The sequence below is a fragment of the Fimbriimonadaceae bacterium genome (genome assembly GCA_019638775.1).
Classification (GTDB): Bacteria; Armatimonadota; Fimbriimonadia; order Fimbriimonadales; family Fimbriimonadaceae; genus JAHBTD01.
This window is the reverse complement of sequence record JAHBTD010000001.1, coordinates 1205222-1320188: the sequence shown is the minus strand read 5'-3', so window position 1 is coordinate 1320188 and position 114967 is coordinate 1205222. Positions and strand designations below refer to the sequence as shown.

The 114967-nt window shown below is 55.4% G+C and carries 114 protein-coding genes and 1 tRNA gene (2 of these 115 cut by a window edge); 50 read left to right on the top strand and 65 right to left on the bottom strand.

The window, feature by feature from the left end:
* The 6 genes from KF784_06200 to KF784_06175 form a co-directional block, all read right to left on the bottom strand.
* A protein-coding gene (locus KF784_06200; protein ID MBX3118637.1) for a S1/P1 nuclease crosses the window boundary here: on the bottom strand, positions 1-393 show its 5' end (the start). Its footprint begins 519 nt before the window's first position; 393 of the gene's 912 nt are visible here — the first part of the coding sequence; its start codon is at positions 391-393; the stop codon falls past the left edge of the window.
* A gap of 77 nt (positions 394-470) precedes the next feature.
* Positions 471-2132 carry an AAA family ATPase gene (locus KF784_06195; protein MBX3118636.1) on the bottom strand — a complete coding sequence of 554 codons (1662 nt, stop codon included), beginning with the start codon at positions 2130-2132 and terminating at the stop codon, positions 471-473.
* Positions 2133-2395: 263 nt separating this feature from the next.
* A complete protein-coding gene (locus KF784_06190) occupies positions 2396-3334 on the bottom strand; it encodes a M28 family peptidase (GenBank protein MBX3118635.1) in 939 nt (312 codons plus the stop codon).
* Between the two features lie 14 nt (positions 3335-3348).
* Positions 3349-3933: a 5'-nucleotidase C-terminal domain-containing protein gene (locus tag KF784_06185; GenBank protein ID MBX3118634.1), complete on the bottom strand. Its 585-nt coding sequence runs from the start codon at positions 3931-3933 to the stop codon at positions 3349-3351.
* 225 nt (positions 3934-4158) lie between these two features.
* Positions 4159-4569 (bottom strand): VOC family protein, encoded by a 411-nt coding sequence (locus KF784_06180; protein MBX3118633.1) that lies wholly within the window; start codon positions 4567-4569, stop codon positions 4159-4161.
* Positions 4570-4681: 112 nt separating this feature from the next.
* On the bottom strand, positions 4682-4834 hold the full coding sequence (locus KF784_06175; GenBank protein ID MBX3118632.1) for a hypothetical protein: 153 nt from the start codon (positions 4832-4834) through the stop codon (positions 4682-4684).
* Between the two features lie 169 nt (positions 4835-5003).
* On the opposite strand from KF784_06175, the gene KF784_06170 reads away from it, so the two are divergent.
* Both KF784_06170 and KF784_06165 read left to right on the top strand, forming a co-directional pair.
* Positions 5004-5828 carry a hypothetical protein gene (locus KF784_06170; GenBank protein ID MBX3118631.1) on the top strand — a complete coding sequence of 275 codons (825 nt, stop codon included), beginning with the start codon at positions 5004-5006 and terminating at the stop codon, positions 5826-5828.
* Positions 5825-6457 carry a thioredoxin family protein gene (locus KF784_06165; protein ID MBX3118630.1) on the top strand — a complete coding sequence of 211 codons (633 nt, stop codon included), beginning with the start codon at positions 5825-5827 and terminating at the stop codon, positions 6455-6457. Before KF784_06170 ends, KF784_06165 begins: the two co-directional genes overlap by 4 nt.
* 340 nt (positions 6458-6797) lie before the next feature.
* Here KF784_06165 and KF784_06160 read toward each other — a convergent pair whose 3' ends face one another.
* Positions 6798-7910 carry a N(4)-(beta-N-acetylglucosaminyl)-L-asparaginase gene (locus tag KF784_06160; protein MBX3118629.1) on the bottom strand — a complete coding sequence of 371 codons (1113 nt, stop codon included), beginning with the start codon at positions 7908-7910 and terminating at the stop codon, positions 6798-6800.
* A gap of 59 nt (positions 7911-7969) precedes the next feature.
* On the opposite strand from KF784_06160, the gene KF784_06155 reads away from it, so the two are divergent.
* Positions 7970-8314: a TfoX/Sxy family protein gene (locus KF784_06155; GenBank protein MBX3118628.1), complete on the top strand. Its 345-nt coding sequence runs from the start codon at positions 7970-7972 to the stop codon at positions 8312-8314.
* Positions 8311-9561, top strand: coding sequence for a WD40 repeat domain-containing protein (locus KF784_06150; GenBank protein ID MBX3118627.1), 1251 nt, complete (start codon positions 8311-8313; stop codon positions 9559-9561). The genes KF784_06155 and KF784_06150 overlap by 4 nt, the downstream gene beginning before the upstream one ends.
* 338 nt (positions 9562-9899) lie before the next feature.
* Here the strand turns inward: KF784_06150 and KF784_06145 are convergent, their stop codons facing one another.
* Positions 9900-11135 (bottom strand): family 10 glycosylhydrolase, encoded by a 1236-nt coding sequence (locus KF784_06145; protein ID MBX3118626.1) that lies wholly within the window; start codon positions 11133-11135, stop codon positions 9900-9902.
* Positions 11136-11199: 64 nt separating this feature from the next.
* Positions 11200-11583 carry a hypothetical protein gene (locus tag KF784_06140; protein ID MBX3118625.1) on the bottom strand — a complete coding sequence of 128 codons (384 nt, stop codon included), beginning with the start codon at positions 11581-11583 and terminating at the stop codon, positions 11200-11202.
* 319 nt (positions 11584-11902) lie between these two features.
* Here KF784_06140 and KF784_06135 point away from each other — a divergent pair, with 319 nt between their 5' ends.
* Genes KF784_06135 through KF784_06125 form a run of 3 tightly spaced genes read left to right on the top strand, consistent with a single transcriptional unit; the run spans position 11903 to position 15234 of the window.
* The gene (locus KF784_06135; GenBank protein MBX3118624.1) at positions 11903-12958 is read left to right on the top strand and encodes an RsmB/NOP family class I SAM-dependent RNA methyltransferase; all 1056 of its coding nucleotides are present in this window, start codon (positions 11903-11905) and stop codon (positions 12956-12958) included.
* 33 nt (positions 12959-12991) lie between these two features.
* A complete protein-coding gene (locus KF784_06130) occupies positions 12992-14272 on the top strand; it encodes an aminopeptidase P family protein (protein MBX3118623.1) in 1281 nt (426 codons plus the stop codon).
* Between the two features lie 47 nt (positions 14273-14319).
* Positions 14320-15234: a hypothetical protein gene (locus KF784_06125; protein ID MBX3118622.1), complete on the top strand. Its 915-nt coding sequence runs from the start codon at positions 14320-14322 to the stop codon at positions 15232-15234.
* Between the two features lie 128 nt (positions 15235-15362).
* Here KF784_06125 and KF784_06120 read toward each other — a convergent pair whose 3' ends face one another.
* From KF784_06120 to KF784_06105, 4 genes are all read right to left on the bottom strand, one after another.
* Positions 15363-16430: a hypothetical protein gene (locus tag KF784_06120; protein MBX3118621.1), complete on the bottom strand. Its 1068-nt coding sequence runs from the start codon at positions 16428-16430 to the stop codon at positions 15363-15365.
* A 64-nt stretch (positions 16431-16494) separates the two neighbouring features.
* A complete protein-coding gene (locus KF784_06115) occupies positions 16495-17454 on the bottom strand; it encodes a hypothetical protein (protein MBX3118620.1) in 960 nt (319 codons plus the stop codon).
* Positions 17441-18778, bottom strand: coding sequence for an ATP-binding protein (locus KF784_06110; GenBank protein ID MBX3118619.1), 1338 nt, complete (start codon positions 18776-18778; stop codon positions 17441-17443). The genes KF784_06115 and KF784_06110 overlap by 14 nt, the downstream gene beginning before the upstream one ends.
* The gene (locus tag KF784_06105) at positions 18775-19848 is read right to left on the bottom strand and encodes a DNA cytosine methyltransferase (GenBank protein ID MBX3118618.1); all 1074 of its coding nucleotides are present in this window, start codon (positions 19846-19848) and stop codon (positions 18775-18777) included. The genes KF784_06110 and KF784_06105 overlap by 4 nt, the downstream gene beginning before the upstream one ends.
* Positions 19849-19921: 73 nt before the next feature.
* Here KF784_06105 and KF784_06100 point away from each other — a divergent pair, with 73 nt between their 5' ends.
* Positions 19922-20386: a very short patch repair endonuclease gene (locus KF784_06100; GenBank protein ID MBX3118617.1), complete on the top strand. Its 465-nt coding sequence runs from the start codon at positions 19922-19924 to the stop codon at positions 20384-20386.
* Here the strand turns inward: KF784_06100 and KF784_06095 are convergent.
* From KF784_06095 to sufB, 9 genes are all read right to left on the bottom strand, one after another.
* Positions 20381-20842 (bottom strand): DinB family protein, encoded by a 462-nt coding sequence (locus tag KF784_06095; protein ID MBX3118616.1) that lies wholly within the window; start codon positions 20840-20842, stop codon positions 20381-20383. The two genes, KF784_06100 and KF784_06095, sit on opposite strands and share 6 nt — an antisense overlap.
* A 275-nt stretch (positions 20843-21117) precedes the next feature.
* A complete protein-coding gene (locus tag KF784_06090) occupies positions 21118-21759 on the bottom strand; it encodes a DUF1326 domain-containing protein (GenBank protein ID MBX3118615.1) in 642 nt (213 codons plus the stop codon).
* A gap of 187 nt (positions 21760-21946) precedes the next feature.
* The gene (locus tag KF784_06085; GenBank protein MBX3118614.1) at positions 21947-23050 is read right to left on the bottom strand and encodes a hypothetical protein; all 1104 of its coding nucleotides are present in this window, start codon (positions 23048-23050) and stop codon (positions 21947-21949) included.
* 98 nt (positions 23051-23148) lie between these two features.
* Positions 23149-23694, bottom strand: coding sequence for a hypothetical protein (locus KF784_06080; GenBank protein ID MBX3118613.1), 546 nt, complete (start codon positions 23692-23694; stop codon positions 23149-23151).
* Positions 23695-23873: 179 nt separating this feature from the next.
* On the bottom strand, positions 23874-25574 hold the full coding sequence (locus tag KF784_06075; protein ID MBX3118612.1) for a DUF262 domain-containing protein: 1701 nt from the start codon (positions 25572-25574) through the stop codon (positions 23874-23876).
* 216 nt (positions 25575-25790) lie between these two features.
* Complete coding sequence (locus tag KF784_06070) at positions 25791-25991, bottom strand: type II toxin-antitoxin system HicB family antitoxin (protein MBX3118611.1); 201 nt, start codon at positions 25989-25991, stop codon at positions 25791-25793.
* Positions 25992-26326: 335 nt separating this feature from the next.
* Positions 26327-26740 (bottom strand): nucleotidyltransferase, encoded by a 414-nt coding sequence (locus KF784_06065; GenBank protein MBX3118610.1) that lies wholly within the window; start codon positions 26738-26740, stop codon positions 26327-26329.
* Entirely contained in the window at positions 26721-26936 is a 216-nt protein-coding gene (locus KF784_06060) for a hypothetical protein (protein ID MBX3118609.1), read from the bottom strand. The genes KF784_06065 and KF784_06060 overlap by 20 nt, the downstream gene beginning before the upstream one ends.
* A 55-nt stretch (positions 26937-26991) precedes the next feature.
* Positions 26992-28470 carry a Fe-S cluster assembly protein SufB gene (gene sufB, locus KF784_06055; GenBank protein ID MBX3118608.1) on the bottom strand — a complete coding sequence of 493 codons (1479 nt, stop codon included), beginning with the start codon at positions 28468-28470 and terminating at the stop codon, positions 26992-26994.
* A 149-nt stretch (positions 28471-28619) separates the two neighbouring features.
* On the opposite strand from sufB, the gene KF784_06050 reads away from it, so the two are divergent.
* Complete coding sequence (locus KF784_06050) at positions 28620-30434, top strand: hypothetical protein (GenBank protein ID MBX3118607.1); 1815 nt, start codon at positions 28620-28622, stop codon at positions 30432-30434.
* Positions 30435-30492: 58 nt separating this feature from the next.
* Here KF784_06050 and KF784_06045 read toward each other — a convergent pair whose 3' ends face one another.
* From KF784_06045 to KF784_06030, 4 genes are all read right to left on the bottom strand, one after another.
* Positions 30493-32877, bottom strand: a complete 2385-nt coding sequence (locus tag KF784_06045; protein ID MBX3118606.1) for a hypothetical protein — start codon at positions 32875-32877, stop codon at positions 30493-30495.
* 205 nt (positions 32878-33082) lie between these two features.
* Positions 33083-33517, bottom strand: a complete 435-nt coding sequence (locus tag KF784_06040) for a hypothetical protein (protein ID MBX3118605.1) — start codon at positions 33515-33517, stop codon at positions 33083-33085.
* Positions 33514-34638: a pyridoxal phosphate-dependent aminotransferase family protein gene (locus KF784_06035; GenBank protein MBX3118604.1), complete on the bottom strand. Its 1125-nt coding sequence runs from the start codon at positions 34636-34638 to the stop codon at positions 33514-33516. Before KF784_06035 ends, KF784_06040 begins: the two co-directional genes overlap by 4 nt.
* 126 nt (positions 34639-34764) lie before the next feature.
* On the bottom strand, positions 34765-36138 hold the full coding sequence (locus KF784_06030) for an HD domain-containing protein (GenBank protein ID MBX3118603.1): 1374 nt from the start codon (positions 36136-36138) through the stop codon (positions 34765-34767).
* Between the two features lie 239 nt (positions 36139-36377).
* Between KF784_06030 and KF784_06025 the strand changes: the two genes are divergently transcribed.
* On the top strand, positions 36378-37181 hold the full coding sequence (locus KF784_06025) for a phytanoyl-CoA dioxygenase family protein (GenBank protein MBX3118602.1): 804 nt from the start codon (positions 36378-36380) through the stop codon (positions 37179-37181).
* A gap of 129 nt (positions 37182-37310) precedes the next feature.
* On the opposite strand, the gene KF784_06020 is transcribed toward KF784_06025, so the two are convergent.
* The gene (locus KF784_06020; protein ID MBX3118601.1) at positions 37311-37871 is read right to left on the bottom strand and encodes a DNA-3-methyladenine glycosylase I; all 561 of its coding nucleotides are present in this window, start codon (positions 37869-37871) and stop codon (positions 37311-37313) included.
* A gap of 408 nt (positions 37872-38279) precedes the next feature.
* Between KF784_06020 and KF784_06015 the strand changes: the two genes are divergently transcribed.
* Positions 38280-38747: an Hsp20/alpha crystallin family protein gene (locus KF784_06015; GenBank protein MBX3118600.1), complete on the top strand. Its 468-nt coding sequence runs from the start codon at positions 38280-38282 to the stop codon at positions 38745-38747.
* 178 nt (positions 38748-38925) lie between these two features.
* Positions 38926-39588: an AhpC/TSA family protein gene (locus KF784_06010; protein ID MBX3118599.1), complete on the top strand. Its 663-nt coding sequence runs from the start codon at positions 38926-38928 to the stop codon at positions 39586-39588.
* 247 nt (positions 39589-39835) lie between these two features.
* On the opposite strand, the gene KF784_06005 is transcribed toward KF784_06010, so the two are convergent.
* The 3 genes from KF784_06005 to KF784_05995 form a co-directional block, all read right to left on the bottom strand.
* Positions 39836-40489, bottom strand: a complete 654-nt coding sequence (locus KF784_06005; protein MBX3118598.1) for a redoxin family protein — start codon at positions 40487-40489, stop codon at positions 39836-39838.
* A 3-nt stretch (positions 40490-40492) separates the two neighbouring features.
* Positions 40493-40948: a hypothetical protein gene (locus KF784_06000; protein ID MBX3118597.1), complete on the bottom strand. Its 456-nt coding sequence runs from the start codon at positions 40946-40948 to the stop codon at positions 40493-40495.
* A gap of 199 nt (positions 40949-41147) precedes the next feature.
* Positions 41148-41534: a winged helix-turn-helix transcriptional regulator gene (locus KF784_05995; GenBank protein MBX3118596.1), complete on the bottom strand. Its 387-nt coding sequence runs from the start codon at positions 41532-41534 to the stop codon at positions 41148-41150.
* 176 nt (positions 41535-41710) lie between these two features.
* Here KF784_05995 and ruvA point away from each other — a divergent pair, with 176 nt between their 5' ends.
* The 3 genes from ruvA to KF784_05980 all read left to right on the top strand — a co-directional run bounded on the left by ruvA (position 41711) and on the right by KF784_05980 (position 44475).
* Positions 41711-42313: a Holliday junction branch migration protein RuvA gene (gene ruvA / locus KF784_05990; GenBank protein MBX3118595.1), complete on the top strand. Its 603-nt coding sequence runs from the start codon at positions 41711-41713 to the stop codon at positions 42311-42313.
* Positions 42314-42363: 50 nt separating this feature from the next.
* Entirely contained in the window at positions 42364-43377 is a 1014-nt protein-coding gene (gene ruvB, locus KF784_05985; protein MBX3118594.1) for a Holliday junction branch migration DNA helicase RuvB, read from the top strand.
* A 216-nt stretch (positions 43378-43593) separates the two neighbouring features.
* Positions 43594-44475, top strand: coding sequence for a tyrosine recombinase XerC (locus KF784_05980; GenBank protein ID MBX3118593.1), 882 nt, complete (start codon positions 43594-43596; stop codon positions 44473-44475).
* A 51-nt stretch (positions 44476-44526) separates the two neighbouring features.
* Here KF784_05980 and KF784_05975 read toward each other — a convergent pair whose 3' ends face one another.
* Positions 44527-45132 carry a polyisoprenoid-binding protein gene (locus KF784_05975; GenBank protein ID MBX3118592.1) on the bottom strand — a complete coding sequence of 202 codons (606 nt, stop codon included), beginning with the start codon at positions 45130-45132 and terminating at the stop codon, positions 44527-44529.
* Between the two features lie 120 nt (positions 45133-45252).
* On the opposite strand from KF784_05975, the gene KF784_05970 reads away from it, so the two are divergent.
* From KF784_05970 to KF784_05950, 5 genes are all read left to right on the top strand, one after another.
* Positions 45253-45537, top strand: coding sequence for a DUF3303 family protein (locus KF784_05970; GenBank protein MBX3118591.1), 285 nt, complete (start codon positions 45253-45255; stop codon positions 45535-45537).
* A 65-nt stretch (positions 45538-45602) separates the two neighbouring features.
* The gene (rpsU, locus tag KF784_05965) at positions 45603-45800 is read left to right on the top strand and encodes a 30S ribosomal protein S21 (protein ID MBX3118590.1); all 198 of its coding nucleotides are present in this window, start codon (positions 45603-45605) and stop codon (positions 45798-45800) included.
* A gap of 169 nt (positions 45801-45969) precedes the next feature.
* On the top strand, positions 45970-46473 hold the full coding sequence (gene ybeY, locus KF784_05960; protein MBX3118589.1) for an rRNA maturation RNase YbeY: 504 nt from the start codon (positions 45970-45972) through the stop codon (positions 46471-46473).
* On the top strand, positions 46470-47189 hold the full coding sequence (locus KF784_05955; protein ID MBX3118588.1) for a diacylglycerol kinase: 720 nt from the start codon (positions 46470-46472) through the stop codon (positions 47187-47189). Before ybeY ends, KF784_05955 begins: the two co-directional genes overlap by 4 nt.
* Positions 47190-47267: 78 nt before the next feature.
* Positions 47268-48752 carry an HlyC/CorC family transporter gene (locus KF784_05950; protein ID MBX3118587.1) on the top strand — a complete coding sequence of 495 codons (1485 nt, stop codon included), beginning with the start codon at positions 47268-47270 and terminating at the stop codon, positions 48750-48752.
* A 179-nt stretch (positions 48753-48931) separates the two neighbouring features.
* On the opposite strand, the gene KF784_05945 is transcribed toward KF784_05950, so the two are convergent.
* The 6 genes from KF784_05945 to KF784_05920 form a co-directional block, all read right to left on the bottom strand.
* On the bottom strand, positions 48932-50263 hold the full coding sequence (locus KF784_05945; GenBank protein ID MBX3118586.1) for a glycosyltransferase family 39 protein: 1332 nt from the start codon (positions 50261-50263) through the stop codon (positions 48932-48934).
* Positions 50264-50465: 202 nt separating this feature from the next.
* Entirely contained in the window at positions 50466-51296 is an 831-nt protein-coding gene (locus KF784_05940; protein ID MBX3118585.1) for a hypothetical protein, read from the bottom strand.
* Positions 51293-52375, bottom strand: coding sequence for an aminopeptidase P family protein (locus tag KF784_05935; protein MBX3118584.1), 1083 nt, complete (start codon positions 52373-52375; stop codon positions 51293-51295). Before KF784_05935 ends, KF784_05940 begins: the two co-directional genes overlap by 4 nt.
* Positions 52375-52830 carry a type II 3-dehydroquinate dehydratase gene (gene aroQ, locus KF784_05930; GenBank protein ID MBX3118583.1) on the bottom strand — a complete coding sequence of 152 codons (456 nt, stop codon included), beginning with the start codon at positions 52828-52830 and terminating at the stop codon, positions 52375-52377. Before aroQ ends, KF784_05935 begins: the two co-directional genes overlap by 1 nt.
* Positions 52823-53044 carry a hypothetical protein gene (locus KF784_05925; GenBank protein ID MBX3118582.1) on the bottom strand — a complete coding sequence of 74 codons (222 nt, stop codon included), beginning with the start codon at positions 53042-53044 and terminating at the stop codon, positions 52823-52825. The genes aroQ and KF784_05925 overlap by 8 nt, the downstream gene beginning before the upstream one ends.
* A complete protein-coding gene (locus KF784_05920; GenBank protein MBX3118581.1) occupies positions 53034-54122 on the bottom strand; it encodes a glycosyltransferase family 4 protein in 1089 nt (362 codons plus the stop codon). Before KF784_05920 ends, KF784_05925 begins: the two co-directional genes overlap by 11 nt.
* 82 nt (positions 54123-54204) lie before the next feature.
* Here KF784_05920 and KF784_05915 point away from each other — a divergent pair, with 82 nt between their 5' ends.
* The 4 genes from KF784_05915 (at position 54205) to KF784_05900 (ending at position 57326) form a co-directional block, all read left to right on the top strand.
* Positions 54205-54570, top strand: coding sequence for a hypothetical protein (locus KF784_05915; GenBank protein ID MBX3118580.1), 366 nt, complete (start codon positions 54205-54207; stop codon positions 54568-54570).
* Positions 54571-54597: 27 nt separating this feature from the next.
* A complete protein-coding gene (locus KF784_05910) occupies positions 54598-55338 on the top strand; it encodes a glycosyltransferase family 2 protein (GenBank protein MBX3118579.1) in 741 nt (246 codons plus the stop codon).
* Entirely contained in the window at positions 55328-56062 is a 735-nt protein-coding gene (locus tag KF784_05905) for a class I SAM-dependent methyltransferase (protein MBX3118578.1), read from the top strand. Before KF784_05910 ends, KF784_05905 begins: the two co-directional genes overlap by 11 nt.
* Positions 56063-56519: 457 nt before the next feature.
* A complete protein-coding gene (locus KF784_05900) occupies positions 56520-57326 on the top strand; it encodes a menaquinone biosynthesis protein (protein MBX3118577.1) in 807 nt (268 codons plus the stop codon).
* Here the strand turns inward: KF784_05900 and KF784_05895 are convergent.
* From KF784_05895 to KF784_05880, 4 genes are all read right to left on the bottom strand, one after another.
* Positions 57298-58140: a sulfite exporter TauE/SafE family protein gene (locus tag KF784_05895; protein ID MBX3118576.1), complete on the bottom strand. Its 843-nt coding sequence runs from the start codon at positions 58138-58140 to the stop codon at positions 57298-57300. The two genes, KF784_05900 and KF784_05895, sit on opposite strands and share 29 nt — an antisense overlap.
* A 56-nt stretch (positions 58141-58196) precedes the next feature.
* Entirely contained in the window at positions 58197-58709 is a 513-nt protein-coding gene (locus KF784_05890) for a sigma-70 family RNA polymerase sigma factor (protein ID MBX3118575.1), read from the bottom strand.
* A 46-nt stretch (positions 58710-58755) separates the two neighbouring features.
* A complete protein-coding gene (locus KF784_05885; protein ID MBX3118574.1) occupies positions 58756-59427 on the bottom strand; it encodes a prepilin-type N-terminal cleavage/methylation domain-containing protein in 672 nt (223 codons plus the stop codon).
* A 103-nt stretch (positions 59428-59530) separates the two neighbouring features.
* Positions 59531-59878 carry a hypothetical protein gene (locus tag KF784_05880; GenBank protein ID MBX3118573.1) on the bottom strand — a complete coding sequence of 116 codons (348 nt, stop codon included), beginning with the start codon at positions 59876-59878 and terminating at the stop codon, positions 59531-59533.
* Between the two features lie 123 nt (positions 59879-60001).
* Here KF784_05880 and KF784_05875 point away from each other — a divergent pair, with 123 nt between their 5' ends.
* A complete protein-coding gene (locus tag KF784_05875; protein ID MBX3118572.1) occupies positions 60002-60598 on the top strand; it encodes a hypothetical protein in 597 nt (198 codons plus the stop codon).
* Between the two features lie 111 nt (positions 60599-60709).
* Positions 60710-61471, top strand: coding sequence for a hypothetical protein (locus KF784_05870; GenBank protein ID MBX3118571.1), 762 nt, complete (start codon positions 60710-60712; stop codon positions 61469-61471).
* A gap of 156 nt (positions 61472-61627) precedes the next feature.
* Here KF784_05870 and KF784_05865 read toward each other — a convergent pair whose 3' ends face one another.
* Genes KF784_05865 through KF784_05855 form a run of 3 tightly spaced genes read right to left on the bottom strand, consistent with a single transcriptional unit; the run spans position 61628 to position 63789 of the window.
* The gene (locus KF784_05865) at positions 61628-62992 is read right to left on the bottom strand and encodes a C1 family peptidase (protein ID MBX3118570.1); all 1365 of its coding nucleotides are present in this window, start codon (positions 62990-62992) and stop codon (positions 61628-61630) included.
* 25 nt (positions 62993-63017) lie between these two features.
* A complete protein-coding gene (locus KF784_05860) occupies positions 63018-63353 on the bottom strand; it encodes a hypothetical protein (protein ID MBX3118569.1) in 336 nt (111 codons plus the stop codon).
* Positions 63354-63405: 52 nt separating this feature from the next.
* Entirely contained in the window at positions 63406-63789 is a 384-nt protein-coding gene (locus tag KF784_05855) for a hypothetical protein (GenBank protein ID MBX3118568.1), read from the bottom strand.
* Positions 63790-64186: 397 nt separating this feature from the next.
* Here KF784_05855 and KF784_05850 point away from each other — a divergent pair, with 397 nt between their 5' ends.
* From KF784_05850 to KF784_05810, 9 genes are all read left to right on the top strand, one after another.
* Positions 64187-64753, top strand: coding sequence for a PEP-CTERM sorting domain-containing protein (locus tag KF784_05850; GenBank protein MBX3118567.1), 567 nt, complete (start codon positions 64187-64189; stop codon positions 64751-64753).
* A 10-nt stretch (positions 64754-64763) separates the two neighbouring features.
* Positions 64764-65402 (top strand): helix-turn-helix transcriptional regulator, encoded by a 639-nt coding sequence (locus KF784_05845; protein ID MBX3118566.1) that lies wholly within the window; start codon positions 64764-64766, stop codon positions 65400-65402.
* Between the two features lie 359 nt (positions 65403-65761).
* On the top strand, positions 65762-66991 hold the full coding sequence (locus tag KF784_05840; GenBank protein ID MBX3118565.1) for a hypothetical protein: 1230 nt from the start codon (positions 65762-65764) through the stop codon (positions 66989-66991).
* Positions 66992-67076: 85 nt separating this feature from the next.
* The gene (locus tag KF784_05835) at positions 67077-67781 is read left to right on the top strand and encodes a PEP-CTERM sorting domain-containing protein (GenBank protein ID MBX3118564.1); all 705 of its coding nucleotides are present in this window, start codon (positions 67077-67079) and stop codon (positions 67779-67781) included.
* Positions 67782-68247: 466 nt separating this feature from the next.
* Entirely contained in the window at positions 68248-69222 is a 975-nt protein-coding gene (locus KF784_05830; GenBank protein MBX3118563.1) for a hypothetical protein, read from the top strand.
* 29 nt (positions 69223-69251) lie between these two features.
* The gene (locus KF784_05825; protein ID MBX3118562.1) at positions 69252-70322 is read left to right on the top strand and encodes a hypothetical protein; all 1071 of its coding nucleotides are present in this window, start codon (positions 69252-69254) and stop codon (positions 70320-70322) included.
* Positions 70323-70513: 191 nt separating this feature from the next.
* The gene (locus KF784_05820) at positions 70514-71320 is read left to right on the top strand and encodes a PEP-CTERM sorting domain-containing protein (GenBank protein ID MBX3118561.1); all 807 of its coding nucleotides are present in this window, start codon (positions 70514-70516) and stop codon (positions 71318-71320) included.
* A gap of 210 nt (positions 71321-71530) precedes the next feature.
* Positions 71531-72736: a cyanophycinase gene (locus KF784_05815; GenBank protein MBX3118560.1), complete on the top strand. Its 1206-nt coding sequence runs from the start codon at positions 71531-71533 to the stop codon at positions 72734-72736.
* Between the two features lie 53 nt (positions 72737-72789).
* Positions 72790-73680, top strand: coding sequence for a glycoside hydrolase family 43 protein (locus KF784_05810; GenBank protein MBX3118559.1), 891 nt, complete (start codon positions 72790-72792; stop codon positions 73678-73680).
* Between the two features lie 304 nt (positions 73681-73984).
* Here KF784_05810 and KF784_05805 read toward each other — a convergent pair whose 3' ends face one another.
* From KF784_05805 to KF784_05795, 3 genes are all read right to left on the bottom strand, one after another.
* Positions 73985-74998: a tRNA-dihydrouridine synthase family protein gene (locus KF784_05805; protein ID MBX3118558.1), complete on the bottom strand. Its 1014-nt coding sequence runs from the start codon at positions 74996-74998 to the stop codon at positions 73985-73987.
* A 200-nt stretch (positions 74999-75198) separates the two neighbouring features.
* Entirely contained in the window at positions 75199-75540 is a 342-nt protein-coding gene (locus KF784_05800; GenBank protein ID MBX3118557.1) for an HAD family hydrolase, read from the bottom strand.
* A gap of 86 nt (positions 75541-75626) precedes the next feature.
* On the bottom strand, positions 75627-77267 hold the full coding sequence (locus KF784_05795) for a hypothetical protein (protein ID MBX3118556.1): 1641 nt from the start codon (positions 77265-77267) through the stop codon (positions 75627-75629).
* A gap of 208 nt (positions 77268-77475) precedes the next feature.
* Here KF784_05795 and KF784_05790 point away from each other — a divergent pair, with 208 nt between their 5' ends.
* Positions 77476-77928 (top strand): hypothetical protein, encoded by a 453-nt coding sequence (locus tag KF784_05790; GenBank protein ID MBX3118555.1) that lies wholly within the window; start codon positions 77476-77478, stop codon positions 77926-77928.
* A gap of 18 nt (positions 77929-77946) precedes the next feature.
* On the opposite strand, the gene KF784_05785 is transcribed toward KF784_05790, so the two are convergent.
* Positions 77947-78645, bottom strand: coding sequence for a hypothetical protein (locus tag KF784_05785; protein MBX3118554.1), 699 nt, complete (start codon positions 78643-78645; stop codon positions 77947-77949).
* Positions 78646-78687: 42 nt separating this feature from the next.
* Entirely contained in the window at positions 78688-78852 is a 165-nt protein-coding gene (locus KF784_05780; GenBank protein ID MBX3118553.1) for a redoxin domain-containing protein, read from the bottom strand.
* Positions 78853-78932: 80 nt separating this feature from the next.
* Between KF784_05780 and ppc the strand changes: the two genes are divergently transcribed.
* Complete coding sequence (ppc, locus tag KF784_05775; protein MBX3118552.1) at positions 78933-81686, top strand: phosphoenolpyruvate carboxylase; 2754 nt, start codon at positions 78933-78935, stop codon at positions 81684-81686.
* Positions 81687-81861: 175 nt separating this feature from the next.
* Here the strand turns inward: ppc and KF784_05770 are convergent, their stop codons facing one another.
* Positions 81862-82677 (bottom strand): hypothetical protein, encoded by an 816-nt coding sequence (locus tag KF784_05770; protein ID MBX3118551.1) that lies wholly within the window; start codon positions 82675-82677, stop codon positions 81862-81864.
* 163 nt (positions 82678-82840) lie between these two features.
* Here KF784_05770 and KF784_05765 point away from each other — a divergent pair, with 163 nt between their 5' ends.
* Entirely contained in the window at positions 82841-83794 is a 954-nt protein-coding gene (locus KF784_05765; protein MBX3118550.1) for a sodium-dependent bicarbonate transport family permease, read from the top strand.
* Positions 83795-83807: 13 nt separating this feature from the next.
* Here KF784_05765 and KF784_05760 read toward each other — a convergent pair whose 3' ends face one another.
* Positions 83808-84830, bottom strand: a complete 1023-nt coding sequence (locus KF784_05760; protein MBX3118549.1) for a potassium channel family protein — start codon at positions 84828-84830, stop codon at positions 83808-83810.
* Positions 84831-85127: 297 nt separating this feature from the next.
* Here KF784_05760 and KF784_05755 point away from each other — a divergent pair, with 297 nt between their 5' ends.
* The 3 genes from KF784_05755 (at position 85128) to KF784_05745 (ending at position 89075) form a co-directional block, all read left to right on the top strand.
* A complete protein-coding gene (locus KF784_05755) occupies positions 85128-87029 on the top strand; it encodes an ankyrin repeat domain-containing protein (GenBank protein ID MBX3118548.1) in 1902 nt (633 codons plus the stop codon).
* Positions 87030-87234: 205 nt separating this feature from the next.
* Positions 87235-87882 carry an amino acid racemase gene (locus KF784_05750; GenBank protein ID MBX3118547.1) on the top strand — a complete coding sequence of 216 codons (648 nt, stop codon included), beginning with the start codon at positions 87235-87237 and terminating at the stop codon, positions 87880-87882.
* 71 nt (positions 87883-87953) lie between these two features.
* On the top strand, positions 87954-89075 hold the full coding sequence (locus KF784_05745) for a hypothetical protein (protein ID MBX3118546.1): 1122 nt from the start codon (positions 87954-87956) through the stop codon (positions 89073-89075).
* Positions 89076-89220: 145 nt separating this feature from the next.
* Here KF784_05745 and KF784_05740 read toward each other — a convergent pair whose 3' ends face one another.
* The 4 genes from KF784_05740 to KF784_05725 form a co-directional block, all read right to left on the bottom strand.
* Positions 89221-89823 (bottom strand): SEC-C domain-containing protein, encoded by a 603-nt coding sequence (locus KF784_05740; protein ID MBX3118545.1) that lies wholly within the window; start codon positions 89821-89823, stop codon positions 89221-89223.
* Positions 89824-89985: 162 nt separating this feature from the next.
* The gene (locus KF784_05735) at positions 89986-90378 is read right to left on the bottom strand and encodes a hypothetical protein (GenBank protein ID MBX3118544.1); all 393 of its coding nucleotides are present in this window, start codon (positions 90376-90378) and stop codon (positions 89986-89988) included.
* Positions 90368-91552 (bottom strand): ThiF family adenylyltransferase, encoded by a 1185-nt coding sequence (locus KF784_05730; GenBank protein MBX3118543.1) that lies wholly within the window; start codon positions 91550-91552, stop codon positions 90368-90370. Before KF784_05730 ends, KF784_05735 begins: the two co-directional genes overlap by 11 nt.
* Complete coding sequence (locus KF784_05725) at positions 91527-92021, bottom strand: multiubiquitin domain-containing protein (protein ID MBX3118542.1); 495 nt, start codon at positions 92019-92021, stop codon at positions 91527-91529. The genes KF784_05730 and KF784_05725 overlap by 26 nt, the downstream gene beginning before the upstream one ends.
* 179 nt (positions 92022-92200) lie before the next feature.
* On the opposite strand from KF784_05725, the gene KF784_05720 reads away from it, so the two are divergent.
* The 6 genes from KF784_05720 to KF784_05695 all read left to right on the top strand — a co-directional run bounded on the left by KF784_05720 (position 92201) and on the right by KF784_05695 (position 96968).
* Positions 92201-92782, top strand: a complete 582-nt coding sequence (locus KF784_05720; protein MBX3118541.1) for a hypothetical protein — start codon at positions 92201-92203, stop codon at positions 92780-92782.
* 13 nt (positions 92783-92795) lie between these two features.
* Complete coding sequence (locus tag KF784_05715; GenBank protein MBX3118540.1) at positions 92796-93155, top strand: hypothetical protein; 360 nt, start codon at positions 92796-92798, stop codon at positions 93153-93155.
* Positions 93139-93909, top strand: coding sequence for an ImmA/IrrE family metallo-endopeptidase (locus tag KF784_05710; protein ID MBX3118539.1), 771 nt, complete (start codon positions 93139-93141; stop codon positions 93907-93909). Before KF784_05715 ends, KF784_05710 begins: the two co-directional genes overlap by 17 nt.
* Before the next feature lie 35 nt (positions 93910-93944).
* On the top strand, positions 93945-95096 hold the full coding sequence (locus tag KF784_05705; GenBank protein ID MBX3118538.1) for a hypothetical protein: 1152 nt from the start codon (positions 93945-93947) through the stop codon (positions 95094-95096).
* A gap of 53 nt (positions 95097-95149) precedes the next feature.
* Positions 95150-95365: a hypothetical protein gene (locus KF784_05700; GenBank protein ID MBX3118537.1), complete on the top strand. Its 216-nt coding sequence runs from the start codon at positions 95150-95152 to the stop codon at positions 95363-95365.
* A gap of 70 nt (positions 95366-95435) precedes the next feature.
* A complete protein-coding gene (locus KF784_05695; GenBank protein ID MBX3118536.1) occupies positions 95436-96968 on the top strand; it encodes a recombinase family protein in 1533 nt (510 codons plus the stop codon).
* Here KF784_05695 and KF784_05690 read toward each other — a convergent pair.
* Positions 96957-97032: transfer RNA gene (locus tag KF784_05690), tRNA-Ala, on the bottom strand. The two genes, KF784_05695 and KF784_05690, sit on opposite strands and share 12 nt — an antisense overlap.
* A gap of 154 nt (positions 97033-97186) precedes the next feature.
* On the opposite strand from KF784_05690, the gene KF784_05685 reads away from it, so the two are divergent.
* Positions 97187-97726, top strand: a complete 540-nt coding sequence (locus KF784_05685; protein MBX3118535.1) for a rhodanese-like domain-containing protein — start codon at positions 97187-97189, stop codon at positions 97724-97726.
* An 80-nt stretch (positions 97727-97806) separates the two neighbouring features.
* Here the strand turns inward: KF784_05685 and KF784_05680 are convergent, their stop codons facing one another.
* On the bottom strand, positions 97807-99801 hold the full coding sequence (locus KF784_05680; protein ID MBX3118534.1) for a DEAD/DEAH box helicase: 1995 nt from the start codon (positions 99799-99801) through the stop codon (positions 97807-97809).
* Between the two features lie 276 nt (positions 99802-100077).
* Here KF784_05680 and KF784_05675 point away from each other — a divergent pair, with 276 nt between their 5' ends.
* Positions 100078-101862, top strand: coding sequence for a VanW family protein (locus tag KF784_05675; protein MBX3118533.1), 1785 nt, complete (start codon positions 100078-100080; stop codon positions 101860-101862).
* Positions 101863-102207: 345 nt separating this feature from the next.
* Here KF784_05675 and bla read toward each other — a convergent pair whose 3' ends face one another.
* The 3 genes from bla to KF784_05660 all read right to left on the bottom strand — a co-directional run bounded on the left by bla (position 102208) and on the right by KF784_05660 (position 104770).
* Positions 102208-103191 (bottom strand): class A beta-lactamase, encoded by a 984-nt coding sequence (gene bla / locus KF784_05670; protein MBX3118532.1) that lies wholly within the window; start codon positions 103189-103191, stop codon positions 102208-102210.
* Between the two features lie 136 nt (positions 103192-103327).
* Positions 103328-104011, bottom strand: coding sequence for a DUF4157 domain-containing protein (locus KF784_05665; protein MBX3118531.1), 684 nt, complete (start codon positions 104009-104011; stop codon positions 103328-103330).
* 57 nt (positions 104012-104068) lie between these two features.
* Positions 104069-104770, bottom strand: a complete 702-nt coding sequence (locus KF784_05660) for a hypothetical protein (protein ID MBX3118530.1) — start codon at positions 104768-104770, stop codon at positions 104069-104071.
* A gap of 376 nt (positions 104771-105146) precedes the next feature.
* Between KF784_05660 and KF784_05655 the strand changes: the two genes are divergently transcribed.
* Complete coding sequence (locus KF784_05655; GenBank protein MBX3118529.1) at positions 105147-106382, top strand: hypothetical protein; 1236 nt, start codon at positions 105147-105149, stop codon at positions 106380-106382.
* 23 nt (positions 106383-106405) lie between these two features.
* Here the strand turns inward: KF784_05655 and lpxD are convergent, their stop codons facing one another.
* The 5 genes from lpxD to KF784_05630 all read right to left on the bottom strand — a co-directional run.
* Entirely contained in the window at positions 106406-107440 is a 1035-nt protein-coding gene (gene lpxD, locus KF784_05650) for a UDP-3-O-(3-hydroxymyristoyl)glucosamine N-acyltransferase (protein MBX3118528.1), read from the bottom strand.
* Positions 107410-108426, bottom strand: a complete 1017-nt coding sequence (locus KF784_05645) for a hypothetical protein (protein ID MBX3118527.1) — start codon at positions 108424-108426, stop codon at positions 107410-107412. The genes lpxD and KF784_05645 overlap by 31 nt, the downstream gene beginning before the upstream one ends.
* Positions 108413-109078 carry an OmpH family outer membrane protein gene (locus KF784_05640; protein MBX3118526.1) on the bottom strand — a complete coding sequence of 222 codons (666 nt, stop codon included), beginning with the start codon at positions 109076-109078 and terminating at the stop codon, positions 108413-108415. The genes KF784_05645 and KF784_05640 overlap by 14 nt, the downstream gene beginning before the upstream one ends.
* A gap of 9 nt (positions 109079-109087) precedes the next feature.
* Positions 109088-110962, bottom strand: a complete 1875-nt coding sequence (locus KF784_05635; GenBank protein ID MBX3118525.1) for a BamA/TamA family outer membrane protein — start codon at positions 110960-110962, stop codon at positions 109088-109090.
* Between the two features lie 220 nt (positions 110963-111182).
* Positions 111183-114967 carry the 3' portion of a translocation/assembly module TamB domain-containing protein gene (locus KF784_05630; protein ID MBX3118524.1) on the bottom strand. The gene runs 859 nt beyond the window's last position, so only the last 3785 of its 4644 coding nucleotides appear in the window; its start codon lies beyond the right edge, outside the window; its stop codon occupies positions 111183-111185.

Below are 114967 nucleotides of genomic sequence, written 5' to 3'. Positions count from 1 at the left end.
TTCGTTGCGGCCATTCGTTTCGTACGAAAGGTTGATGTAGTGGTGCGCAGAATGCTTCGAGGCTACGGCGTAGTCCCGAATCCAGTCGGCAAACGTGGCGATCTTGGGCAGATCGGTCATGAGATCGGCAATCCACTTGTCCGGATCGCCCTTCTCCTCCATGCGCGAATTCTGCGAAAACCCGCCCGCCTTTAACTCTCGCCACTGCCGACTGTTCGGAAGATGGACGATCAGCTTCTCCAAGCGGGGCTTGAGGTCAGGCCGGAACTCCAGCGCGATAAGGACAGAAAGTCGGTGTCCGTTGTGGTCCCAGGCAAGGGCGTGGGCGGTAGCTAAGCAGAGAACAAGGCTCACAAAAGCAAGCCGCACGCAAATACGAAAAACCCCAGTCATGGTGAGATTCTAATCCTCTCGTGTTAAGAAAGCTATAAGTTCTCAGCCTGACCGGCTAACTGGTGCCAGGAGCAACCCTAGTTCATGCTCTTCCGGTGAAACTCTTCACCCCGACTGCGCCCGACCGGTTTCACCGCCGCCACATTCTCCGACTCATAATCCAGCAGCTTCAGCCAGTCTTCCTGAGTGTCACCCTTCGGGAAGATTTCGTTCTCCTTATACTCCGCCGCGACCGATGTCTCCAAATCCTCCAGAGTAATCCCGTTCGGCTTATCCGGATCAGCAACGGCTCGGCGGATGGCATATTCCTTCGCCCGATCCACGACCGACTTTAGCAACGCCCCGCTCACCAAGTCGCGCCAATACAGCGTCTCCGTACTCGCGTTTCGCAGGCTCACCTTCAAGAACTCCGTTTCCTTAGTTTTGCGCCAGATGAATTCAGTGGTCTTCTCGATCAGCTCAGCGCGAGCACAATCCTCCTCGCCTTGATATCGCTTCATGAGCTCGGGATCAAGCGGAAGTCCGGGCTTGAGATAGATCGAAAGAATCTGTCGGGTGGCGTCTTTATCAGGACGACCGATCTTCACCTTCCGATCGATCCGCTCGGGCCTTAGAACCGCCGGGTCGATGTAGTCCGGGCGGTTCGAGGTCAGCATCAACACAACGTTGTCCAAAGACACCAGACCATCCAACTCCGCGCAGAACTGGGGCACGACGGTGTTGCTGATATTTAGCCAGCGTCCACTGGAGCGCGTTCGCAGGACCGATTCGGCCTCATCCATAAAGATGAACACCAAACGCCCCTCTTTGGCCTTCTCACGGGCTGTTGTGAAGATCTCCCGCACCATGCGCTCCGTCTCGCCCAGCCACATGTTCAAAATCTTAGGGCCGCTGATGTACATGAAGTATTCCTTCACTTCATGGCCCACACGCGCGGCGTATTCCTTCGTGAGGTTGTAAGCGGTGGCTTTGCCGATCAGCGTCTTGCCGCAGCCCGGAGGGCCAAACAGCAAGATGCCCTTGATCGGCTTCTTGTCGTACTTTTCGTAAATCTCGGGGTGGAGCAGCGGGTGTTCGATAGTCTCGCGGATCAAGCTGATGGCGTGCTGCTGCCCGCCCACCTTCTCCCAAGGCATCTCCGGCACTTCCTCAAAGAAGTAATCTCGAACTTCTTGCTTGGGCATGTGCTCGATCGCAACCCTTCCCGTAGCCTCCAGCCGAAGCTCATCTCCAACCTCAATCTTCGCGTCCTTCAGGTTCGCTCCACGCAGGACGATTCGTCCTCCGCTGGCTTGGGGCGTGTCTGAGCCCAATCGGATGCGGTTTTCGTCCAAGACCTCGCCAACCTTTACGATCGGGCCAGCTTCCGATTCTGGCAATATCCCAACAACTGCATAAGCCTCGTTCAGCTTCACGCGCGTGCCACGCACCAAGCGCTCACTGTCAACCTTGGGGTCCACGAGCACCACGTAGTCGGTATCGCCCAGCGCGATCATCGCTTGCTCGTGGTTGTCATCCAGCCAGTTCAGGAAAACGCCGGTCCGATTGGCGGGCGCGGTGAGCTTTTGGTACGCCTCTTCATATTCGGCGACCAGCTTTTCAAGCTCTTCTCGTCCGGCGTCGTCCTTCGCCAGTTGCTGCTCAAGCGCGGCGATGTAGTTTTGGAGTTTGGGGTCCGGAGGCGCAGCTTCGCGTATGCGCGCGAGGATCTCGTAGGCCCGGGACACAGTGTCGCTCATATATCTCAATCATACGCCGACTTCGGGCGTTCTCGTACACGGTCGGGACTTGATATGTGCAGGCGTTGGCATCTGAAATCCGCTTTGCGGCTTTCGTCCCTTGGTGCTGCTACATGAAACCCCGTCAGTCCACCAGACTGAGAGTCTGGAAGACCGCCTCTAATCTCTCCATATCTGCTGATATGGAGGGTCAATCTGAGGGTTGGTACCCTCCATAACGGCAGTTCTGGAGTGATCGTACAGTCAAAAATGGCAACTAAGGGTCACTGTTTCGGATAAGCCCAGACTGGCTTCTGACTCAGCCAAGACTCCATCATCTTCCCGACCTTGCCCAGAGACTCAGCCGAGCACTTATCCGGCGTGTCCGCCAGCGTGTGCCACGGATCGTAAGAGAAGTCGATCAGATCGATTGTCGGGACACCCTTTTCATTCAAGGCTAGGTGATCGTCATAAATCTCGGGCCCGATCTTCTTAGGGAACGTGCTCGACATGCCAATCTTCTGTGCATGGCTGTAGAAGGCGTTCACCAGCGGACCGGCGAGACGCATGCTATTTGGCTCCATCGGTACCTGTAAGTCTTTGTCGCCGATCATGTCCAGCAAAATGCCGTAATCCGGCTTCGGGCTGGGCAGATTCTTGGAAAAGTGAACCGCTCCCAAGAACATCTCTTCCAGGCTTGGGCCAAGGTCCTCGCCGTCGGTCATCAGATACATGATGCCAAGGTCGGCGGGCCGCTTGTCCTTCATCACTCGCATCAGCTCAAGCAGTACAGCGACGCCGCTCGCGCCGTCGTTCGCGCCGGCGATCGGCTGCTTCTGCTTGTCGGAATCCCATTCCATGTCGGCCGTCGGACGAGTGTCCCAGTGCGCCAATACCACGATACGCACCTTCGCATCCTTCCAGCCCTGCTCGCCGATGATGTTCCACATCTGTTTGCGGGCGCGGGTTGCGGACCAAACGTGAACAAACTCCTGAAGCCGCACGTTCTCGGTGTGCTTCTTCATCTCCTCGACAATGTAATCGCGGCATTTCACGTGCTCATCGGTTCCCGGGACGCGAGGACCGAACTCCACCTGCTTCATGAGATGCGCCCAAGCTTTCGCCTGATCGAAGGCGTAGCTCTCCGCTTTAGGAGCGGATTGGGTGGGTGAACCCGTTTGGGACTGGCTTGGGTCGGTAGCCGTAAAAGCACACGCCGACACGACAGCGGCAACACCTACGACTGTGACGAGATATTGACCCAGCGTGCGCGACTTTCGGCGGATTTCTTGCCTTTGAGCGCCTTTTCGACCGTCATTCCCGACAGCGTCGATGTGATTTTGTTCTTGTCCCATATCTTGAAGTACCCCAAGCCGCCACGGCCAAGCGTCGCCGGCATAGCGATATTGTAGGTCTTATTCTCGTCGAGACGCGACCCCCCTGCCGTGATGCTGCGAATTCTCGAATTCGGGTCGGCCTTGCCGTCAAATTCGATTTCGAAGCCGGAGACCTGCAGGAAGCTGGTGTTCGCTTCGGGATATAGGGCGATAGAACGCTCAAAAGCCTGCTTGATCTGACTGCCCTTTAGAGCAACGACCACAATCTCGTCGTCGCCAAACTGCATCAGCGTCGATAGATCGTCGCTGTCGAACTTATCCTTCACCAAACCGGCGGCAAGAAACGCCCCGTCAGCGCCAGCCGCATCACGAATGAGGTCCGCTGCAGCCTGCGAGGGTAGATGCGCACTGTTCGATGGGCTCTTCTGTGCGAAGGCCACCACCGTCAAAACTAGCGCTATGCCAAGGAATAAGTATCTTTTCATCGAATTCGACTTGTGTTTCAAACGTTCCAAAACTTCCTACGTTACGGACCAGTGTACAGGTTTCGGACCTTCGTCCGTGTGACGCACTTCCTATGGGACTTTGAGGTTCAAGCCTCATCATCGGACAAATGCGCCAGTCTTGAAGTCCGGGACTGGGACTTCTTATCAAAGTCTTAACAGGCAATCTTCGTGCCTTTTATAAATGGATTCTGACGTTCCCAGCGATCAGCCTTGTGTGCCCCCCGACTGAATTGCCTCTATCGACACCTGTTTGACCGTCTTGCAAAGGCTTACATAGTATCCGTCGGGGTCTTTCACCGAGAACGTTCGGTCTCCCCAAAATTCGTCGCCGATCTCCTTCTCGATAGCAGTCCCCCTGGATTTGACCTCTTCATAGTAGGCGTCGATATCCGTCTCTTCGGAAACATAAAGCATGAAGACCGCGCCAACACCCTTATTCGCCAGTCCGGGCTGCTTGCTCAGGCCGACGTTGACTCCTGGCCCAGAAGAGACCATTGCGAACATCGCGGAGCCGTCCTCTCCCGGCATATTGAAAAGTTCGGAAAAACCAAGATTGTGAGTGTAAAAGGCAGAGCTCGCTTCAACGCTCTCAACGGCAAGGATGGGAATGATCATGATGGACTGGCCTCCAGTTAGGGCTAAACAAGAGTCCAGTCTACGGGAATCGCACGACTCCCGAACTGAACAATGTCCATATTTTCAGTAGGACAATCTCATGGCACGCGGCTTAGAGAAAAAGCGGCGACAAGGCGATCAGGACGACCACCAGCGCCCGCATCCAAAGCGAAGGAGGGTTTTTCAGCCTGCCCTTGCGGTTGAGCATAACCAACGCCACAAGCCAAAGGATGCTTCCCAAGAGGACGGCGGCTTCGTATTCCACCACTGTCCATTATCCACTTCACTCCAAGCAACCTCATACAAACCGCCGCTACTCAATATTTGATTGAACACTATGCACCTTGAGACGTCAGAGCGCATATTGAGGGAACTCTTCCGGGCGTTGGGTGCTTCCTACTGCCACGAGGGTTTCACAAAAGATTTTCCAAACGATGATATACGCATTCTTAGCCACCTTACTCATCTCCGGATCAAGCCAAGACACCAGCCCCCACAGCGCGGCGATGCTGGTTTCGTCGTCTAGTTTCGTCCAGCCCGGTGTGCCGTTCTGGCTCGGTCTGCGTATGACGATGGACAAAGGCTGGCACAGCTATTGGCAGTTCCCCGGCGACTCCGGGCAGGCCACGAGCATCGACTATAAACTCCCCCCAGACTGGAAGATCGGAGAGTTGAAATGGCCCATCCCCAAGATTCACCCACAAGACGGCTTTACAACCTTTATTTATGAGGATGAGGTCATTCTGATGGCTTTGGTGACGCCGCCAAAGACCGCCAAGGTCGGCACCACCATCACGATTTCAGCAAACGCTACCTGGCTCATTTGTGAGGAATCCTGCGTCCCGGCACGGGAGAAGGTGAGCATCAACCTTCCGATAGCGGCCCAGGCCAAACCTAGCGTAACGTGGGCTCCGCGTATGGCAGCTGTTCAAAAGCAATGGCCGCAGGCGCCTGCCGCATGGCAGTTTTCCGCCTTCCAAGACGGCAAGGACATCGTCCTCAAAGGACTCTCCAAAGGTGCCTTCAACCCGCCAAAGCAGCTTTCGTTCATGCCCAAAGACGGCGACACAATCAAGCTCATGCCGTCCTATAGCGTCAAAGCCGAGCCGAACGGATTCATTATCCGAATGCCCATCTCCGAGTACGCATCAACCAAGCCGACCCGCCTCAGCGGAGTGCTGATGGGCACGGGCAATGCCCCCGGCTTCGAACTCGACCTCAAGATTTCAAACCTATCGAATGAAGGAGAACTCCAATGAAAGTAAAACATCTCATCTCAATTGGCGTGTTCGGCATCTTTGCCGCCACCGCACTTGTAGTCGCACAGGGCCAGAAGGGGACCGAAGCGTCGGCGGCTCCCGGGGCAGACGCTCCCGAATTCACTCTGCCAGCATCCAACGGCAAGTCCATTAGCCTCGACAGCTATGAGGGCAAATATGTCGTGCTTGAGTGGACCAACCACGACTGCCCCTACGTCGTCAAGCACTACGGCGGCGGCAGCATGCAGAAGACTCAAAAGTGGGCGACCGACAAGGGCGTGGTCTGGCTTCAGATCATCTCCTCCGCTCCCGGCAAGCAGGGCTACCTGACCGCCGATCAAGCCAACGCTATGATCAAAGAGAAGGGCTTTAACTCGACAGCGCTCCTCCTCGATCCCGATGGCAAGGTGGGCAAAATGTACAGCGCCCGAACGACCCCGCACATGTTTGTGATCGATCCCAAGGGCAAGATCATCTACGCGGGTGGTATCGACGACAAGGCAACCGCAAACGCTGCCGACATCGCCACCTCCACCAACTATATCAAGCAGGCGCTCGAAGAGGCACTGGCCGGAAAGTCCGTTTCCGTGGCTACTAGCCGCCCGTACGGCTGCTCCGTTAAGTACTAAGAGGCGACATGCCTTAAATAAGCGATCCCTCCACATCTGAAGGATGTGGAGGGATTTTTGGCGAATAGCCATGCCTCAACCCTCTCCTAAGGGTTGAGGCTATATCGCAACTCTCAAAGCCAGCGTTTCCTGCCTTCAGATGCGTCATCTGGAGACTATGGAGCCTCGGAATCAGCCTCCAGACTGCGAATCTGGAGGCAAAGAGGCTCTCGCAGAGGCGCAGAGTTCGCAGAGACCTCAACTCAACCTCTGCGTTCTTTGCGAACTCTGCGTGAAACGATTTCCCGCCCCCTAAATCAGCCTCTATAAACGGCACCGACGGAACGGTGCCCTCCCGCAATCACGCAAACAAAGGCTCGCTGGCCTCCAGACGCGGCCCGTTCGCATCGCAGACCGCGAACCTTGCCCGGCCACTCATACAAACTCCCGCATACCGACCCTTGGCATCCAAAACGTAGAAATTCAGCCCGAACGCCGGGTTGCCCTGAGTATTCTGCAGACGCTTCTCCGTGTTCGCTGCTACCCGTCTCAGCGCCTCAAGACCCGCATCTTTGGGATGCTTGCCCCGCCGCAACTCTTCCACCACCAGGAAGGAACAAAGGTTGTAAAGGTTCGCCTCGCCGCGCCCCGTTGAGCCTGCCGCTCCGACTGCTCCATCCACGTATAGGCCAGCGCCAAGGATCGGCGAATCGCCAACCCGACCAGGGATTTTGAACGCCAATCCGCTTGTTGTGGTCACCCCACAAATCTCCCCTTTGGCGTTGATGCCGTTACAGTTGATGGTGCCGTAGTAGTGCTCAGGGTCGATCATCCCATCGGCAATCATGGATAGCGCCGCACGACGACCGGCCTCTTCGTCAAGGCCCCCACCGCCGCGCTTGGCAGGATCCAGATAATGCTCGGGATCGGTTCGACGCTTCCACTCCAACCAAACTCGGCGCGAATTCTCGGTATTCAGATCGTCCTCGATCGTCATCCCCATCGCTTTGGCAAACGCTTGAGCGCCCTTCCCGACCAGCAGATGGTGATCCGTGCTGCTTGCAACCAGTTGCGCGACCTTGCTGGGGGTGCGCACCCCCTCCAGCGAAGCCACCCCGCCCGCCCACTTTCTTGGGCCGTGCATGCAGCAACTATCGAGTTGCACGATGCCGTCGGCATTCGGCAGACCGCCATAGCCCACCGACGAATCCGCCGGGTCGAGCTCCACGATGTTCACACCGGCAATCAGAGCATCCAAAACGTCACTGCCCTCGGTCATCATCCGGTACGCCGTTTGCACGCAGGTCTCTGTGCCCCCGTTCTTCACAGTGTTGCCGTTGCCACTGGAGATCACGCGCGGCTGAACATGCCCTTGCAACCATATCGTAGGACCATCAAAAGCCTTAACCAAGGGCGATGCCGCCATCGCGGCACCCGCACCTAACAATCGACGACGAGAAATCGACTTACTCATAAGCCCCTGATTCGACAACCAAGACAGGACATCCTTTCTTGGTCAGCGAAGAGTAACGCATGGCGATAAGCAAAGAGTATCAAGCGATGCTGGAGGAGAGGCTTGCGGCAGTAGCGACGGCACCCATCCGAACGAAGTCGATGTTTGGCGGTCTGGGCGTCTACTCGGGCGAACTGTTCTTTGCCGTGGCGGATGATGGCAAGCTGTATTTTAAGGTCGACGACACCAACCGCTCCGACTACGAAGCCGCCGGGATGGAGCCCTTCAACCCGATGAACGCACCCACCCCAATGAGCTATTGGGAGGTGCCCAAAGCTGTCTTCGAAGATGCCAAGGAGCTTGGCGTTTGGATGGAGAAGGCGGTTAGCGTTGCTGAGAGAGCCAAAAGGCCGCGCAAAAAATGACAAGGTACGTCGCTCTTTGTCTGGCAACTTTGGCGTTGACCGGTTGCTCACCCTCCAAGCCGCAGCAAGTCGCTAAGCCAGAAGCTAAACCGGTTGGAATGTCACCGCTGGAAGGCATGTCTGCGGATAACATCGGTGGGCTTTGTCCAGGTTGGCTGCTCGCGGTCTCGCCCGACGGCCAGCGGTTCGCTGTCTACAATCAAGTGAGAGGCACGGTGCGAATCCTCTCCTGGACTGAGGACGATTCTATTACTCAATTTACCGTCGATGAACTCCCGATCCGACTCTACGAGAACTCCCCACATCAGGCGCAATTCTCGCCCGACGGAGAATACATAGCCTTCGACGAGGAGGGGTGGACTGGGGCAAGCACAATCTACTTAGGGAGACCTTACGGCAGCTTACGATTACTCCACGGAGCCGAGGACTATGCAGATATGGTCTTCTCGCCCGACGGCAAGTCCCTTGCTGCGCTCTCCCCTGCCCTCCAAAGGTGGGACCTCAGCACCGGCAAACTCATGGAAAGACCCCCGGAAGGGGAGTTATTCTCTGGTCCAGACGTCAGCTTTGTAGACGGCTCGAACGGGCAGCTCGTCTATTGGATCGACGGGGCTGACGATGGCCCTCAAACGCTTGTTGTCCGTGAGACATTTAGCAAGAAAGTCTTGATGAAAAAGCGGCTGACGAACGCAGATGGGGAACTCAATATTCCTATCACTCTGCCAGGCAAACCCTTGACGCTGATCGGTCGACCCAAAAACGTGCCCGCAGACATCGCGCTCAAGTTTTCTCCGAGCGGTCGTTACGTTGGATTCCGACCTGCGGGCAGACAAAAGCTAATCGTTCAAGACTCGCTGAGCGGCCAAAGCATCTGCGAGATCAATTCGTCGGACCTGGGCACAGAAATAGTCTCACAAAACTGGTGGTTTGTCACGGATAGACTCATCGCCATCTTCAATCGAGTCTTTGACGTCAGCTCTGGCAAGCTTGCTTTCACGATCTATGGTGATTCCGTACCGCTCGGAATGGAGGTATTTGAGGAGGATGAGAATCGTCCCTTCGGTATCGCAAAGAGGGCGTTGATCGTCTTGCCCGACGGAACCTGCAGTTCCGACCCGAGGGAAGCCGCGCATGTCATTGACTCCAAATCAACCCTCATCGCAAACCCGGCCGCCGTTGCTCAGAGGCTTAAAGAGCTCTTTGCAGGAGCCCCGGTTGGCCGATCCTCAGCCATGGTCCCGCGATAAGACTCGACCAGCGTCTCAGAAATCACGTACACTACTTTTATGCTGTTCGCCGTCTTTGGAGTTATCTTCTTTCTGCTCCTTGTCGGGGCCGGATTCGCGCTGGCAAAAGATATCAAGAATAAGGGCCGTTGAGTGGTGGCACATTCGTCCCGAGCGTACGTCGCATAGGCGTCTCGCCCATGCATTCCCGGCTTGCGAAGAACGGCATCGGGTGGATTCTCAGCTTGGCCACGGGCGGGACGCCCGTGGAACGCTTGGGCGAGACGCCCAAGCCACACTCCGCCCCTCACTCATAGCTCCTAGCTACTCACTCCTAGCTACTCACGCCCAGCTCATAGCTACCCAACAAACTTCTCCCGGACGACGTCCCACATGCCGTACCGATCCAGCTGATCGTTGCAGAAGATCACCATGCCAGGAACGCCGGTGTGCTCGATCGTCTCGATGACCCGGCGCATCTTCTCCGGCGGGTAGGGGCCGTCCGGCTCCTCGAAGAAGAGGAAGTTCGTCGCGATGCCGATGTAGAGCGCCTCGAAGTCCCTCGCCCATTCTTTCTGCCGATGGATCGTCTCCTCCAGCAATCCCAGATATTGCTCGAAGGTGCCGGGGAAATGGTCGCGGTAGTCCATCGGGATGGTGATCTCCATGTACGGCGCGAAGGTGCGCCAGTCTTGCCCGATGAAGCGTCCGCTGTGGATGGGGTTTTTGAAGATCGCGCCGCTCAGCTTCATCTTCGGGTTCACCGCCTTTACTGCGGCGTGGCACTCTCGGGTGAACTCGGTGATCCAATGGGTGCGGTAGGTGTAGAAGAAATAATCGAGGTCGCTCCGACCGCCTTGGAAGAACTGCCCTTCCAGCAGGAAGTCGGCCTTCATGTGCCGAGGCAGCGCGTCCCAATTCGGCGGCAGCACGCGGGGGCTCGGCTCCCAGTGCGACTCCAGAAATGGGCGATCGTAGAGGGGATGGTGAAACGACTCGTCGGGGAAACTTTCATGGATGAGGCTGTTGAACCTCGGCATGTTCTCCAGGCAATAGTCGCAATAGCAGTACTGGTCTGGGGCAACGTCTCCCGGATAGCGCACATAGTCGTGGTGGATCGACGCCCATTGATACCGCTCGGCAAAGTCGGCATAAAGGGGGATCAGCCACTGGTCCGTGTAGCCGGGGCGCTGAGCAGGGCACATCCACATCCCGCCAAACCTCTTGCCGCGCAGGATCACCTCGGCTGTCGTTGCGCCGTGCTTGTCGCGCATGGCCCACTCGGGGTGCTCGAGGAAAATCGGGCTCTTCTCGCTCTCGAAGAAGTCGAAGAACCAAGCGTGGGGCTGGATGCCGCGCTTGGCACATTCTTCCTGGAGCACGGCAGGCAGATCGAACGACTTGTACGGCTCCTGAACGAGGTCGGGGAATCTTTTGCTGGGCCAGGCGATGGTGCCGTTTCCATGCTTCACGCACATGAAGAAGGCGTTGATGCCGTTGGCCTGCAACTTGTCAAGGAACGCACAGACCGATTCCCTCGTCGTCCCCGCCTCATGAGAACTGCACCAGACGCCACGTAAAGAAAAACCCGCCACGGCCCAGTTTAACTGCGCCGCAAGATGTTTGTCACCGGATTACTTTCATAACCACCGAGACCAATCAAATGGACACACGCCCAGCATTGTCCAGAGCCAAGCGCACAATCCGATTCGCATGATCCATCGCATCTTGGTCTGTCATGTGGCTAAGCGAGCCATAGCGCTCGCTACTGTCGAGCCGGGCACCCACGGCCTCCGCACGCAAAGCGAGATACTCTTGAAGATTTGCCGAGGGTATATCGCTTAGCTGGATGTTTCCCAGCGCGAGCTTCCAGGCTCGCTCTAGACGCTGTTGCACGCTCCCCTCACCCAAGCAGATCATATCTGCCGCTTGATGCAAAAACCGCCAAAAGCGCTCGGGCTGATCGAGGGTTATCGCTGCCATGGCCCAGACGTACTTAATCTGGTCATTCCATTTCTCATATTCGTTTGGCTGAACGGTCATTACTCCCTCCGTTCGTATCAAACCCTCATATGTATTATTGTGCGGATTTCCCCCATTTGTAAAAAATTTTTTGTAACGAACGAAAAATATGCGCATTTAAGCTCATCTTTCACCTTAAATGTATTCGCCGAAGTTGAGATATGATCAGAATTCTTTACAGTTATGTATGGTTTAAGCGTGCAATCTGTCCCAACTAATACTTATTCTAAAGAATCAACAAATACTGTCATAAGTGCCGCAGCGTCGTGTGCATAGGACCTCATATTAGTTCAAAACGCGGGCCTATGCCGCTGGGCTTCCAACACGCCATAATCGTTTGGTGAGACTGACGCGAGCCCCTGGAGCCCTCCTTCTCAAAACCGCGTCCCAACTTTTTCGGGACGAGGAGGAGCGCGAACAGTTCGTCAAGGCCCTCACCGAAGGCGTCGCGCGTGAGCAAGCCCTCATTCTTCTCGAAGATCGCCCAGAAATTCGTGCTTTCCCAAAATTGACTGCGGTCGAATGGCAGCCCGACTTCGTGGTCCGCATCCGCGACACATTCCGCCCTGGCAGACACCCGCTGCACGATAAAGGCGCTTATTACGTCCTCGACTTCTCGTCTATCTTCTCCGCATCCGTGATGCTGGCGATCGAAAGCGCACCCAAAACGATCCTCGATCTTTGCGCTTCCCCCGGAGGAAAATCCATCTTCGCGTCCAAGCTCTTCCAGCCCACGTTACTTGCCTGTAACGAAACGATCCGAAAGCGCTGCGGAACGCTCATTGCCAACCTCAAGCGTTGCCACATCGAAAACTCGGTGGTGTGGTCTGCCGATCCTTCCGTTTACGCGAAACGATTCCCGGAAGCTTTCGACCTAATCCTTGTGGACGCCCCTTGTTCCGGGCAGTCGCTGCTCGCAAAGGGCGAACCGAACCCCGGCTGCTTCGCCCCAAACATGATCGACATGAATGTTGGGCGTCAGCGCAGGATCACCGGAAATGCGATTCAATGCCTCCGCCCCGGAGGACACCTTTTCTATTCCACTTGCACATTCGCCATCAAGGAGAATGAGCGGATCATCGAATGGCTGCTAAAGGAGTACGACGACCTCGAAGCCGTCGAGATTCCCCACCTCGCCGAATACAAATCCAAGTATTCGGAGGTGACGTGCTACCGGCTTTTCCCCCATTACGGCCTCGGTGCGGGAGCCTTTGCCGCCCTCATCCGGCGCAAAGGCGAGCCCGACGCGCACTACCCGGAAACGCTAAAAGAACTGACTGGACTGTGGCATTACGGCAAAGAAGAAGACCCGGCACGGGATTCGAGGCCGGAGTCGAAGCGGGAGTACAAGAAGCCCGAGCCTAAGCCTTTCGTCATTCGCCGTAAGAAGCGGTAGCCGCAGGCTGCTCATAAAGGGTAAGCCTCTCCCGTGCAAGCTGAAATTGAAATCCTCCTTCGCGCCCGACGAAAGAAAGCGGCAGAAATCTGGAATCTGAATCAACAGATCGTCCTGATTGGGGCCGGAAGTCCAATCAACATCCCCGGTGGAGCCGACCAGTGCTTCGAGTATCGCCCCCACCCCGAATACCGCTGGCTTGCCGAACGCCAAAGGCCCGGCTCGGTCCTTGCCTATGATCCGAATGAAGGTTGGACCGACTTTGTTCCGCCCGTCACCGAACTTGAGCAAGTGTGGGATGGCGATGTTTCCATCGATGAGCCCTACTTGCCCATCACCGAACTAAACGGCTGGCTCAGTCAGCGAGCCGGAAGGCCGGTCGCGCTACTTGGCGTACCTCATGCCGGGATTGAAGAGGACCACGAACTCACCCTCCTCCTACGCAATCAACTTAGCCATGTCCGCCGCCCCAAGGATTCTCATGAGCTCGTCCTGCTCAAGCGAGCTGCATCCGCTACAGCTGCCGGACACGCTGCTGCCGTCGAGTTCATCCAACCCGGCGTCACCGAGCGCCAAATCCAAGTCGTGCTCGAAGCTGCGACCTGCCTCACCGGAGCCGACGGCATGGGCTATCACTCCATCGTCGGCACCGGAAGCAACAGCGCCGTATTCCATTTCACGCCCGGTGATCGAGTGGTGCAAAGCGACGATATGGTGCTGATCGACGCCGGTGGCCATGTCGACGGCTACGTTGCCGACGTCACCCGAACCTATCCCGCGTCGGGCAAGTTCACGCCCGAGCAGCAGGCGCTCTACGACACAGTCCACGCCGCTCTTAATGCCTGCATCGAAGAATGCACCATCGGACGCGAGTGGCACGATGTCCACCACACCGCTGCCCTCACGATGGCTCAAGGCATGAAAGATATGGGGATCTCCCTCGTCAGCCCAGAAGACCTCGTCGAAAGCGAAGCCATCGCCCTATTCTTCCCCCACGGAGTCGGCCACATGGTCGGGCTAGGCGTGCGCGATGCCAGCGGAGGCCTGTTGGGCCGGGATCGCCCATCCCGATGCTGCGGCGTCAACGTCCGGGTCGATTTGCCGCTGGAAGAAGGCTATCTGATGACTGTTGAGCCCGGGCTCTACTTCATCCCCGCCCTGCTGCAAAAAGCCGAAAACCGCGACCGCTTCCGAGACGTACTGAATTGGGAAGTCGTTGATCGCTGGATCGGTCAGGGTGGTGTAAGGCTGGAGGACAACATCCTCGTCACCACCGACGGGCCGATGAATTTGACCAGCGATATTCCACGATAGCAACAACTCTCCAATCTCCAATCCTCAACCCGATACAATAACCAAGAATGTCCGGTTTTGCCCTGCCGCCCGAACAGCCATACGTTGACATCACAAACCAGGCCCAGGCCTGGGTGGCCGAATTCGCCCCGCTCGTGATGGACGACACCCCCCTCACTGAGCGTGAGGTCCACGAACGCCTCGACATCCTCGAACGCCTCCGAGATTCCGGCCCCAAAATTCAGACCCGCCTCAACGCCGCCGACAACTACGAGCACTCCCGCCTCGCCTCCACCATGGAGCACGCGATCTCCCAAATCGACAGCATCGAAACTGATCTGCGCAAGCGCCTCGCCCGGCTATCCCCCGGCGACCCCGAAGGCATCGTCGATCTCAACACTCTGCAAGAGCGGCTAGAGCAGCGATCCGCCAAGTTGGAGATGGGCGTCCCCACCGACCTCGAAATCCCACCCGTTCTCAAGCTCAAACTCTCACCCGGCAACATTGGCGGCGCGCTTTTTATCGGCCTGTTTGGGCTGGGGTGGACGGCCTTCACCACTTTTCACGCCGTGCTCATGATCGGGGGGATGCTCACTGCATTCGGCTGGCCAGCGCTGTTTATGCTCCTCTTCTACTCCATCTTCTTCGCCGCAGGTTTTGCCATGTTTGCTGCGGCTTACAACGCTGCAGCGAACGAAGAAATTGAATTGGACGGATACGAGCTCACCATCCGCAAAACGCTCTTTGGGATTAAGCGAGAGAAGAAGTATCGTCTGCCCCAAGACGCGAAAGCTGAGTGCGTCGCAAAGATTATGGAGGTCGAAAACGAAGGCTTCAGACAGTCGAATTCAAGAAAAACCGTCACGGCTATCGTTATGACCGACGACCAAGATCGCCAAATCACCTTCGGCGCCGCTGCCTCTCAGCGCACCCGCGAGAAAACAGTCGAACACCTGAACGCATATTTAAGCGCTCAGGAATAATTTCCCTCCCCTTCCATTTTTCTGGAAATGGAAGGGGAGGGTTAGGGTGGGGAGGTCCCCATGCCCAGCATGTTTCGGTTCGCCATTCAGCCGACGAAGTCGGTGCGGGCTGCGTAGCCGAGAACACCTCAAGGATAAATAGCTATCGCCTCAAATCCGCCGTTGCCCCTAGAAGCCAAGACATTCACGCCCATCCGCGCCGAGCCGATCTTCGCCGAAGACAAAAACGCCTCCGCATCCTCGGCCGACTTAAACCCATAGCTCGAAAAGTTGCCCATCAACTTCGATCGGATAGCATCCTGCGCTTGCTTTGTAACCTGCGCGAGGTTCATTCCTTTGTCAAGCGCAGCCAAAAACTCCGACGTTGACGTGTCCTTTGCCCTCGCTCCCAAGTGTTCCAGCGCCTTCACAGAAAGCGTCTGCATCTCAAGCTGCATCTTCGCCAGGTGCTTCGACACCTCTTCAAAGTCCTGCGCCCAGACCAGTCCACCGGTGCGCTGCTTGCCCAAATACTGCAAATGAATAGAGCGAGGCGAAACGCCATTCAAGTATCCAGGGGATCGACGCGGCGGGTCCCCAGGCTTGGCTTTTGGAATCAACAGCGGATTCTTATTGAGCTGCTCACGCACTCCCGGATTGTAAGGCTGGCTAAAACTGAGGCTCACCGACTGCGAGCCCGATTGTAAAACAACTCTCGCCACCGGCTCCATCGCATAAGACGATTTCTCGGCTGATACTGCCCCGCAAAGCCCGCCAAAGAAGTCCTTTACAAAGGTCGAAAGCCCGGGCTCGATATCGCCCGCCACCACCCCATCCTTAGCTGCCAACACCGCGCGCCAAAACCCCGACATCTTTTCGATCCGCTCCTGCTGCGCAAGCTTAGGGTCAATCAGGTAAAGCTTCCCTCCGGCAGAAAAGCGGACATAACTCTCCCCCTCCAACTTCTTGACGGCATCCTCCACTGTTGCTTTGGAAAGCGTCTCAAAACGGTCCTTGGGGATCGGTTCCGCTGTCGCAATGACGAAGGTGTCTGGGAAGCCGCCCCCATCCTGCCCAACCGCCAACGCGCCAACTGCCCCGGCAATCACCGCCAACGCCACAACCAGCAATCGGCGAAGATCGCCCGCCCGCCACATCAAAACTCCCACGTCAGCAATGACGCCCCTACTCGGCTCAAGTTCGACACCGTGCTGCAAACGTCACTGATATCCAACCGCGACTATATCATCGCATATCTACATGCGAAAACAATAACGTGTCCTATATCCCTTCTGACTCTACGAAGACAGGAAGGTACCTGTACAATCGACCAAGAGATTCTACATCCTCGATTGGCACACAAGTAAGTGGCGACTTCGCACTACGATCAAAAGGCATTTCACGAATTAGACAAGCTAGTTCTATAGCAGTCAGCTTCGGAGGGTCAATCTGATATGGCACAGACGTTGCATTGATATGTTCTATATCCGCAAATCTACAAGAATCAAGCTTCGACCGATCACCTCCTTGATACAATACATAACCTACTGTATGCATATGCACACTATCACAGTAGCTATAATTAAATATTTGCTTAGCTTCAAAGCGAGTTCCTTGTGCCTGCCCGCTGTTACGCTCTAAAAGTGCGTTATCTAATTCTGCCTGAATTATTTTAGAATTAACCGAATATATTCCTTCTCCATAAGTATCACTCACGACAATATCTTGCGGGAAACGCTCATCAGTCACTCTTTCCCGCAAAGTTTCCCAGCGTCTTTCTTGCGCTTTGCATGCCAACGCTTTAAATGTCAGCATTATGATACTTCCGCTCTGTGCACTTTTGCAATATATTGAAAGGTCAATGAGGTGGCCCTCGTTCAAGTAGTCTTCGTAATCAAGCCATAGTATGGTGCGTGCCTCATATCCGATCGATTGAAGGACATCCGTGCTCTTCTTAAACTCCAATTTTATACATTTAAGTGGTAGGTTGAACTCAATTCTCTCTCTCAACCCTTGCTTATGCTCTATCGAAATAAAGTCGTTAATTGCCAATGCTTTGTGGAATAGAAGAAAATCTACAAAATAGATACTGCCGAAACCAATATAGCGGTAACTGTCCAGCGCTCCGAAATTACTAAGCCTTTGAAAGGCTTCAACCATCATGCGCCTTTCAATCGACTTAGAAGGACGCAGGCGGTAATCAACTTTTGGTCGTATTATAGCTTGTTTATTCATCTTCACATTCGTACTTATAATAATACTCTAGGGTTTTCTCGCCAACCTCGCGGTTTGTTCTTACCTGCAGGCACTCTTTAATCTTTTCGACTATCTCCTTATCGTACTGAAAAGCAACTTTAGCAAGCCCCTCCTGATCTTCATCCATTACTTCTAACTCACGTGCAGAAAACTTACTCTCCTTCGCCAGAGTAAATAGTTCATATCGGCCAGTATCGTCAAGCGTCTTTTCAATTTCGACACGTTCCTCGTCTTCCTTCCCTCTATGCTTTTTGTATGCTTTCAATTCATCTAGCCAACGCAGTACGGGATACATGCTCTCAATCATTTCCTTTAATGCGATAGTGTACACAAAAGAATCTGTATCCAAATCTGTCTTTGTAGTATTCCAAGGTAATGCGTCAATATTTACACTTTCAAACATAAGAAATCCGCGAAATCTGCTATACTGATTGTGATAGCGTGGTGTTCTACCCTTCTTGTTCCACGCTGTAGTCTCGCTTTTGTCAGCTTGCAGTAACATACGGTGGTTGCAGAATACATACCATCCCGCTTCTTCAGGAACTCCTTTGGATAGTCCTGCAATAACCCAAAGCCGAATTGGTGCTTCCTCACCAATTGGTACGTTCCTAATTCTGACCTCTGGTCTTATCTCATCGGAACTAGCGACGCCAAGATGAACACTTTTGACGTCAGTTCCGTTTACTTTTATGGTTAAGCCGTCCATCATATTCCAAAGATGTCTATATGATAACATACGCATTAGTCGCGAAATGGTTTGTGAGTTATGAAATTGTTCTGAAACAGTGTCAAATAGCTCTGAAACTTCAACTGTGGTACCGTACCCATAACTAGGAGCGACTTGCGGAGACTCATCAAGTTTGGTGAATCTGAATTGCCATGGCCCTTCTTCTTTTTTCCATTGTTCAACATCTACATCAATTTCAAAACTAGATTGTTCAGCCGTTGATGACACATTGAAATGTCGACCCATTTTAAAAATGGCACGTTTCATTCCGATTCCAAATCGCCCAACTGACTTTGTATCATGTAAAAACTCATCAGGTCTTCCAAATTTAAATGCACGTTCACGGGCCACCTTTGCATCCATACCTCCGCAATTGTCCTTAATCGTAAATGTCTGCTTATTCAAAAATAGTTCAACTCTAAATCCGTCGAGAGACACATTACTGCTGCGACGCGCTGCGTCTACGGAATTATCGACTAGGTCTACCACTGCACTTAGAAGATCAATGTCACGAACGATCATCGAAATAAAGAATTCTTTCTGTGGATCAGCTTCTACTATGATGGATTGATCATTGCTCATTTACTAGTGATATCCTCCAGTGCTACGGCGACCACTTTAGCAAGAATAGGGGGTACAGCATTTCCTACTTGGCGAAATCCATGCCAATGCGTCGGATGAAATTCGTGAGCATCTTCGAAGCTGTGCAATCTTGCAGCCTCCCGTACTGTAATGCATCGCGGCTGAGAAGGGTGAATTGGGCGAGCGGCCATGAAGGAGCCTTTATCGCGCCCGGTTCCTGCCCTCAACGTGTTGGAAACGCTGTCCCACGCTAGCCGTTTGAATCGTGAGATGGCCTCAAACTCGCCAGCTTTTGTTGCCTCGAACCGCTTGATGACAGCGTCTGAGTGAGTTGGAAAGGCACAGCAGGTTAGCGGGTCGCTGCTTGAATCACGGCCTTCTCGGAGCTGTTTGGCGTATTCACTGGGGAAACCCAGCTCTCCAGCATAACGATCCCCAACAATCGAATCTGCATCGATCAGTTCAAGGTCCCCTATCGCGTCACGAACCGTGATACACTCGGTTGCGCCTATGGGCTTCGGTTTCTCCGGTACAGGCATGCCTCCCCTCTTAGCCACGATAATAACCCTCCGCCTCGATTGCGGTACACCGTAATCTACAGCATCTATCACCCAAGGGTCAAGCACTTCATAATTTTCAGCTTCAAGCAGTTTTCTTAATGCGTCATAAAATGATCGGGTTGCACCGACGAGTAACCCAGTCACGTTCTCTGCAACGATGTAGTTTGGATTGAGTTCCGTCGCAAGACGTCCAAACTCAAGGAGAATCGAACTCCGAGGGTCATCAAGGCTACGTTTTCCCATCAAGGAGAAGCCTTGACATGGCGGACCGCCAAAAACGACGTGAATCTCCTTACGGCCAAGCTTCGCCAAAGATCTTAGCTCGACCGCCGAAAGGCATTCAAGGTCCTCTCGAATCGCCTCGCATTCAGGAAAGTTTCGATGGTGATAGTCGACATTGATGGGATCGTTATCGACTGCTGCGCGGACATCGAATCCGGCATCGCGAAATCCCGCACTCATGCCGCCGACGCCGCAACAGAGATCAATTCCGATCAAGTGCTTCCCCATGAATTCATACCAAGAGACGATCGAAGAATAGCATAGTTGTCGCTCCTGAACCTAAATCACGATAGAATGAGCCATGGATCGGCTTTCACCCGAACGGCGGACGCGGCTGATGAAACGTGTGCGATCCAAGGACAGCCTCATTGAGGTCGCCCTTCGACGAGCCCTTTGGAGTCGAGGTATTCGGTATCGAAAACACGTGCGAAAGCTCCCGGGCACGCCAGATATCGTGATTTTTCGAGCGCGTATCGCCATCTTTGTCGATTCGGAATTCTGGCACGGGTACAACTGGGAACGCCAGAAAGTGAATCTGGACACAAACAAAGAGTTTTGGATCGCAAAAATCGAGCGCAATATTATGCGAGATCGAGAGGTGAATGCCGCTCTTGAAAGTGCAGGCTGGACTGTCATGCGGTTCTGGGGCAAACAGATTCAGAAGGATTTGGAAGGCTGTATCCGCAAGGTGCTGGAAAGTCTTAATCCACCCTTAAGCGAGCCAATTAGGATGGTGGCAGAGAAGCGCAAGCCATACGCCTCATGACGGGCTACACACCCCGACCAACTGCTCCACGTGGTAAGCATCATGCCCCAGAATATGCCCGGCATAGTCCGCTACCGACAGCTTTCCAAAATGGCTGTGCGCAAAGCGCTGCTCAAGCTGCTCCTCGCTCAAACCCTTCAGCCGGACAGTCAGTTGCGCCCGCTCCGTCGCAAACTTCTGCATCATCGACGCCACATCCCAAGCGTCGTAATTCTGCTCCACACACCGCGCGCCCTCGTCATAATCCGGAACCTCCGCGCCATCCTGCCCCAAAGCCGCCTCAATCCGCGAAAGATGGATCGCCTCCCAATCCGCCCAGTGCGCCAAAGCCTGCCGAGCCGTGAACCGACCCACCCCGGTGGGAACGTCCAACCGATCCGCCGGAACAGCCCCCGCAAGCCGGGCGTACAGGCTCATATTCTTCTCCAAACCGATGAAAATGTAGGGGCTGAGCATAGCCGGATTCTACCGTCGCAGCGCTGATTTGGGAGAGATCGGAAATCGGAAGTCGGAAAGCCCATTTCAAAACTCTTCACCCTAATCCTGTGCGCGACGCTTACAGCCTCTCCCTCAAGGGAGAGGAGGTGTAAAGGTCGGAGATCGGGGACTCAATTCAAGCGAATCTACAATCCAAAATCAGAACTCCGCCCTCCCCCAACAACAAAACCGGGTAGCCCTTCTACAGGACTAACCCGGTTCCACAAACCCCACCCAGAAAGCCGAAAGGACCGCTAAAGCGACCCTTTTGAGCTTAGAGAAGGGTTAAAGTAGGCGTTGCTCCCGCTCAGCGAAAACGAGCGCTTGCCTTCTTTAAAGGTGCACTTGGTTGCGGTTGCCTGCATCACGGTTGAATGCATCACACTATTGATGTTGCTGTAGGTGATCGGCGTCTTTTTATCGCCTCCAAGAACCACTTTCGTACTCAAACTCATAGCCTTGCCGTCACCGACGCTGCATGAGTAGTTGCCACCTTTGCCGGAGATGGTTATCTTCGAGCTATGTACACCATCGAGTTTGCCCCAATCTTTAAAGGCAGCCGTCATAAACTCGGTGCACGCTTTCCGTTTTGCATCGTTCGGGGCATCGATGTAGAGGACCAAATAGTCACCCGGTTTGACGGCATAAGCGCCGCGAGTGCCGTCGAAGTTCTTGCCGTTGTAGGTTCCGCTCGTGAAAGAAAAGAACCCTACGCCTTCGCATCCCATCTCAACCCCGGTGAGTTCACACGGGCAAGGGGCAGAGCAACTGCAACCCTCGACATACATGCCCTTAAATGAGAATGAAGCTTTGCCGGGTACGGGTGAGCCCGTTGTAGAGCCGGCGGCCAACAATAAACCTGTAGCCAATAGTAAGCCAGTATGCTTGAAAGTCATTGAGACCCTCCTTGATAAACCCGCGAACTAGGCGGGTGTCTTTACAATGTTATCAGAAGGCAAGGACTGCTGAGACTGAATATTTTCTCAGCAATCTTTGGGGGACAAATTGAGAGTCCGTCACGATTCCAACCCTAAGGGATGACACCCTCAATCTACAATCTACAATCCCAAAGGCTCCGACCCTCTACCGCCCAAAATACCACCGCATCGCCTTCACGCCTTCGCTCTTCCACATCTCCTGATCGTGCCCGCACACGCGCTCATTGAACTTCAGAATCCCTTTCCAGTCCATGATCTGCCGCGCGAAGATGGTCGTTGCGCGCAGAAAGCCCGGCTCCAGCGTGCCTGCACAAAGGTAGAACTGCGGCATCACTTTGGGCTTGGTCAGCTCGGGCACGATGCCGACCGAAAGCGGCACCGACAGGCCGAAGACGTCGCCCTTTCGGAGGCCCACTTCTGCGGCGAACACCCCGCCGTTTGAGAAGCCGATCACCCCGCGATTCTCGCGCCGACCGCCGATGCCGTACTTCTTCTCTGCCCAGGCCACCGCCTCTTCCGAGAAGAACTTCAGGTGTCCGTCGAACCTTTCTTTGCCGATCTCGCGTATGTACTCTTTGGCCCGCATATCCTGTTCGGGGTCGTAGGACTTGCCCTGCTCGCCCCGGTAGCCGCCGGACTCCAGCCCGACGATGGCGATCGGCGGAAGCTCCCCCGCCAACATCAGCGGCTCCATCACTTCGGCAAACATCTTTGATGCGCCGTCTGCCGCATAAAGCGCGAAGATCTTCTGCCCCGGCTTGAGCAGGGAGGACGGGGGCAGATAGAGCGAGCCTTTGCGCTTTTCGCCGAGGGCCTTGCTGTCGATCTCGAACGGCTCGATCTTGCCTTGGAGGGGGTCAGCGACCGTCAGCGCAGGCTCAGCCTTCGGCCCGCGATAGACCCCATCCGCCTTAAAGCTGGTCGGCCTCACCGGACCGGTCAAGAGGAAGCCCCAGGTCACCACGGCTTGGTCGGCGTTCGGCACGCGGATGCGCAGCGCCCAAAGGTCTTCGGTATCCGGCACCTTCTGCAAAGGCTTCTGAATCCCGCCCATGAGCTGAACGCCTTCGACTTTCCCTTGATACACAAAGGTCATCTCCTCCCCCGTGACCGAGAGCTTGCCCACGTCGGCGAGCTGCTTGGAGAGTTCGGCGGCAGGGGGCAAGGGAAGGACGGCGTAAGGCTCGCGGACGGAACCGGTCTGACCCAGGGAGATGCTGAGGAGGGCAAGCGCTGCAGAGACGATCATAATTGGGACTGTACCACTTATGAGGATTGGAGAGTTCCCGTTTCTCTTAAAACGGAAGGTTTACCGCTTGCAACACCATAGCACCGTCTCACCCCAAGCTACTTCGCCAGGGTGACCCAGTCCGGGTCTAGCCCACGCGCCAGCAGAAGCTCCGACAGCTGCCCCACATGCCCCTGCAAATGCCGCAGATTCAGCAGCTCGTGTGACATCTTGCTGATGCCACGCTTGCGGTACCAGTCGATCCCGCAGTCGTCGGTGTCCAGGTCCAGCGCGTCGATCGTCGGATCGAGAATCGAATCCAGATAGCCTAGATAGTCCAGCATCTCTTGCTTGGCCATCGGCTCGGCGTCTTCGGGGAATTCGTAAGGCTCGGTGCTCCACGGCGGCGACCACATGTCGTCAAAGTAGCCCGGCTTGCGGCCGGGCCAGGGCTTGAAATCCGCCAGGGTTTGCCCAAGGTAAAGGTGGGTGAAGAAGACGGCGTGGAAGGCGATCCGCCAGAACGCGCGATAGATGATCCGGTCGTCATCGTCGATGGCGGGGTTCGGGGTGGTCCACAGATCGTCCGGGCACTTGCGGATGCAGTCGGCAAGCATGGCCAGCCCGGCGTGATACTGCTCCTTCAACGCTTGGCGGATGTGCATGAGGTGGAGGATACCAATTTGGAGTGCGGGGCTGACTTTGGGAGTGCGCGAATTCATTCGCGCTTCCACAGGTGGTGATTTATCGCGGGTCCGGTCACTCCTACAGGTTCGTAATTATTCCTTGAACATCCACTTTGTAAAGCTTCACAGATACTATTGAGTCTGGTATCTTAATACATCTACAACTTCCACACTGCTAATTGTGCCAAGTTAGCCATCCATTTCGTACGCTCTTCAATTTCCCAAGCACCCCATACAGCGGCATTAGCAACAACAGGATCTAGTTTTATTCCATTCCTAATAAGGATCTGCTTTTTCTCATGAAATGGCAAATCACGTAACACCTCATTATTTAACTTAGCCGGCACTAACACCAGATTTCCAGCTGAGGAGATCGTTGCAATGTCCACGCCATTCTTCAATTCCGACTCCGACAAAATGTGCTCTATTGACATCGACTGCCTGTCGGACCCCAACGCCGGATTTAGGTGTTGATGAAACTTCCAAAGCACATATTCGGTCAGCGGCCTATTCTTGGATCTGGACTTTGCAAAAAATACACGCTGAGAATAATTTGCCGCAAACTCAGCAGCTGCTGGTAGCCGATTCTGCATCTTAGGCTTGAGACTTCGAATAGCTCCAATACGCTCGTCATTGTCTGTAGCTTCAAAAAGGTCACGACCATGCTTACTATACATGGCAGCAATGCCGCCTGAACCTCGCAAACTCGTAATGGCTGTGTATTGAAAATGAAAGTTTTCTACTAGTAAGATCGCCTCCTTGGCATGTGCATATTTCAACCTTCCAGCGAGCCACTCACGTAGGACGGATAACACAAACGGAATTGCCTGACGCAAACCAAACTGATCAATGGATTCTATCGAATCTTTCAGTGCTAAATGTTCCCTATTCCAAGTTAAAATATCAGCATCATAAATAGCATTGTAAATGAGGGAGTCGTTAGACAGCTCATCGAGGAACTCCAGTGCCTTTTCAGAGCTAATACTTCTACGCACAGATTTGTAAAGTAATCGACTTGGCAAATACTCTCTTGTAGAAAGCCATTGGTGATGCAAAAAAGTATCCATGTCTACACGACTGGCTTTCATATGTTCAATTCTTTGTCTTATTACCTCCCACTTTTCCTTCGACGTATCTAGGCGCTGGTCTTCTGGCTGGAGAGATCGCAGCAAATGAGTCTTAACTAGATCGGCGACTGCGAGATCCTTACCACGCGTGTTTAATGTTTCAAACACTTCGTAAGCATCTTGTTCATTGGCGATATCAGTAAATATTACTTTAAGTTTTAAAACTTTGTCTCTCAATCGCTTGAGTTCTGTTTCTATGGCATTTTTCGCGTCATCTCCGTTTAATCCCACACTTACGCGTTTGAGTCTCTCGTTCACCTTATAGAGAAGAAGTTGGTAAGCATTTTTAAGTGCGAGCTCTTCCGGTGAAACAGCGGCCGGTGTTTTAGCACTCTCCATTCGTTGAATATGGTCGTGAAAGTAAGGGTATGATGTTTCTGTCTCTATCACGAAGCGCTTGTTGGCATTCAAGTCGTCTCTCTCAATCAGATTTTGCACTGAAGTGGCGAGCGGCGCTAACCCGAATTCCAACATAGTATCTCTGATGGCAGCGATAAGCATCGTAATTGTTGTCAGTCGCTGTTGACCATCGACGATTCCAAGCTCAGGACTCTTACCGTAAAGGACCATGGATCCTATGAAGTAGTCCGCCTCTGTATCGCGAGTAACGTCGTCCCAAAACTCTTCAACCAGCTCAACCTCCCAAGAGTAAGGTCTTTGGAACCTTGGAACGAAGTAGAAATTCGTTTGCAGAATATCCCTAATTTCCCGATCGACGCTAGTAATCTTCATCGTCTCGCCCCAGCGATAATGCGGATGCCTTCAGCACCTTCTATCTATCATAGACCAAGAGCAGGCTGCACGTTGTACAGACGGGTTGATTACAACGGAGCAATCACGAAAATGCCAATCCCTTTGGCACGTATAGTAGCGCTGAGCAACCCCGCGCCTTGAAGATCAAAACAGCCTCAACCTGCTTGGCGTTTAAGCGCGGAAGTCGCTCGCCCATCAGACCGCTATCTTCTTCTCGACGGCACCGGGTTCAAGCTTAATTGGGGCCGGTTCAAGGTAAAGCTCAATAGCTTCCTTGATACTTGTGAGAGCCTCTTCCTGCGTCACACCCGCAGACACGCAACCCGGCAGTTCCGGACACCAAACCGCCCACTCTCCAGACTTCGCGTCTTGTTCTAGCACGACTCGCCAATTCATAAGAACAGTTTAGCCTACGCTTACTTGAAGTCAGAGTAGAAAAGGGTTTCAGCAGACAGACCGTAGCATGGGCGTCTCGCCCATGTGTCTCACGGGCGTCCCGCCCGTGAATCTGACAAACCTCAAAAGCCATGACCGAGACGATCATGGGGCACACGGGCGAGACGCCCGTGCCACGGTTGATCCACCAACAAGGGAGATCATAGCAAGCTCGGCACGCCATGACCGAGACGATCATGGGACACACGGGCGAGACGCCCGTGCCACGGTTACCCCACCAACAAGGGAGCTATCACCACAGTTGAACTTAGCCACCATAGGTCGAGTCTTCATTCTTAAGCAAGACCCTTACGCAAGGACGTCAAGTCAACCAAGTCCTGCTTCCTTCCGGCCGCTTCCTTTGCCGCAATCAGGTCAGCCAGTGAAATGAAGGCAACTTCTTGCCCTCCGATATCGACGAGGTTACGTCGATCCCAGGCTTGATTGAAGTCAATGCCCTTCACTTCATTGAGAATGTCGATTCGTGAGGGGGCTCGGCCGATTGAGATCATACTGTTTGGGAGTTTCAACTGGTCCGCAGCCTCATCAGACATGGGAAAACCAAACTCCTTCAGTGCTTGACGTACACCTTCGATGTTAGAAGGTGCAATGCCGACCGCGATATCCAAGTCCTTCGTGTAGCGCGGCTCGGTGTACTTCATGACCGCGTAGCCTCCAACGACCAGATACTTAACTTGGAATCGGTCCAAAAGCGCCAACAGTTCTTTGAAGTCTGAGTTCAGCTGGATCTCCACCCTTGATCACACAGGCCGTTTCGACCAGTTCCCAAGCTGCCGCAAAAATCGCTTCAGCCGGCTGGGCCTGCCAGAACGCCAAATCGAAATCCTCAGTGCCTTCGCTGATCGAAGACCCCTGATACCACCATTCCCCTTGACGCTGGATCATGTTTCTATTGTGCCTCAATAATGGGTGCAAGCAGGGGATGTCTGCACCACAATCTTTAGCCGACCGAGCCTTCCAAGCTCACGCCCAGCAGCTTTTGCGCCTCAACTGCGAACTCCATCGGCAGCACCCGGAACACATCCTTGCAGAAGCCGCTGACGATCATATTCACCGCTTCTTCGGTGGCGATGCCGCGCTGATTCATATAGAAAATCTGATCCTCGCCGATCTTCGACGTTGACGCCTCGTGTTCCACCGTCGCCGTCGGGTTCTTCACCTCGATATACGGGAAGGTGTGCGCACCGCAACGGTCGCCCATAAGCATGGAGTCGCACTGGGAGTAGTTGCGGGCGTTGTCCGCGCCGGGGTTCACCTTCACCAGACCGCGATAGGTGTTCTGCCCGTTGCCTGCCGAGATGCCCTTGGCCACGATGGTCGACTTCGTGTTTTTGCCGATGTGGATCATCTTGGTGCCGGTGTCGGCCTGCTGCTTGTTCGCGGTCAGGGCCACGCTGTAAAACTCGCCGATGGAATCGTCGCCCATCAGAATTACCGACGGGTACTTCCACGTAATCGCCGAACCCGTTTCCACCTGCGTCCAGGTCACCTTGGAAGCCTGCCCGATCGCCTTGGCGCGCTTGGTCACGAAGTTGAAAATGCCGCCTTTGCCGGTCTTGGGGTCGCCGGGATACCAGTTCTGAACGGTGCTGTATTTGATGGTCGCGCGGTCGCCTTCGGCAACCAGCTCAACCACCGCCGCATGAAGCTGATTCTCGTCTCGCATGGGAGCCGTGCAGCCCTCCAGATACGACACATAAGCGTCCTCTTCGGCGATGATGAGCGTGCGCTCGAACTGCCCGGTGTTGGCGGCGTTGATGCGGAAATAGGTGCTCAGCTCCATCGGGCAACGGACGCCCTTGGGCACAAAAACGAACGAACCGTCGGAGAAAACCGCCGAGTTCAGCGAGGCGTAGTAGTTGTCGCTGACCGGAACCACCGATCCCAGATACTTCTTGACCAGTTCGGGGTGCTCACGCACGGCTTCGGAGATCGAGCAGAAGATTACACCCGCCTCGGCAAGCGTTTTCTTAAACGTGGTCGCCACGGAAACCGAGTCGAAAACCGCATCCACCGCCACATTGGCAAGCAGCTTTTGCTCATGGATGGGGATTCCCAGCTTCTCAAAGGTGCGGATCAGCTCAGGATCGGCCTCGTCCAGACTGTTCAGCTTGGGCATCTGCTTCGGCGCGGAATAGTACGCCAGCTTTTGCAGGTCGGGCTTTTCGTAGTGGACGTTGGGCCAGGTCGGCTCTTTGAGCGTGAGAAAGTGCTTGTACGCCTTCAACCGCCATTCCAGCATCCATTCTGGCTCTTCCTTTTTGGCGGAGAGTCGGCGAATGACGTCTTCGTTCAGGCCGGGTTCGAATGTGTCCGCTTCAACGTCAGAGACAAATCCCTCTTTGTATTCGCGGTTGGCATAAAGTTCTAGTAAGGCATCGTCGTCTTGCTCGACGACGGTCGTCGTGTTTTCGCTCATATTGTCCTCGCCTGACGTCCACCCGGCAGCACCGGCATCACGCCAAAGCAAATCTTTCTACGTTCAATTTTACTTGATTTGAACTCAGGCCCAAAGGGACTGAAACATCGGCCCTTCCCACAGCTTGCCCATCCGTTATAGACTGAATCATGAAAGCGATTCTGCTCGGTGCGCTCGCCGCGCTCAGTTTTCTGCCTTTTGCCAGCGGCACAAACGCCCAAGACCAACCTAAGAACGATCTTCCGCCTCCCACCGCGCCCGATCAGGTCTGGTCGATAGACGCCGGAAACGGACGCATCAGGATTTGGGTGGTGTGGAAGGACGAGGGCATTACCGGGCTGCGCGACTACTACTGCGACAAGATGTGCCGGGGCAAGAAGCACCTTCTGCATTCTCAGTGCGACGATTCTTGCGACCGGGCCTGCGAAGAAGTTCATCGGGTAACGCTTCCTCCCGAGCTGACGTCGCTGCATGATCTGGGCTATCCGAACAAGATCGAGGACATCACGAAGGACTTTCAGAAGTTTGGAGCGACATTCAAGGGAGGCGATGTCGAATGGAATCTGCGCGAAGCAATGCAAAAGGCTATCGACAAAGACGCTGCGAAGTGGACGGTGAAGCTTGATTGGAGGCATTGGTTCAACGGGGCTTGCGGCGGACAGAAACGCCGACTCAAGGCCCATCGGTATTCCGGCAAGCTGCACTATGAGATGTACCGCGAAGTGCCCGGCCCGGACGGAAAGATTATCAAAACCACTGGGCCGACGGGCTCGATGGATATGTTCGAGTTCAAGGTTTTCCTCGACCAGTACGATGCCTCGCCTGCCTATACGTCCTGCCGGTGCAGCGTTATCTCCGAGGAGCCGAAGGAGCACGGATATATTCCTCCACCATCCACCGAAGAGGTCGGCGTGTGTATGGTCACTCCGCAGGGGACCGTCCAGTGCAGCACAAACGCCCTCGCCGAGATGAGCTTCAACGTCTCTTGCCAAAACATGGGGCTCGCGCTTATCACCGCTGAAAACCCAACCACCAAACCTATCGCGCTGGAGCTGTATCCAGGCACAGTACTAAGAAGCGATGATCCGAACTTCCAAGACATGCTCATCATCGCCCTGATCAAGATGGTGCTTCCACCAAAGCCACTGTACGCATCTGCGCTACCGGAATGGATCGTCCCTCCCGCAAAGGTCACCGCACGTGCGCGCATCGCCTGCATGAACATGCACAAGAAACAACCCGAACCCTCGGTCAAGTACGAAGTCGGGCTGCCCTCAGATCGAGGTTGGGCCAAGATCGCCGGACTTCAGGCTAAGCTCCGCACAGAGGACCCCTACGACCAGGCGCGACTCTGGGTGTATAGCGACAAGGCAACCTATGAGGACATCACAACGAAGCTCTTCCCAGCTCCTTCCAAGGGTCAGTACGCCCGTGCGTTGTATCAGCTAAAAGCCGACTGCGAGATCGACTTGAGCGGCGAAGAATACAAAGGATGTTTCGACCCAATGATCCTTGGTGGCACCGACGCGCCACTGAACACAGTCCCTTGGCTCGTGAAGGAGGTCGATCAACGCGACCCTAACAAGCTGGCAAAGTGGGTCGAAGGCAGCGGCAAAGACTTTGCCGACGCGTTTGCAAAAGCGGGTAAGGCAGAAATCGCCTTTTTCGCAGCGCTCACAAACTCACTGGCAGCCTCAAGTAATCCTGCGGTCCGCGCGTCTGCCGCCAGGTTCATCCTAACTGTCCTGCCGCAAAGCCTGCAAGGAAAGGTTGCCGAAGCCGACGGACTCAAGGGCATCCTTGGTTGGCTATTTAGCGCCGACGCAGCCGAAGCCAAAGCCGCGCTCGACGTGTACGAAGCCTGCCGCCCCACAAGCGGAGCGCTCTATCTGCGCAACCTCAACCCAGCCCTGCCCGAGGACATCCGAACGCGCGGGGCCAAACTCCTCGGCAGCCCTGGTTAGATCACAAAAAACTGCCCCGAGTAAGCTCGGGGCAGTTCGTTATCTTAGGATCGCAGGCTTAGCCTACAATCGTCCACTGAACCCAGTCAATGTGCTGCGAATAGGACGCGTTTGGATCCTGGTCACCCTTGAATCCAAGCCTTGCCCTAATCTTTCGCGTACCTGTTTGGATAAACCGATTCACAGAAGCTGGAGCCACGGTAACAACGATGTTATCGTTAGTCTGTGTTGCAAAGGCATCGACCTGCTCCCAAGCATTGGCAACGAAGTCGAATAGCGAAACCCGAAGGCTTCCTTCTGGTGTCTGCATGTTCGTCTCCGCACGGAACGTAATGCTCTGTGCATTGGCGATCGGCGAAGTGGACTCAAGGTCCATCAAGAGCGAGACGCCCTTGTTGTACTCCACATAGGAGTTATCGCTGGCAGCAAGGCTTGCAGCGTTACCGAACACAAACAGACCGCCGGTGTGCGAGAACGTCAGCGGGTTCAGGTTATACGTGCCTGGGTTAATCGTCAAGCTCGTGGTCACCGTTTGTCCGTCCGGGTTCGTGATCGTCACAGTGCGCGCACCAAGCGCTGCGCCCGGGGTAACTGTCACATTCATCGTCATCTGCGACGGGCTGTTGAAGGTCACCGAGTTGATGGTAACTCCCGAACCGGTGATGCTTGCAGCAAGCCGGTTGGTCGACCACGTCTGAGGAGGATCGTAGAATCCAGCGCCACCAGCCGTACTGCCCGTGACCACCACATTAGTTGTCGTACCGCCCGCTACACCTGTCGGCGCACATGTCGGCGATTGGGCAGGAGGCGGAGCAAGAAGCTCCACGACACGCACACCCCAAGAGTTGTTTGCGTCGCAATACTCTTGGAACGACCACATCGTCATTCGATCGGTCGGATCAACCGCAACGTAGGAGTAGTCTCCCCATCGCTGGGTACCCGTCGTTTGAATGTTATAGTCCGAAGAGCTTGTCTGAATGACGGTCGGTGATTGGGTAGTTCCCAACGGGTCGGAAGCAAAGCGTCCTGCCGCTGCGATCTCTGCCCGTTGAGCAGGTCCTGCATTGCTAAATGAGATCGCCATGTGGCCCTGACCCGACATCGCCGCCGCACCGAACCAATAGCTCGAAGCATTCGAAGCTGCCGGATCAAAAACGGTGCCCGATTGTCGCAACGACGGAGTTCCCGTAAAGTTCTGAATCTCGTACCAGCGTGTGCCAAGACGGGTGCCCGTACTGCTAGCAACGCCTGCGGAGGTCACTCGGAAGTGATGGGCTGTCCAAAGAGTTGTCAGACCGTTAACGGTGTCCTTAAAGATTTGTGCACAGTACAGCCGGTCGTCGATCGCATCCAACGGACGTGTGCTGCCGAGAACTGTTCGCGCCGAAGGCGAGGTCGTCGACGGAACGGTAAGGTTGATGTTGCCCGAAATCGTCGGGGTTGTCGAAAGGTTGGTGACGCGTCGAAGAACGAGCACACCAAAAGAAACGTTGTCAACGCCGATGAAATATCCTTCGGTCGCTGTTGGGTCGTAGTTATCGACACCCTGAGGAGTATAAGGACCCGCGCCGCCCGCCGGAGCCAGCCCTCGGAAAGCGACCGCCTCAATCGGGCCACCGCTCAGAACGGAGCTCTTCTTCACAACCCATGCCGACGTGCCCTGGAAGCTAGCGCCGAACATGTTGCCACCGATATAAAGAGCCTGATTGTCAATACCCAGAGTCGGATAATCGCAGAGCTGGCCAGTGTTTCCAGCCGGAGCCACCAGGTCCTGCTGGAACTGATAGAACGTAAAGCTGGACGAGTCGGTGATTGTCGGGCCACTGCTCACCGCGATCAGAATTCGGTTTGGTGAAGATACGTTAATGATCAGGATAAACCATCGCTGAGTCAACGGATCAAAGCGAACGCGAGGGTCGGAAGTTCCCGAACCGTTGCGCACACTGTTAAAGAACGTGTTCGTTGTCACGTTCAGCCCGCCCATAACTCCATTCTTATCGAAAACGCGGATTCGGCCGTTTGCACAAACCACGATCTGTGTGGGGCCAACACAGCCCTGAGTATCCGGCGGGATCGCGCCCGAAGCGGAAACGTTGATCGCGTTAAAACTCACGCCAGTCGGCTGAGGCGAATAAGAAGGCGAAAGGAGCTCCAGCAAGGGCGTCGGTCGATAGGCAAGCAATCGCCCTTTCGACGGAACGGGCCACTGAGCCACTTGTGGAGATCGGGGGTTCTGCCTAAGTTTGCTGCGATCGGGATATTCACCCTCCTCACGACCCCAGATGTCCGGAGAAATCTGTTCGTATCCGATCAAATCCTCAGGACGACGCGGACGCTCCTGAGCCATGATGTCGGACACCTTGACTGTAATACCCGGCGCACCTTTCCAGTAGCCAGAAGTCTTCTGACCACCCGACTGCGCAAATGACGATGTTGTAAACACTGACAGCAGGACTAATCCTGCCGCTAACCACGAGCAACGTTGCTTCAACTTTTTGCACCTCTCACTTTTGACCAGGGGTCGAATTGGACCACACGCCTCTAAGATGGCTCAACTTCGACCGAATCGTCTAACTTTGGGGCAAAATTCAGGTGATTTTGCCTGCATCTATGACCAAACTTAAATATCTCGTACAAACCCTACCAACTCACTGCATCTCTGCGAGGCGCGACTTAGCGACTTCTCGAATGAGGCTGACCGAATCATTAGTCAGCTGCTCTAAAATGGCCTTGGGAACCTTCGGATTGTAGACAATGCCTTGACGGACCCCTTCGTCTTCATCGGCAGCGAGTTCGCAAAAGAGATCAGGAGTGAGTTTTCTCTTAACAGCTACGGAAAATCGAACTCGGGGTTCGCTGTCCTTTGCCAATATCTTTAGAATTGAAATGGGAACTGTCTTGTTGTGTGCTACCCACTCCCTCAATTCTGGATAGCGATGAATCACATCCAGCCAAACCTCCTCAGAAGCGGTGCCATGGGCTGCTCTGAGAAATTCTTCTGAGACCTGGCTCTCACGGAGGCGCTTGAACTCCTCGGCGTCTTTCAGTATGATCCCGGGTAGCCCTTCTTTGGTCGTGCTCATTTCGCTTCAACCCCGTGCGCGACGACCCCCAGCCGGATACTCTCCATCAAGGCTTCAACATCCATCGACGAATGAGCGCTTGACAGCGTAAATCGGAAGTGCCCACCGGGAGGAGAACCAGGATAGTCGATAAAGGATGGGAAGATGCCCCAATCCTTTAGGTGGTCGCCAAAACGCTTATTGCGCTCCGCATCCATAAGCGTCACCGACAAGATCGGAGAAGCCGATTCGAACTGCGGCAACCCAAAGGATCGCAGCAGCTTTTTCGCGCTAAGCGCATAGTCGCGAAGTCGCAAGACCCTATCCAAGTCTCGGTCTAGAACCTCCACTGCTTTCTTTGCTGCCGCTGCCATCGGAATCGGAATCGGCGTGCTGCCGATAAACGCACGACTGGTCGAGCGTACTTTCGAAATCAGTCCATGCGAACCCAGAACAAACCCACCGTACGTGCCAAAGGCCTTGCTGAGTGTGCCCACCTGAATGATCGACTCACGATTCAAATGCCACTCCGACCAAGAGCCCTTGCCGTTATCACCCACAACACCGACGGCATGGGCGTCGTCCAGCACCAGCATCCCGTCGTGATCCTCGGCGATCTTTACAAGATCAGTCAGTGGCGGGGAGTCCCCAACGCTCGCAAAGATCGAATCGGTGGCGATGAGCGGCCTCTCCTTTGGCTGTAGGTGCTCCTTGAGCTTGGCTTGAAGGTCCTCAGGGTCGCTCGTCTTGTAGGTGATCATCTCCAGCCGAGCACAAAGCGCCGCATCCACCAGGCTTCCATGCGCGCGCTCGTCGAGGAAAACTTTGTCAAACTCGTCGGCAATGCCCTGAAACAAAATCGTGTTCGCGGCATATCCGGTCGGCGTCAAGAGGGAAGCTTCGGTGGCAAAAAAACGAGCGAGCGATTCTTCAAGCTCGCCATAGATAATATGGTTCGCCGTCGTCACCCGTGACCCGGCAAGGCTCAGCCCCTGATCGTCAAGGGTGACCATCAGCGTGCGATGCACGTCGGGGTTTTGGGTGAGACGGTGATAGTCATTCCCACCGAAGAACAGCAGCTTTCTGCCTTCGTGATAAACCCTCAGTCTGCCAGTGAACTGTAGAGGAGGGCCTAAGTCCACCCGAATGCGGTCTCCCGTTTACTTGGATTCAATTTGATTATTCCTAACACACAGATCAATCAATGGCAAAGTGGGCGCCCTCAATAGACCGCCTAAGACTCCATTGTAAAGCACCGGCGCTCCGGTTTACAATGGACCCCTATCGACGTTCTTATGAAATGCTTCGAGCAACAGACGCTCTGCACCGGCCTTATCCCCAGCGATAAGGTCGCCCTCCAATACCCTTTCACAAAGAAACGCTTTCCACCTGCCAACCTGCTCCCCGGGCTCAACCCCTAGGACCGCCATGATCTCGTCACCAGAAAGCGGGCTGTCCAGCGTCTCTACAGGAGTAGACGCGTTGACTTGCTCTAACCGTTCGCGTATCGGACCCAAATCCAAGGTCGGCATCCCCGGGCGATGCGCGTCTCGATCCGCCTCAATCAGCCTTAACAATGCCCCCAAATCTTGGCCCAAGTCTCGGATCAGACGTCGCGCCGCTGTTGCGGTGAACTCAGGCGATGAGCCAAGCCGCATATGATGGCGGACTAACTTGGCTACCTGATCCGCCTCTTCATGTGAAAATTTAAGTCTTTTTAGAATGGACTTAGCCATTTCCGCGCCGACTGTCTCGTGGCCAAAGAAACGTATGCGCCCAGCCTCATCTATCGACTTACAGCGGGGCTTCGCAATATCATGAAAAAGTGCGGCAAGGGCCACAATTCTGTCTTCGGGGCCTGCATTCTTCACCACAAGTCGCGAATGATCCCACACGTCCAGATGGTGATAATCGCCCTGCTCCATGCCAACCCCCTCTTCAAACTCGGGAGCGAACTGATGAAGCAGGTTCAAATCCATCAAATCTTTCAAGCACTCATCCGCATCGGGGAGCTCCAGCATCTTCGTCAGCTCGTCGCGAATCCGTTCGTCACTGATGATCTTGAGCCGGTCTGACTCTGCTCTGATCGCCTCGTACAGCCCGGGTGCAGGCTCAAAACGAAGCTTCCACCGAAACCGCACCGCCCGCAACATCCGCAAAGGATCGTCACGAAAGGTCAGCGCCGGATCAAGCGGTGTTCGCAAGACCTTGCTCTTGAGATCGTCAAGCCCATTTCCAAGCGGGTCAAAGAGCTCTCCGGTCGTTACGTTCTTTAGCAGGGAATTGCAGGTGAAGTCTCGACGTCTGGCATCGTCCAACAAGGTCGCTGGCTCAACATTCGGCTTGCGTGAGTCGGCGTCGTAGGACTCCTTCCTCGCCCGCACAAACTCAACCGGAATACTCTCAATCTTCACCATCGCTGTGCCAAACCGAGGGTAAGTCACAGGCAGCGATTCTGCTATGCCCGCCTTATCCAGCATCTCCACCAAAGGTTCCACCTCAAGCTCGGTGACGATATCGATATCCGTTGGCTCCGGCAACCCCAAGAGCTCATCGCGCACGCACCCGCCAACAAGCCAAAGCTGCCCCGCGTAGTGGGTGCCCTGGATAGCTTGAAGGATGGATTCAACCGATGAGTTCATTAAGGTTGCTATTGTACTGGTGCCGGGAGGTCCCCGCCGAACGAGCTCAACATATGTGTTTGCGCATTTCCCCATGCCTCTACCCTCCCTAAGGGTGGAGGCTAAGGTCAGACGAGACAATAAGCTCTCCTTTCACTTTTCCGGAATGGACGGAGGGGAAGGGGTGGGAGGTCCCCAAGAAACAAAATTTGAAAGAGCAGGCAGGTCATCCCCCACCCCACACCGAAATAAGCATTAACATGAGCGCCGCGCCTCCTCAGCCCACAGTCGCCCTCACCGATGACCAAGTCCGTTTCTTCCAAGAAGAGGGGTACCTCGTTCTTCCCCAAGTCAGCGCTCCTGACGAAATAGAAGCTATCCGTCGAATCTACGACCGCCTTTTTCAAGCCCGCGCTGGTCGCGAAACCGGCAACCAATTTGACCTCGCCGGAGACGACGAAGAGGGAAGCGAAGCTAAACTCCCCCAAATCCTTGATCCTAGTGGCTTTGCACCTGAGATGAAAGAAACCCTTGCTTGGGCAAATGCAAGAGCCGTAATGGAACAACTCCTCGGAGCGCCTCTAAGCTGGCAGGGCGATCACGCGATCCTCAAGCCCGCCGGGCAGGGCGCTCCCACACCTTGGCATCAAGACGAAGCGTATTGGGATGAGACCAGCGACCACAGCAACCTAAGCTGCTGGATTCCCTTGCAAGATGTCGACATCGAAATGGGGTGCATGCACTACATCCCCGGCTCCCACCTCGGCGAAGTTCTCAAGCATCAGCAGATCGGCAACAACCCGAAAGTACACGGACTGGAGATCGCACCCGATGCAGGCGTCGATCTGACGGCAGCTGTCGGAGTACCTCTCCCTGCCGGGGGATGCGTAATCCACCACCAACGAACTCTTCACTACGCTCCCGGAAACACCTCCGATCAAGATCGAAGGGCGTGGATCATCATGGGCGGCCTCCCCACTGTCAAGCGCGAAGTCCCCTATAACTTCCCTTGGCAACACACTTGGAAGACTGCCCGCCAAGAAAGGGCCGAACAAACACGCTGATCTCTGTAAAGCAGTAAGGATGGTAAGGGGCTCGAGCTGCAAAGCGAAGGCTCGCGTAAACTGAAGGCACATCCGACTCCCTCCCAGCTACTCCCACCTAGCCACTTACCCAAAGCTACTCACTCCCAGCTACTTACTCCCCGCTACAATCATCCACGGCGGTCGCAACTTCCGAATCTGCTCCATCACCGCACAATCCTCGTCGTGCGCCCCCGGCAGATAGCCAAGACTCATCAAAAACTCGTTCACGATCTCCCCGCCCGTAAAGCGGAAGGCCTTCTTAAACACCTTCACCCACTCCTCCTTTGTGAGAGGATGATGGGCGTCCAACCAGCCTGCAAACGACCCGTGGCTTTCACGAAGCCGCTGCACGGTCCGCGCATTGTCGATTGCGGCAAGCACCTTCAGACGGTTGCGGATGATCCCCGCGTCACCGAGAAGTCGCTCGATATCGCTATCTCCAAAGGCTGCAATCTTGTCCACATCGAAATCGACATACGCCTGCCGGAAGCCGTCGCGCTTCTTCAGAATCGTTTCCCAGCTCAGCCCTGCTTGATTGATTTCTAAGATCAAGCGCTCAAAAAGAACCGGCTCATCCGCCGACGGAAACCCATACTCCGTGTCGTGGTACGTGACGTGAAGGGGATGCGCTTTCTCCGAGCGGGTGTATTCGCAGTAGCTGAAGGCCATGTCTTCTCAAGATTACTTGGACCAGAGCACATCAATTCCTCAAACCTGGTGACGACAGGCCGAACATCTCAGAGAATCTTCCCGTCCTTGTAGTGGCGGCTCTGTCGCCAACCTTTACCGAGGGTCCGTGCACAAGTTCGTCGCCGGGCCCTTTAATTTTCTCAACTTTCCTCAGGACCGGGATCCTCACTCAACGCGGCAGCACCCTACATTTTGAGTTCCTATCGTAGCACCAATGACGCTGTAAGAGCTCTTTGCATGAGACGCCAAAAAATCCTCAAATCTTGGTCCCATCCGTTGGAACTTTGGCATTTATCAAAGCGTTGGAAATATTGACTTGACAGCATTAGACTTAGATCAAGTCATGCTCATACAGCTAACATTGGAGAAAAGAGAATGAGTGTGTTGATGAAAAGAAGGCCGTCGGACACTGCAAACGTGTTCGACCAAATGGACAGACTATTCAATTCGATCTGGGGACAGCCGAGCATGGGCCCCATGACGCCAGGGAACCCGATTCCCATCGACATCTACGAGCGAGAAGGGGCGTTCTTTGTACGCGCCGCAGTACCCGGACTTAAACCCGCGGAGATCGACGTGTCGATCGACGATAACGTGTTGACGATCAGCGGTGAAACAAGCCAGGACATCGAGTCTGGTGAAGGGACCAAAATCTACCGTCGCGAAACGCGATACGGAAGGTTCTCTCGCTCAATCGCACTGCCGGAAGCTCTCGATCTGGACGACATTCAAGCCCAGTTTGAAAACGGGTTTGTGACCATCCGCATTCCAAGCAGCGAAGTGCGCAAACCAGAGCCGCGAAAAATCGAAGTGAAGGCGATCGACTCAGGTTCGAACTCTTCTCCGAAGAGCTAAGACCTGCTCAACTTTCAAGGCGCCCTTGCCATACGGTAGGGGCGCTTTCGTTTTCGGAGACTGACTCTTCACACGCTATTGTGGTGAAAGGATACAAAGGGCTCAGTTTCAACTCGGCTCAAACTCAAGCTCAAAACATCTTGGGAACCTCGAAGCTACAGAGCGACTTATGCTTCACATGAAAAGCCCCACCCCATCCAAAGCGCTTCTATCCCTGGGCGTTCTCGCCGCAATTGCCATTCCCGTCGCCGTGTTTGCTATGCGCACCGGTGATGAAATGGTCGCAGCCAGCGCAAGCGAAGTCAAGCCGATTAAGGTTGGCACTGCTGTCCCCGACAGCAGCGTCTTAACGCTCGACAAAAAAGAAACCACATTCAAGAAGGTCCTCAACGGCAAACCCGCCGTCGTCATCTTCTACCGTGGCGGATGGTGCCCTTTCTGCAACCGCCACCTTTCCGACTTGATGACGGTCGAGGCCGACCTGCGCAAACTTGGTTTCCAAGTCATCGCCGTGACCCCCGATACCCCCGATGAGCTTAGCAAAACGATGGAGAAGGACAAGCTGAACTACACGCTCGTCTCCGACTCCAAAGCCGAACTCATCAAGAAGTTTGGAATCGCCTTCCGCGTTGACGATAAGACTTTCACGATGTATCGCGATCAGTACAAGATCGACCTTGAGAAGTCGTCTGGCGGGCAGACCCACCACATCCTTCCCGTGCCAGCTGTGTTCCTGATCGACGCCAAAGGCACGATCCAGTTCGTCTCCACAAACCCGGACTATAAGGTCCGAATGAAAGGCGCTGACATCCTCGAAGCCGCCCAGAAAATGGGGATGTAAAGCCAAATCCCTCCCCTTCCATTTTTCCGGAAATGGAGGGGAGGGTTAGGGTGGGGAGGTCCCCCTTACTCGTCGAGTTTCAGCCTCCACCCTTCGCCGCACCAAACATGGAATACATCCCATAGACCCGGAGCTATTCCATGTTCTCTTTTGCCAGCCTCTTCATTCAACTGGTGATCTCAGTCGTGATCTTCGCCGCTTTCGGTGGGCGAAGAGTTTGAGAGACTGATGAGGTGGCGAGCGGCTCCTACTTCAGAGCAGACTTGACGGCAGTCTCTACCTTCTTGGGATCAATATTCCCCTTGAAGATTTGTATGACCTTTCCATCCTTCACCAAGACCAGGGTCGGGATCGTCAAGATTCGAAAATGCGCCCAGCTTTGACTGGAGTCCAGCGCTACCGGATTCTCCCACTTCGTCTTCTTGAAGAAGTTCTCAAAGTCGGCGGGCTTCTCGTCGATACTCACCGACAGCATCTCAAACCCTTGGCCCTTGTTGGCCTCCCAAATCTTGTCGATCTTCGGCTTCAGCACGAGGCAGGGCTTGCACCATGTCGCCCAATAATCCAGAAGAACGACTTTTCCTTTGAACGCAGCCGCATCCCATTTCTTGCCGGAAGTGTCGGTGAGCTTGAGGTCTGGCAAAGGCATTGGCAGATTCAAGGGCATGTAGAAATCGGGGTTCTTTTTAAAGGTTTCGACCTCTTTCGCGTTACAGAAATAGTACGCCTTGCCCTTGTACATCACGCCTGCGACCGGCTTCTCTTCGCCGTGCGTCTCCCCGCCTGCGTTACAAACCACACACTCTGCCTTGGCTGGCAGGTCTTTCTTAGCGATGGTCTGAGGGGTGTCTTGAGCAAACAGTCCAAGCGAGATAGCAATGAGTGAGATGATTGTATTCATAGCTTAAAATCCAATACTGAAGCTGATCCCCGGATGCTTAAACCAAATCCACATCAGAGATACGCTCCAATTGTCGCGTGAGTGCGTCAAGAGCAGATGGCTCTTGCGACCGTCGTTCATAAACATCGTTGTCCAATTTTCGGCGAGCCCGTAATTCACCCCGAACGGAAAGTTAATCGCTTTGTCAAACTCCGAATAGTTGATTGAAACATAGGGCCCCAATTTGCACTCCGGGAAGCTCTTCGCAAACGTAACGAAGTAGGCATGTGGCCCGGCGGGTGTGCCAATCCGATCACTGCTCGTGCCCAAGTTCACCATCGGATATTTCTCTGACTCTGGGTTCAAAATCCAGTTGCCGATGAGCCCGGCCTCGTGCGCCAATGGATTCCACTCGATCCCAGCTTGGAAACGTGGAGTGAACCGATACGTGCCGGTGAATCGCCAACGTGGGCGCTCCAAGTCGATATCGACAAACCGTCCGCTGAATGTCCATGTCTTGCTAATCTCCCCCGAACCGAGGAAGCCACCCTCACCGGGTCATCCAGTTCACGTGGGCACCTGAATCGTCGGCTTCGGCGGCGTCTGAGAAACCGCTGCCGCAGAAATAGCCAGCAACCCTGTGCAGAGTAAGGATTTCCAGTTCATGATAATGTGCCTTCTAACGAAGAGCCGCGCCCTCCCGAGAAACGCGTGCCCCATTCGCATCGGCCGGGCAACAACCCTCAATCCTAAGGCGAATTCGACTCTCCAGCCTCGCGGTGTCAAGCTGCAAGCGCTCGTCGGCAGACAGGAGCTGAACAAAAATCGTCTCCAAAGAGCCGCGAACCTCCGGCGAAATGCTGTAAATAATCCACGTGCCTCGACGTTCGGTTTCAACGACACCCGCGCTGCGCAAAGTCTGAAGGTGTGTGCTAAGCGTGCTTTGACCGATCTCCAGCGCCTCCATCATCTCGCAAACGCAAAGCGGCTCACGCCGAAGCGCATGCAGGATCCGAACCCGCGTGGGGTCGGCAAGGGCTTTTCCAAAGGCTACAAGGGTGTCCATAAGATCAAATATCGGGAATCACCGATATTATACCACGCATTGATCCCCAATCCAGAATCACTATGCCCCTTTCCGATCCTTACCCCTTCCTCTTTACAACCCTTACAATCCTTACCTCCCTGCATCCAATCCCTCAATCCCCACGTCCTTATGTAGACACAAGGTAACCTTTCCAAATGATAGGCCGGTTGCGCGGAGAACTGCTCGAAGTGAGCGGAGGGATGGTGGTGGTCGATGCCGGAGGCGTCGGCTATGAGGTCATTTTGCCCGACTCTGTTCTGCTTCAAATGCCGCCCGTCGGCGAGCAAGTGAACCTTTACACCCGCCAAATCTTCCGTGAGGACAGCGTGACCCTTTACGGGTTTATAGAATCGTTCGACCGTCGCATGTTCGACCTTCTCATCGGAGTCAATGGCTGCGGCCCCCGAATCGGAATAGCCCTCATTGGTCAGCTAGGCGGACAAGCCGTCCTCCACGGCATCGTCACCCAAGACGCCAAAGCTCTCACCCGGGCCAACGGCGTCGGCCCCAAACTCGCCGAGCGCATCATCGTCGAGCTCAAAGGCAAGATGGCCGAGGAAAGCCTCGCCCTGAAGGTAGAAGGGGCAACCCGTGGAAAAGCCGTTGTCAGTGTCCACGTCGATAGCGAACTAGTCGACGCCCTTCTCGCTCTTGGGTACCGTCGAACCGAAGCTGAAGCCGCTGCCCGTGACGCCGAAGAAAGCGGAGGCAGCATCCAAGACCAGCTTAAAGTCGCGCTAAGGAGTCTGGCCAGATGAGCGAAGTGACCGAACGCGACAACACAAACCTAGATCCCATTCGCAAGCCGATGGAGAACCCCATTGAGCTCTCCTTGCGCCCAAGAAGGTTAAGCGAATTCATCGGCCAGGAGAAGCTCAAAGAGAACCTTGCTGTCTTTCTCAAGGCCGCCCAACAGCGTAGCGAACCGCTCGACCACCTCTTACTATACGGTCCCCCCGGCCTCGGGAAAACCACCATCGCCCACATCGTCGCCAACGAGATGGACGCGCCCGTCCACGTCACGAGTGGCCCCGCCATCGAACGACAGGGCGACCTCGTTGGCATCCTCACCAACCTCGAAGAGGGCGCGGTCCTGTTCATCGACGAGATCCACCGCCTCGCTCGCCCCGTCGAAGAGATCCTTTACCCGGCAATGGAGGATTGCAAAGTGGACATCATGATCGGCAAAGGCCCCGCCGCCCGGTCGATCCGCCTTGATGTCCCCAAGTTCACCGTGATCGGCGCGACCACCCGCCAAGGGCTTCTCACTGGACCCCTACGCGACCGCTTTGGCATCGTGATGCACTTCCAGTTTTATGGGGCTCAGGCGCTCTTTGAGATCATCACCCGCTCGGCCGGGATACTCGGTTATGGGATAGACCGCTCAGGAGCAGAAGCTGTGGCTCGGCGTTCGCGCGGAACGCCACGCATTGCAAACCGCTTGCTCCGTCGTGTGCGGGACTTCGCCCAAGTTGATGGACATGAATCCATCAGCTCCAAGATCGCCGACAAGGCCTTAGATGCGCTCGAAGTCGATCATCTCGGCTTAGATCGGGTGGACCGAACGCTTCTGCGCGTCATCATCGAAAAATACGCCGGTGGCCCTGTCGGGATCGACACGCTTTCTGCCACCACCGGCGAAGATTCCGGCACCATCGAAGACGTCTACGAACCGTTCCTCATCCAGCAAGCGCTCATCCAACGCACTAACCGAGGCCGCATTGCCACGCCAGCCGCCTACGAGCACCTCGGATTCGAGCAGCCCAAACGACCCGAGAAGCCAGTGGAAAGGGTGAACAATGGTCAGGAGGAGCTTCTATAGTTCGTAACGCTGCAGCACCTGATCCCTCCATATCTGCTGATATGGAGGGTACTTCCGATCTTTTGACCCTCCAGAACTGCAGTTCTGGAGGGATCTTCCTCGGACTAAAGCGAGGAGGCTTAGCGCTTGCCTCCAGATTCGTAATCTGGAGGCTAATTCGACTTCGCCGTAGTTGGCATAGCCCCCAGACGGCGCGTCTGGAGGCAGCATAAGAGAGTGAAATCCCCGAACCTCGACGCCGCCATCCAGGAGTTCCTCGACAGTCAGCGCGCCAAGCGTTCGCCAAACACGGTGAAGAGCTACGGTGCCGACCTCTCCCAATTGGCTGAGTTTCTTGCCGGGGATAGCCAGGAGGTCGGGCTTAGCGCCCTCACCCCCCTCCGTATCCAGACCTTCCTCCGCCACAAAGCTCCCAACCCCACCACCCGCGCACGCAAGCTTTCCGCGCTCCGAACCTTCGTCAAATTCTGCAAGCAGATGGGCTACCTCGCTGAAGACCCCACCGAAATGCTCGAAGCCCCGATCCGCCGAAAGCGGCTCCCAAAGGCGCTCTCCCAAGCCCAAACCGAAGACCTCTTGGAACAGGATGACGTGGGGAAGAGCCCCCTCCGCGACCGTGCCCTTCTCGAAATCATGTACGGGGCTGGCCTGCGTGTCAGCGAAGTCGTCGGGATGAACCTGCCAGACATCGACTTCAAGGAGGGCTCGGTTCGGGTTCGTGGAAAGGGCAACAAAGACCGCGTCGCGCTGTTCGGCAAACCCTGCCTTGAAGCCCTCGAACGGTACATCCAGGGGGAAAGAGTCGAGCCGAAGAAGGGCCAAGCTCTATTCACCAACCGTTTGGGCGGTCGTATCATCACGCGCACGGTTTACAACGTCGTCAGGCGGTGGGCAAAGCAAATTGGATTACCACCGGAGGTCTCCCCTCATAAGCTCAGGCACAGCTTCGCGACCCACCTTTTGGACGGCGGCGCCGACCTTAAAACGGTGCAGCAACTGCTAGGTCACGAGAGCCTGGAAACAACCCAAATCTATACCCACGTGAGCATCGAAAGACTTCGCGAAGCGGTTGAAAAAGCCCACCCAAAGGCCAAGTAACCCATAGCGTCTCACATCCTCACTCACAGCTACTCACCCCGAGCTAGCCAGCTACTGAGCCACAAACGTCCCCACTGCCTGATCCGGCTTCATCAATAGGTGCAGTTCAACCTCAACCTCATCTGACATCGCTGTCGGCGCTATCCCATAGCTCATCCCAAACTCGCTGCGCTTGATCTTCGGCTTGGCGGCAAACCCGACCATCGTCCCCCGCGTTCGCGTGTCCAGACCTTTCCCAGTGATCGTGAAAGGAAAGGAGATCTCCTTCGTCACGCCGTGCATCGTGAAGTCCCCGGTAAGCACGTACGCTTCACCCTTTTTCTCAACCTTCTTGCTCACAAACGTGATCGTCGGAAACTTGTCCGTCTCAAAAAAATCCTCACCTTGCAGGTGCTTGTCCCGACCAGCATTGCCTGAGTTCACACTCTTCACCTGAATCTCTGCGGTCACCGTCGACTTTGTGATGTCAGCGTCGTCGTAATACATCTTCACCGTAAAGTCGGTAAACATCCCCTTCACGGTAGTCAGACCACCGGCATAGCCCACGCCAAAGCTGATTGACGAATGAACCTTGTCTCCGCTGTAATTGGCTTCCGAAACAACCGAATGAAAGCCCCACAGCGCAAGCAAAGGCAATAACAAAAGTACCTTTCGCATATCTCCACCTCACTTGTGACTTACGTTGCAAGAGGCGACTCTATTTCCAAGAAAAGAACTGTTTTGCTTTAGTGTTAAAACATCCACAAGAGAGGGGTCCGAAAAGCGTAAGATTTAGGCATGCTTTTCATGGTGATCGAACGGTTCAAAAACGGTCAAAGTGAACCTGTTGGCGAGCGCTTCCAAAGGCAAGGGCGGATGTTCCCTGAAGGCGTCGAATACGTTTCAAGCTGGATAGATCCGGTGGAAATGCGCTGCTTTCAAGTGATGCAAGCCCCTTCGATTGAGCTTCTAAGGCAGTGGACCGCCCGCTGGGATGATCTGGTCGATTTTGAAATAGTGCGCGTCGTTACATCCCAGGAGTTCTGGAACAAAGCACCCCAACCCCCAGCAACTCACTCATAGCTACCCGCTACTCATTCCTACCCAAAGTCCCCCGACTTGAGAATCCAGCAAAAATCTGCCATAATATGCCTTCGTCGGAGGACAACAAAGATTTGATCTACGTTTCGGTTAACAACAACGAATCGATCGACTCAGCTTTGAAGCGCTTTAACCAGAAGCTTCAGCAGAGCGGTCTACTGCGCGAACTCAAAGAGCACGCGCACTACGAGAAGCCCAGTGAGCGACGACGTCGACAGCGACGCCGAAGAGCCTCACGCAGCTAAAATCTTTGTTACAATTGGACGTAAGTCCAATGCAGATACAAAACTCTCTCGGTAGCGATTTGATGACATCTCGGACAGGGAATCGACCCGTCCGAGATGTTCGTGTGTTCGCACACGCTATTTTTGCCCTCACTGATTCGTACCAGATGTAGGCGCATCAGCTTCCACTATGGAACCCCCCAGTCGTTACCGAATCCAGATTACCAATAGCTCCGGCAAGCGGGCCATCCTCAAGCCGTTGCGCCACGGCGTCCAAGAGGCCCTCAGAGCCCACAAGGCCCCGGCGGGCGAGCTCAGCATCCTTATCTGCGACAACGCCCACATCCAAGCTCTTAACAAGACTTACCGCCAAGTGGACGAACCCACCGACGTTCTCACTTTTCCCCCCACTGAGACCCCAGGAGAAAGCGGATTGCTTGGCGATATTGCCATCTCCCGCGAATACGCCGAACAGCAAGCTTCTCTCCGAGGGGTATCGCTCGCCGTCGAAATCGCGTATCTTGGAATACATGGGGCGCTACACCTGGTGGGCTTCGACGACGAGAACGAGCGTGATCGACAAGCGATGATGCGTGAAATGCACCGCATCGGGCTCCTCGCCGGACTCCCGCCCGAGGAAGAATGGACCTCAGTGCTCCACCAAGAGCCAACCGTAGCCGGGGGGTCGCGATGAGCAAAACTCAGCGCCGCGACCTTTTTGGTCCGTTCCAGGTGGCCCTACGCGGTCTCGTCTACACATTCCGCACCCAGCGGCACATGCGCTTTCACGTTTACATGGTCATTGCGGTGATCATCATGGGTGCGTTCTTCGGTTTCCGACTCCGCGAAATGATGGTTCTGCTGTTCACCATCAGCCTCGTCCTCGTCGCTGAGATGTTCAACAGCGCCATCGAAGCCACCGTTGACCTTGTCCAGCCCAGCTACCACCCGCTCGCCAGGTTTGCAAAAGATATCGCGGCAGGTGCGGTGATGATCACCACCATCATTGCTCTCGTTATCGGCTCGCTCATTCTTCTCGGCGAGAACCGCTGGGAATCCATCAAGATCAACCTTTCCGCCGATTCGCTCGGCCTGCCTGCTCCACTTAGGATCATTCTTGGCAGCGTCGTCGTATTCATGATCGTGGTTGTCGGCAAGGGTCTTGGACAAAAAGGCCAGGTCTTAAAGGGTGGGATGGTCAGCGGTCATGCCGCATTCGGTTTCTTCTTCGCTATCGCGATCATGTTCAGTACGGACAGCTTTGTCGCGTCCGGTCTCGCCATCGTTTTGGCGGCGATTATTGCTCAAAGCAGGTACGAAGCGAAGATCCATTCAGTGTTCGAACTCACGCTCGGAGCCACCGTTGGGGTGGTCGTAGGGCTAATCTTCTTTGGTTTGGTGCCGAAATGATAGGAGGGAATCGGCAAAAGAACCCTGTGAAGACGGTTGTTCTTCTCCGCAACTGCGGAGGAAAAAACTTTACAACCCATGAACGATAAACCTAGGGAACGAAGCCGGCCAAGGCGAAGCCGCCAAGGCCGATTCGACAAAGGGCTGGCCATTGCGCCAGTCATCGGACTCGCTGTCCTGTGGGCAGTGGGCGGATGCGGAGCCAGGGCGGAAGGCCAACAGGCCACGATGCTCGTCGGCATGGAGGGAGTGGCAGGACCCACGATTGGGCTTCTTGTCGTGCTCATGATCGTGAACGCGCTCTTCGTCGCAGCGGAATCTGCGCTCGACGTTTTACGCCCCGTCCACATCCGATTGATGAAGGATGTTAGCGAGCAAAAAGCTGCCCGCCTGCAAGACCTCATCGAGGACCAGGAAGCCTATCTTGCCCGCTGCTCTCTCGGCAATCAGGTCGTCCGGCTGGTCATTGTTTTTGCCGCACTCATCCTTGCCCCTGGAGTGCTCTCGCTCATGCAAAATCGCTTTGGCTGGGCCGAGAACTATCCGAATCTCCTGTGGAGCGCTGCACTTATCATGCTGCCCGTCGGGCTCGTGCACGTCATCATCGCCGAACTCATCCCCAAGAGTTTCGCTGAGACGCGCCCGATGCTTGTGCTGCCGTTGCTATACCGGTTCATCAAGCTGCCCGCCGCGTTCTTTGCGCTACCCGCCGCGTTTATGACCGGCGCGGCCCAGCTCATCACAAAACGCTTTGGCGGAAAGGCCAGCTTTAACGTGCCGAACGCCGCTGAAGAGGAGATCAAGACCATCGTGGAGTCCGCTCAAGAGACCGGTGAGATCAACTCCGACGAGCGCGAATTGCTCCACTCTGTCTTCGAATTTACAGACACCGTTGCCCGAGAGATCATGACGCCCCGCGTCGATCTGGATGCCATGCCCGTCACCAGTGACCCGTCCGAGGTCGTCAAGATGATCCACGACACTGGTCACTCGCGCATCCCCCTTTATGAGGAGAGCGACGACCAGATCGTTGGAATCATCCACGCCAAGGACCTCTTCCTCTCCATGACCAACGGTGGGAATCCGACCCTCCGGACCCTGACACGGCCCGCGCTTTTCGTCCCCGAAAACAAGAAGCTGTACGAACTCCTCAAAGAGATGCGCCTGGCTCGAAGCCAACTCGCTATCGTACAAGACGAGTTTGGCGGAACTGCCGGAATCGTCACGATTGAGGACATCGTCGAAGAGCTTGTCGGAGACATTGTTGACGAATACGACGTTGATGTCCCTGACGTTCAGGAGTACGAAGGAGGCTGGCTTGTCGCTGGCAAAGCAAATATCGACGACGTGTCCCACGCCATCAGTGTGGAGCTGGAAACTGAAGAGTTCGACACGATCGGAGGCTACGTGTTTGGCCTCTTTGGGCGTCAGCCCAAGCAAGACGAAAGCATCGTTGCCAACGGAATGCGCTTTGCAATCGCCGAAACCGACGGTCGACGTATCGTCCAGCTAAAGGTGGAGCCGTGCGAGCCGGATCACGAAGAGATGGCTATCGAAGGATAGTGAAGACGACGAAGCAGGCTCCCCTGCACAAGGTCGAAGTGATTCCCCCTCCCTTGATGGGAGAGGGGTGAGGGTGATTACAACCACGGACTATTTCTGTGGGTGAACCCAGTTTATAGTTGGCCGACCGAGCGTTTGCAACTCAGCCCACTCACGGCAGAGGTGGCCCCTACTCACCCTCAGCTCTCAATCCCCGGCCTCCCATAAAACCGCACGTTTACCAACAGGCACAACACATTAATCACAAGCAGCAAGATCGCCACGGCCCAAATCGCGATCTGCGCATTCCGACTCCCGATTCGCTCCAAAATCTTTGCCATCCCCGCCCCAAACAGCAGACTCAAGGGCGCAAGAGCGGGGAAGAGAAGTCGCCCCTGCGGCTGGGTAAACGTCAGATTGTAGTAGAACAGCCCGCCAATCGTCAGCACCACCCAAGCCGTCGCAAACCACCACACGCTCTTTTGTCCCAACTCTTTCAATCCCTTCCACGAAGCTAATAGGCCACCAAACAGCAATAACGCAAGGGGGATGATGTAGGCCAAAGAAACCGTTACGTTCATCCACCCAAAGTGGCCAAAGAACGTCCGCGCCGTAATCCGCTCGAAGTACCCCCTAAAATAGGGGTCGGCAAGGGTTTTGGGCTGCACAAGCTCCGGCATCGTCCTTGCTTCCATCCGCGTTCCCAGAACGTCGTTGTACGTGACGATGTTGCGTACAAATAGCCAGCCGCACGTGAGCAAGAGCACACCTGCAAACACTCCCGCAAACCTCAATCGCAGAGAGCGCACTGAAGCCGCATCCTGCACAGGCGCAAGCATTACCCAAAGCAACGCCGCCGGGACGATCACCAAGTTTGATTTCTTTGCAAGCACTGCCATCCCAACCCAGAATCCAGCCCATGCCCAGCCCTTCAAGTTCTGTTCGAAGAGTCCCGCCCGCAACAGCGCATAAAGCGACACGCAGCCAAGGCAAGCCGTTAGCGCGTCGTTCGAGATCGACCCCCCTATGAACTGAAACTGAGGGAGTGAAGCAACGAAGAGCCCTGCAAAAAGCGCGTACGGCTTCCCAATCACAAGCCTCGCTGCCAAGGCCGCATAAAGCGCGGCTAGCGCGACAAAAATGGCGTTCAGCACCCGCAGCAGATAGAATGCTGTCTTGTCCGAGCTTTGCATCAGGTACGTAAATCGCTGGCTAAACCGGGGCACGTCATCGCGATCCTCCGACAGTCGGTGGGGCACGATCTGATAATCAATCGGCTGTCCGCTCTCGACAGCCGCAAGAAATGGAGCCGTGAGGAAATAGTAAAGCGGGTGATGATGCCCTTGCCCGATCCTCGGACCGTCGCTCAACTGGTACGGCATAGTCCAGTGCTGAGAAACGTAGTTCACATAATCCAGGTGAGCGGGCTCGTCAGGGGCCTCAAAAATCGGATTAGTCAAGGCAAAGACAAGGCTAAAGCCAAACGCCCACAGCACAATCAGGTTCAGGCAAACACGTTCCCCGCGAGACATACGGCTATTCTGCCCCTTTTTCCCTAAAAACCCCCTCCTTGTTCGAGCGTAGCGAGAATGGGGAGGGGGAAGGGGGTGGGGTAGGAACCTTGGAATGAGGCTAACTCGGGAGAGCAACGCTCTGTTGTTGCCGGATAATGACCGTACTCCCAGCTCCCAGCTCCCCGCTTTCAGCTACCAGCTACCAGCTACCAGCTACCAGCTACCCCAACAGACCCTTCAACAAGTCCTCGGGACTCGGACTCTTCACAAGCACGCTTTTCACGTCCCCATACCCCTCAACCAGCAGCTTCGCCGCAATCGCCTGCCCCTCACGTCCACGCACCAACAATCCCTTTGGCGTCTCGGAAATACTCACCTCAAAAGGCGCCACGAGCGCACGAACACCTGGCTGATCTTGCGTCTCCACCAAAAGCTCCGTTTCAACACCGTTTCGCAAAAGGTCTTGATACCGCCCCGCAAACACGATCTCCTTGTCGCGAAGCACCAGCAAGGAGTTCATCTTGGGAATCAACGCAGGATCGTTTGAGGCATGCACGAGCGCCGCCCCTTCCGTTAGCCGAAGCTCAAGCAGCTTCCACACGCGCTCCCTCACCCACGGATCAAGCATCTCAATCGTGCTGTCGACAACCAAAAGGTTTGCGTGAGAAGCAAGAACCGGCAGCAAATCGCACCCTGCTTGCTGCGTCGGCGAAAGCTCCGAAATTGTCAACTGCCGATGATCCCATAGCCGCAGTGCATCAATGGCCTCTCCCGCCCTTAGGGCGCCCTCTCGCCCCGAAATGCGCTTGGCAACGACCTGTGGACTGCTGCGCCGGTCCTTTGCCGAGAGCCCCATCGTCGCCACGGTTCCGCGCTGTGTTGCCGTTCCTTCCGGGCTCTTGTCGATCCCCGCAAACACACGAAGCGCCCACGATTTCCCGCTCGCCGCTGGACCAAACACCCCGAGCGACTGCCCCGAAAGAAGCGTCACCGAGAGCGTCGGTCCACGCGAAGTCAGTCGAAAGCGGTCAATTTCGAGCCGGCGGCTCATGGCGTTCCTTCGGGCAACACGGTCAACTCTTTCGGGAAGTGAGTCAGCACCTCCACACCATCCTTCTTAACGACAACATCGTCTTCGATGCGAACCCCGCCAAATCCCTCAATGTAAACGCCAGGCTCCACTGTCCAGATCTGGCCCTCTTCCACGATGTCCGTCGAGCTCGTCCCCAGCCTTCCCGAATCGTGAACGAGCCGACCAAGCCCGTGCCCCAACCCGTGTCCAAAGTACTTCGCCAGACCTATTTCATCCAAGATTTCACGTGACATCTTATCGATATCGACACAGCGAACCCCCGGCTTGATCGCTTCAATGCTCGCAACCTGCGCCTTCAAGACCTGGTTATAGATTTCGCGATGCCGTGGGCTCGCCTCGTCGACCACAAATGTTCGCGTGATGTCGCTGCAATATCCATTCAATCGCGCCCCCAAATCAAGCGTCAAGAAGTCACCGGATTCAAGCTTCTTCTCCGAAGCGCGACCGTGCGGTCGGGCGCTGCGCAGACCGCTCACTACAACCGGATCAAATGACGACGTTGCCCCTTGCCGACGGAAGAAGAACTCGATCTCCATGCCGATGTCCCACTCCGAAACACCCGGCTGGACCAATCGCTTGATATGCTCAAGGCACGCATCGGCAAGCTTGCAAGCCTGCCGAACTTTTTCGATCTCATCGCTCGACTTCACCATCCGCAGCTTCGAGACTAAATCGGGGGCCAGTTCAAGCTGTACCCCCTCCCACGCCTTCGACCAGTCCAAAAACGTCCGGTGGCTTACCTTTGCCGCGTCAATGCCCAACCTCCGAACGCCCAACTTACTCAAATGAGCGCCGATAAACTCAATCGCCGTTACCGGAGTGGCAAACGAGTCTACGGGCAGGCCCTGCACCTCTTCTTGAGCCTGCAACGTATAGCGGCTGTCCGTTAGAAAAATGCCCGTATCCGCAGTCAAAATCACCCAACCTGCGCTGCCGGTAAATCCAGTTGCCCAGGTGTATCCATCCGCATCCGCGATCAGCAAAGCCTCAATCTGGTGCTCGGCCATCGCGCTTCGCAAGCGCTCAAGGTTCTTCATTAAACAGACTCTCTCTCAAGGTTTCTTAGCGCCTGCAGCGCCAGCACATACCCATATCCGCCAAAGCCAACGATCTGCCCAACCGTGATCGGAGCAATCACCGAATGCCGCCGGAACTCCTCACGCGCATGAACGTTTGAAAGGTGAACTTCCACGATCGGGAGCCGAACCGAGACAAGCGCATCACGCAAAGCGATGGAATAATGCGTAAGCCCGCCGGGGTTGATGATGATCCCATCCGCCCACTTGCGATGCTCCTGAATCGTGTCGATCAGGGTGCCCTCCGAGTTCGATTGCAAAATACGCACTTCTATCGTCAGGTCCTTGGCTGCTATCTGGATATCGGCATCGATCTCCTCCAGCGGCTTTTTGCCATAAACATCGGGTTCACGAAAGCCGGTCAGATTCAAGTTCGGACCGTGCAAAATCAATACGCGCAGTTCTTTTTCAGCCATGCGTTTCTTCCGGGGTTGTCGCGCTCAGGTCGATGGCACACTCGGGCAGAAGTTGTGGGATGCCGTCGAGGATAGGAAAGCCTTTGTTGCAGCTCTTGCAAACCAACATTCCACTCTCCAGCACCAAAGGGGGTCTGCCTTCTTCGAGCGGGCAGGCCAAAATAGCCACAAAATCGGGGTTGAGGACCGCCTGTTCGGGCGCGTTAGGGTTCATGCGTCACTTCGTGATAAACGGCAAGCGTTTTCTCGGCGGTCTCACGCCAAGAAAACGCCTTTACCCGGCTCAAACCGAGCTGCCGCATCACGAGTAGCTTACCGGAATCGTGCAAGATATCCTCTATCGCTTGAGCCCAAGCGCCAGGTTCATAAGAAGACATCACCTTAGCCGCATTCCCCGCCGTTTCCGGCAGAGCGCCCCCATTGCCGCAGATCACAGGACACCCACACTTAAAGCTCTCCAACAGGGGAATCCCAAAACCCTCATGCAGACTTGGTGCGAGATAGAGATCAGCCCCCGAATACAGCGCCGAAAGGTGGGCATCCGAAACATAGCCCGTGCTGATCACCCGATCCGAAGTCTCCTCGTCACCCCATCCCGACTTTCCTGTCACTACCAACTTGTGCGGAATGCTCGTGGGGAGCATCGATACAGCCTGAACAGCGAGATTCGTATTCTTCCTCGGCCATCGCGTCCCTACCGTCAAGATGTACGGACTCTCAATGCCGAGATCGTCATGCACGGTGCGCTGCGCCATATCTTTATCAAACGATTCAATCGCCGGGCCGGCGGCAAGCGGCGTCACCCGAATCTGCTCTTTCACATCCGGGTAATACTGGGAGATCTCCCGCTTCGATGTCTCCGAAACCGTGATCACACGCGAGCTTCGACGCATCGAAGGTGGCACAAAACGCTGCAAGATGAGCCTATCGCGAGGCTGAAACCACTCCGGACAGATCAAAAACGACACGTCGTGAACCGTTGTCACCGCATGGGTCCCTGCGAGCGGGCTCACGTTGTACTGTGTGTGGATCACGTTCGCCCCAAGTCGCCGCGCTTTGAGCGGGAAACGGAACAAACTCCACCACCGAGTTCGACGGGAGTTCACGGTCAGCCACTCGAATCTTGGGTCGTCGGGAATTCCTGCGGGCCGTTCGTTGTTAGAGATAAGTAGAAAGCGAACGTCGTCCTCAAGCTGGGAAAACCCATGCAGCAACCCGTTCCAATAAGTCGAGTCGCCGGTCATATCGCCACCGATCAGCCGAGCGTCGATAGCGAAAAGGGATGAGTTCATAAGTGATCCTGAGTTCTGGCGCGAATCCTGCTACTATTGAGACACGCCGTTTCGCAAAACTGTTTCGCTTGGACCCAATTCGATGAAAAAACAAAAGCCTCCCGTTATCCTAGCATCCGTCATCGTCGTTTTACTCGGCATCATCTTTGCCATCACTTGGCAGGGCAAAACCACCCAAGAGCAGCTCGCCATGGAAGAGCAGATGGCCGAGATGAAGCTCACTGGTGCGCCTCGTGAGGCCACCTCCAAAGAGCAGATGCAAATGGCGACAAAGAAATCCAGTGAGTCCGTTGAGACAAGCATGGACCCTGCTTCGGTCGATCGAACACGCCCACGCAAGCCTCACCGACCCTCCATCTTCGTCGACGAAGTTGTTGGCTCAAAGCCCAAGCCGAACGACACCAACGTCTCGTCGCAGTGGTATCAGCCCGAAAGCAAGAAGAAGTAGCCGGGCCAAACGGTACACTAGCAACCCTTGAGCACGCCTTACCTGGCCGTGGTGATACCGGCGTATGACGAAGAAGAGCGGATTCATCGAACGCTCGAACGCCTCCATGAGTACTTCCTTGAACAGGACTACTCGTGGAGCGTCACCGTTGTCAGCGATGGAAGCAAGGACAAGACCGAAGAGATCGTCCAAGCCTTCGCGTCGACGCATCCCAACTTCCATCTCCTCGCCTACAAGCCCAATAAGGGCAAAGGGCACGCCGTCCGTCATGGCATGCTCGAAGTCGACGGCGAGCTTCTGCTGATCAACGACGCCGACCTCGCCACACCAATCGAAGAGATTGAGAAGCTCCTTCCCGCCATCAACGAAGGCAAAGATATCGCCATTGGCAGCCGCCCGCTCAAAGAGAGCAACCTGGAGATTCGGCAACCCTGGCATCGCGAACAGCTCGGGCGGCTGTTCAATCGAGCCGTTCAGCTTCTCGCGGTGCGAGGAATCGAAGACACTCAGTGCGGCTTTAAGGTGTTCAAAAAGCCCGCCGCCGTTGACGTTTTCAAGCGATGTAAATTCGACGGATTCAGCTACGACTTCGAGGCGCTTTTGATCGCCCGTGAACTCGGATACACCATCGCTGAGATCCCGATCCGGTGGCGACACCAAGACGGGTCGAAGGTCAATCCGCTACGTGACGGCATGCGAATGCTCCGAGATTTGGTAAAACTCCGCCTTAAGGGCAAGAAGGGGCGGTTACGAGAGCGTGAATCCTGAAGAATACGGTCGCATGTACGAGTTGGAGGACCACTATTGGTGGTTCGTCGGACGGCGCAATCTAGCCTTCGGACTTCTCCGGCGCGCCTTCCCCAACCCCTCGATCAAGCCCAAAGTGCTCGATCTCGGCTGCGGCACAGGCGTAATCATGGGCGAACTGACGCAGTGGACCGAGCCGGTGGGCCTTGATATGAGCAACCTCGCCCTGCAGTTCTGCCGAAGGCGCGGGCTGACTCCCCTCGCCCAGGCTCGCGGCGAGTGGCTCCCCCTCCAGTCCAACTCCTTCGATGCCATCATCGCGCTAGACATCTTTGAGCACATCGATGACCACATCGCCGCTTATAAAGAAGCCTATCGAGTGCTCAAACCGGGTGGTGTTCTCGTAATGAGTGTGCCCGCATTTATGAGCCTTTGGGGGCCGCACGACATTGCCCTCATGCACTTCCGGCGATACCGCAGGCGTGACCTCCGTACCGCGCTTGAGGCTGGCGGATTCAAGCAGATGAGGATCAGCTATTCGGTGTTCTTTCTGTTTCCGGTGGTGGTGGTCCTGCGTATCTTCGAGAAGCGCAGAAAGGGCGAGGCCAAGGCATCCCTCATCACCGTCCCGAAATGGTTCAACAGCCTGCTTATTGGCCTTCAACGCTTTGAAGGATGGCTGATAGAGCGAGTCCGACTGCCCTGGGGGTCCAGCCTGATCGCCGTTGCCCGCAAAGACAAATAAGCCTTGGCGTATCTGTCTCTAGCCTACAACACATGGGTGAAACTCGCCCAGCCCCGTCCCTGTATGAGCAAAGCGAGAATGGGAAGAGGGGTAAGCAACCTTGGAACGGCACCGAAACTCCCTTCCCCCTACGGAGCGAGGGGGAAGGGATCAGTGAGCGCAGCGAACTGGGGATGGGGGTCGAGTTCGCCCATCCCTGCCGGTTACAATGCACAAGTTTGCACAGTTAGGAAACTTCAGAACCCCCACCCCTTTATCCCCTCCCCCTCGCTTCGCAGGGGGAGGGGCTGTTGACTTGAATTCGGCATGACGCACTTACAAGTATTTGAATGAATCCCTTCCCCCTGCATTTAGGGAAGGGATGTGCCTGCCCCGACGTGTCAGGGTGAGCGCAGCGAACTGAGGGATGGGGGTCAATCTGCTGTGAGCAGACTCTCCACCATGTCAAACTGAAACCATGTACACCGTCGGATGTGTGCCTTATCTCAACGCCAAACCCCTGGTTTGGGCGTTCAAACACGCAGGCGAAAGCTCACCCGTCAAAGTCCTCTTTGACGTCCCCTCAAAGCTCCCCAAGATGCTCGACGACGGCACCGCATCCGCCATCCTCGTTTCTTCCATCGAAGCTCTGCGCATGCCAGGAGCCCGCATCACCGACGGCGTTTCCATCAGCAGCTATGCAGACGTCATGTCGGTTCGCATCTTTAGCAAAGTCGAGCCCCAAGAGATCAAAAGCCTTGCTCTCGACCAAAGCTCCATGACCAGCAATGCCCTCGCCCAGATCGTGCTCGCCGAGAATTACGACGTCCACCCAGAAGTCGAGCCGATGCCCCCCAGCCTCCCCGAAATGCTGAAAAAGCACGACGCGGGTCTTCTCATCGGCGACAACGGCATGCGCCAGCCCACCGGCGAATACCACATCATCGACCTCGGTGCAGAGTGGCGCGCCCTCACCGGCCTGCCGTTCGTTTGGGCGGTGTGGCTGGGGCGCGGAGGAATGACTGGCGCCCTCAGCGGGCACCTTTTTGCCGCTATGCAAGAGGGGCTTGTGCGCATGTCGGAGATCGTCCCCGAAGCCGCCGAAGAAACCAGTTTCCCACTCGAGATCGCAGAGCACTACCTCACAAACGTGATGGACTTTGAACTCGGCGACGACCATCTTTCCGGCCTCGAAGCCTTCCGCCAACTCCTCATGAAGCACAAAATTCTTAAAGCTTCGCAGTTGCCCGAAGTCATCACTGCGGAGTGGTCCGCACGGTCTTAGCTGGCAACGGAGGGCTCGCAAAGAAAATCTCCTTGCCCAACGTAAACACCCCCAACAACAGCACCATTACACCAAAAACAGGCCGCAGCGCTCGCCCATCCACCCGCTTTGCAACCGTTGAGCCAATCCACATCCCCACAAAGGCAATCGCCGCTACCGGCAGAAGAACCGACCAGTCCAGCGACTGGCCCGCGGTAGCTTGCCCAGCCAACCCGACCGCCGAGTTCACCGCGATAATCAGCAAGCTTGTCCCCACCGCTCGCTTCATCGGCAGGCCCGCCATCAAGACCAATGCCGGGATGATTAGAAAGCCGCCCCCCGCCCCAACAAGCCCTGTGATCAGCCCAACTGCCATACCTCGCAAGCCCATCGCGATCGGATTCATATTCGTCGGCTCCGAACGCTCCGCAAAACCTCGAGGCCGTAAAAAAGCATAGGCCGACCCCAACATGAGCAGCGCAAAGAAACCCATCAAGAAGGAGTCCCTCGAAATAGAGCCCATCTGTACAGGAAGCGCCGGAACAACAAGAGCGCGGGTCAAGTAAACACTCACCAGCGACGGCCCGCCAAAAACTAACGCCACACGAAAATCGATCTCGCCAGTCCGAAAGTACATGATCGATCCGAGCGCCGCCGTCAACCCAACGATAAACAGAGAATCACCCGTCGCCTGAGTGGGCGAAAGCCCAAAGAGATAGACCAGCACCGGCACAGTCAGAATGGACCCACCAGCCCCCATCAGGCCAAGACTTAGGCCGATCAAAAGAGAAGCAATATAGCCAAGAATAATCATGGTCGCCGTCAGCTCTACCATGACAGAAGGGCAACATCACCCGATGGATTCTTCGGATGGGTCAAACACCCAAAAACCTATCCGACCTCCAACTCACAATCGATGCGCTCGCGCACCATCGCCCTCGCCCGGTGCAGTCGCGACTTCAGCGCCGCAATTGTGATCCCTAACCGACGAGACGCCTCCTCTGCCGTCAACTCCTCAATATCCCGCAATTGGTACGCCTCGCGATAGAGGTCGGGAAGGCCGTCCAAGGCCCGATGAATGCAGTCCCTCATCTCGCCCTCCATCGCAACCTCCTCCGGCGTGGCAACATCGGAAACCGGCTGAAACCCCTCCTCTTCAAGCAGCGCCATGCTAAAGAACGGACGCAAAGATTCCCGCTTTTTCAACCGGCCGCATGTCCGCCTGCCGATCTGCGCCAGCCACCCCTGAAAGGCCCGTTCATCCTGCAACTGGTCCTGAAACCGGTAAGCCCTCGCCAGCGACTCCACCAGCACATCTTCCGCATCCTCGTGATTCCCACACATGCGAAAAAGCTGTCGGTAAACAGCGTCCTTATGCCGCGATGCCAGACGTTCAAAGTCCACTCAATCAGTTTATACGCTATTCGCAGACCTCGGCATAAACCGCCTATCACTCAAACTCTGGGGGCCAAGGCTCGCCAGGAAATCGGTCGATCACCGAGCCGTAGTTCACGCCCGCCGGAACCTGCGACCATAGCCACCAGTCTTTGCCATCGGTAACCCATTCCTCCACCAGCTTGGCGTCGAATGCCTTTGTCGAGGTGTCATTCCGCACCACCTGGTAGATACCGATGTACTTTCCGTTGGCATCCTTTTCAAAATCGACGTACTCCACACGGCCTTCCTTTAGGCTTCGCTGGAGGTGATCTTGGCAATAGAACACGACGGACATGGGGTCGAGTCCAAGGCGAGTTTTGTACTCGTCGCCGAGTTGGCGTGGACCGCTCCGATAGACATAGCCAAGGTCAAAACCCTTGACTTTGAGCTGATCTGGGCAGTGCAAGATATCCCGGGTCTTGAAGTATGGTTTCAGGGCTTCGTATACATACTGCTTGCGGGGCGTTCTTGTAAGCAGTTGATCCTTGGGGTTTTGCCCGTCCCAGTCGGTCTGATACATGGAAATGGACAATCCCAGCTGGTGCAGGTTAGACAGGCACTGGGTTCGCTTTCCGCTCTCCTTCACGCGCATAAACACGACCAAGAGGATGGCGGCGATAACGGCGACGATCGCGATGGCAATGAGAAGTTCGACCAAGGAAAATGCACTTGGCTTTCGCCTCATGGATCCAGCTCCTTTCATTAGGCTCACTCTCTTTCAGCCACTACAGCGACGATCGCATAGCAGGCTTGGGTTTCAGCGGCCTGTAAAGTCCTATACCAAGCATTTAAGTCCGTCCAACGTAGACCTTCTCAACCTTCCCATCCTTCTCGTAAAGGATGATCAGCGTCACGGGAGGGTTGAACAGCATCACTTCGCCGTTGGCAGTGGGGATATCTTTGGGAGAAAAAGAGTGAAGAATATTCGCCCGCTCAACCTCGTTAAACGTCTTCGCGTCGTACTTCCACCTTGGCTTGCCCATTGCTGGCTCGACCTCCGACCAGGGCTTGCCGATCAAGCTCCTTGCAAGCTGTTCTTCGTGCGAGGTGTCGAATATCCATATCAGGCCGACATAGCAGACCACGCCAAAGATAGCTACAAGAACTATAGCTACAATGATGTCTTTCTTACTCATGGGTGAGATCCCCTGGACATCTGCATCTTCAATATAAAGACGCCTAACGGAGCACGGCTAGTTTGGGATGAAATACAAAACTCTGAGGCAGCGCTCGGTCTATGCCTGCACTACAATAGATAGGTGACCGCCTTTCTTGTACTTGCTATTCTGGCAGTTCCTCCAGCCGACAGTTGGCACACGCACTATTCAAAGATGTTCCGAGTCGATCCAGGCCCGCCGAACTATGTGGCCCATGTCAGCTGGTACGGCACTCGGTCAGGAGGCTCCAAGAAGACGATGATCGATCTCATCGAGCTTGACGGGGTTGGGGGAAAGGAACTGATTACGTCGACGCGGATTGAAGGAGATCCGCGTATCATTGCTGTTTCGGTTCATGCTTACAAGAGCCATGAGGACTTTGAAGACAAGCAAGGCAGGTTCCATAAGTTCTTTCCTACTTGGATGCTGGCGACAAAGTGGAGTCGCGGGCAGCACGACCACACGACGGTGTGGTGGTTCAACCCGCAGACCATGCGCCCGACCGAACTGCTCGACGTCCTGAACGGGGACGTGAGTCGGCTCGACAAGGGCATTGTGGAGGAGCGCACGTTCTCGCAGTACGTCGATCGCAGGGAATGGCCTGCGGGAGTGCGGGATATCGGAAAGCCGGTGCGTCGGACTTGGCAGATGGCTGAGAATGAGCTTAAGTTTGTCCCCGGCCTTTGGTGTAGGGGGTAACGGGAATGGGTGTGTTTGATTCTCGGGATTCTCAACTAAACGAGCGTGACGATTATATTTTCGCTACCTGAGACTTTATTGTCGGATATAATGGAGCCTTAAGAGGGGAGCATGGCTCTTTCGAAAATATTAGATGCTTTGTTTGAGCATATCATTCAGAAGGGCGCAGATCGCACAATCGGCGCACTTCGAACTCGTAGCAAGCTAACCACATTTAAAATATGGAAGTCATCAGAGGAGGCAAGAGTAGCCTTTTCTGCAATATTGTCATTAGAAATAGACAATCACTTTTTAATAGTCCGTAATCTTCACAGGCCTGAAACTTTTGCTCCCTTTGGTGGAGTCATCAAATACTTTGATAGCGCAAGTTCGTTTCTAAACAGTGTAGAATTCCGGCCTCATATGCTCGCACCAGCTGGCGATGCTCATAATGACCTGCGTGGGTTTCTTCCTCGAAAGCACTGTAGTAGCCTTCTGCACTGGTATACGCTGAACAATGACAGAGAGCAAGGCAATGACTGCATAAGGCGTGAACTAAAAGAAGAATTGAAAGAGGCAGAAGTTTCGATTCAGGTCCCGACCAACATCAGATTCAAACACGTAAGAACAATTTTTGAGGGCCCAATGATTCCGCCAGGAGCTAACTACCAACAAGTGCGACTTTTTGAAGTATGGAGCCCTATTGCTGACAAGACTAACATAAAAAACTTCATTGAAAAGCTGTTTTCTATAAGTGACAACTCTCATATAATTAGCGTCAATTCTGATGATATTAGAGTTGGAAGATCTCGTGATAATCACGTAATCGCTCCTCACTGTGAATACTTGATGACTTCACGGAAAAAGCTACCAGAAAGCCCCATGATCAGGTAATGATACAAGGTATTACGTTTGTTTCTAATAGATTAGTATTTACTGCATTGGGATTCGTGTACCTTATTTAATCATTACACTCTGTTTAAAGTTCAATTGTACGGTTCACCCTCTCTCCACCCAAAGGAGAGGAATAAATAGATTAACTATAGCTCCCTACGCCAACGACCCCATCGGATCCCAGGGTTCCAGTTCCACCGCAGGCCGATCAAGCATCTTCACGTACTCTTCGGGCAGGTACTTCTGGTGTACCACAACCTCATAGTTGAACTCGTCGAACCATTTGTCGGTCATGGCGTAAAAGCCTTTGTCGCCGCCTTTTTCGCCCCAAGAGTTTTCGACGCGCCACTTTCGGGGGCTGCCGTCATCGTCCAGATCGACCCCGGTAAAGACCATCGCATGGGTCATGAGCGACTCGCCGTAGTCCAGCCGCTCGGCCTTATTCAGCGTAGAGTGCGAACCGTAGACTAGGTCATAGTCGAACTGCTCCACGTCCATCCAGCCGCCTTCGCGGTCAAGGTACTTGCCCACGTCGCAACCGAACCAGACCGGCTCACCGTTCTGCATCTGCTTAATGGCGGCTGCCTTCATCACGTCGAGATCGACGTTCAGGTACTTGATATCCTCTCCGCCCACCACGTTGCCCAGATACTTGATGGTGTAGACCTCGTCGAACTGCTTGCTCGACTGGGGGCAGTGGATGAGGCAGATCATATCGCTCAGGTCGACGTCGATGTGCTTTCGATAGAACTCTTGCGGGGTGAGGATGCCGTCGCGGTGGAACGCCTTGTCCTTGTCGCGCCACTGCCACTCGAACTGAGTGGGCGGCTCGCCCAGATGGATGCAGAGCATCTTGTAGACCTGCTCAAGCATGGCGGGCTTCATGGCTCTCAGCTCGTCCATCGACTTTCCGGCGCGGTGGGCTTCGCGGAGTCGGCAGCCGTACTCCTTTAGCCGCAGAGTGATCTGAGAGTTCATCTGCCCCGTGCTGGAGCTGCTTTCGGTCTCGGGCATCACGCTTTTGGGCACCAGGCCGTGCTTCTTCACCAAGTTGATGAACATGTGCCACTGGCCTCCATCTTGGATGGGAGCGGCGAAAAGGTGGGCAATCAGGCGTCCGTCGGTGGGTTCGTCCAGGGTGTCCAGCACCGCCTCCAGAAAGTAGTTGGCCTTTTCAAACTTGTCCCAGAACATGGTGTGGTTTTGGGAGAGCTCGAAGTCGTCGCCCAAGTTCATGTTCTTGATGGCGACCACACGCAGGGTGTTCAGCGCGGCAAACATCCAGCACCGCCCGCTCCCGTTCTGGCTGGTGATCTTGTTCTCGGGCAGATGCACGCTGAAGGTCATGTTGTTCTGGGTGACCTTGCGGCGGTTCAGCGCGACCTTGGGGACCGTGGTGGTGCAGACCGCGTTCATGGCGGCGCGGTTGCGGGGGTCGGCTTCGAAGGCCTTTTGGAAGTCGGCGATCTGGGGAAGGGTGATTTGGCCGGTGGCGGTTGGGGAGGGGGCGGTGGCTGCCATAGGGGCGTTTTACCCCGAAGTTAATCTATCGTGGCTTTTGCGGGATGCGTTCGTCACCGTTGTCCGAATCCTGTACTTCTGGCTTCAGAGCATAAGTAATCCTTACTCCAGAAGCCAGCCGCGCTCGACTGAAGCGCGTCATAGCCACGGGCAGAATCAGCAAGAACGTTGAGACAATCCCAGTATCCTGCGAAATCTCTTTCCATACGTGATGATGCACGGCTACACAAGCCACCGTTAAGGTTGAGATGATAATGCCAAAAACTAAGATAAGGCCTGGCTCAGCTGAAACACCGCGACGCTCTGCGATCCAAAGAACTAAGCATGGCACGACTATCGAGGCAACAACGAACAACTCCATCTCTATCATTGATACAGCTCGCCCGTGTTTGCGTTGCACTACAAAGACCATATCACGGCAACGCCGTCAGAACCTGCTCCTTCTTGCCTTCGACGATTTCAACCTGAGCCCCTCCGGCAACAATCAACCGACCGCTCTTGAGTCGGATGATCGTAGGACCGATGCAGCTTTCGCGGATCGGTCCGTCACCGATACACCCGGCATAGAGAAATCGGCTTGTCTTTGCCGTCCAAACGGTATCGACGACGCCCGCTTGATCCCCATCTGCAAAATAGTCCAAATAGACGGTCACCCCGGGCTGCTTTTTGAGGAAGATATCAAGCCCGGTCAGGATGCGATAGTCGCCGCGAAAGATGAGCAGCGTTGCGACGATAAGCAAGCCGGAAACCTTAGCGATCCCGAACCATAGTTTGCGCGAGGCGAGCAGCTTCTTCATGCGATTGCCCTCACAGAGAGGACAGTGATTGGGCATTGCAAGGTTCGCTTGGGGCATTTCCGAAGCTTGCATCGAAGCCGGGTGCCACCCCCTCCTCGATCCTCCCCCGTTGAGGGGGAGGATGACGTTTGCGGGGGGGTGGGACGTGTGGGAGGCGTTGCCTCCGTGGCAGCTAGCGGATGGCCAGGGCGCTACCTCTCCGCTTGCTGCCACGGGCGAGACGCTTACCACGTTCAGGCTAAGCGTTGCCGCCTATGACACGGGTGAATCGACAGGCTCTATGATCAGTTTTTGCAAAAATACTGAACATGTATTGACAAAGCTTTCGCCATGCATCATAATCAGTTTCATTCAGATATCTGAATATGATGACTATCGAAAAGGAGACTCGACTTCAATGAATCGACTACATAAATGGTTTGGTATGGCTTTGCTTGCGAGCGTGACGGCGCTCCCCGCTCAAGCCAATCTCGTCAACAATAGCGGCTTTGAAACCGGCGACTTCTCCGGCTGGAGCACACAAGCCGCCGCCGCAGGATCGAATTTTGCCGTGATCAATGGATTAGCCCGCAGCGGCACGTTCGGCGCAATGTTCTGGGCCAATCAGGCTCAATACGATTCCATCTGGCAAACCCTCAATACGACGCAAGGGGAAACCTACACGATCAACTTCTGGGTCTACAACGGCGGAATTGAGAACGACAGCCTCCAGGTTGTCTGGGAAGGAAACACTATCCTCGAATCCACACCGATCGGCGCAGAGTTAGAGAGCTGGACCGAATTCAGCATCAATGCGCTCGCCACAACAAACGGCTCGCAGTTAAAGTTCATGCTATACGATGGCAACTCCGTTGCCGGTCTCGACGATATCAATGTGACAGCAGCCCCCGTGCCCGAACCTGCCAGCATGGCGATCCTCGGCAGTGGACTCTTGCTCTTGATTCGCCGCCGCCGCGCTCAATAGAATAGAAGCAATGGCATATTTCCCTGGGCAGGCCGACCGCATGGTCTTCAGCCTCGACCAAGTCAAGGCTCTGGCCTCCCCGGGGACGAACGAAATCTTTTGGGCGTTTTCGGCCCGAACACCCCGCTCCGTACGCGAGATCGCTGCAAGCCTGGGTAAGCGCGCGCCAGCCGTGCATTATCATATCGCTACCCTGCTGGATTTGAACCTGATCCTCGCCGTCGAGGAGCGCAAGCGCTACGCCCGAATGGAGACTCTGTACGTGCGCGCCGGTGTCACCTGCGTCGATAGCGTGCAAACAGCCGGTCCCGAATATCTCAGCTACCGCGTCAAGTCATTCGCCGCAACCATGCGCGAACTAACTCGGCAGACCGAACTCCTCTACGAACTCGCCCCCAATAAGCCCGACGTATGGGATTTCGAGCACTACTGGCGAACCGTCGCTCTCCTCACGCCCGAGCAGGCTGATCACTACAAAGACCGCATCAATCAGATCGTGCAAGAGATCGCCGCTCTCCCGCTCAACCCCGAAGGAGTCCGCGTCAACATTGCTGTCGTTATGCGCCCAACCATCGACCAAACACGAAAGTGGAAACAAGAACTGGGGCCGGACGACACGGAAGAGGAAGACGGGCAGAAAAAGAAGTAACGGAACACTTTCTTGTTCCCTACGCCACATCTCTCGAACAGCCTTGGGAGACAGGCATGAGGGAGTGTGCGAATCAAAAAACAGCCCTGCCTCACAAAAGCACGCATGTCTTCATACAATTCAGGAGGGCATCACTCCGTTGATGCCGCGCAACTACAGCGCATGCAGGGAAGTCTGCACTACAACCGTTTCAACAGGCTTTGCGCCTTTGCGAGAAAGAGAACGGGAGTTCATACATAGCCAAGCTCACCGCTCCTATCTTCTTGCCCACAAGTAACATTGCCAGTTCCCATACCAATCCAGCAATAATTTCAGAAATTATTGCAAAAACTAAAAAAGGTTCGGTAATGTGACCCTACATGCCCGATCCGACCATCGAATCTCGATACGATTCGCCCGACTTTCCCGGCGAAATCAAGGCCACCCTCGCCGAAGTGCGGGACCGTTGCGCCGCCATCATCGAAGCCGTTTGCGGTGGAGGAGCAAGGGCAAAAGATGTCTCTGACCAGTTCGGTGTCCACGCCAAACTTGGTTGGCAACTCTGGAACGTCGCGTTCTCCGATCCCCTCACGAGCTTTCGATTCCTTCCCAACGAACACGGCATCCGCCTCTGGGGAGAGTCGGCTATCAAGCAGGGAGTACCCCAAGAGCTGGTCAAGGACCTGGAAGACGCCATCGCCAAAGTCCGCGGCGTGATCGACCTCCATGCCGAAGACCGCGAAATGTTCGAGATGCTGGTCGACGCCCAGGCCGAGCTAGACAGCGACGACGCCGAGGTGCGATGGCGCAAGCAAGCCTTTACGGGGAATAGCTTCGTCTTTGGAGCACGCGCGAAGTGCGTCCTCGCCAGCGCTATCTTTTACCCTTCAGATCGGCCCAACTGGTTCAGCGTTGTCCGTATGCACGGGCTCATCAGCTTGGTTCGAACGCGCGTCGGCGTGCGCTGGCCCATCTCGACTCTGGTCGTTCAGCAAAGCGACGGCAGCGATGACGTTCCCCTCAGAGAACCCCTTGCCAAAGAATCGGAGTTCGCGAACATTACCGTCCCCTTCATGCCCAAATACTGCACCAAGCCCCTTCCCCCAGTCGAGCGCCGCAGCGATGGACACATGATCTGCGACGAGCTGCTCCCCGGCCTCGTCGGACTCACAGGCGCAAACACCGTTTTCACCGGCGAGATCCTGCACAACATCGGCCCGGCCCACGGTCGAACAGACGGCGAGTTTGCTCACTTCGGAACCGGCGTCCGCACCCCTTGCGAACTCCTGGTGAGTGACCACATCGTCCACAAGTCGTTGTTCCCCAATGCCAAACGCGAACTGCGAGTCTATGGCGAGCTCATCTCGTCCACTACCCGCGATGAGCGCGATCGGCTTGACGTCTCCGAAGAGCTGCAGCACCTAGGAAGCGGGCTTTCACGAGTGCGTACCGCCGACGTCCCCAGTTACGCCGATGCCCTCTGCGACGCCTTCGCCCAGATTGGAATGGACCCCAACGAATTCGATATCTACCGCGTGCGGATGCGATACCCGCCGATGCCCGCGTCGGTGATGGTCAGGCATGAACTGCCCCCACCACCCCAGTCTTAAGCAAAACCAAAACGGAAGATTTCTCCCGAGGCGAATCTCCCCAAGAAGCGAAAAGCAAGCCTCGGAATCTTAGATGGAGAGATACATGAAGAAAACACTATCCCTTATGGGAGTCGTCGCGCTAACCGTAGCCGCGAGCAGTTCCCAAGCAGTCACACATAACTTCGAGAGCCTGTCAGAGGGCTTCCTCGGCACCACATGGTCATCCGATGGAATCACCTACCGCGACGTCAACAACGTCTCTGGTGGCTTTCCCGATGGCAACACATTTGGTCCGGGCGACCTCGGCGATCAGTTGATTATCGAAGATGCAACGCTCTTCTTTAACGACTTTCCCGGATACGGCAGCCCAAACAACGTGCTGACGTTCGGTAGCGCGTTCGTTCCGGGTGGCAACCTGTCCATCGGCGCGCTGGCTTCCGTCTTCATCGACGTGGCCTTTCCTGCCGATTCGGCAAGTCTGGACATCGCATTCTACGAAAACGGTCCTTGGGGAGGGATGGTTTATCACCTGGATGCGCTACTCGGCGGCAATGTTGTGAGCAGCGATTCGTTCACGATCTCGGACCTCGGTGGACGCGATAACGCAACCTGGACGACGATGTCGGTCAGCGGCGCGTCCTTCGATACGCTCCAGTTGTACGCCACCTGGAACGGCGAGTACACCGCCCCACGCGGCATGATCGACAACGTGACGGTCAATAGCCCCGTTCCCGAGCCCGCCAGCATGGCCGTCCTCGGAATCGGCGCCCTCGCCCTGATCCGAAAGCGCCGCGCTAAAAAGGCCTGATCATCGTTTTCCCTCCCCTTCCATTTTTCCGGAAATGGAGGGGAGGGCTAGGGTGGGGAGGTTCCAGGATTTTAGATTTTGGATTTTGGATTTTGGATTGGCGATATCCGATCTCTACCTATAACCAGCAGCGCCTTCCTCACCAAACCACAAGCAACCAGCGCCGGCCTCAGCGATGAGTGACCGGCGCTTAACTTTGCTCAAGTGAGGCTATCCGTTAACGCTGGAGCCACCATCTTCCGAACTTGGTTTCGAATAGCGGAGGGCCATCGTTCAGTCAAAGCCACGAACTTTTCCCCAAATTGCAAGCAGTACTTTGAATGCTATCAAGGCGAATTACGGTCTCATCACAAACGACTCGGATGTCTCGGACATCTAATAATCATCCGAACAAAAAGTCTGCAAACGTCCCGCTGCGAATGGGTGCAAAGCCACCAAAGCCCGCGCTTCTGATAAGCTATCTCCAATGACGACCGTGTCCGTGTTCATGGATGTCGAGGACCCGATCAATCCGCTGGCTAACGACGCCGCCATCGACTTTGGGAAGCTCTTCACCGAAGCCGCTATCCTCGGCTCCTTTTGCATCACCGGCGAGAAGTGCCGCGCGCTTATTGAAGAGGGTCGCACCGACGTTATAGAAGCCATCAAGCCTCACACGGTTGGACTTCATACCAACACCCACTCCTTTCACCCGACGACGATGGAGCTGCTATCCGACCTCAGCTTCGAGGAGGGATGCCAAGCCGCCTACGACGCTGAAAAGCCAGGCGTAGACGCCTTCCAAAAAGCATTCGGCCGCCTGCCTTGCGTATGGGGTGGAGCCGGAAACACTTGGTCGCCGGAGATCACAGACGCCCTCAAGCGCCTGAACATCCCTGCCTATGTCTATGCCCTCACCCGAGTCCCCGACCACGCCGTCCACAGACTCAATGGAGTGATCGCGATGACCCAAGCGCTGAGCATCTCGGAGACCGACTGGAGCGACGACGCCCGCGCGAATGCCGAATCCGACCGACTTCTGCGCAGCTTAAGTGAAATCAAGCAACCGTGGGTGGGCATATTCATCGGCCATCCCACCAAGTTCAGACACACCGATTACTGGGACAAGGCTTTTTGGGGCGGACGCACACCCCCAGCGCTGCCCCTTGCCGACCCCCTGCCTAGGCAAAACTACACACAATCACTTGAGAATGTCCGCCGATTCTTGAACACGCTCAGATCGGAGTTCAAAGTCGTTGGCGTGGACGAGGCCGTCGCGATGCCCTGGACATTTCGCCCAGCAGTGGAAGAAGAACTCGCATATTTCAATGCTCACACCCCGGAAGCCATCCGTAGCGCAACTCGCTGGCCCGTCCATAAGCCCGACCTTGATAACGGACTCATCATCCACAAGACACTGGCCCTAGCCCACACCCTAGAAATCGGCTCTATCGTCGCATAATCCGCAAACTTCATCTATCATGCATAGAGATGAAAGTGAAAGCGGCTCTATTTGGCTTTGTCCTGCTGCTCTGCATCGCAGGATGCAGTAGCGGAACGAAGGCTGCGTCGTCACTCACTGGTAAGTGGACTGCCCAGTTCCCCGAGCCCGACAAAAACGCAGGCATCAAGGAAGGCGATACTTCCACCCAGTGGACCATCACCTTCCACAAAGACGGCACTTTTGAAGAGCACGCATCAACCAAGACCATGGCAAACATGGACCGTAAAGTCAAAGGGACGTTTCGGCAAGAAGGAAACAGAGTCATTCTCAAAGGCACCGCCCAAATCTCCATGGATGACGGCTACAAAAAGACAGCTCAAACCGAACCCTCAGAAATGAGCTTGACCATCGCCGAAGGAAAGCTCGTCATCGAAAACGCTGATCTCGGCAATGTTGTTTTCAAACGGGAAGGGTCACGCCCGACGCTCGAAGCATCTTCCGAGTCCGCCGAAGTTGGAGACTATTCAGAGGCCGCGAAACTCATCAAAGACGTCGAAGGAATGTACGGCAAGCTCAACAGTTATGCCGACGAAGGCACGTTCGAGTCCTCGGGCAGTGGGTTCATGGCAAAGGAAGCCCTATTCGAGACACGATTCCAGCGGCCCAAACTTTTCCGGTTCACTGCAAGCGCAATCGAGAACGGAAAGAAGTACGACACGAACGCGGTATGGTCGGACGGATCAAAATCGTGGATCTACATGGAGATGTCTGGAGGATCGGAAGAGCGAGGCATCGCCGCTGGCTTGTCCACCATCACCGTCGGCACACGCACAGCCCCAACCCTGATTCCAAGCCTCCTGATGCCATCACAGTTCCAGCGTAGCGAACTCTCTCGGCTCTTTGGTGGAGCGACAATGGAGCCTGAAACCAAGGTCGACGGCAAGCTGTGTTTTGTGCTCAAACAAAACGGAGTGGCAGGCGGGACGCTATGGATCGAAAAATCCACCCTGCTTATCCGAAAGCTCGTCATGTCTACCGGAAACGCCGTTACCGTCTACAAACCTCGCCCCAACGCCACCATTCCCAGCAGCGAGTTCACCTTCAAAGCTCCAAAGTAATCCGCGCCAAACCGACTGATGAGTGAAGGTCACAGCCGCAATGGTGGGATCAGAGCGAGTTTCCCCGCTGATAATTTTGCTAGAAGAATGTATAAATTATTCAAATTTATATCAATCCGTTGTATATTCAGTACACGCTGAATAAAGGTGCAAATGCACATCGGCGGGTTTGAGTGGATTGGTGATTGATTATGAAGCGCACATTTTTGGTGGCGTTCGCTGTTGTAGGTGCTGTGGCGGCTAACGCTCAAGTGAACTATGGAACAAATTTTGACCCGGCAACATATGCCCCGGGTCTCCTTAATGGACAAGACGGTTGGGTTGCTGGGTCGGGGTCATCGAACCTTCCGACAGTGACGAACAACGTCTCGTTCTCATCGCCTCAATCGGTAATGCTCGTTGGCAACCCCGGTACAGGCTCGACCTTCAACTCTTCAGGACATCTGTTCGGCGCAGGGCTCCCCTCCGCTGGCACGATGCTTCTCACCGCTTCGGCAATGGTACGCGTCGATAGCATCGGAGCCGATCGATACTTTGGTATCGCTTTTGGCGCGAGCGCTTTGGCAACCGGCGGACGAATCGGAATCTTCCTCGGCGGAAACGGTCTTCGCGGCGGCGGTGGCAGCTATGCGTCGTTCAATAGCCTTGCCGGCGGATTGCTTCAAAGCCGAACGACCGCTGACTTCCTCGGTCGCTGGATTCGCGTCTCGATGACCGCAGATCGAAGCAGCGCTGTCAACAACATGACCTTCACGTTCTCAGGTCTGGACACAACCGGCGGCGCTGCCACCGAGTCGTTCACGAGAAGCGCTGACCTCAGCCTTATCAACCTGACCCACGTGCAGGTTGTCTCCGACTGGAGCAGCAGCAGCGCCCATAATGGTCTGGCATTTGTCGACAATGCTCAGTTCGGCGCTAACCCGGTTCCAGAACCGGCAACTATGGCTGTTCTCGGCATCGGCGCAATGGCCCTCATTCGCCGACGAAAGAAAGCGTAACCAACCCATCTCTATTAGGTGGAAAGGAAAAGCCCCAACCGAAGGATTGGGGTTTTTCTTTGTTTAGACCCAGGGTCTTCTCACGTTCCGCAGGCTTCACAAGATCACGCCCCCACAACTGGACATCCGAATTCGCAAGGCTAACAATCGCCATTCGTACAGCGTAGGCTTATACTGATATCAGCACAGTCCATCTGTGAAGGCTCACCCATGTTCATCGCCTCCCTCCTCTTTGTTTTCGCCCCCGCCATTATCTCCAGCGAAAGTGTTGACCTTGAACATCTGTCGCCCTATGGTCTTGCTAAACCCGTCGTGATCGTGGCAAAGACGATGCCCGAAGGAGTGGAAAAGAGTGAGGAAGCGACGGTTCTTATCGCCGAAAACGACACCGCTCCCGATGGCTTTCAGTTCCTCAAGTCCGCTAACGACACACCATCGCCTGGCCTCATCGGCATCTACATCCCTTCCGAAGCCGCCCTCAAGATCGAAAAGCGGGCGATCACCAACGTAGGGACAGGAAACGTCCTTCTTCGGCTTGCAAAGTCCAGCACACGCGAAACGCGAAGTCTTCTGCTGTCGGGCCGCACGCGGGCGGACTACAACGAGTGGCGCCGCGCCGCCATGCAAAGAACTCTCAGCGATCCTTGGCCCCCAAAGCAGCCAGACCTGCCCAACGTTCCTAAAGGCACCCTCGTCATCGTTGGCGGGGGAGGCATGCCCCAAGACATCGCCAAGCGCTTTATCGACGCTGGCGGTGGTGAAGATGGACACTTCGTCGTCCTCCCCATCTCCATGCCCGACCCCATCAATGTCGAGCGTGAAGCCGCATTTCTAACGCGAATGGGAGCAAAAAACGTGACCGTTATCCCCGACCGCGAAAAGGATAAGCTCGAAGACCCGAAGACGATTGAGGTGCTTAAAAAAGCAACCGGCGTCTGGTTTGGAGGCGGTCGGCAGTGGAACTTCATCGACGCCTACGAAGGCACCAAACTGCCACAACTCTTCAAGGACGTCTTAAACCGAGGCGGTGTCATCGCTGGCTCTTCGGCAGGGGCAACCATCCAAGGCGACTACCTTGTGCGCGGAGCGCCCGCAGGCCCGCAGATCATGATGTGCGAAGGCTACGAGCGAGGTCTTGGCTTCCTGCCCGGCGTCGCCATTGATCAGCACTTCTCCGCCCGCAACCGCTTCGGCGACATGACCGCACTGATGAAAACCTACCCCCAATTCCTCGGCATCGGCCTCGATGAAGCCACCGCGATTGTCGTCCAGGGCAGCACCGCCGAAGTCATGGGTAGGGGCAAAGTGCATTTTTACGACACCAGAAAACCCCGAAAAGAGGGAGAACCCGATTACGACGCCTATCCCGCCGGTACGTTCTACGATCTCAAAGCACGAAAGCCCATCGCCAAATAGCGCTCACGCAAAAGACCTTGCAAGCGCTAGGCAGGTACTCTCTGCGCGCCAACATGACGCCCCAATCTTCCGGCAATCCCCTGTTTCCTGGCTGGTGGGCCGACCCCGAAATCCACGTATTCGACGGTCGATACTATATCTATCCAACCTTTTCTGCGGCCTACGAGGATCAAACGTTCTTCGACGTTTGGTCGTCCAGCGATCTCACTGGTTGGCGTAATGAGGGCCGCATTCTTGACTTTGCAAATGTGCCTTGGAGTACCAACCGTGCAGCATGGGCTCCGTCCGTTACATACAAGAATGGCCCATATTTCCTTTACTTTTCCGCCGGTGACGGAGCCGGCATAGGGGTCGCCCAAGCGGAGCATCCTGCCGGACCGTTCTTCGATGTCCTCGGCAAGCCGCTCATCGAGGAGTATCACCACGGCGCACAGCCTATCGACGCTCATGCCTTCATTGATGACGACGGCAAAGCCTATCTGTACTACGGTGGCTGGAAGCATGCAGTCGTGGTTGAACTGGGTGAGGACATGGTGTCGACCGTTGGGGAGTTCCGAGAGATCACACCCGAGAACTATGTCGAAGGGCCGTTCATGCTCAAACGCAACGGCGTGTACTACTTTATGTGGTCAGAAGGGGGTTGGGGCGATCCTTCTTACAGCGTGGCGTATGCTCGGTCAGATTCCCCATTCGGACCGTTCGTGCGAGAGGGGGTTGTGCTGAAGAGTGACCCTGAAGTTGCCACCAGCGCCGGGCACCACTCGGTTCTTCAAATCCCTGGAACCGATGAATGGGTGATTTGCTACCATCGACGTCCGCTCACCGAGTCGGCAAGGGACCATCGTGTGGTTTGTCTGGACTGGATGGAGTTTGATGAGCAGGGCAGAATCCTCCCCGTCAAACTTACAAAGACGGGAGTCTCACCCCGCCCCCTCGTGCGGTAGCGCCCAGCTTTACCCACCCTTTAAAACAACGATTTACACCAGCTTCCGCCCTCCGATCGCTGCTCGCTGATCACCGATAGCCGATTAGCTGATAGCTGATCTTCCACCCGCTTGCGGTGGAGGGTCCATCTGGGAGGGTAACGCTTCGTCGTTGCGTACGACACCGCAAGGCGCAGGCAAGGATACCTGCACCACAATCGTTTGAACAGGCTTTGCGCCTTGGCGTCTTTGCGAGAAACAAGACAGGAGCTCACGCACACGCGGAGAGTTCACAGAGGACTCAACCCGGAGAAAGAAGCTTGAACTACACCACCGCGAGCAACGGTTCCGACTCGGACGCGCAATCGACTGCCCGCAACTGCTCAAACAATTCCTCCAGCGTCTGCGAATACTTCACCGTATCAAAATGTCGGAAGCTGCCGTAGCTGCTGGCCAGCTTTAGCCACTGTTTCAGCCGGGAAAGCTCCCGCTTGGGCGCCGCCCCACAATACTTCTCTGTAAACTCGAGAAACACCCCAAACAGGCTGATCCAATCCGGCTCTTGCTCGGCAAAAACCACCGACCTCGGTCCCGCAATCCCAAGCTCAACCGCAATCTGATGCGGCAGTGACGGGTTCGCCAGCGCGCTCCGCCCGATCATAAAGTGCAGACAGCCGGTCATGTCCTGACACCGCTTAAAGTCGTCAAGCGACCAAATGTCCCCGTTCGCCACAACCGGAATGCCAAGGCTTTCCCGAACCTTCCCAATCGGTTCGTAATACACGGGTGGGGCATACCCCTGCATCTTCGTTCGGGCATGAATCGTCAGCCAAGCCGCACCTCCTTCAGCCGCCATCGTCGCGTTCTCATAAATTTCGTCAATCGACTCCCAGCCCAGCCTCAGCTTTGCCGAAACCGAAACCTCAGCCGGAACCGCATCCCGGACCGCCGACACGACATCCCGCACCCGGCACGGATACCTCAGCAAAGATGCGCCGCCATCATGGCGGTTGACCGTTGGGGCGGGACACCCGAAGTTGATATCGATGGATGTGGCCCCTGCTTTGCAGGCATTCACCGCCGAAATCGCCATCCGCTCGGGATCACCGCCCAAGATTTGAACCTGTACCGGCATTCTAGTTTCCGTTCTGCCGCCCGTGCAAATCTCGGGGATCTCCCGTCGGAACACCTTGGCAGGCAAAGGCTCAACGCTCACCCGGACAAACTCGGAAACCGCATACGAAAACGCTCCCGACGCACCCAAGAACGCCCGCATGGGGGCATCGGTGATGCCGTCCATCGGAGCGAGAACCAGGGCCGGGAGTTTGGGGTTAAGCATAGATGTGTTACTTCTATTATTGGATCAAGTCTCGTTCGACATGGGGGACTCTGGATTTGACACTGCCTTTCAACCTGCAACTGTAGCCGTGGCTTAAGCCCACGTTTCGCGTGCGTTAGCTGGAGAGACATTGTCCTCAATGTCCTGATTTAGGGTCGCTGAGGACAGTGCTCCTCGAACCTCAGTCTATGGCCCAACCCTTACAATCCACTTCGTGATCGCTCTGCCACTGCATCCTGATAATCTTCGACGCTCCTGCCTGCGCATTCTGATGGATGCACCGTAATACACCGCCGCCAATCAGCCACCGCCTGATCGTCTATCATCACCTCAGGCTTAGGCAAGAACGCAACAAAACAGTCTGAAATCCCAAGCTCTTGCGCGCTTTGCCGGGCATACTCTCCGCCCCCACTGCTCCAACAGTAAAGCTCCGCGCCCTGCTCCTTCAACTCCCGGACATGCCGCACAACTCCCGGCATTGGCATCCGCTTAGAGCCTGCACTCCTCACCAGCGTATCGTCAACGTCGACAAAGATCACCATGATCCCGCAAGTCTATCGTACGTCGGCAGACCGATCTCCACTTATCGCTACTCACTCCATGCCTTCACTCTCCGTAGGTGACGGCCCTAACTTTTAGTGGAAAACCGATTCGCCAAGATCAAGGCCGCCTTCTGCTCATCCCAAGCCGGAGCGGCACTTTCCGCAGACTCCTCTACCGGACTCGAATCAGCCTCAAACAGCAGCTCCCGAGAAACACGCGACTCTTGCTCTAGTCTCGGCAAATGGGTTCGCGAAGAGATGAGCTCGATGTAATAACGCAGGCTTTCTGTCGCGCCGCCCTGACCTGAAAACGGGCGTCTCGTAAACACTCGGTCCACATACCGCGCCACATAAGTCAAGCTCTCCTGACTGTGCCGGTGCATCGTTGGGCCGACCGCATCGAAGATATCCCGGATTCGGTTCTTGATCTCCTCCTGTGAGTTTGAGCTAGGAGATTGGTCGCCCATATGCTTCGCGCACAAAACGATAATGCGTGTCGTGCTGGCCCGCAAAAACCCGAGAATCGAGTCTGTATCGGTGTAAAGACTGCTGGTCTGATCCAGCTTCAGTCCACCGTGCTTGACCGCTGCATCGCCGTGTTGCTTACTCATTTCGAGTCTTTGGAAGGCTGTGGACTGGATGGCCTCCCGGGCATCTTCGTCAGGCTCCTCAAGCGCCTGCTCGAAACGGTATGCAGCGATCAAAGCATAGGCTCGCTCCAGTGTGTCGTACGGAGCCGATTCCTTCAGTAGGATTTCGTGGTCTCTGTCCTTTGTCGAAGGTTTCGCTTTGGTCCTTGTCTCGCTGGCTACTTTGTCGCGGGAGCTTAGCGCCTTTTCAAGCTCGGTGATCGCGGCCTCAAGCTGTTGAACATGAGCAGCGTTGCCACTCGTCATCAGGCGTGTAAACATGCGCAGTCGGCGATAGTTAATGATACAAAGGTGCTCCCAGTATTCGAGCTCGGTGATGAAGCCCCTAGCGAGGCAGTCCTCAAGCTCGATGGAAGCTTTGCGAAAATAGTTGTCCGAAGCTTCGAACGAACTGTAGGAGAACATGCTGCTTACGGCCATTGCAAGAATGCGCAGCGCCCGCAGATACCGATGCACATCACTCTTTGCGGGGTGAGCGCTCTTGCGAATGTTCTCCTGCCAAGACTGTTCGATGATGCGGCAAATCCGAAACGACTCGGAATAATCCCCGTTGTACAAGGCGATCCGTGCCAAATCGACGCTGATGAACTTGCGAATCGGCTTATGGGTCGGGCTTCCCTCTAACAGTTCGTAGAGCGCGATGGCCTGTCGATACCGCGCGTGATCGCCCTGGGTGCAACGCTCAATCCATCGATTCACGTCCTCTCGACAATCCTCCAGATCAACAGGGGGAAACATCAGCCAGCGCAACATTTCCGAACCATCTTTGTCCGTCGCCAAGACGTCGTCGATCATCCCCAAGTCGTGCATCTGCTGGAAAACGATATGCTGAATGCGGCTTGCCGTCTCATGCTTTTTGTGATGCTCGAAGAAGCTGACAATCTCGGCAAAAAAAGGAAACTCCCAAGCCTCGGCCCCTTGTTTTCGGGCATAGGCGAGCCTTTCCCGGATCGATTCCGGGGTCTTTACAGCGCCCTTTGCTTGCCCCCGAATCCACTTGTAAAGCTCCGTTTTTGAGAGCGAATGCCGGGAAACTGTCTGGAGCAGAAAGTCTCCAAAGGTGAAATCCTTTGTCATCACTTATAGGAGACGCATTTTCTGTGAAACGGGATCAGAAACAAAGAAAACTCTTTATCGATTTAAAGAATTATCTTTGTTTAACAAAAGATAGCAAAGATTATTCTGATTTTGTGTGAATCTCCCCGTATAAATTCTTGGCACCTGTCGTACGATTAGAAATGACAACTATCTCGACTCAGCAAAGAAGCTGGGAAGGAGAAAGACCATGCGAAACAAGAACCTCATCGTAAGCTACTCCGCTTGGCAACATGCCATGTCGGAATTTGGCCCGCTCTGCATTGATGTTCTACTGGGGATGTATCGCGGATATCGGCTGTACATCCAGGAGAAACATTTGCAGGGTTTCACCTACTATCCCGGTGACCCATCGGAAGGGGCTACGGCTATCACGGAGTATCTGCAGCGACAGGAAGTCATTCAGCCGCGGAGCTTCAACGAGACGTTCGTCGTATACACCGCACTGATGCGGGAGACAAATCGGCGCTACCACGCAGAGGACATCTGGACCTATGCGCTGGCTGTACTGCTCAACGAGTCGGATGTACCAGGGATCAAGTTCCTGACAACGGAGTATATATACGGGATCGACGAAGCGGTGCCGCAGATTCTCTTCGGCAGAGACGACGGCCCGGACTGCATCGAGCTCGACGCCGCATAGGCACAACGGTGCCTATTCCTAAAGAGCAGGAGGATCCAGCTTCTCCTGCTCTTTTTCTTTCTTTAACTGCTCACGCTGCCAGTTCCAGTCGATCTCTGGGTGGAATCTCTCAGGATGCTCCACCATCCAAATCTGCTTGCGGATGACGAAGTTATCGCGATCGTATCGGAGGGCCTGTTTGAAGTGAATCGTGGCGTTGGTCTTGTCGCCCGTCGCGAGCAAAGCCGAGCCGTAGGTGAACTGGGCTGGGCTAGATTTGGGCATCTCGGTAGCTGCTCTGCGGAGGTAGAGCAGCGCTTCGCGGGACTTGCCTTGCCGGTGCAGGAATCGACCAAGCTCAAGATTGGCGTGACCGTCATTGGGAGTTTGCGATAGTGCGTCGCGCAGATCACTCTCAATCGCGCGATCATCAACTGGCTCAACACCGGTTCCATCGCTCTTTACGGATGGAAGGGCCAAGAAAGCGTCGATCTCTTTTTGAGTGGCTGGGCTTCGCACTTCAAACCCACCGACCTTTTGATAGCGCAGAACTCCGGCTTCATCGATGAGGAACCCGTTGGGGATGAGCTGGAAACCGAAGGCATCCGCGAGGGCGTTCTGCGAATCGACCAGCGTCAGATAGGTTGCTTTTGCCTTGTCGTAATGGGGTTTGGCTGCGGGGATTCCGCCAACGTCCATCGCCACGGCAGCGAAAACGAAGTCGCGGTTCTTGTTCAATTCTACGAAGGCCTGCCACCCGGGCAGCTGCTCTCGGCAGCCTCACCACGAGGCCCAATTGAAGAGGATCAGCTTTTTCCCTCGGAACTGGGAGAGGCGAACGGTCTTGCCGTTCATGTCCTGGATGGCAACGTCGGGGATCGGCTTCCCGACCTCGATCTTCGCCGGGGTCTGCGCGAGAACGGTCATGAAAAGGGCGGCAAGCATAGAACCATTGTACAGCAACCTCATTTTCTGAGAATCAATCCGCCATGCCGACGCTTCGACCAAGATAGTAAGCTCCATATATGTCTGGACCCTTTCTTGGTTTGAATGCGCGGCAGTATGGGCTGTCGGAATCTTTGTCGCGGGATATTGAGATTCTCGACGCGGCATTGGGCGCTGTCTTGGAGGATCAGGAAGGGCCTGAGTTTGTGGCTCAGGCAAGGCAGTTGGTAGCTGACCCAAGCGCACCTCTCCCGGAAGCACCGGAGCGGATTTTGCGTTTGGCCCGGGCCTACACGGTCGTTTTTCAGCTCATCAACGTCGCCGAACAGAAGGAGATTGTGCGCATCAACCGGGTTCGCCGCGCGGAGGGCCGCAACGAGTCGATCTCGGAGGCGATTGGGTGGCTCAAGCAGCAGGGCAAAACCGCCGAGGAAGTCGAAACGCTCTTGCAAGAGATTTGGATTTGCCCGACTCTAACCGCTCACCCGACCGAGGCTCGACGCAGGGCCGTTCTCGACAAGATTTTGCGGGTGGCGCTGGAGCTTGCCGAGGAGGATGCGGGGGAGGGCTGTAACCTCAAAGACCCGCTGGACGCGACGGGGAGACACACCGACAGGATTCGGCTGGCTCTCACCCAGCTATGGCAGACCGACGAGATGCGCACCACCTCGCTCACGGTTCGTGAGGAGGTTCGGAACGCGCTTTACTTCTTTGAGCGGACGATTTTTGAAGTTGTGCCGTGGCTGTATGACGACCTTGCCCGCGCCCTCCGCAAGCACTATCCCGAAAAAGACTGGACAATTCCGAACCTGATTGCCTATCGGTCGTGGGTCGGCGGGGACCGCGATGGTAACCCCAAGGTCACGCCAGAAGTCACTTGGCAGACCTTGCTAGATCACCGTCAAGCGATCCTTGAAAACCACATCAACGCCCTCGACCGACTTCGGATGCAACTCACAAACAGCAGTCGGCTAGTCCCGGTGAGTGAGCGATTTGAGCAAGTTCTTGCCGCAGACATTCAAGAAACGAAAGTTTCGACTTGGATTCAAGAGCGATACGCACAAGAGCGGTATGTGCTGAAAATCCACACGATGTTGGCGCGACTACGGTCGATGCACACCGACCTTGAAGAGCTTCGAAAGGGGCACCCACACGAGAGCCTTATCGGATACAGCAGCGCCGAAGCCTTTGCCGACGACCTTCGACTGATGATGGAGAGCTTCCGCGAGAACCAGGGCGAGCTTGCCGCCGAGTTTGGCGAGTTGCCGCTGTTGCTTCGACGCGTCGAGGTTTATGGGTTCCATCTGGCCACGCTGGATATTCGACAGCACTCGGAAGAGCATGAGCGCGCGGTTTCGGCGTTGCTGGCTGCGGCGGGGGTGACACCCGCTTATTCCGAACTCAGCGAAGCGGACCGAGTGGCGCTTCTAACGCAGGAGCTTGCGAACCCGAGGCCGCTGGTTCCTGCCGATTTCACGACAGATGATAGGGTTCGGAACGTACTGGATGTGTTCGACGTGATCAAGCGGGCGAAGCGCCTACTCTCAAAGGACAGCATCCAAGCTTATGTCATCTCAATGACGCACGGGATCAGCGACATTCTTGAGGTTCTGCTTCTGGCAAAGGAGGCAGGTCTGGTCCATGTTCAGCCCGATGGGAGCCTGCGCAGTGAGATCGATTCGGTACCGCTTTTTGAGACGGTCGGCGATCTTGAGCGGGGAGGGGCGCTGATGGCTGAGCTTTACGCGCAACCGATCTATCGTTCGCATTTGAGCTCTCGGGGCGGCTGTCAGGAAGTCATGCTCGGCTATTCCGACTCCAGCAAAGACGGTGGCTACCTCGCCGCGAACTGGGCGTTGTACTCGGCGCAAAGCGAACTTGCAAAGGCGAGCAGCGAGGCTGGGATCAAACTACGGCTCTTTCATGGGCGCGGCGGAACAGTTGGGCGAGGAGGGGGCCGCGCGAACCGGGCCATCCTTTCTCAGCCACCAGGGTCGTTCCAAGGGCAGGTGCGCTTTACCGAGCAGGGTGAAGTGATCTCGTTCCGATACGCGTTACGGCCCATTGCGCATAGACATCTGGAGCAGATTGTCAACGCGGTGATCATCGCTTCGGCGCGAGATGCGGTTTCTGATCCGCCCGAGTTTCATGAGGCGATGCGAACGATCTCTGCCGATGCCCGAGACGCCTATCGAAAGATGGTTTACGACGATTCGGATTTTTGGAGCTTCTACTCTCAGGCCACGCCGATTGAGTTCATTTCACTCCTGACCATTGCGTCTCGTCCCGTTTTCCGTCCGGGCAAGATGCTTGGCGGGATGTCCCAGCTTCGGGCGATCCCGTGGAACTTTGCTTGGGTGCAGAGTCGACACGTGTTGGTCGGCTGGTATGGGATGGGCACGGGCTTGCAGGGGTATGCCAATAAGCCGCTGTTGGCGGACATGCACAGCCGGTGGCCGTTCTTCCGCACAGTCATGGACAACGCTCAGCTTGAGCTTGTACGGGCGCATCTACCAACGTCGCGAATGTATTCGGCACGGGTGCAGCCGGTGGCTCTTGGCACACGGATGCAAGGGGATATTGAGGCCGAATATGGACGGAGCGTGGAATCTATCTTGGAGCTTTCGGGTTCGCAGGAGCTGCTGGATAGTGCGAAAACGGTGAGGGCAACGGTGGAGTTTCGGAATCCGATGGTGTTGCCATTAAACCGAATGCAGGTGGCTTTGATGGACCGCTGGGCTGATCTGCCGGAGGATGAGCAGGATGGAGTTTGGCGTGAGGCGGTGCTGCAGACGATTGCAGGGCTAGCGGCGGCGATGCAGAGTACGGGGTAGTAGCTGGGAGTGAGTAGCGGGGAGCAGCAATCGGCAATCTGCAATCAGCAAACGGCAATCCAAAATCCAAAATCTAAAATCCCGCGACCTCCCCACCCTCCCCTCTCCACGACCAGTCGGGATCTTCGACATTTCCAGAAAATGGAAGGGGAGGGAATCTGGTTTCCCTCCCTGGTCAAATCCAGTCTTTGTAGAGTTCGGGCCGGCGGTCGGGGAGGAAGAGCCGTCGCGCCGAGCTTTCGGCATTGGCGGTGAGATCGATATCGGCGATAAGGATGTGTTCTTCGCCTTTGGGTGCGCGGGCGGTCACCACGCCATCCGGCCCGCAAACGAACGACTCCCCGGCAAAGTGCAGCCGCTCCTCTTTGCCTACCCGGTTGCAAAGTGCCGTGAAATAGCCGTTCTGGAATGCAGCTACCCTCATTTCGGCTTCATAGAGTCCATCGGGCCACTCATCCATGGCTCCGGCTTGGGGGACGATGACGAGGTCGGCACCGCCAATGGCAAGGGCACGCATGTATTCCGGGTAGTGCCGGTCGTAACAGATCGCAACCCCTACTCTTCCAACCGCGGTCTCGTAAACGGGTGCGCCAGTATCGCCGGGGGTGTAGTAACCCTTCTCATGAAAGCAGGGATAGTCGGTGATGTGGACCATACGCGTGCGGCCAAGTAGCTTTCCATCGGCGTCGATTACGGGCGATGTGTCATAGAATTGGCTTCCATCCTGCTCATAAAGATTGATGATAGTAACGATTCCACACTCTTTTGCAGCCTGTTGGAAGGCCATCGTTGTGGGCCCGGGGATGGGTTCGGCAAGGTCTGCCCGATTGGGGCCTGCGATGTTTTGTGGATAGAACCTCTCGAAAGCGAGTTCGGCGAAACAGACCAACTCTGCGCCTTGCTCCTTTGCTTTGTACAGATTTCGCAGACCCTTTTCGACGTTTTCTGGTTTTGATAGTCCGGCAAACTGCTGAATGAGGGCGATGCGCATGGTCCAAAAAGTCTACTCATTTCATCCCCACGGTAGGCCTCTCGTCGCTTTGAGTCGTCCTTAGGGCGAGAAGTAGGGATAATCGCGGGGGCTCTGGAAGGCTTCGTCTTGCGTGACGGCAGTTTCCGGCAGTGTCTCAAAAGAAAGGGGTGACCAAGCAAGCATGTCTGTTGAGCTTTTGAGTGCGAATCTGTTGACGCCGATGGTTCTTGCGTTTGTCCTGGGGGCAATCGCGACACTATTGAAGAGCGACATGAAGCTGCCGGATGGGCTTTACACAGCGCTTTCGATCTACCTTCTCTTTGCGATTGGGTTGAAGGGTGGCGTTGCGCTTTCGGAGTCTTCGATTCAAGATTTGTGGAAGCCTGGTGTGGCAACTTTACTCTTGGGTGTCTTGACCGCTTACCTGAGCTTTCTCGTTGCACTAAAGCTTGGAAAGATTGAGCGGGTCGATGCGGCCTCGCTTGCAGCGCACTACGGTTCGGTTTCGGCCGTGACGTTTATCGCGGCGGTGTCTTTCGCCGAGACTCAAAAGATCACCACCGAAGGGTTCATGCCAGCATTGGTGGCGGTGCTGGAGATTCCGGCTATTCTCCTTGCGCTAACGCTGGCTCCACGGTCGCAGCATGCGGAGGCAAGCAAGCTTTTGCGGGAGTTGTTCACGGGAAAGACCGTCATGCTTCTCCTCGGTGGAATGTTGATCGGGCTAGTATCGGGGACGTCAGGGATGGCTCAGGTGAAGCCGCTTTTTGGAGACCTCTTTAAGGGCGCTCTGACGATCTTCCTTCTTGAGATGGGCATTGTCGCCGCTCAGCGCGTGGGCGATCTACGCAAGCACGGACTGTTCTTGTGCGGGTTCGGAGTATTTGTTCCGCTGGTGAACGGGATGTTGGGGGTCTTTGCGGGCACCTTGGCTGGTATGTCGATTGGTGGTGCGGGCGTGCTTGGGGCGATGGCGGCGAGCGCATCCTATATCGCGGCTCCGGCGGCGGTACGGGTGGCGTTGCCTAAGGCCAACCTGAGCCTCTCGCTTTCTGCGGCCATGGCGATCACGTTTCCGTTCAACTTGATCATCGGGATTCCGCTCTTTCTTCAGGCTGCTCATTGGATGAGGTGAGCTTCGATTTGGGCTACTGTGACGGTCTAAACGCGACGACCTTATCCCCGAGCTCCAGCTTGCGATTTACGGCGTCTGAGAACGAAAGCATCTTTCCTTCGGCGGTGCGGACGGCGAGGATCTGCCAGTCTCGTTGAGTTTGAATTTGTCGCAGGGTTAAGCCCAATTCAGCTTCGGTGATGGCGTGATCGACGAGATCAGCTCCCTGACCGTGAGCTAGTAGCTCTTCGATAATGCCGGTCGCAAGGGGAGCGATAGTTGCCGAGGCGAGCAGCCTGCCTGCGCTTACCGATGGGGCGATGACGGTGTCGGCTCCGCAACGTTCGATAAGCTTGACGTTTTCATCTTGGCGGGCGGCTGCGCGGATTTTGACTGTAGGGGCGAGCTCACGTATGGTGAGACAGATCAGAACGCAGGCCTCGTCGTTGTTCGGGACGACGATAGCTTCAGAAGCTTTGTCGATGGCGACATCCCGGAGCATATCTTCGCTTGCAGCATTGCCAAGAAAGGCGTTCGCGCCCATTCGATTGGCTTCGGCGATAGCCATCGGCTCGGAGTCGATGACGATGATGGATTCGGGCGCAACACCGCGCTCGAGGAGTTCGAGCATCGCGGAACGGCCTTTGACGCCGAATCCGCAAATAACGATGTGGTTTTTGAGCGAGCGTTTGAGCTTTCGCATTTCAATCTTCTCGATGGACTTTCGCAACGTGAGTTCGTAGGCTGTGCTGAGGAGGAGCAGCCAGATAAGCACACGAAGCGGGGTGATGCCGAAGGCGACCATGGCGCGGGCTTCGGGTGAGACAGGGACAATGTCGCCGTAGCCGAGCGTGGTGACGGTGACGACGGCGAAGTAGAGGACGTCCATCGCTCCAAGCTCGGCACCTCCGTTGTCGCGCAGGCCGTCGCGCTCGACCCACAGCAACACCCAAGCGACGATGAGGAGCGCCGTAACAAGCAGGAGGCGATTCAGGAGGGCGCGCCACGGTTGCTGAGCCGCTAAATGAAGCCGTCTGGTGTAGGTGCCCGCCGTCACAAAGTAGACATTAGCATATGGGTTGGATGGTGTTGTGGGTTCAAACTCGAACTCTTAGCCGATTCGCGGTCGGGTTTCCGTTGGATCAGGTTTTGCTCTAGGAAGGACCTATTCAGGAGACGCGAAAGCTCGTCGTTCAAATTGGGCCCATTGGACTGCTAGAAAACGGCCCCTGAGCGGGTTGGGCTAGGACATCTGTTCAAGGCCCGCAAGCCAGCGATTATACTGTGCGGGAAGATTTAAACATCTTTGTACGTGCTAATTTACATTAACCTAAATAGGTAAAAGGAGTGAAACATGAGCAACAAATTCATGGGTGCATCGCGTCTGGTTTCATCGGGCGTGTTGGCTGCGGGTCTGGCGATGATCACGATCGGGCTTGGGCACAGTCAGGAGAGATCGGGGCGAAGTTCTACAGAGCCACCGGTTGCCGCTCGCGGAAAGTTTGGACAGGATCTGTTCTTTGCCGTAGATCGTCGGGACGTCGCTGAAGTTGAGTCCCTGCTCAAGAAGGGCGCCGATCCGAATTCTCGCAACGGCCTTGAGCTTTCGCCACTGCACATCGCTTCTGCATCGTTCCAGCCGGAAGTGATGCAGGCGTTGATCGCAGCGGGGGCAAAGCCCGACTTGGACACGATTTATGGCACACCGCTCGCGTTCGCGGCGATGTCTGGGAATATGCCGGGGGCAGGCATCCTTCTTTCTCATGGAGCGAAGGTCAACAGTGTGCGCCAAGACGGCTACACCGTTCTGATGATGGCGGCCAATTCGGGATCGCCCGAGCTTGTCGCGGAGTTAATCAAGCGCAAAGCAGACATCAACGCCAAGAGCGCCAGTGGTTCCACCGCTTTGATCTACACAGCGCGTTCGGGGCATATGGATGCGGCGAAGGAGCTATTGGAAGCCGGTGCTTCCATCGAAGCTGCTGACGAAGAAGGGCAGACAGCGCTGATGACCGCAGCGATGTCGGGACATGCCGACTACGTGAAGATGCTTCTCCAGCGAGGAGCAAAGCCCAACGTTCGCAACGCAAAGGGCCAGACGGCGCTGATTTTGGCAGCGGCTTATGGCGACAATCCCGAAGTGACGAAAGCCCTTTTGGACGCGGGTGCAGACGCAAGCGTGAGCGATAAGCAGGGCCGAACCGCCGCTGCATTTGCATCGGTGAGAGGCAACAAGGGAAATATTGATCTACTTGGCAAGCCGAGCTCCGCTGCTTTGGTGGCGATGAAGCATCCGCAGTCGGTCAAGCAGGCGGCGACGCTGTCGGTGATTGCGCTGCAGTCTTCAATGACGGACTTCACGAGAAGGGCGCTTTGTGTCTCTTGCCACCACGAGGGGCTTGGACGGATGGTGATGGCCTCGGCGAAAGACCGCGGCTTCAAGATGGATGAGAACCTTCAGAAGATTCACAGTGGACGCGTGAGCGGCATGCTGGATGCGATGAAGCCTCTGCATGAGATGGCTCTCAAGAGCGAAGAAGCAATGAAGCAGATTCCTCTTATTGAGATGAACGAGGTCGCTCCGGTGGATTCCTGGCTGCTTGCCGGCATGGCAGCACAGAAGGAGCCTGCGAATGCGGCTTCTGCGGCGATGGCCATGGTCCTTGCTAAGCAGCAGTCCCCTGAGGGGTTCTGGGCATTCTCCCTGCCGCGCGTGCCGATGCAGTCGAGCGTGTTTACCTTGACGGCGCTTTCGGTTCAGTCGTTGAACTTTTATGGTCCAAGGGCACATGCCAGCGAGATGAAGGAGCGCATCGGTCGAGCCAAGAGTTGGATGATGTCGGCCCCGGCCAAGACGGCGGACGACCTTGCTTTCCGGCTTCTCGGCTTGAAGTGGTGCAGCGCCACGCTTGATGAAAAGAGCGCTGCGATGAAGGAGCTGCAGGCGGCACAGCGGTCCGACGGCGGTTGGTCGCAGGTTCCGGGCGTTAGCTCCGACTCCTATGCCACTGGTCTTGCGCTTTATGCGCTGCACATTGGTGGCGGGATGCCGACGACGGACCCTGTGTATCAGCGCGGTGTCCAATATCTGTTGCGGACGCAGGATGCGGACGGAACTTGGTTTGTGCCCAAGCGGGCACTGCCAGCCAACAACTATCTGAATGCGGGCTATCCGCACGGCGAATCGCAGTATTCATCCTTTAATGGTGGGTGCTGGGCAACGATGGCGCTGTTGCAAACCTTGCCGAAGAAGTAACGCGCAACGCGGTAATCGAAGCCGTCAACGGGGTGCATCAACGCTCCGTTGACGGCTTTTTTGTCCATCTTGGAGTTGTGCTTGGGTTCTCCTCAGGTAAGCAGTAGGGAATGAAGACGATCGGGATTGTGGCTCACAGCGCTGAGGGCGGGGCGCTTTGCTTTTGACAGCTTGTCGGGCGGGGGCTGAACCTCTGGGCGTCCATATGCACCCGACCATCGTTTTGAGCGCGATCCCGATGGGTTTGAGCATGTCGGGTTGGGAGTCGGGAGACTATTCCGAGGTCGGGAAGTACTTGGCACAAGGGGTGCGGCAGGTCGCGGCTGGGGGTGCGGATTTTTATATCTGCCCGGACAATACAGCGCACATCGTGCTTGAACAGATCGCCGGTGAACTGCCGATTCCAGGGTTGCACATTGCCGATGTGGTGTGTTCGGAGATTGTCGCGAGAGGGTGGACCCGGGTTGGGCTGCTGGGCACGAAGTGGACGATGACCGGTCCGGTTTATGCGAAGGCTTTGGCGGAGCGTGGGCTGGAGCGCATCATTCCTGACGAGCCGACCCGGGAGCGGATCAACACTGCCATCTTCGACGAGCTTTGCCAGGGCCTTACGCCTGAGCCGACGACAGCGATGTTTTTGGGGGTGATTGAGGACTTGCGGGCAGCGGGGGCGGAGTGCGTGATTTTGGGCTGTACGGAGATACCGCTGATTGTCAGCGATGAGAACTCTTCGCTGCCGGTTTTGGATTCCACGCGGCTGCTGGCGAGGTATGCGGTTGCTGAGGCGGTAAGCGAGAGGGAGATAAGGATGGCCTCGGGTTGGATTGAGCCCACTCCCGTGTTGCAAAAATAGCCTCAAATTTAACCTACTCGAACCCCTCGAAGGTGGAGTATGATAGCGCTGTTTAGCAAGGAGATTCTATTGTGATCAAACCTCTGTTTATGCTTGCAGCAATCGGTGGAGTGGTGACCTCCACGTCGGTCGAAGATCAGGCCTACTTCGCAATTCTCGTCGAGACGAAGGTTGGGCGCATGGTGGGCATGCCCGTCATCGATATGAGTGAACTCCCGCCGGGGTTTAAGCTCCCGCCGGAGGCGATGATGTTTGCCGGTGCGCCCGCTCGGGTGGTGAACATGCGACTGTGGTCGCCCAGCATTGCTCCGGCGAATGCGACGGCTTCGGTGGCTCCACCAGCGGGATTGAAGCAAGGGCCAAAGCTTGATCTGGAGCTTTATCGCCCCGAGCCTTCTCAGACCACGGGAGGATCATCGCGCGAGTTTAATCCGGATGCGAACCCGAACTTTACGATCAAGATTTATTGGGGTTCTTCCAAGACTGTGAAAGAGGGCCAGCCGAAGGTGATCGAATGGAAGGGGATCACACCCGAACAGCAGGAGGCGATGCGGCAGACGGCAAGCCAGATGAACGTCCGGGGCGGGGGTGGCTCTTACTTCTATAAGCCGAACTGGACAACTGGATATTGGCCGACAAAGAAACAGGCTGGGAATATCGACAAGGATGCCTCGCTCGTTGGCAAATACACCCTGACGACGAACTACACTGGCAACGTGGAGATTGAAGCGCCGTCGAACGTGAACTTCCTTGCGCCAATCGATATCACGGCGCCAAACCTTGAAAACAAAGTGGACCTGAAAAAGTCGATCAGCTTTAAGTGGAAGTCGATTCCCAATGTGCTGGGGCAGTACGCCTCGATCTTTAGCATGGAGGGACAGAACACGATGGTGATCTGGAGCTCCTCCGAAGTGTTTACCGAGGGCTTGATGGCGGATATGGGCTTTTTGCAGATGGCAGAGGTCCGTGACTATGTGGGCAAGACGATGTTTATGGGAAGCGACCGCACGAGCGTCGATGTTCCGGCGGGGATTTTCCAGAACGCGGACTTTGTGATGATGAACATGGTCGGCTATGGCCCCGGGGCAGCGCTGGATAAGGCGCAGCCTTTGCCAAGGATTCAGACCAAAACATCGCTCATGCTGATGCTTGGTGGGAAGAAGATGGAGGATATCGGGGTTCGTCCGCGATAGTCTCTGCTTTGGAGCAGGAGCTTTGGGGCGTTGGCATTGCCGACGCCCCAAATTTGCGTTAAAGGGTTGTTGAATGGTGGAGGTTCCTGGACGCGATTTGCAACTTTCCAAAGGGAACCACATTGAGGTTCTACCGCGCATCACCTCATAGCGGCGGATAAGCATACGAGTCTGGAACACCTAGGGGCCGACCGCAACACTCGGAGAATCGTAAGCCTGACATGCACGGGCATAAATCGCCTTTAAAGTTTCCGTCTCTCACCATGATTACACTCTTCTTCAGTGACAGCAATTCGTCTTCTTTAGGAGTACCACCGTTGCGAATTCTTAGGTGATAGTAGCCACGGTGAAACATTATGGTAGCCCTTACTACCTTAGAGTCATCAAGTATCCAGTGGCGCGACTCTGGCATGAACCCTTCTGGAGGCCAGTCATATGGTTGAGCTAGAAAAAGGGTTTTCCTAAGGCCATCTTGCCTAGGCGTAACATCTATTAGTTGTCCATCCGGTGTTCGCCATACAACGTGGGCCTCCGCCGTCAAATATTTATCAGCGTCTGACCACAATGCCCATCCGCTGACGCCTTCACCCCCGTAACGATCAACCAAGCTTGTGACGTTAACGTTACATGAAGCAGTGAGTGCGCCGTCAATTTCCTCTATGTCGAGATACTGCAATGTGCCGCCGATAAATAGGCTATTAGCAAACTCTGATATGGATTGGTCAATCGGCGGAGTCCTTATGTGCACAGTGCAATCTCTTCTCGAAATACTCTACTTCAATCTGGTATGTAAGCTTGGCTGCGATTTGCAAATCATGGAGTGGCGGAATTAGGACAGATCACCTAAGCTCCTGCCACTCTTGATCCGGGCATCAACCGCAGATCGATTGCGGGTCATTTTTGACTGAGCTTATAGCCGACCCCAAAACACCAGCCACCCGAACCACTTTTTCCACCAAGTTTTCTCTTCGTTGGAAGGCAAAGGCTCAGGTTCTGCTTTTAGCGGCTCGGCTTGCGTCGCCTTTTTCTCCTTGATATCTTCCATTTCTGGTAGCCACTTCACAAGCCCATCGCGGATGAAGTAATGCGAGCGACAAGGAAGGTTGCTGCTCCCTATCGACGGGAACAGTGTGATGCTCTCCCCGTCAAACTCCAGCTTCCAAGCTCCTCTTCGGATCGGCGTAACAACCTTGCGGCCACATCCACAGGCACAAAGGTGGGCCGCTGTCCTATAGCGCATCGACACATAAAGCTTCCCATGCTCCAAAGATTCTGGGAAGCTCTCTACGAATTCATGGTTCATTCGCAACGATATCCTCATTCAGAACCTTGTTCTGGCCAATCCTGAAGGTCGAGTGGTGTTCCCTCTGCTGATCGTGGTAGAAGCCGAAAAGCTTCTTCCACTTAAGGACGGCCATAGCCGCATTGAGCGCGTTCAAGTCCGCAATCTGAATGTTCTGATCATAAGCTGCATCCTCATGCCTGTCCACGAACGACACACGATTATTAACATGGCCGCTCAGCTCCTCGGTGACGGTGGTCGTGCGAAGAGTCCCGCGTAGCTTCCCATTCTCAAGCGTGACACCCATTCCTACATCAATGAACGAAATCCCGTTGGACTTGAGCCAGTCAAAAATCACTCGTTTCGGTTCGTTACGGTCTATGCAAACAAACACAAAATCCATACCTTCTAGGTCAGTGACATTGGTTTCAGTAACGTGCACCTCATGCGGAACGATCCCTCGATGCATTGCCGAGTACATCGCCGCATGGTAAGCGACCTTGCTGGGCCTTCCTTCCAGATCGGAGAGCGATGCCGCACCAGGAGAGCGAAATGCGTTATGGTTCTGAAACATATCTTTATCAAAGAGGTGAATCTCCTTTACGGGCGTTTTAGCAACCAGGTCAAGTGTGTATGAACCAGTCCCACCGAGTCCAATGATCGCAATTCGCCCAAGGCGCAAACGGTCGGGTAGTTCCGTGATTCCAGCTCGACTCGATGCCGTATCCATGTAGACAAAGACACTTTCAGGGTCATCGTTGGGCAATGCAGGAAAAGTCTTGGACGTAACCTCTGGGTCAATCGCTGCTGCTGGAGCAGATAGGATTGCCGCGTAGCGAGTCATCTTTTCGTGATAGTCCGCATATCCACCTTCTGGCTTATTCGAGAATGAGTGCTGAACGTGGAAATCCCCGATTTGCTGGGAACTGGTTTGATGGCGGATTGTCTCAATTGGCTGGCCATCCTGACGGCATGGATAGTCCCCTGAAAACATGATGACGTGCTGCTGAGGCTTTACCGTTGAATTCCCCGACAGTTCCAAGACCGAGACGAGGGTTCCGCGCTTCACTTCCTTTTTGTCGTTAACATACGGTACATCTCGCATAACAAGGTGGTCGGCTACGACAGCGATGTCGTAGCCCTCGTTGCGCAACCGTTGCAGGTCAGGGTTACGAGCGATTAGTTCGGTCAACATCGAACACCATCCCACAGCGGACTTTCACGCTGCCCCCAGCCACGAGCGAGCCTTCAGGCTGCTCAGGAACTCCACAATCGTATGTGACGGTGTACTCCGTCGTATTCGGATCATCTTGACGCCAGTCTGGAAATGCCCAACTCACCACCTGCTCGAAGCTGATTGTTCGGGCATTCCAGTCGTGATGGTGTGTATTCACGATGACCTGGCAAGGCTGCTCGGGCTTCGCGACGATGGTGAACCGCTCCTTACCTGGCGCGCTGATGTCTACCTTGTCGTCAAGTTGAACTACGATGTCATCCTCACCCACGATGATTTGGGTCACGAAGTGCGTTTCCGCATCTTTCTTGGCAAGGTCGAGGATGGTTCGCCCTGTGATACTTGGGCCATCCACCTGATGGGTCGTTTCGTCGATTTGGATCGGGTATTGCCGCCGTCCCGGATTGATTTGCGCTTTATCTTCGCTCATGATTCAATTGCCCCTCTCGGGGACTCCTACATCTCTCATGCGCTTGGCGACGCGGAATTGGCCGAATTGTTTTTCATAACTTTTTTCGTCCAAAATTTAAGAGTCGAGCGCATAAGAGATATATGAGGAGGCTTGCACTGCTCCGTGAACGCTGGCACGCGACGTAAAGGGAACCCATCTTGGACGACCAACTGAAAGCGCAACTAGACCAACAGGATTGGCTGGATATTGTGGGCAGGCTTACTCTTGTGGCCTTGAACCAACTTAAGCTCTGCGGCTACTGTAGCCGGACAAAAGATGGCACCGCCGCCCCTTCTGGATGCTCTGCTGAGGACTACGCCCTTACAGCCATCGAAAAAGCTTATGAAGGCTGCATGACCGGAAAGAACAAATGGGAGCCTGACCGTGGGGACTTGTTTCCTTTTCTTGAGGTTCTGGTGCGACGCCTTATCACCGATGATAAGAAGAAGTACACGAAATGCCCCACTACCATCAGCTACGAAACAGAAGAAGTGGACGTAGCGACCGACCAGGCAACCGCAGAGCTTCTCAATGCTCTCTATGATGACGCCGACGATGGAACCCAGGAACTTATCCTGGCCCTCCAAGAGCAAGTCGGAAACGACGGCTCGGTAAATTGGGGAGAGGTTCAAACCGCACTAAAAATATCCAAACACGAACTCAACAAACGACGCACTCACCTGCAAGCACTTTTAGAAAAACACGATCTATTCCAGAAAATCAAGGAAACCGCCACATGACAAGGATTTACTAATGAGCGAGAAGCAAACGAATTACAAAGTGGTCCGTGAGTTGCTTTCATTCGCATCAGCCACTGAGGGCGATATCGCGTCGCTTTCAAAGGAGGAAGTGGGAGAAAGGCTCCAGTCTCAAGGGATCAACCCCCAAGCACTCGAAAAGGCTACCAATAAACGCCTTCAAATCATTCGCAACAAATTCGAAGCGGCCCGAGCCGCAGAGCAAGCGGAGGTGAACTCATTGCGAACCGCCAAACCCATTTCCAACGGTTTTGCATTTGCTGCCCGCACGGATATCGTGGTGGATCAGGAGGATAAGGAACTGCTACAGCGACTTGCCCAGCCAGATATAGAGGATGATGGCACCGAGGATTGACCTCGCAAGGAAAAAAGCGATTGAGGTTCTTGATGCTCTCGACATAACTGCGATAGAGTCATTGCAACGCATCGAAGAGCTTTGTGCAATGAGGGGAGTGGCTGTACGGGCGGAGAGCCTTCGAAGTCTACACGGGGTGCTGATACGCCATCGCCGCCTCATCGTATACAACGCCGATATTCCCGAGATAGGTAAGCAACGTTTTACCATTGCGCATGAGTTAGGTCATTGGGAGCTACACCCCGGTCTTGAGCATGTGCTTTGCACGGCGGAAGACATTCAGGCTTATCGAGGCAGTTCCCACGAGTTGGAAGCAAACGCCTTCGCCGCCGAACTCTTGATGCCTGGTTTTCTTTTTACGGAAGCTATGCGCTACAAAGCACCGATAGTTGACGACGCTAAGCGACTAGCTGAGCGTTTTCAAACTTCATTTACTGCTGCCCTGCTTCGCATGGTGCAATTTTCTGACCTTCCGGTTTTTGCAGTTTTCAGCGTCGATGGAAAAATTAAATGGTATCAACGCAGTAAGAGGGCCGAAAGCTACTTCTTCAAGCAGATTGGCACTGAGTTGGATGGTGACAGTCTAGCTCGTTATTGCACTGACGGTATAGATGATGCTGTCGCGCCCGAGACGGTCGAAACTTCTGCGTGGTTTCCCGATGATTTCAATCGTGATCGCTTCAGTGTGATTGAGCAGTCGGTCGAGCTAGGAGATTACGGCGTTACAGTCAGCATCGTGACCGTAGATGACTGATTGCCCACCATAAGGTGAGTAAGCCATAGTTATGTATGACAGAATCTGAAGGTGCCCTTACGCTCAACAAAATGAGCCGGGAAGAGCTTTACGAGGCGGTTTGGTCCGAGGCAATGGCAACCCTCGCTCCTAAGCTTGGCATCAGCGATGTGGGGCTCAAGAAGCGGTGCAACAACCTTGGGATTCCGACGCCAATGCGAGGGTATTGGGCCAAGTTGCAGAATGGTAAGAAGGTCAAGAAAGAGCCTTTGCCTGCAAGTTGGTCAGTTGTGAGAAAGAAGAAAAGGATTCCCAAGAGCGCGGATGATCTGAAGAAGTACACACCGCCAGAGCGCGATTATTCACTAGAGAAGCTACCTCCCATTGTGGCGGCAACAAAGAAGGCGTTGCTCAAGCAGAAGCCGAACTTCGATTACGGTCTCTCCGATGTCTGGCAACAGGGAGTTCTCCGAACCAAAATTGCTCCCCCGAATATTGACCGCGCGATCTGGCTTTGGAACGAACTGATTGAAGCGTGCAAAGGGTCTGGTCTCAGCCTCGTCAAAGATGCTGGAACCGCTTTCACAGACGGCAAGCAGACGGTCACGATTGAGCTAAAAGAAAAGACTGGGCGATATATGGCGGACAAGCCGAAAGTGCGTGATGATCCCTATCCGCGCCTTTATCTATCCGAACGAACGGGGCCAACCCCAGAATATGCGCCGACAGGGTTTCTTCAGTTCCGAGCCGAGGATATCTATGGTGCCCCGTGTCCGAAACAATGGTCTGATTCAGCTTCAACCTCTTTGGATGAGAAGATTTCCGAGATAGCAGAGTGCCTTGTCAAACTCCTTCAGCGCAAAGCTCAGCGGGAGGTTGAGATGAAGGAAGCTGAGATTCGGCGGCATGAAGAAGAGCGGCTTCGATATGAGGAACAGGAGCGGCAAAGGAAGGCGCATGGGCGTGCAAAGCGACTGTTACGTCAGGCTGGTTCGCTTCGTCAAGCCGAGGATATTCGCCTACTGATTGAACGGGTTCGGAATTCTTCGCAAGGCGAAGCGCACGAAGCCACAGAGAAGTGGCTTTCCTGGGCAACTCATGTCGCAGATAGTCTTGATCCGGTCAGTGGCATTGCCGAGACTTTGAACCAAGGGAAAGACCCGTCCGAGCCGGAATATGAAGACCTTTATTCAGAACGTCGCTGGTAGCTAATCATTCGGTGGCCAGGCTTGTGAGCCACCTGCTATCATAGAATCCTATGATGGCAAAAGGTGCGTTGATTGACCTCCGGCAAGTCTTTTCCCTCACCGACTTTCTACGCCATCACCGTCGACATATCGACCGCCTAACAGAGAGTGGAAAGCCGTCTGTGCTCACGGTCAATGGCAAGCCTGCCCTTATCATTCAGGATACCGAGAGCTACCAAGTCCTTCTCGACCGACTTGCTTCCCTCGAAGCGAGTCAAACCGGAGCGTAACACAGATGAACGTAGTGAGCAAAGACGATTCCCTTCTTCCGGTCACAATGGTCAACCGTAGGAGGATTGGATGAGGAAGAAGACGCTGACGCGGGTCAAGGCAGTGATCTATGCTCGCGTCAGTTCCAAAGAGCAGGAAGTGGAAGGGTTCAGTGTCGATGCCCAACTCCGCCTCTTGAGAGCTTATGCCGCCGAACAGCAGGTAGACGTGGTTAGTGAGTTCACCGAAGCCGAGACGGCCAAACAGTCAGGACGACGCGCCTTTGGAGAAATGCTCCGCTTCTTGGAAGCCAATCCCGGCCATGTCATTCTCGTTGAGAAGGTTGACCGCCTCTACCGGAACTTCGCCGACTACGTGAAGGTGGATCACCTCGGCGTAGAGCTCCACTTCGTCAAGGATGGGATGGTCATTGGCGAAGGCTCGAAGAGTCAAGACAAGTTTATGCACGGAATCCGCGTACTGATGGCCAAGAACTACGTGGATAACCTCTCCGAGGAAATCCGCAAAGGGCTGAATGAGAAGGCGGCGCAGGGCATCTATCCCACCCACGCGCCGCTCGGCTACCTCAATGCTCAAGAACCGGGGACGAAACGGAAGATCATTGTTCCCGATCCAGCACGGGCGCATCTCATCAAAGAACTCCTTGAGAGGTATGCATCGGGACTTGAAAGCTACGACACCTTAACCAAGTGGGCGCGTAAGGCAGGGCTCACCACCAAGAAAGGCAAACCCTTGGTGAGGAGCACGATTGAACAGATTATCAAACATCCCGCCTATTGCGGCTTGATACGCTGGCAGGGCAAAGAATCTGTCGGCATCCATGAACCGCTTGTGTCGATGGACACTTGGAAACGGGCGCAGGATATCCGTGAGGGGCGAACAACGAACACCGGATTCGGTGGCAGAGAGTTCGCCTATCGCGGACTCATTCGGTGCGCCTGCGGCGAACTGCTCACTGCCGAACGCAAAAAGGGCAAATACGTTTACTACCACTGCACGGGACGCAAGCGCGAAATCTGTGGACGCCCGTACATCGCTGAGTCTAAGATCACAGAAGCCTTCACCCAGCTTCTCCGAGGTCTTCACATTCCCGATTTCGCAATGCCCTGGATCACCCAGGGACTCGCGGAAGCCGACAAAGACCGTCATGCGAGGCGAGCTATCCACGAGAGAGATTTAACGAAATCCATCGCCGAGATCGAAGGACGCCTTGAGCAACTCTATCTCGACAAGATCGCTGGGGACATCACCACCGATTTCTATCGGGCAACTCGCATGAAATGGGAAGCCGAGGTCAATGAGAAGAAGATCGAGCTTGCCGCCATCGACCGTGTGGAGACCGCTTCCATCGACCAAACGATGCGATTGTTCGAACTGGCCTCAACCGCCCATCTTAGATTCAAAAACGCAGACTCCAACCAAAAGCACGAACTTGTAGGATATATGTGTTCGAACTCGGTCTGGAAGGACGGAAAACTCGAAGTCGAGCTTCATGAGTTCTTCGATTTGATGCTAAATACGGTGATTTCTGAGCTTCCGAAAGAAGCTGAAGCCGAGGAAAAGCGGCTCGTATTCGTCAAATCTGTAGATTGGTGGAGATGATGGGATTCGAACCCACGACCTCTGCAGTGCGATTGCAGCGCTCTCCCAGCTGAGCTACATCCCCATGGAGGAACAAGATTCTACCCAAGGGGGAGGAGAGAGGGGATTATGGGGTTGGTACGGATTGTAAGGGCCGTAAGGGGTTGTAAGGATTTTGGGATCGGGAACTTGAATCCTTGTTGAGCGGCCTCGACTCTGTCTTGTCAGGTGAACTCCGTATGATTCGCATGATCAAGCCAACTGAATTGAAAGACAAGCTCTCCACTGGGGAGCGGCTGCAGCTTATTGACGTCCGGTCCCCCGGCGAATACGCGTCCGGGCATATTCCCGGTACGGTGAACATGCCCCTTGAGCAGGTGGATACACGCCTGGACGACCTGCACAGCGCCGATCCGGTCGTGATTGTCTGCCAGAGCGGAGGCCGGGCCAGCATGTGTTATGAGAACCTAAAGGGCTATCGCGACGACCTTTTTGTCCTTGAAGGGGGCACGTCCGCGTGGATGGCAGAGGGGCTTCCAGCTGTGAGTTCGACGGCTAGCCGTTGGGCTATTGAGCGGCAAGTACGCCTTGCGGCAGGGCTGCTGGTTCTTATGGGCACGGCGCTCTCGATTATGGTGTCACCAGCTTGGATCTATCTGGCGATGTTTGTGGGGGCAGGACTCACGTTTGCAGGCTTGACGAATGTTTGCGGCATGGCGGCGCTTTTTGGGGCGATGCCTTGGAATAAAGTCGCTCGGAGCTTAGAGGGAGTTAAGTAGCTCGGAGCCGGGACCTCCCCACCCTAACCCTCCCCTCCATTTCCAGAAAAATGGAAGGGAGGGAATTGGTTCGTCGCCGATTAGACGTTGCGCTTTGGCTTGCCTTTGCCGGACCAGCCTCGGTGGGTTTTTCTCACCGATGGGGCTTCCGTTGGGATCGTCGCGGCGGCTGTCTTTCGCTTCTTGGGCTTGGCCGACTTGCTGCTCGTAGTTGACTTCGACCGTTTCGTGGGAACGGGAAAAGGCTCGCTGAAGGTGTCGCGGTGCCGCTTCGGGGTTTCTGCCGATTTGGGGTCGATCACACGTCGTGGGGCGCGCTCGCCATCTTTGTGGACGGGCTTAGAGTGCTTCGGCGGTGGGCCACTCTTTCTTTCCCACGGCTTGGAGTCGGCGCTGCGGGCGGGCTTCGGCGGGCGAGGTCCATCCTGACTTCGGGAGTCGAATCGCTTGTTGCCCTTGTAACCGCGGTCGTCCGAATGTCCGGGCCTTTGAGGGCGATCCGAATTGTAGGGCCGATCGTTCGATTGCCCGGGGCGGTACGGCCGGTCGGAGTGGTAGCCACGGTTGTCGCGGTTGTCCTGTCGAGGAGCGTCGTTTCGATCTCTGCTGAAGTTGCCCCGGTTTGAGCTGTAGCCGCGATTGTCGCGGTTGTCCTGTCGGGGAGCGTCGTTTCGGTCTCCACTGTAGCCGCCCCGGTTTGAGCTGTAGCCGCGATTGTCGCGGTTGTCCTGTCGGGGAGCGTCGTTTCGGTCTCCACTGTAGCCGCCTCGGTTTGAGGTGTAGCCACGATTGTCGCGGTTATCTTGGCGGGCGGCACGGGGCGCGTCGGGCGACTCGAACCTTCTCTGCGTTCCACGATCATCGTAGTTGTGGTGCCGAGGAGCGGGGGGAGCGTCGAGGTGTCTCAGCGACTCGTGCTTGCGCTCGACACGGGGAGCGTTTCTGCTCGGGCGCGATGCCTTGCCTACGGGGCTGATGCCCTTGGGCAGCGATGTGCTGCGGTCGGAGATCGGAAGGGGCTTTCGCAAGAGGTTTTCGATGTCGCGGACGTCGCGGGATTGTTGGGGCATGGCAAACGTGATCGCCTTGCCGAGGGCTCCGGCTCGTCCGGTGCGGCCGATGCGGTGGATATAGTCGTCGGGGCACTCAGGAACGTCGTAGTTGACGACGAGGGAGATGTCCTTGACGTCGATTCCTCGCGCGGCGATATCGGTGGCGACGAGGACGCGGTAGTGGCCTACTTTGAAGCCGTGGAGGGCTTCGCGGCGTTGGGCCAGACTGCGGTCGGCGTGGATTTCGGCGGCGGTGTGTCCGTTATCGCGCGTGGCCTTCGCGAGCTTTCTGGCTCCGTGTCGGGTACGAGAGAAGATAAGGACGGTGCCTTCGTGCTCGTGCAGCAGATCCCAGAGGAGCGGCTGCTTCTCTTCGTGCTTTACATAGAACAGTTCCTGCTCCACGAGATCGGCGCCTGCGCCGCCCGATTCCGTCTGCACGCGCTGCGGGTCTCTCATATACTCAGCGGAGAGCTCGACGATGGCTTTCGGCATGGTCGCGCTAAAGAGGAGCGTTTGGCGGTTGGTGGGGACTTGGTCGAGGATGCGCTTAATGGCGGGGGCAAAGCCCATATCCAGCATCCGGTCAGCCTCGTCGAGCACGACGATAGAGACGTTTCTGAGTCGAACCGTATTGCGAGCAAGGTGGTCGATCAGGCGGCCGGGGGTGGCGACGATGACGGCATACCGTCCGCGCAGTTGGCGAACCTGTTGGGCGATGGATGCGCCTCCAACGATGAGGACGCTTTGAACGCCGAGCTTATCGTAAGTTTCGCAAATCTGTTGGGCGAGCTCACGGGTAGGGGCGAGGACGAGGCCGAGGTCTCCCTGGCCAAGCCTTTCGGCCATGGGGAGGCCAAAGGCGAGCGTCTTGCCGGTGCCGGTTTGGGCAACACCGATGAGGTCTTTCCCTTCCAGCACGGGCGGAATGGCCAGAGCTTGGATGGGAGTGGGGGTGACGATACCGTGTCGGGCGAGCAGATTACAGAGCCTGCTAGCGACATTGAGGGCGGCGAAGCCCATATTTAACTCTTGTGACATGTGTGATTGAGCGCGTCTCGCGCTTGCCGCTGGGATCGTGACAGGCAGGGGCCGGGGCAATGGTCGGTGGCCTGTGCGTAAGCGCTTTCTCGCTTTAACTGAGATCCTCACGCGGTTTTGTCGAAGTCGGTCTATTGGACGGACGGTAGAAATTGTACCGAAAGGGGCGTCTGGGGCTTTGGGACACAGTAAGTGTATGCGGAAGGGATGGAGGTTCGCTGAAACCCCGAACCTAGTGGCGCGTATTATGCATAGCCGGTGAAAACACAGCCATCGCGTTCGTCAGAAGCCGATGAGGCGGGTGAGCAATCTCACCCTAACAACCGTTTTCCCACACCAGTGAGCAACCTCAAATATCGGATCGCCGTTCAGGCTTTTCGATGGCGGCGTCGCTTACTGGATTCTAGGCTGAAGATCGCCCGGTTTGAACCATTGGACATTCCGAAGGGCGCAGTTGCCCTTGCCGAATCTCGCACGCCGCTGTGGTCGGAAACCGACCCCGCCGAGCAGCGGCTCCAAATGGGCAAAGTGCAGAACCTGCGCATCGTGTGCCGAGCCGTTCACAACATTTGCGTTCCTGCTGGAGAGACGTTTAGCTTTTGGAAGCAGGTCGGCTACCCCGGGCGGGGGCGCGGCTTTGTGTCAGGGCGGCAGCTGCAGGAAGGCTGCATCGTGCCTGCCATTGCCGGGGGTATCTGCCAACTCTCCAACGCTCTGCACGATCTTGCACTACAGACGGGATTGGAGATTGTGGAGAGGCACGGGCACTCGCGCCAAGTCCCGAACTCTTCCGTGGCAGCTGGCCGCGATGCGACAGTGGCGTGGAACTACATCGACCTTCGATTCAAGGCCAAGGCTGACTTTTACATTCAGGCTTTTCTCACGGCCGACGAAATGGTCGTTCGCATTTTGGGAACGAAGAAGCAGGAGGCGACGCTGGTGAGCCTGTTGGAGAGGAAGGCGTTTCGCGCGAATGGCGTGATTGCGAATAGCTGTGAGACGTGCGGGCAGGACGATTGCTACCGGCATGGTGCGCATGATCACACTCCGATATCGGGGAAAACCGCGTATCTTGTCGATCAGCGTTGGCCCGAATACAACGCCTATATCCGCGACGCGATCCAGCCGGAAGACACCCTTTGCGCGCCGATAGACGCAGAGCGGTTTCGGATGGCACGATACTCTTGGTCCGCCCATGCCGATGTACATCAAGTCACGGCGACACTTCCAACACTTCGTCGTTCTTGGATTTCACGAAAGTTAGCAAGCCAAGGTCCGGAACTGCGGAAGGCGGCATTCCGGTTTGACGAAGAGCTAGCCCGATGCTATGCAGGTCAGCTCATGTTTGACGTTCGGAGGCTCTGCGTCTACCAATCGCTCTTACCGTTTCTCTGGCGTGACGGAGTGCTGGGCGGGCGTACTTTCGATGTTCTTATGCAGAGGTTGCCGATTTTTGCCCTCCAGGAGATTCTCGACGAGGAGTTTGCCAAGCATCCCGAACGGCGGTTGCTTGCCGATTACCGCGCTCCGGATTGGGTCGTCAAGGCCGAGCGGGAAGCTCTGGAGGCAGCGGATCGGATCATCACGCCCCATGCCTACATCGCATCGCTGTTTCCAGATAAGGCGGTGCTGTTGAATTGGCACATGCCTAACGCACCTGCCAACATTCAGGCCGGAAACCGAGTGGCGTTTCCGGGCCCTTCGATTGCGCGAAAAGGGGCTTACGAGGTTCGGGACGCGGCTCTTCGGCTTGGCATTAGCCTAAGTCTTACTGCGGCTAATCACGAGGGGGACGACTTTTGGGATGAGGTGGATGTGCGCAGGCCGGATTCGGGCAAAAGCTGGCTCGACGGGGTGGGACTGGTTGTGCAACCGGCGTTGCTGGAGGACCAACCGCGCAAGCTTTTAGAGGCACTGGCTCTGGGGATTCCTGTGATTGCGACGCGGCAGTGTGGACTAGGCGAGCGCGACGGTGTAACTGTTGTCGATTACGGAGGTACGGAGGTTTTAGTTAATGCTATCCGTGCGGTAACGAGTACCTGAGTATCGTCATCTGACCATAAGAATGTATCTCCCACCAAGGCATAGCTCCCTCTTGAATCTCTGAGTGTTCATCTATTCATTGCAAAGACGAAAGTTCTTGAAACATCGGCTACTATGCCCTTGTACATAGTTGCGTTGCGTGTTCCCGTCGAAAGCGCGAATGAATTCGCGCACTCCCAAGAATGACCTTCCATAACTTCAGTTATGGGGCAATCGGAGCGCGACCATTCAAACCGGCAACGACAAAGCGTTGCCCTCCCCGGTTTAGACCGCCCAATATTTCGGAGCCCCCTCCTGGAAGAATGCAAGTACAGGGGCGAAACGTGGGGTAAGCGGAGGGCAGCTTTAGCGCAGGGCATTTACCGCCGCACGGGCAACTTCTGCGATTGCGCGTTCACGTTGTGCATCTGTGCCTCCGGCCCCAGCGAGCAACGCAACAATGATGATCTTACGACCGTTTGGCAAAGTCGCGATTCCTAGATCGTTCACCGCACCGGCCCTTCCTTGGATATCTCGACCGGTCCCTGTTTTATGGGCAAGGGTTGAGCCTTTGGGCAGTCCGGAAATGAGGCGATTCTTACCGGTGGTTGTCTCGGTTAACATCTTGGTTAGAATCTGCATGGAACCAGGTTTCAAATACGCTCCTGCCCGAAAATGACGTAAAAAGTCCATCATGCCCTTGGGCGTCGCGGTGTCTTGCGGGTCTAGCAGATACCGGTCCATTGCAGCCTTCTGTTCGGCTTTGGATACCTTTTTCATCGCTACGGCAAAGCCATCATCCGTAGCCATTGCATAGGTGAAAGAGCCAAGTCCACAGGCATCCCTTTGCATATCGCGTTCATAGCGGTCGATCCGAATCCCCCTCACACCCATACTTGTCAGCTCTTTGGTTACAGCGGCTGGCCCGCCGAGCATCCTCATGAGGATGTCAGCGCCGGTGTTGTCGCTGGACTGTACCGTGAGCTGCAATATCCTCTGGAGTGTGTACTCCTTCTTGCCTTCGAAGAACCAGCGATTGATTTGACTGTAAGGCACACTGAGGTCCGACTTTTGGATGGTTAGCTTGGTGGCGAGCTGATAACTCCCCTTCTCGACGGTACGTAAGAGCACCACCCCGAGAGGCATCTTGAATGTGCTTTGCATCGGGAATCGCTCATCACCCCGATAAAGCCAGCTCTCCCCGGTAGATTCATCTCTGATTGCGACCCCTAGCTTGGCCTTTGGCAGCTCTGACTCGATCTCACGGACCCTCATTTGGAGGTACGAAGTGTCGAGTGCGGGGAATTGTTGGGTGGCCTGTGCAGCAAGACAGAGGAAGGAGATCAGCATTGATCTGGATTATGAAGGAGGAGGGTGGCGATCAGCAAACCATTAGGATTGAGATATCCGAGCCTCAACCCTACGGTAGCGTTGAGGAGTGTGGGTGCGAATCGCTTGGGGCGAGGGGTAGTAAGCGGAATGAAGGTCACGGCTTGTTTTCGATGAACTCCTTCCAAAGCTCGTCGGCGTCTTTGCCGGTGAGGTCTTTGAATACGGGCATCGGATCTTTTCGGGTTCGGCAGGCGGCATCAAGCGCAGGGACGAGCCCCATGTTGTATTTGCGGGAGGTCCAGGCCAGGAAGTAGGCGGTGGTGCGGTAGGCATCTTTGTAGCTGGCCTTTTCGTAGTTGATCTTGGGCCGTGGCGCTTCCGGTTCGTATCGCCACCAGCGCACGTAGTCGGCGATCCCTTCGACCAGCCAGCCCGGCGTAGTGCGGCTGCCCGGATATTGCTGAACGACATGGGTGAGTTCGTGCACCATCATGCCAAGGTCGTCGGGGTGTTCGGTGATCCACTTGCCGTTGACGGTAATGGTGGAGCCACTGGCATAAGCAGGGGCGCTGATCTCCTTTTTAAAGACGAGCGTGATTTTTGCGGGGACCTTGTAGTCAGCCGTGGACAGCAGTTCGGTGACCTTAGGAAACCACATCGTTACGACTTTCTTGGCGGCCTCGGCCCATTCTTTCGCCTCGGGGAAGTCGGTGGTGTCAATGACAACCTCGGGACAGGCGAGCGGCTTTGACAGCGGGTAGATGTGTCGGTCGAGCGAGGGCTTGTCCTGGGGCGTTGCGATAACCGTGGAGAGCAAGATAAGGGCAGCGAGTTTCATGGGCGTCTGCTCTGTTTACCCGGAAACCTCATACTTGACTATCTGTCCAGGGCGGGTTTAGCCCGGTTTCCAGTTCACAAACTGCTCCCATTTTTTTGCATCGACTTCGTCCTTGATGCACTGAATAAAGGCCTTGCTCGCTTTGGTGGCCGCATCCTTGGCTTTCTCATGATTTGTCTTGTCGTTGGCATCCTTCTTCTTCGATTCGTCGTTTTTGTTCGGGCTATCTTTCGACTTGGCGTCATGCCCATACGGATCGCCTACTGGGTCCTTTCCGGTGCCCTTATCATAACCGGTGAGTTGGACACTGTCGGGCATTGGCGAATTGGGATCGGTTACAGCTTTGTCGGCCGCAGCCTGATCTGCCGCGCTGAGGTCTACATAGTTCGAGTGGGAATAGAAGTCCTGAATGGCGTGCAGGGCAGCGCCAAGGCAATTGAGAGCTTTTTCGAAGTCGCAAGCCTGAATCGCTTCTATGATGGCATCCTTCTTTCCCTTGACGTAAGCTGCTCCGTCTGCCGCTGCTTGAGCATTCGTCTTTGGTGGATTCCGATCAAAGTGGTGCGCTGGATTGTACTTCTCGTTCGGAACGATTTGTGGCGGCTTCTTCGTGCGGTCAAGCTTCATCTCTCCCGTGTCTTGAAGCAGGTTTGCATTGACAACTTTCCTGGTTGCTTCAGCCGAGAAGTTAAAGCCATCCATAGCTTCTTCAGTAATGTCTTTATGAATCCCTGGAATAAAGATTGAGGCATACGACACACTTAGGATCGTTAAATATAGAACTATTAAACTCAGAATTATTCTCGAAGTGACGTTCATCTTAATTGCCTTCGGTTTCGTATAATATAATCTATATATCAAGTATGGGCTACTCAGAACAAGTAGAAAATTGTGCGCTTGAGAAGTTTTTTCATCGCGGATATGATATGAAAAAGTAGAAGGGAGACTGCCTGTGACAAGATTCACTACTGCAACATTCACGGTTTTAGCTTGTTTTAGTACTTTGATAGCTTCTGCAAAGGGCTACGCACAGCAGAGGGCTTCAGCAGCTCCGGTGCCGCCTGCGCTTGTTTACATAGGGCCGAGTACTTCACATGACGAGGTTGTTGATATTGCTCGAGACTCAGCAGGAAGTGTGTACCTAGCCGGGATTACGGAAAACCCTTCTCTTCCTGCGCAGAGGTACAACGCGCTCCTTGCAAAATACAGTAGCGCCGGTGTCCTCCAATGGCAAGCAACTTACAACGGACCTGGCTCGAATTACGATAACGGGACTCAAGTCGTCATAGACTCTTCAGATAACCCATACCTAGTTGGCGCCGCCCCTCATCCCGTATCGGGCACCGATGTCTTTGCTCGTAAGTACTCCTCAGGAGGGGTTCTCCAGTGGACCTTTAGCTGGGATTCTGGGATCAACGTTGAGGATTCTCCAGTCACAGCCGCAGTTGGGCCAGGAGGAACGCTGTACATCGGAGGTGAACGCAGGACGGCCACGGGAACAGATCTTTTTCTGATTAAGTTGAGTTCAGCAGGGACGCTTCTCTGGCAAATCGTGTTTGATAGCGGTTTGGGGGATGACACTATTTCGGCGCTTGCAGTTCTATCCAATGGCGATGTATGCGTCGGCGGAGCGATGGCGACTGGAAGCTCCGGCGAAGACGCACTTGTGGCAAAAGTAAGTTCAGCCGGTGCCGTTTTGTGGGCCGCGATCTACGACAGTGGAAATGGTCGCAGAGAGTGCACCACGTCTCTTCAGATTGATGCCACAGGCAACGTTTACATTGCTGGAACTACTTGGAAGCCGGATTTAAGCGGAGTCTTGGTTTCGCAGACAGACATGTTCACTGTCAAATACAATGCGTCCGGAACGCAGCAGTGGGCGACTGTCGTTGATGGTGGGTCGGATAAAGCTGAGATTTGCATCTCAATGTGTCTTGATTCGTCGAACAACGTCATTTTGCTCGGAAACTCTTACGGAGGACCCCCAAGCAGCGGTGGAACGGGCGACGACTTCCTTATAGCAAAGGTTTCTTCAACTGGCGTTTTGTCATGGACCACCCGATACTCGGGGCCTGTGCCTGGCCCGGACCAGCCAGAGGCGATTATGGTCAGTTCAGCTGGCTTCATATATGCAACGGGTGCATGCTGGGATTTAGCGTTTGGGACGACGTTTGAGACTGAGTCCATCGTCACCGTGAAGCTTAACGGGGCCGGGAACATCCTCGGTGTTACGAAGTACCAAAGTGCCGCTGGTGAAGGCGATCACGCTGTCGATATCCTTCAGGCCACAAGCGGCAACCTTTGGGTCGCTGGAAACTCCTATAATCCTGCCACGCGACTTGATATTGTGCTTCTCAATCAAGCGCCTTAGACAAGTGGGGTGGGCTGTTGCGCTTAGTCGTTGCCCTTGCCGACTTTGCGTTCGAGGTCACGGATACGTTTGAAGAGCTCGGGGAGTTTTGGGATGAGCAGGAAGACTCTTTTGGCCTGGCTGATCGGCTGGGCAGGCTGCCCAAAATAGATGCCGGGCTCGGTGATATCTCGGTCTACACCAGTTGCCCCGCCGAGGACCACATCGTCGGTGGTGCTGACGTGGTCGCGGAAGATGGTTGCTCCGCCGATAATGTTTCGCGCGCCAATGTGTACGCTGCCAGCAACTCCGACTCCTCCAGCGATGACGGTGTGATCGCCAACCGTTGTGTTGTGTCCGATCTGAATTTGGTTATCGAGCTTCACGCCATCGCCGATGACCGTCGCTCCCGTTGTGGCGCGGTCGATGGTTGTATTCGCCCCAATCTCGACGTCGGAGCCGATGATCACACGTCCGATTTGGGGGACTTTGATTTGGCGTTTGCCATCGAAGACAAATCCGAAACCATCGGAAGCGATGACCGTACCGCTGTGGACGATGACGCGGTCCCCAATCTCGGTGTTGGCGTAGATCGATACATTTGCGTGGATCGTTCCGCCCGAGCCAATTTTGCAGTTCGCGCCGATGTAGCTGTGGGGGTAGATCTCGGTGTCATCCCCGATGGTGCTGCCTTCGGCGATGACAGCGAGTGCTCCGATCCGTGCAGTGGGTGCAATCTTGGCAGAGGGGTGGACCACGGCGGTTGAGTGAATACCCTGGTCAAGCCTTGTGGGCGAATCACAGTTCTGCAGGAGTCCCAGGAATGCGACCTTGGGATTGTCAACGCGGATGTAAGGGACGCGTTTTGCTGCCATCTGTCTGCCCACGATCACGGCAGCGATAGAAGAGGCTTCGGCAAGCTCCAAGTAGTGGTCGTCTTGGGCGAAGGTGATGCCGCATGGGTGACTGTCTCCAGCAGAAACAGGAGACTCGATCACCGCGTCAGGCGGTCCGTGCAGTTCGCCCTGAACCATCAGGGCGACTTGGCTTAGCGTCCAAGGCGGCGTTCTCTTCTCCATTCGATAAAGTCCTTTGTGAGATCGACGCCTACAGTCCTGTCTGTCGTGCGCTCGTAGTTGCGTACGGAAAGGAAAATATTGAGGTCGCGCTCCATCTCGCTCCGTCTTACTTCTTCCGTTTTGGGAGCTTCTGCGCTCCATTTTGGCAGAGTCGTGGAAGGGACACTTAGTCCAATGGTGTCGTTCGTTGCGGGAAGACCTCTGGAAGCCTGTCCTGGGCGTGAGACAAGGATTCCTTCGTACAGGTTCTGGTCTTTCTCAAAGATCTGCTCCGTTTCCTTTTTTGCCTGCTGCTGCAGTTCGTCGATCCGGTTTTGGATTTCAATCTCCATTTCGATTCGGCGCTGGGCAGCTTGACTGCGGGCGTCGGCATAGATGGCGGCCTTGTTCGCAGCGAACTCGTTATCCAGCTCAATTATCTTCTCCAGCTTTGTACGGATGGAGAGCATGAGCTTTTTGACTGCGGGGGGAGCGTCTTCGGTCGTCAAGAACTTTTCGAGCGCGGGTGGGGGAAATCCGGTGTAGGGGTTGATGGCGTCGACGAGCGGGTGTCGCTTTTCGGCAAGCTCGTGGAGGAGGACACTGATGCGTTCGTCCGCTTTGGCAAGCGTGAGGTCGTGCTCTTCCTCAATCTTCTTTGTCTCGTCCTTTCTGAACTGCGTGACCTGCTTGAGGTAGTGCCGGAAGAGCCTATCGGTGGCGGAACGTTTGGCGTCGGCGAGGTTCTTTTCGATGGCGGCACGGGCTTCGCGGATGGCGTCGGTGTTTGTTCTTGCTGCCAACTGCTCAGCGCCCATTTCGGCGGCTCCGACCTCGCGGTTCACCGACCATCCGGAGGTGCCGTCCACAACTGTCGGCGTGAGGGCGGCGACCTGAGCCTCTGCCAAGGCCGCGGCCTCTAAATCGACGAAGGCCGTCGGCTTCTGCGATGTGCAGCCGACGGCCAAGATCGATATTCCCAGGATGGCGAGTTTATTTGTTCGCATTCATCGCTTTAAGCGCGGCATCCGTCATGTCGTTTGCGGCATAAGGAGCGATGCTCGCATCGAGCACGATCGAGTAGCCCTGCTGCTTTGCGGCTTGCTGAATGGCGACGCGGGTCTTATCCAGTCCTTCGGTGCGGGTCTTGTCGTCCCACGTTTGAAGTTCTTGGGTGAAGTCGCGGAGCCAGCGGTTTGCGAGCTCGATGATCTGCTGGCTGCGATTGGTGTATTCGATCAGCAGTTGGCGCTCTTCAGGCGTGAGGCTGGCCTTCTGGCTGTATTCCTTTGCCTTCTTGTCGGCAGCGATCACGTCAGCCTTTAAGCGCTCAAGCTCGGCCTTTTCGGCGGCAGTGACCGTCGGCTTGAGGCTGAGTTCGCGAATCCTCTGCGCCTGCTCGATGGTCATCACACGATACGTGTCGAGAAACTCAAGAAGGCCCTCGCGGGCTTGCTTGAGGGCTTCGCCTTCGATCTTGCGCTTCTTGCCAAACTCGCTGTCGTTGAAGACGGTGGCGAGGTTTACGACCCCCATCTTGTTTGTGTTGTCCTGGAAACCGCTGAAGAGCACGACGGCTCCCATCGCTGCGGCAACAACCCAGCCCATTTTCATAAATCCACTGTTCTGCATAGCTTTATCCTTGAAACTTATTCTCATGAATCCTAATTAGAACGACGTTCCGATCTGGAAGTGCGTTCTGCTGCCTCCGCCCTGGCGGAAACCAAAGTCGAGTCGAATGGGACCAAGCGGAGATCGGAAGCTAAATCCAATTCCGTAGCCCAACTGGAAGTCTGGGCGCTTGGTTTGGGTGAAGTCGTTCACGGAACCGTATCCGCCCCAAACGCTGCCGTAGTCGACGAAAAGGATTGCATTGAAAGCTTTTTGGATGGGGTGTCGATACTCGACAGTCGCGTTCGCAAAATACTTGCCCCAGAAGCGATCGTCGGGATAGCCGCGGAGTGAGTCTGCTCCACCGGCGAAGAACTGCTCGAAGAACGGCACTTCACCGCTGATGGCTCCGAGACGGGCTCGGAAGGCAACGACTCTGCGAGGATCGTCCAGCTTCGTTCTTGCTGGCTGCGGCGACCAGTATTTTCGGTATTCCAAGCTTGTCTTGAACGAGAAGTTGGAGCCGAGGATGTTGTCGTTCAATGCATCGCCCCCAATCTTTGTGATGTTGCTGTAGAGCGGCTCCAGCGAGACCCGGAGATAGTCGCCCTGTGAGGGCTCAATATCGGTGTCTCGACGGTTACGCGTCACGGCAAAGATGATGGAGGCGACGTCTCCGTCCTGTTGGATGAATCCTGTGTTTTGGTTGAGGTCGTCGAGGTTGTTCGAAACAACGTTCTCAAACCGGAAAGCGGTCGAGAAGTATGATGTTCCGCCAGACTTGATCGGGCGGGTGATCGCAATCGTCGTTCCGGTGCGTCTCTCGTAGAATCGGTTGTCTTCTGTGGGCGTGTCGTTTCCACCAAAGCCGACACCGGAGAATCGGAAGAGAACGCGGCTATAGACCGAGGCCGAGAAGTTCGTTTCACGATTGTCGATGAACGGATTAGCGTAGTCGAGGTCAACGCTGGCTCCGCCGGTTGATCCGTGGAGCAGGCTGATGCCTACGGTTTGGCCCGAACCTTTGAAGTTTGTATCGGTGTAGCGTCCAAACCCTGCGATGTTGTTTCTGGGGTCGAGCTGAAGACCAAAGTTGATGATTCCGGTTCGCTGCTCTTTGACATCGGCGATAAGGTCCACGCGGCCGATATCGTCGGTCGCTCTCTCAAGGCTGTCTACTTTCTCGAACCACTGCGTGTTGTAGAGCCGGAGGAGGTCGCTTCGCCACTTGTTGGCGTTGAACGGTTCGTTGGGTCGGGTGCGAATGAGCTTGTTGAGAACGCTTGGCTTTGTGCGAGTTGCGTTTTGTACGGATACGCTGTTGACCGTCAATTCGATGATCTGGACGTTGATGACTTCGGGGGCTTCAGAGAGCGGCCCAAAGACGTCAACTTGTCCAAAGAAGCCTTTCTTGGCGTACAGATTGCGGATGCCTTCTGAGCAGGCGCGTACCGATTTTAAGTTGAAAAGGTTTCCGGGAATGACGGGAAGGGCGGGCGCGGTTTCGAGGACTTTGAGAATCTCTTCGGTGCTGACCGCTTTGTTTCCGACGACCCTAATCTCTTTGATCTTTGGGTATTCGATGACTTCGACGGTGACGATCCAAGAGCCGTCGCCCTGCTCACGTGCGCGAACGTCAACGGCTTGGAAGAAGCCCAGGTCCTCAATCGCTCGCTTGTCGGCTTCAAGCTGCGAGACGATGTAAGGCTGACTCACCTTCGTGCGCATCGTGGCTTCGATGATCTCTTGATTAACGTTGACCAAACCCTTGATCTCAATCTGGGTGATCACGTTGTTGGCTTGCGCAACCCGTGAGTTTTGCGTGAACGCATAATCCTTGGTGATTGTGGCTTCGCTCTGCGCAAAGGCCGAAGGTAGCGTCACCAGAAGTAGAGAAACGCTGATGGCTCGGGCTGATCCGTTGCTAGTCATCCTGTGTGTATCCTTTGATTGGGCAATCCTAGCCCACTCGCTTAGCATAGCAAGAAAGCCTACCGGTATCTCCGCAAAGTGTACGCTCTGGCGCACTCGGGATTCTCCTGAAATCCAAAAATGGGGGCGTTTTTTGCGCTTCCAGCTTGGAACTTCGTGGCGTTCTCACCCTTCGCGGATTGGACTATTCACGCCTGACTGCGTTTCGTCGTATGGGTCCTTAGAAGCGGATCGTGTACTCAATGCCGATCTTGTAGGGCCTATCTTGATCCATTCCAGCTGTGAAGGAGACGTTTCGGAAAGAGCCCCTCCTTTGGAACGGGCGATAGACAAGGCTGAGGTCGTACCGGATGATCTCGCCAGGGCGGTCTTGCAGCTGTCGTCGACCTTGCAGGGTGAGATTTCTGCCGAGCGATTTTCCAAAGGCAACCACAGCGCCTTCGTATCCGTTGTACTCGAAGTTAAGGAAGTCGAGACCAAGGCTGCGGGCCAGTTCACCTGTAACAGCGTCGAAGACGACCGGCAGCGCCACACCAGCGAGAGCCTCTTGCAGTTGGCGCTGGAGCTGCTGAGAATCCGCTCCTGGATCGAGGTTCTCAAAGATTTGGCTTTGCCCGAGCAGGGCGAGAATCTTCTGCTGGGAGAGGTCGGCGGGTTCGCTGGTGGCGAGAATACGCTGCCCCTCCGGCTCAAGGAGGTTTCCGGTTACGGCGATTCGGATTTCGTATCGCTCGACAAGTCCCGTTGAGCTTCGTGCGGATAAGCTCGTCCGTCCGGTGAGGTCCACATCCAGACGCGTCTCAGCTTGGTCAGGGCGGCCACCCTTGTAGATGAACCGCATCGTACCGCCGTCGTCCATCATCACTCGGGCGTTGGGGAGGCGGATCGTCCCTGATGAGAGCGTCAGATTTGCGCGGGCGTCGGGCTGCTCGGTTGTGCCTTCGATACGGCCCTGACCATACATGGCAAAAACCGCGTTCGAGACGTTGACGTCGGCGGGCTTGGAGGCAGAGCCGACCACAAAGTCGATGCCGAGTTTGGGAGCGTTGGGGGAGGGCTCTTGATACGCGCCACCCTCGAACGAACTGATGAACGTGCCGTCGACATTTGAGAGGATCAGTGGGGAGTTGGTTTGGATCACTAGGTTTCCTAGCGTTCCTCCAACGAAGACCTCTCCATCAACCGTTCCCGATCCTTTTAGCCGGGGCTCTGACTTTCCACCAATCCGTTCTTGCAGGTCCTCGCTAACGGCAAAGTTGGCAAGCTTGACGTTGGCATCCACGGGGATGGAATCGAGGTCGGGCGATGCGGAGAGGGCTTGAGTGAGCTCACTTAGACCCACTACGGCAACGACGTCAACGCTGCCCTGGCTCTTGTTGGAAGAAGCCCGACTGCTAAGTGCGGTGGCGCTGAGCTGAAGTCTGTCCTCGTCAATCTTTACCGATGCATTAAGGTCTGTGAGATAAGTTCGCATCGAATCGATGGCGAGAGCTTTGGCATTGACGAGGACCGACCCATCGACAACGATATCGGCCTTTGTGCCAGTGATCGTGAGCGATGCCGTCGCTTCGCCTTGCGTTCGCTTCTCGTCGAGCGAGGGAATCAGCTCTTTGAGTTCGGTCAAGCTTCGCTTTCCGAAGTCGAGTTTGGCAAAGATCGGCTGATCTTCGGGGATGGTGAAGGGATATTCGAACGGTACCTTGGCGTCAATCCGGCCTTGGAAACCTCCGTAATTGAGTCGACCCTGGGCTGTGATGGAGCCTTGTTCGACTTCGATGGTGTCGAGGACCAACCCAAGAGGCGCTCGTCCGGTTTTGGTTTCGGCGGCGATGGCTTCTTCACCCGCGAGCGCAGCGCTTGCGACCCGCTCCGCCACAATCTCACCATCGAAGCTGGCGTGGATGACGGGGCTTTGGGTCGGCCCGGTGGCGATAAACGACATCGTGGCTTCGCCGGGGATGGTGGGGAAATCCCTCAAAACGGTGGCGAGCCATGCCGGTTTGAAGTTCTTGACTTCGCCGTCAAGGTCCATTTCGCCGTGCTCATCGACTGTTCCGGTGATTGTGAGGTTTCCGGGGCCACCTTTCCACGTGAACTTTTCGACATTCCAGACCTGGTCTTTGCGGACGAACGCAGTGGCAAGCTCTCCGGCGGTCTGTCCGTCAAGCTCCATTTTTTCGAGCGTGAGGTCGGGGCACTCGATATTGACGCTATCGAGCGTTCCCGAAAGGATGAGACCGGCGTTGAGCGTGCCCTGGAACCGGTCAAGTTGCTCTATGAGCGCGGCAGGCATCTCGAATTTAGGGGGCGCGGCTTGACCGGATTGTACGGTGACATAGGGTCTGCCCAGCCGGTAGAGATCACGAACGGGGAAGCCCTTGACGTAGACCTCGCCCGAGGTCGCTTTCGTCGATATGTTGTACTTTAAATTGTTAGCTTCTATATATGCGTCGATTTGACCAATGGTTGCCGAGGCCGAATAATCGTCCCCATCGATTCTTGCCGACCACTGCCCCTGCCCCAACGGTGTGCGGTTGATACTGAGTGCGCTGACGGTTCCCTCGGCGGTAGCCACAGAGATTCTGCCGTCTTGAATGGTGGCAACGGCTTGGACCTGTCGGAGGGTGCCGTCGATCTGGGTTTGCTCGGGGAGTTCGGGCAACACTTCTGCGAGGACGACCTTGTCGCAAGTCGCCTCAAACTGTCCACTCTGCGTCTCCAAGTTGTAGAAGCCTTTACCAGTTGCCGCTCCAGCGTCACCTTGAATACTGAGGGAAAGAACGTCGAGCGTCTTGCCGTCAAGCACGACAGTAGCCTCGCCCGAATCCAGCGGGACGCTGTGCAGAAGGAGAGCTTCGACGAGAAGCTTTCCTTCAACGCGGGGGTGTTCGAGAGTTCCACCGACTTTGGCTTTATCGAAGTCGACGAGGCCAGATATCTCTTCAGGGCCCCATTCGGCAAGCTGGATGGATTCACCCGAAAGGGTGCCGTCGAGCTTGCCGCTCTCAAAAGCGTATGCCACCTCACCCCGAACCTTTGATGCGCCTCGGGTGAGCAGCATATCGCTGGCAAGCACACGATCTTTTTCGATGACGAAATCAGAGCTCGCGAAGGGGAGTGCGTAGTCGTAGATCTTCGCGGCGTAAACCTCGGCGAATCCGGATAGCTCCGGCTTCTCGGCGGTTCCGGCGATTGTAATCTCTGCGTTGGCGGTTCCGGTTGTGTTCTCAAGCCAGTCTTCGAGCTGCAAACGACGTACGCTGCCATCGATTGAGAGCTTGCCGTCTTTGGCGTCCCACTGCCCCGTGAGCATCGCGGCAGTCTCTCCGTAGTAGACCTTGAGGCGTCGTATGTCCAGGCCCGCTTCGGTGAACATTCCGCCGAACTCGATATTCGATGTCGGCGAGTAGCGGTTATCAGCGATGACGACACTGCCGAGCCCGTGGGCGCGGAGTTCGATAAGAGGGGCATCCGTGGTGCCGTTGAGAAGTACAGAGACTTGCCCAGTGCCTTTCATGCCTCGGTCGAGATATTTCTTTCCGACGCTGGAGAGGTTGATATTGCTGACGTCAAGTTCGCCGCTTAGCTTTCCCGTCTTCTCTTCGTACTGTAGGATTCCAGACGTCGTGCCGCCCAGCACCGAACCTCCGCGAACATCGGCGACGAGCCTGCCGTTTGCATAGCCAAGATCGGCCCGTGGGGAGCGAAGCGATTCGTCTTGCCACTGGAGGGCAGCCGCCTTCACCTCGCCGGTGAGGCTCGGTCCATCCTTTGCGTGATAACCCACCCAACCCTCGAAAGAGGCATCGCTGAAGTCGGCTCCGGCGGGGATATCTTTACGGAGGCTTGCGGGCAAACGGCTTAGGCTTGCGACTCTTGCCGAGGCTCGGCCTGCGATCTGCAGGTCGCCGGACCAGTCGGCACGACCGTCGAAGTTGGCGGGCTGTCCACCAGCGACCGCTTTGATTTGACCGGTAGCGCCACTCTCACGAACTTCACCGAGGA

What these genes read in the sequence shown, in the direction of transcription:
- KF784_05975 (MBX3118592.1), bottom strand. Translation starts at nt 45,132, where the DNA reads ATGCGAAAGGTACTTTTGTTATTGCCTTTGCTTGCGCTGTGGGGCTTT.
- KF784_06005 (MBX3118598.1), bottom strand. Translation starts at nt 40,489, where the DNA reads ATGAATACAATCATCTCACTCATTGCTATCTCGCTTGGACTGTTTGCT.
- ruvA (MBX3118595.1), top strand. Translation starts at nt 41,711, where the DNA reads ATGATAGGCCGGTTGCGCGGAGAACTGCTCGAAGTGAGCGGAGGGATG.
- KF784_05780 (MBX3118553.1), bottom strand. Translation starts at nt 78,852, where the DNA reads ATGCTTGCCGCCCTTTTCATGACCGTTCTCGCGCAGACCCCGGCGAAG.
- KF784_06070 (MBX3118611.1), bottom strand. Translation starts at nt 25,991, where the DNA reads ATGAATTGGCGAGTCGTGCTAGAACAAGACGCGAAGTCTGGAGAGTGG.
- KF784_05855 (MBX3118568.1), bottom strand. Translation starts at nt 63,789, where the DNA reads ATGAAGAAGCTGCTCGCCTCGCGCAAACTATGGTTCGGGATCGCTAAG.
- KF784_06100 (MBX3118617.1), top strand. Translation starts at nt 19,922, where the DNA reads ATGGATCGGCTTTCACCCGAACGGCGGACGCGGCTGATGAAACGTGTG.
- KF784_05870 (MBX3118571.1), top strand. Translation starts at nt 60,710, where the DNA reads ATGGCTCTTTCGAAAATATTAGATGCTTTGTTTGAGCATATCATTCAG.
- KF784_05900 (MBX3118577.1), top strand. Translation starts at nt 56,520, where the DNA reads ATGTACACCGTCGGATGTGTGCCTTATCTCAACGCCAAACCCCTGGTT.
- KF784_05685 (MBX3118535.1), top strand. Translation starts at nt 97,187, where the DNA reads ATGATTCGCATGATCAAGCCAACTGAATTGAAAGACAAGCTCTCCACT.
- KF784_05880 (MBX3118573.1), bottom strand. Translation starts at nt 59,878, where the DNA reads ATGAGTAAGAAAGACATCATTGTAGCTATAGTTCTTGTAGCTATCTTT.
- KF784_05665 (MBX3118531.1), bottom strand. Translation starts at nt 104,011, where the DNA reads ATGAAACTCGCTGCCCTTATCTTGCTCTCCACGGTTATCGCAACGCCC.
- KF784_05945 (MBX3118586.1), bottom strand. Translation starts at nt 50,263, where the DNA reads ATGTCTCGCGGGGAACGTGTTTGCCTGAACCTGATTGTGCTGTGGGCG.
- KF784_06010 (MBX3118599.1), top strand. Translation starts at nt 38,926, where the DNA reads ATGAAAAGCCCCACCCCATCCAAAGCGCTTCTATCCCTGGGCGTTCTC.
- KF784_05680 (MBX3118534.1), bottom strand. Translation starts at nt 99,801, where the DNA reads ATGGGCTTCGCCGCCCTCAATGTCGCTAGCAGGCTCTGTAATCTGCTC.
- KF784_05815 (MBX3118560.1), top strand. Translation starts at nt 71,531, where the DNA reads ATGTTCATCGCCTCCCTCCTCTTTGTTTTCGCCCCCGCCATTATCTCC.
- KF784_05920 (MBX3118581.1), bottom strand. Translation starts at nt 54,122, where the DNA reads ATGAACTCATCCCTTTTCGCTATCGACGCTCGGCTGATCGGTGGCGAT.
- KF784_06025 (MBX3118602.1), top strand. Translation starts at nt 36,378, where the DNA reads ATGAGCGCCGCGCCTCCTCAGCCCACAGTCGCCCTCACCGATGACCAA.
- KF784_05725 (MBX3118542.1), bottom strand. Translation starts at nt 92,021, where the DNA reads ATGAGCGAAGATAAAGCGCAAATCAATCCGGGACGGCGGCAATACCCG.
- KF784_06195 (MBX3118636.1), bottom strand. Translation starts at nt 2,132, where the DNA reads ATGAGCGACACTGTGTCCCGGGCCTACGAGATCCTCGCGCGCATACGC.
- KF784_05995 (MBX3118596.1), bottom strand. Translation starts at nt 41,534, where the DNA reads ATGGACACCCTTGTAGCCTTTGGAAAAGCCCTTGCCGACCCCACGCGG.
- KF784_06020 (MBX3118601.1), bottom strand. Translation starts at nt 37,871, where the DNA reads ATGGCCTTCAGCTACTGCGAATACACCCGCTCGGAGAAAGCGCATCCC.
- KF784_05635 (MBX3118525.1), bottom strand. Translation starts at nt 110,962, where the DNA reads ATGACTAGCAACGGATCAGCCCGAGCCATCAGCGTTTCTCTACTTCTG.
- KF784_05925 (MBX3118582.1), bottom strand. Translation starts at nt 53,044, where the DNA reads ATGAACCCTAACGCGCCCGAACAGGCGGTCCTCAACCCCGATTTTGTG.
- KF784_05940 (MBX3118585.1), bottom strand. Translation starts at nt 51,296, where the DNA reads ATGAGCCGCCGGCTCGAAATTGACCGCTTTCGACTGACTTCGCGTGGA.
- KF784_05695 (MBX3118536.1), top strand. Translation starts at nt 95,436, where the DNA reads ATGAGGAAGAAGACGCTGACGCGGGTCAAGGCAGTGATCTATGCTCGC.
- KF784_06185 (MBX3118634.1), bottom strand. Translation starts at nt 3,933, where the DNA reads ATGAAAAGATACTTATTCCTTGGCATAGCGCTAGTTTTGACGGTGGTG.
- KF784_05735 (MBX3118544.1), bottom strand. Translation starts at nt 90,378, where the DNA reads ATGAACCATGAATTCGTAGAGAGCTTCCCAGAATCTTTGGAGCATGGG.
- KF784_05805 (MBX3118558.1), bottom strand. Translation starts at nt 74,998, where the DNA reads ATGCTTAACCCCAAACTCCCGGCCCTGGTTCTCGCTCCGATGGACGGC.
- KF784_06155 (MBX3118628.1), top strand. Translation starts at nt 7,970, where the DNA reads ATGGCGATAAGCAAAGAGTATCAAGCGATGCTGGAGGAGAGGCTTGCG.
- KF784_05750 (MBX3118547.1), top strand. Translation starts at nt 87,235, where the DNA reads ATGCACCCGACCATCGTTTTGAGCGCGATCCCGATGGGTTTGAGCATG.
- KF784_06170 (MBX3118631.1), top strand. Translation starts at nt 5,004, where the DNA reads ATGATATACGCATTCTTAGCCACCTTACTCATCTCCGGATCAAGCCAA.
- KF784_05830 (MBX3118563.1), top strand. Translation starts at nt 68,248, where the DNA reads ATGACGACCGTGTCCGTGTTCATGGATGTCGAGGACCCGATCAATCCG.
- KF784_05970 (MBX3118591.1), top strand. Translation starts at nt 45,253, where the DNA reads ATGCTTTTCATGGTGATCGAACGGTTCAAAAACGGTCAAAGTGAACCT.
- KF784_05915 (MBX3118580.1), top strand. Translation starts at nt 54,205, where the DNA reads ATGAAAAAACAAAAGCCTCCCGTTATCCTAGCATCCGTCATCGTCGTT.
- KF784_06080 (MBX3118613.1), bottom strand. Translation starts at nt 23,694, where the DNA reads ATGCACATCCGCCAAGCGTTGAAGGAGCAGTATCACGCCGGGCTGGCC.
- sufB (MBX3118608.1), bottom strand. Translation starts at nt 28,470, where the DNA reads ATGAGCGAAAACACGACGACCGTCGTCGAGCAAGACGACGATGCCTTA.
- KF784_06060 (MBX3118609.1), bottom strand. Translation starts at nt 26,936, where the DNA reads ATGATCCAGCGTCAAGGGGAATGGTGGTATCAGGGGTCTTCGATCAGC.
- KF784_05935 (MBX3118584.1), bottom strand. Translation starts at nt 52,375, where the DNA reads ATGAAGAACCTTGAGCGCTTGCGAAGCGCGATGGCCGAGCACCAGATT.
- KF784_05885 (MBX3118574.1), bottom strand. Translation starts at nt 59,427, where the DNA reads ATGAGGCGAAAGCCAAGTGCATTTTCCTTGGTCGAACTTCTCATTGCC.
- aroQ (MBX3118583.1), bottom strand. Translation starts at nt 52,830, where the DNA reads ATGGCTGAAAAAGAACTGCGCGTATTGATTTTGCACGGTCCGAACTTG.
- KF784_05700 (MBX3118537.1), top strand. Translation starts at nt 95,150, where the DNA reads ATGGCAAAAGGTGCGTTGATTGACCTCCGGCAAGTCTTTTCCCTCACC.
- KF784_06105 (MBX3118618.1), bottom strand. Translation starts at nt 19,848, where the DNA reads ATGGGGAAGCACTTGATCGGAATTGATCTCTGTTGCGGCGTCGGCGGC.
- lpxD (MBX3118528.1), bottom strand. Translation starts at nt 107,440, where the DNA reads ATGGAGAAGAGAACGCCGCCTTGGACGCTAAGCCAAGTCGCCCTGATG.
- KF784_05955 (MBX3118588.1), top strand. Translation starts at nt 46,470, where the DNA reads ATGAGCAAAACTCAGCGCCGCGACCTTTTTGGTCCGTTCCAGGTGGCC.
- KF784_06075 (MBX3118612.1), bottom strand. Translation starts at nt 25,574, where the DNA reads ATGAAGATTACTAGCGTCGATCGGGAAATTAGGGATATTCTGCAAACG.
- KF784_05865 (MBX3118570.1), bottom strand. Translation starts at nt 62,992, where the DNA reads ATGGCAGCCACCGCCCCCTCCCCAACCGCCACCGGCCAAATCACCCTT.
- bla (MBX3118532.1), bottom strand. Translation starts at nt 103,191, where the DNA reads ATGCTGATCTCCTTCCTCTGTCTTGCTGCACAGGCCACCCAACAATTC.
- KF784_05845 (MBX3118566.1), top strand. Translation starts at nt 64,764, where the DNA reads ATGGCATATTTCCCTGGGCAGGCCGACCGCATGGTCTTCAGCCTCGAC.
- KF784_05640 (MBX3118526.1), bottom strand. Translation starts at nt 109,078, where the DNA reads ATGAGAATAAGTTTCAAGGATAAAGCTATGCAGAACAGTGGATTTATG.
- KF784_06030 (MBX3118603.1), bottom strand. Translation starts at nt 36,138, where the DNA reads ATGAACTCATCGGTTGAATCCATCCTTCAAGCTATCCAGGGCACCCAC.
- KF784_06180 (MBX3118633.1), bottom strand. Translation starts at nt 4,569, where the DNA reads ATGATCATTCCCATCCTTGCCGTTGAGAGCGTTGAAGCGAGCTCTGCC.
- KF784_05715 (MBX3118540.1), top strand. Translation starts at nt 92,796, where the DNA reads ATGAGCGAGAAGCAAACGAATTACAAAGTGGTCCGTGAGTTGCTTTCA.
- KF784_05765 (MBX3118550.1), top strand. Translation starts at nt 82,841, where the DNA reads ATGTCTGTTGAGCTTTTGAGTGCGAATCTGTTGACGCCGATGGTTCTT.
- KF784_05895 (MBX3118576.1), bottom strand. Translation starts at nt 58,140, where the DNA reads ATGGTAGAGCTGACGGCGACCATGATTATTCTTGGCTATATTGCTTCT.
- KF784_06110 (MBX3118619.1), bottom strand. Translation starts at nt 18,778, where the DNA reads ATGAGCAATGATCAATCCATCATAGTAGAAGCTGATCCACAGAAAGAA.
- KF784_05755 (MBX3118548.1), top strand. Translation starts at nt 85,128, where the DNA reads ATGAGCAACAAATTCATGGGTGCATCGCGTCTGGTTTCATCGGGCGTG.
- KF784_06140 (MBX3118625.1), bottom strand. Translation starts at nt 11,583, where the DNA reads ATGACCGTTCAGCCAAACGAATATGAGAAATGGAATGACCAGATTAAG.
- KF784_06050 (MBX3118607.1), top strand. Translation starts at nt 28,620, where the DNA reads ATGAAAGCGATTCTGCTCGGTGCGCTCGCCGCGCTCAGTTTTCTGCCT.
- KF784_06095 (MBX3118616.1), bottom strand. Translation starts at nt 20,842, where the DNA reads ATGCTCAGCCCCTACATTTTCATCGGTTTGGAGAAGAATATGAGCCTG.
- KF784_05705 (MBX3118538.1), top strand. Translation starts at nt 93,945, where the DNA reads ATGACAGAATCTGAAGGTGCCCTTACGCTCAACAAAATGAGCCGGGAA.
- KF784_06015 (MBX3118600.1), top strand. Translation starts at nt 38,280, where the DNA reads ATGAAAAGAAGGCCGTCGGACACTGCAAACGTGTTCGACCAAATGGAC.
- KF784_05770 (MBX3118551.1), bottom strand. Translation starts at nt 82,677, where the DNA reads ATGCGCATCGCCCTCATTCAGCAGTTTGCCGGACTATCAAAACCAGAA.
- KF784_06125 (MBX3118622.1), top strand. Translation starts at nt 14,320, where the DNA reads ATGTCCGGTTTTGCCCTGCCGCCCGAACAGCCATACGTTGACATCACA.
- KF784_05825 (MBX3118562.1), top strand. Translation starts at nt 69,252, where the DNA reads ATGAAAGTGAAAGCGGCTCTATTTGGCTTTGTCCTGCTGCTCTGCATC.
- KF784_06160 (MBX3118629.1), bottom strand. Translation starts at nt 7,910, where the DNA reads ATGAGTAAGTCGATTTCTCGTCGTCGATTGTTAGGTGCGGGTGCCGCG.
- KF784_05800 (MBX3118557.1), bottom strand. Translation starts at nt 75,540, where the DNA reads ATGGTGATCTTTGTCGACGTTGACGATACGCTGGTGAGGAGTGCAGGC.
- KF784_05795 (MBX3118556.1), bottom strand. Translation starts at nt 77,267, where the DNA reads ATGACAAAGGATTTCACCTTTGGAGACTTTCTGCTCCAGACAGTTTCC.
- KF784_05835 (MBX3118564.1), top strand. Translation starts at nt 67,077, where the DNA reads ATGAAGAAAACACTATCCCTTATGGGAGTCGTCGCGCTAACCGTAGCC.
- KF784_05790 (MBX3118555.1), top strand. Translation starts at nt 77,476, where the DNA reads ATGCGAAACAAGAACCTCATCGTAAGCTACTCCGCTTGGCAACATGCC.
- rpsU (MBX3118590.1), top strand. Translation starts at nt 45,603, where the DNA reads ATGCCTTCGTCGGAGGACAACAAAGATTTGATCTACGTTTCGGTTAAC.
- KF784_06150 (MBX3118627.1), top strand. Translation starts at nt 8,311, where the DNA reads ATGACAAGGTACGTCGCTCTTTGTCTGGCAACTTTGGCGTTGACCGGT.
- KF784_05730 (MBX3118543.1), bottom strand. Translation starts at nt 91,552, where the DNA reads ATGTTGACCGAACTAATCGCTCGTAACCCTGACCTGCAACGGTTGCGC.
- KF784_05850 (MBX3118567.1), top strand. Translation starts at nt 64,187, where the DNA reads ATGAATCGACTACATAAATGGTTTGGTATGGCTTTGCTTGCGAGCGTG.
- KF784_06090 (MBX3118615.1), bottom strand. Translation starts at nt 21,759, where the DNA reads ATGACTTTCAAGCATACTGGCTTACTATTGGCTACAGGTTTATTGTTG.
- KF784_05860 (MBX3118569.1), bottom strand. Translation starts at nt 63,353, where the DNA reads ATGGAGTTGTTCGTTGTTGCCTCGATAGTCGTGCCATGCTTAGTTCTT.
- KF784_05840 (MBX3118565.1), top strand. Translation starts at nt 65,762, where the DNA reads ATGCCCGATCCGACCATCGAATCTCGATACGATTCGCCCGACTTTCCC.
- KF784_06085 (MBX3118614.1), bottom strand. Translation starts at nt 23,050, where the DNA reads ATGATCGTCTCTGCAGCGCTTGCCCTCCTCAGCATCTCCCTGGGTCAG.
- KF784_05810 (MBX3118559.1), top strand. Translation starts at nt 72,790, where the DNA reads ATGACGCCCCAATCTTCCGGCAATCCCCTGTTTCCTGGCTGGTGGGCC.
- ybeY (MBX3118589.1), top strand. Translation starts at nt 45,970, where the DNA reads ATGGAACCCCCCAGTCGTTACCGAATCCAGATTACCAATAGCTCCGGC.
- ppc (MBX3118552.1), top strand. Translation starts at nt 78,933, where the DNA reads ATGTCTGGACCCTTTCTTGGTTTGAATGCGCGGCAGTATGGGCTGTCG.
- KF784_05950 (MBX3118587.1), top strand. Translation starts at nt 47,268, where the DNA reads ATGAACGATAAACCTAGGGAACGAAGCCGGCCAAGGCGAAGCCGCCAA.
- KF784_06040 (MBX3118605.1), bottom strand. Translation starts at nt 33,517, where the DNA reads ATGAGCACGACCAAAGAAGGGCTACCCGGGATCATACTGAAAGACGCC.
- KF784_05820 (MBX3118561.1), top strand. Translation starts at nt 70,514, where the DNA reads ATGAAGCGCACATTTTTGGTGGCGTTCGCTGTTGTAGGTGCTGTGGCG.
- KF784_06165 (MBX3118630.1), top strand. Translation starts at nt 5,825, where the DNA reads ATGAAAGTAAAACATCTCATCTCAATTGGCGTGTTCGGCATCTTTGCC.
- KF784_05645 (MBX3118527.1), bottom strand. Translation starts at nt 108,426, where the DNA reads ATGCGAACAAATAAACTCGCCATCCTGGGAATATCGATCTTGGCCGTC.
- KF784_05710 (MBX3118539.1), top strand. Translation starts at nt 93,139, where the DNA reads ATGGCACCGAGGATTGACCTCGCAAGGAAAAAAGCGATTGAGGTTCTT.
- ruvB (MBX3118594.1), top strand. Translation starts at nt 42,364, where the DNA reads ATGGAGAACCCCATTGAGCTCTCCTTGCGCCCAAGAAGGTTAAGCGAA.